We start from the raw sequence: 115,343 nt of genomic DNA on the forward strand, positions 1-115,343 counted from the left end.
AAGTTTATTTAACATAAAATTCATCTTGAAGTAATATTAATTCCTTAAACAGCTGATAAACAAAATGAAAAATTTCAAACATTTGTTTGGAGGAGAGAAATGAGGAGTGAGTGAGGGTGAGGGTTGTAGAGTTTGAGGAGGATAAATAGTGAAAGATATACTCTATATAATAAGGGGCTTGTTTGTTTATAAACCACGGATGACGCGGATTGGCACAGATGATTGTGTTTATTGTTGAGTGGAGAAATGAGATTAAAAGGATACTCTTTTTATAATATAATGTGTGTACTCCTTTTTTATTTCAGTTCGGGGAAAATATCTCATATTATATATAATAGACGATGACAAAAAGTAATTAATAAAATCGTGAGAGCAATCATACGAATGAAAAGCGTATACTATATTATATATGTAAGAAAATTACTCATCTAAAACTATTCGTTAATCAAATAGTCTCAATTGCTGATCGCGGGTACCTGTAAAGTTTGCTACAGAGAGTTTGGGAAATTCTTTTCCTGCAAAAAACTTCTTCCTTCCTATTTTAAAGGTAGTATGAATCATTTCTGCAATATTGCCTTCCCCGGTTTGTCTTTCAAAATATCTTTTATCTCCCAACTTTCCTCCTCTCATGGAACGTATAAGATTCAAAACCTTTTGCGCTCTGTCTGGAAAATGTGCTTCAATCCAATTTACAAAGACCGGCTCAACGGTATCATTTAAACGAACTATGTTATATCCAAAACCTAAAGCTCCCGCTTCTGAAATTGACTTTAGAATATTCAAAGGCTCATCACTGTTTAATCCTGGAATGATTGGCGCAACCATTACATGAACAGGAATTTTATTTTCGGTCAGAAGTTCTATGGCTTTCAGTTTATTTTTTGCGGAACTTGTTCTTGGCTCCATCTTTCGCCTGAGTTCTTCATTCATCGTAGGAATACTTAACGAAACAGAAACCAGATTCTGCTCGGCCATTGGCTTTAAAATATCAATATCTCTGAGTACAAGAGCATTTTTTGTCAAAACATTGACAGGATGTCTATAATCAAGACACATTTGAAGAAGTTTTCTGGTGATTTCAAACTGTCTTTCTGCCGGCTGATAACAATCTGTATTCCCGGAAAGCAGAATTGGAGCAGATTTATAACCTCTTTTTTGAAAAAATTTCTCCAACAGTTCTGGAGCGTTCTTTTTAACCATGATTTTTCTTTCAAAATCAATCCCTGCGCTGTAGCCCCAATATTCATGGGTAGGTCTGGCGAAACAATAGGAACATCCATGCTCGCATCCCTGATAAGGATTCATGGAATATTCCATCGGAAGATCTTCGCTTTTAACCTGATTAACAATAGTTTTTGGAAAAACCTCAGTAAAGGAAGTTTTGGCTGTTTCGAAATCATCATCTTCAGGTTCATAGGTATATCTGTCGAAACGGTTGATAACGTTACGCTGAGCACCCTGACCTTTTATGAAATTTTCGTTTTGCATTCTTTTGTAAAATTAGAATGGTTTTTTTATATAATAATGAGTTTTAACATTAAAGTTTTCCACAAAAAAATCCAACACTTGAAAAAGCGCTGGATTAAACATAATTAATATATTTTTTTACTACTTCAGTGCGTAAAGTTCCACTCCATGAGTTTCATCTTCTTGATTCTTTTCATCAAAGTGTCTGTGATAGTCCGAATAGGAATCACTATATTTTTTATCTTTTTTAGTCAAAATTTTTTTAATACTTATTAAACTCAATACTGCCAAAAGACCAACTCCTCCTGCCAGTAAAACTCCAACTTCTTTTTTCATATTTTCTTTGATTTATTATTATATGCATTGCAAAAAGTGTACCTATTTTATTTTTTCAAATTATAATTTTTGTTAACATTAAACATTATTTCTACCAAAATTGCAATTGATTATTTTTCTTATATTTAAAAAAGCAATGGTTTAATTATTGTATTCAACAACAAAAATAACATTATGGAAAATCCAGGAAACTACGATCAAATGACCACTCTGAGTCAGGTTATGAAAACGCTTTCTGAAAGAGGAATACACAGAGAATTCAGAATGAATGAACACTGTGAGATGAAGTTTGAAAATTCAGAGAAAGTTTATCAACCCTCTGAACTGATCATTTTGAAGACTTACCGTTTTGAGGGAGACAGCAATCCTGATGACAATGCGGTTCTTTATGTTGTAAAAGACCATGCGGGAAATCGCGGGATGATTATAGATTCTTATGGAGCAGACAGCAATTATCCGGGTGAGGAATTTGATCAGTTTTTAAGAGACATTCCGGTTCTTGAAAGTGATGAATTCAACTTTTAAAAATATTTATACTTCATGATGATTTTTTAAACCATTGATTTGATATCAATTACAACAAACTATTATGTTCTATTATATGATAAGATAGCTTTGTTGTACTATCGTTTGATGGTTTAAAAGATTATTCTTTCTCTGGATTACTTTCTTTCTTCTTAAAAATATTGTTCAGAAATCCTTTCTTTTCCTTTTTCTCTTCTACAGGCTTTGATTCTGCCTTTTTATTTTTGATTTCCTGCTTGAGCTCTTTTACGGACTGCTTCATGTCTTTCACGGAAGAGACTGCATTTTTCACTTTTTTCTCTGTTTTTTCCACATTTCTACCGATCAATGTTTTCTTTAATCCCTGTTCGATACCTTTCCAAAACAGATTAAAGAAGGATTTTGTAGGATCACGCTCTACATCTTCTACAGTAACAGCCTCCGGGAAATTTCCGGAATCAGATTTAATGAAAATATTGACGACAGCGGTGAGAAAGCCTTTCTTTTCATGATTATGTTTATTTAAAACAGCAATTTTCAGATCTTTATGTTTAAGATTGAATGTTCCATGCAACCCTGCAGGATCTCCTTTAAAATTAAAAAGCATTTCTTGAATTGTCCCTGCGGTAGCTGTCACATGAAGATAGGGTCTGATAAAAGGGTTGATTCCACTGGCGGGAAGGTTGGATGTTTTACCGGAAATGGCAAAATGATCTCCCTGATCAGCTACATCAAAGTTCCAGTTCACGGCAAGAGGAGACAGATTCATGAACGAACAGTTGATTTTAATATCCACTTTTGTGGGTTTTCCTTTTGTTTTGGCAGAATTCAGATTTTTGACGTTCATATTAAAGTTACTGAATGTCAGTTTTCCGGGGCCCATACTTTCGGGGGTATCTTCTTCGTACACCAAAATGGAATTTTTCAGATCCAAATTGTGAACAGTCATCGGAATTTTAATAGAACGAAGCATTTTAGAGTAAAGTGCTTTTATTTTGGGATCGTCTTTCGGGATTTTACTTCTGAAAATATTAGCATCTGCAGATTGTACGGTTACATTTGAAGCATTGATAAATTTATGTTGAGAAAACAGATCCCAACTTCCTTCTGCTGTTATCTGTCCTGCTTTCAAATCATAAAGATCTCTTTCAACCGGGATCATTTTGATAAACTGAGCTCTTGAAACGAGGGGTTTCATGGCAAAATTATTGACCTGAACTTTATTTTTATTCAATTTTAAAAGTCCAACACTCATGTTGTAGAACTGTGTTTTGTAAGCAAAGTTGCGTGTTGTAAGGAAATAGTCTTTGATTTTGAATGAAAGTTCTTTGCGATTAGGCTGGGAAGCTAATTCAATTTCATTAAATGTAGCATTCAAATCGTGAAAAGCAAGGGGTTGTTTTGCTTTATCATAGGTAATATTTGCGTTTTTTAATGAAACTTTCCTTACGATCAGAGAATTGATGATTCCGGGCTGAGTTGTTTTTTCTATCTTTTTTTCTGGAGCTTTAAAGATTCCGTTTACATTTTCTACAAGAACATCTTTAAGATCAAGGTTGAGTTTTTTATTAACAAACTCTAATGCATTGATATTAAAAGCAACATGATCAACTTTTAAATCGGTTTTCATCTTTGCTTCTGCAGAGGGATCTGAATTGAGTACAATATTCTTTATTTCTCCATTGGTAGGTTTTAGAGCAACACTTTCTACCGAAATATTTTGATTTCCTGCGTATTCTATATTTCTTCCAGACAAAGTAAAATCTTTATATCCTACGGGAACAATCTGCTGTGATGTTTCTTTGTTGAATAACAATTTATTGATCTTCAAACTAAGATTTCCTGCGGACAGAAGTTTGTTTCCATCGGGTTTATGGATCTTGACAACGGCATTATTAATCTTTATATTCTCTAAATTGACCTCAAAGTCTGATTTTTTCTCTTTTTTTACCGCTTTTACTCCTGTAGTGTATAGTTTAAAAACGGGATTTTGAAAATCCGCATTGGTCAGTGAGATCTTATTTTTATTCAACATCACCTCTTTAAACTCTATTTTAGGGATAGCAACGTCAAATAATTGTGATTTTTTAGGGTAGAATTTCTTAAACTGAGCAAAAGATAAAAGCGGAGTCAATTTAAAATCTTCCACAGACATCTGTCCATCGGTTGTATTGACAGTACGGATAGTAAGTGCATAGGATTCTTCGGGGCGAAAAAAGAAATCTTTACCTTTAATAGTATAGGTATCAAAAACTACAGGTAATTTACTTTCCACCGATTCTTCGGTCATCTGAAGGTTTTCTACAGAAAGATTTAGCTGCTGAACAGATAACAGTTTTTGCTTGGTATATTTGAAAACAGCAATTTTACCTTCATTAATTCTGATATTTTCAAATAGAAAAGGACTTTTCTTTTTACTGGATTTGCGATCCGCAGGTTTAGCTAAAATAATATTGAGAGCAGGTTTGGCCAGTAAAAGATCAGACGAGCTTATTCTTTTATTGAAAATAGCGTCATAAATACCAAAGCGACTGATTTTTAAGGTGTCAATAGTCCCCTGCAAACCTATAACTTTCGTATTCTGAGGGTTTTTACTATTAACAGATATTCCTGTGCACAGGATGTTTCCTGTGGTAAGATCTACATCCAGTGTTTTATAGGAAACTTTATATTCGGTGTTGTTTTTAATGTATTCCGGGAGCTGGGTTTTAAGCCAAATATTCAGTCCGAAATTAATGGCAAGGAGAATTCCTACCAGGATTCCGAAGCTTATCAATAGTCTTTTAACCCATTTTTTCATATTTGGTGATTTGGTGTTTATTTTTTTACATAGATCAGTTCTGTATTCCAAGTTCGATCACATATCCTTCGTGTCCTCTTATATTAATAAAGTTTCCACCTTCAAACCCTAGGTACTGACCTTTAATTCCTGACAGTTTTCCTGTAAATTCAGGTTTTTTATCTAAAGTAAATGAAGTGACTTTCTCAGGTTTCTCAAAAGGATAGTCAAACATCCACAATTCTTCTCCTTCTCTGTAAAATTTTTGAAAATCTGACGGAAAGTATTCTTTTATTTTCTGACGGAAGTCTGCCAGATCTATTTCGCCTTCAAAATCATCCTGAAGCATTTTTCTCCAATTGGTTTTATCTGCCAAATGTTCTTTCAGAGCCACTTCTATCATTCCGGCTTCATATCGGTTTTCTGTTCTTGCAATGGGTAATGCAAAAGTCGCACCCTGATCAATCCAACGGGTAGGAATTTGTGTATTTCTGGTAACTCCAACCTTCACATCTCCGGTATACGCCAAATATACGGTATGCGGCTGCAGCTGAATTTCTTTTTCCACTTCCAGATCTCTTTCTGCAACTCCTAAATGCGCAGTAGAAAGTTCCGGACGTATAATCGTTTCACTGGCATATGGGCTTTCAAAAAAACAGCTTTTGCAAAACCCCATTCTGTAGATAGGTTTATTCTGACCACAGTTTACACATTGGAATCCGGTATGTTTTATACTCAGCTCCTTCCCTATCAACTCATTCATATGGATCAGATCACCTGAAAGATTGAGATAATATTGAATGGGTTTAGCATCGTAGCTTGTCATTTTTAAAATTTGCCCTTGAAACTGCATATTATATATTACTTTTTTAAGTAAATTTAATGATTATATTTTCAAAACATAAAATTTATATTTTTGTATCATAAAAAACCACAGATGACTTACCTTGTAACAGGAGGCAGCGGGTTCATTGGTTCTCATTTAATTGAACAATTATTGAGAAATGGACATTCTGTCATAAACATTGACAATTTTGATGATTTTTATAACTATCAGATAAAAATTAAAAATACATTAGAGTCAATGAACAAAAATTCGGATTTTGAGTTCTCTGACAAAGAGACCGATATCCGCCACCTTATTTCCCTCACACACTCCGATCGCTATTCCCTTTATTACCAAGACATTCGGGATAAAGAAGGTCTAAAAGAGATCTTTAAAACCCATTCTATAGATATGGTCATCCATCTGGCGGCACTTGCCGGGGTACGTCCCTCTATTGAAAGGCCTTTAGAGTATGAAGAAGTTAACGTTCGCGGAACGATGAATCTTTGGGAACTCTGTAAAGATTTTAATATTAAAAAATTCATTTGCGCTTCATCTTCAAGCGTCTACGGAAACAACGAAAAAATACCCTTTGAAGAGACCGATAATGTAGATAATCCCATATCTCCTTATGCCGCCACAAAAAAAAGTGGTGAAATATTAGGCCACGTTTACCACAAGCTATACCATATAGATATGATACAGCTGAGATTCTTTACGGTATATGGTCCCAGACAGAGGCCGGATCTTGCTATTCATAAGTTTACCAGACTCATTGCCGGCGATCAGGAAATCCCTTTCTACGGGAATGGAAATACTGCCAGAGACTATACCTATATAGATGATATTATCGACGGAATCACAAAATCTATTCTCTATCTGGAAAATAACGCAGATGTATACGAAATTTTAAACCTAGGAGAGAACGAAGTAATCACTTTATCCGAAATGGTAACTGCCATTGAAGAGGCCCTGAAAAAAACTGCCACACGAAAAGTTCTGCCAATGCAGCCGGGAGATGTCACAAAAACCAATGCAGATATTACAAAAGCAAAGGCTTTAATAGGATATGCCCCCCATACAGACTTCCAAAATGGCATAAAAAAATTTGTGGAATGGTTTTTGAGAAAACGACAATAAGTAAATTGCTGACATAGCTGCCAGACAGTTTGTGACAGACATTTACAAGAATAAATTATAAAAAGAATTGAAAATCAAGTATAAAAAAGTTTATTATACAACCTATTTTTATACTTTTGCAAAAAATTAGAAAATTATGTACTGGACATTAGAATTAGCATCCTATCTAAGTGACGCACCTTGGCCAATGACAAAAGCAGAGCTTATTGACTACGCAATCAGAACTGGTGCACCTATGGAAGTGGTAGAAAACCTTCAGGCTATTGAAGACGAAGGAGAAATTTATGAATCTATCGAGGAAGTATGGAGTGACTATCCTACCGATGAGGATTTCCTTTGGAACGAGGACGAATATTAATAAAGCGATAAGCTTTAGGCTATGGCTTAGAGCTTTTTTGCCCTTTTTATATATTAATTTACACGATAAGCGTGTTATTTAAAACGCTTAAAGCATTTTGCATTAAGCATAAAGCAAATAATTTATGAGTTTTTTAAACAAAGTTCTTAAAGGGTTTTTGGGAGACAAGAAAGCGCAGGACCTAAAAGAAGTAAAAAAAGTTGTAACAAAAATCAAAGCTGTAGAACCTAACATTCAACAATTGTCGGATGATGGGTTGAGACAAAAGACGGCTGAGTTTAAAGAGAATATAAAATCTGCAACCAGCAAGATCACAGCTCAAATAGAACAGATTAAAGAGCAGATAAAAAATTCAACCAATGTTGACGAAAAAGAAGCTCTTTTCTCAAAAATTGAGTCTTTAAAGAAAGAATCTTACGAAATTGAAGAAAAAGTTTTGGTTCAAATTCTTCCGGAAGCTTTTGCGTTGATCAAAGAAACTTCAAGAAGATGGGCTCAGAATAAAGAAATTCGTGTAACAGCAAGTGATTGGGATAGAGAACTAGCTGCTATGGGGAAAGATTTCGTGGAAATTCAGGGAGACCAAGCTGTTTGGAAAAACTCATGGGACGCTGCCGGAACTCCAGTAGTTTGGGATATGGTCCACTATGATGTTCAGTTTATCGGAGGTATTATTCTTCACAGTGGTAAAATTGCCGAGATGGCAACCGGTGAAGGTAAAACTTTGGTAGGAACATTACCTATTTACTTAAATTCACTTCCGGAAAGAGGGGTACACGTTGTAACCGTGAACGACTACCTTGCTAAAAGGGACTCCGCATGGATGGGGCCTCTTTATCAGTTCCATGGTATGTCTATCGATTGTATCGATAACCACCAGCCGAACTCAGACGGAAGAAGAAAAGCATATAACTCAGATATTACATATGGAACGAATAACGAATTCGGTTTCGACTATTTGAGAGATAACATGGTAACCTCACCTTCAGAATTGGTACAAAGAGAATTGAACTTTGCGATCGTGGATGAAGTTGACTCTGTATTGGTAGATGATGCAAGAACACCTTTAATCATTTCTGGTCCGGTTCCTCAAGGAGACAGACAGGAGTTTGATGTTCTTAAGCCTTCTATCGACAGAATCGTTGAAGTACAAAAGAAAACCGTTTCTGCTATTTTCAATGAAGCGAAAAAATTGATCGCTGCAGGAAATACAAAAGAAGGAGGTTTCAAATTACTTCAGGCGTACAGAGGTCTTCCAAAAAACAGACAGCTTATCAAATTCTTATCGGAAAGCGGAAACAGAGCATTGCTTCAGAAAGTGGAAGCACAATACATGCAGGACAACAACCGTGATATGCCGATCGTAGATAAAGATCTTTACTTCGTAATTGAAGAGAAAAACAATCAGGTTGACCTTACTGATAAAGGGGTTGAATATATGTCTCAGGGGAACTCTGATTCCAACTTCTTCGTATTACCTGATATCGGAACTGAGATTGCTGAAGTAGAAGCTAAAAATTTATCTAAAGAAGAAGAATTTGAGGCTAAAGAAAGACTTTTCGCAGACTTTGCTGAAAAATCTGAACGTGTTCACACAATGAGCCAGCTATTGAAAGCGTATACATTATTCGAAAAAGATGATGAATATGTTGTAATAGACGGAGAAGTAAAAATCGTTGATGAGCAGACAGGTCGTATCATGGAGGGACGTCGTTATTCAGACGGTCTTCACCAGGCGATCGAAGCAAAAGAGAATGTAAAAATTGAGGCTGCTACTCAAACTTTTGCAACCGTAACGCTTCAGAACTATTTCCGTATGTACAACAAACTTGCGGGGATGACAGGTACTGCAGAAACGGAAGCAGGAGAACTTTGGGAAATCTACAAATTAGATGTAGTGGTAATTCCTACCAACCGAGTTATTCTAAGAGATGATAAACAAGATTTGGTTTTCAAAACCAATAGAGAAAAATATAATGCCGTAATTGAAGAAATTGAAAGATTAACAGCACAAAAGAGACCTGTACTTGTAGGTACTACTTCTGTTGAGATCTCTCAGTTACTATCAAAAGCACTTCAGTTAAGAAAAATCCCGCACCAGGTATTGAACGCGAAACTTCACAAGAAGGAAGCAGAAATTGTTGCTGGAGCAGGACAGCCGGGAGTTGTAACCATTGCAACCAACATGGCAGGTCGTGGTACGGATATTAAGCTTTCTAAAGAAGTAAAAGAAGCTGGAGGTTTAGCGATCATCGGTACGGAAAGACACGATTCAAGACGTGTTGACAGACAGTTGAGAGGTAGAGCGGGACGTCAGGGAGATCCTGGAAGTTCTCAGTTCTATGTATCTCTTGAAGATAACTTAATGCGTTTGTTCGGTTCTGAAAGAATTGCTAAAATGATGGACAGAATGGGTCACAAAGAGGGAGAAGTTATTCAACACTCTATGATCAGCAAGTCTATTGAAAGAGCTCAGAAAAAAGTAGAAGAAAACAACTTCGGAACAAGAAAGAGACTTCTTGAATATGATGACGTAATGAACAAACAGCGTGACGTAATCTACAAGAGAAGAAAGAACGCTCTATTTGGAGACCACTTGAAATATGATATCACAAATATGATTTTCGATGTTGCCAATTCTATCGTTGCGAAAGGAAAAGCTTCGGGAAATTATAAAGATTTTGAATACGAAATCATTAAAACATTCACTATGGAATCTCCGGTTTCACAAAATGATTTTAATAATAAAACGGTTCAGGATCTGACGAACATCTTATTCAAAGCTGCTCAGGAAGATTATCAGATGAAACTGAATCTATTGAAAGAAAAATCATTCCCAATCATTGAGAATGTTTATCAAAATCAAGGTTCAATGTTCAAAATGATCCAGGTTCCTTTCACAGACGGACACAAAACAATGACAATCGTGGCAGATCTTAAAGAAGCTTACGATACGCAGTGTGAAAGTTTAGTGAACGACTTCGAAAAGAATATCACATTATCAATCATTGACGAAAACTGGAAACTTCACCTTCGTGAAATGGACGATTTAAGAAGATCTTCACAAGGAGCTGTTTACGAACAGAAAGATCCACTGGTAATTTATAAGCAGGAATCTTTCCACTTATTCAGTGAAATGATCGACAAATTGAACAAAGAGATTATCTCTTTCTTATACAAAGGAGAAATTCCAGCTTAAGAAAAATTTAATAATATCATACAAAACCCGCTTCAGTAAAGACTGGAGCGGGTTTTTCTTATTTATTGTATAATAAATTTATGATAAATATCAATTTAATTATTTATTTAGAATAGTTAAAAATAATATATTTGCAGAAAAATTTGACTTTCATGAGAAATGTACTGATCTGTGCTTCAGCACTTGGAACAATGCTGGTTTCTGCCCAAAAAAAAGATACACTAACCACTAAAAGCATTGATGAAGTAGTTATCAATACATACGTCAAGAAAGACAGTGAGTACTCCAATAAGATGTCTTTGAAAGCAATAGAAGATCCACAGGTATATTCTTCCATTGACAAAGGTGTACTGGAGAATCAATTGTTATTTACCGTAGATGATGCCTTCAGAAACGTAGCCGGAGCTCAGAAAATGTGGAGTGCTACCAACAGAGCCGGAGACGGAGGTATTTATTTAAACTTAAGAGGTTTCGTTGCCGGAAACTCTATCAGAAATGGTATGGTAGCTCCTATTACCACTTCCATGGATGCCATCAATGTAGAAAGAATTGAAGTTTTGAAAGGCCCTTCTGCCACTTTATTCGGAAGTAACGTCACTTCATACGGAGGTGTTGTAAACAGAGTAACAAAGAAGCCATTTGAAACTTTTGGAGGAGCTGTTTCCCTTGCAGGAGGAAGCTATAACTACTACAGAGTACAGGCAGATGTAAATGCACCTCTTACTAAAGATAAAAAATTATTATTCAGATTAAATACTGCGTATACCAATCAGGGAACTTTTCAGAGAACCAATGCAAAGAACTCTTTCTATGCATTTACCCCTTCCCTTACATATCGTCCTACAGACAATTTAGAGATTAATGCAGAACTTGAAATGTTTGAAACCAATTCCTACCCGGAAACAGCATTCTTTTTCTATTATCCGGGATCACAACTCGGTGCGGACAATATGAAGCAAATGGAAAAACTGGGTTATGATTATAAACAATCTTATACAGGAGAAGGCCTTAAAACGGTTGGTAAAGCAAGAAACTTCTTTGGACAGGTTAATTACAAAATCAATGAGCACATCAAATCATCCACCAATGTAAGTACATCTTATTCTTACTCGGATGGATACAACCCATACTTCTATTTTGCGCCCAAAGGAGCTTTCACTCAAAACGCTAGTGATACAGAAATTGGAGTAATGAGAGCAGATCAATCTACTAAAGACAGCAGAAGAACTTATTTCCAGGTTCAGCAGAACTTCAACTTTGATTTTAATATTGGAAGTGTAAGAAACAGAACGGTTGCCGGTTTTGATTATATGAGACTGAATGACAACCAATACTTCATGTTTACCAATTTCGACTGGGTTCCTCTAAAAGGAGCCGATTATTCAACCATGAACGGCCAAACATTAGGAGCATTATATGATCAACTTAGAAGTCAGAAAGGTTTTGAAGAAAACAACACTTATGTGAACTTAGGGAAGAAAGATACTTACAGTGGTTACATTTCCAACGTTATCACTCCTGTAGCAGGTCTTAATATCCTTACTGCGATTCGATATGAAACAAATAATTACAGAGGCGGTCAGGTAGGACAAAATAAAACTGCTGAATATCAACAGGGAGCATGGTCTCCAAAGTTTGGAATTGTGTACCAAATTCTTCCTGAGAAATTATCCGTATTTGGAAATTATCAGAACAGCTTTACTGTAAATGGATATTATACTTCTGACAAAGCTGGAAATGTAACCCTTTCAACTCCTGAAAGAGCCAATCAGTTTGAAGGAGGTATCAAAACAAACCTTATCAAAGGGAGAGTGACCACAACTTTAAGCTACTATAATATACAGGTAAAAAACACACTGTTGAATACAGGCGAAATGACAGGAACAGGACAAGCTGTGCAAAATCAGGCTGGTTTATTAAGAAGCCAAGGTGTTGAATTGGAAGCAAATGCTTACCTAATCAAAGGGTTCTCAGTAATTGCTGGAGTTAGCTACAATGATATGAAATACATTGAAGCAGATGAGACTGTAATCGGAAGAAGATCTTCTACGGCATCTTCTCCATGGCTGGTTAATTTCAATGCTAGCTATCAGTTCCTGGACGGAAGCTTAAAAGGACTTGGATTTGGTGTTGGAGGAAACTATGCAAGCGATAACAAGATTGTGAACTCTACAACCATGGGGACTTTCATCCTTCCAAAATATCTGGTATTGAATGCCAACGCGTTTTACGATACCAAAAAATTCAGAATCGGGGTAAAAGTAGACAACTTCACCAACGAACATTACTGGAGCGGATATACTACAGCTAATGCCCAGGCTCTTGCCAATGTGTTAGGAAGCTTTACCTATAAATTTTAACCGTTAGAATAATTTACTACCCTTATATAAACAATGAAAAGAATAACAATAGGAGCCGCATTATTAACATCCGTGTTAAGTTTTGCTCAGGAAAAAAAAGACACCATCAAATCCAACGATATTGAAGAAGTAGTTGTTAACGGAAGATATTATCAGAAATATAAGCTGAATGAGGTTTCGGGATCTTTAAGAATTCAAACTCCTATTCTCGAACTTCCTCAGAACGTGCAGTCTGTAAGTTCTCAGGTTCTTGCTGATCAGATCACTCTCAATATGTCCGAAGGAATTGTTCGTAACGTAAGTGGAGCAAGAAAAGTGGAACATTGGGATAATGTCTATTCAAACGTATTTATGAGAGGTGCCAGCATTGCCACTTTCATGAACGGAATGAATGTTTCTTCCACCTGGGGACCTATCAATCCTGATGCTTCTATTATTGACAGAATAGAATTTGTAAAAGGCCCAGCCGGGTTCATGGGTTCAATGGGAGATCCTGCCGGATTTTATAACGTTGTAACCAAAAAGCCAACAGGAAAGTTTGCCAACAGCGTTCGTTTTACCACAGGAAGTTATAATCTTTTCAGAGGAGAAGCGGATCTGGATGGAGTTCTTGTAAAAGACGGGGTTTTAGACTACCGTATCAACTTAATGGGAAGTTCCAACAAATCATGGGTAGAAAATGATAAGACAAGCAAGATCATTATTGCACCGTCGATCACTTTCAGACCTACAAAAACAACGACATTTACCGCACAATATAATTATCAGTACTTAAAATTTAATCAGCCGGGAGCCTACCTGATGTCTAACGACGGCTATGCTTCATTGAATGTACACACCAACTTTAATGATCCCAACTTCAAGAAAACGGAAGTAAAAGATCAGAGTTTATTCTTAAGCTTAGATCAAAAGCTTTTTAAAGACTGGGTTTGGAGTACACAATATGCGTATATGGATCTTAATTATGACGGTGGTTCATGGTGGGGATCTTTTGATTCGGCTAATAAAAATGTGCTAAAAAGAAACTTAAGCAACTGGCAAGCAGTAGGAAAAAATCATATTTTCCAAACCTATGTTAGAGGAAGCCTTAATACAGGAAATATTGTTCATAAAATTATTGCTGGGTTTGATTATGGAGATAGAAAATATGAAGCTGACTTTTCTGCCTATTCAAAAATTGTAGATGGAAAAGAAACAATGCTATTCCCAATTGACATCTATAATGTTCAGTACGGAGTAGACCCTTCACGATTACCTTCAGCCGATTTTTATACTTTAAATAAAAATGCACTTTACTACAACGATCAGGGAGTAAAATATACTTCATATTATGCTCAGGATCAGATTGAAATGTTTAATAACAAATTAAGGCTAACGCTAGCGGGAAGATATACAAGCGGTAGTACTTATTCTGCTTATCCTAACCTTAGCCCGGGAAGCCCTATAATACCAGATAAAGCAGGTGAATTTACACCAAGAGTAGGAGTAAGTTATTCTATTAATGAAAATTTCTCGGCGTACGGAATTTATGACAAAACTTTTGTACCACAATCCGCAACAGGAATTAATAATACAAGAATTACAGATCCTTTCAGAGGGCAAAATATTGAATTTGGATTGAAAAAAGACTGGTTTGGTGGAAAATGGAACTCAACTTTTGCCGTATATGAAATCAGAAGAAAAAATATCCTTGTGAATGGGCCCGCAGCAGAAAACAATGGAGTGGCTTTTCAGGTTGCTACCGGAGAACAAAGAGCAAGAGGTTTTGAAACTGACATCAAGGGAGAAATCATCAGAGGGTTGAATATTATAATCAATTATGCTTATACTGATGCTCAAACCATTAAGGATACCAAACCTGCCAACATTGGAATTCAGTCTCCGGGAAATGCTAAAAATGTTCAAAATACATGGATCAACTACAGATTTGAAAATGGCATGATGAAAGGTTTCGGAATCTCTGCAGGGTATCAGTACCAAGGAGGAAGACAATCTTGGTATGGAGTAAATGCTGAAAAAGATCAAAGCCTTCCGGATTATTTTGATACCAACTTCGGAGTTTCTTACGTTGCCAAAAAATTTGATGTCAATCTAATGCTAAACAACGTTCTGAACAGAGCTCTTTACAGCGGATACAGAGGAGATGCCGGTGAATATTCATGGATCTACAACGCACCGCGTAACTGGAGATTATCAATCGGATATAAATTTTAAAAAATTCAAAGGTTAGCCCTCAAAAGGGGGTTAACTTTTTGCTATGAAGAAAAAGCATCATAAAAAGAAAGTTTCTTTTACTAAAAAATGGTCTGCCAAACTGCATCTGTGGTTTGGTTTGTCCGTTGGCCTTATTGTTTTTATAGTCTCTCTTACAGGGACTTTATATGTTTTTAAGGATGAAGTTCAGAATAGCCTTCGCAAAGAAGCTATTTATGTAAAGAACAGTACTCCTGAAGCAAAACCATTATCCATCAATCTGCTTCGTGAAAAAGTCTCTCTGGAACTGAACGAGAAATATCCCATTACGTCCGTTGAAATTCCTTTGGATAAAAGTAAATCTTACCGGTTTCAATATTACGAGAAGAATAAAAAAGGATGGAATTACTTCCAGGAAGTTCTTATCAACAAACAAGTTTATGTTAATCAATATACAGGAGAAATTCTTGCCGTTTATAACGAGAAGTATGATTTCTTCAATATTTTAAAATACATTCACTGGGGACTTCTTCTCAACTCCGACTGGGGAAAATATGTTGTAGGAATTCCTACTGTACTCTTTATTTTCATGCTCATCACAGGGATCATTCTATGGTGGCCCAAAAACAAAAATGCAAGAAAAGGCCGCTTATGGTTCAGTTGGGAGAATGTAAAAACGTGGAAACGTAAAAATTATGATCTTCACAATATATTGGGCTTTTATGCATCATTTATTGCTTTATTGCTTAGCCTTACAGGGATTTACTTTGCTTATCCCTATGTGAAAAACACCTTTAATCTGGCATTATCCGGATCTATGGAACTTCCAAAAGAAAAGGAAATGAAATCCCCGGATTCATTGATGGTGAAAAACGAAGCTATTTTTGACCTTGCAGCTTCACAAACAGAAAAACTGTACGCAGGTTCTTCCAGCTTCAGAATTTCTTTAAACGGAAAAAATAAAAAAGGAAAAGAACTCAAAAATCTTCCAGTAACCATCTATGGACAGGAAGGAAGATTCAGCGAGAGAAATCTTTTGACCTTTGATAAATATTCAGGAAAACTACTGGCCAATAAACCTCATCACAAACTCAACAACGCGGAAAAATACGCCAATGCCAATTATGACATTCATACAGGTTCTTACTTCGGACTGTTTGGAAAAATACTATGGTTCATGGCGGGGCTAATCTGCACCTCACTCCCAGTAACCGGATTTATGATCTGGTGGGGAAAAAGAAAGAAAAAAGGAAAGAATATATAATGAAAAAAGCGATTCTATCAGCTGCCTGCCTTGGAACGATTACGGTTGCCGCACAGGTTAAAGATACATTACAGACCAAAACTGTTGAGGAAGTAGTAATGACTGCTTCAAGAAAAAAGGAAAATATAAAAGAGGTGCCAAGCTCCATTACCATCGTAGGTGAAAAGCAGATCCAGTCTCAGCTGACGGTCAACTCCGATATTACAAGCATTCTACAATATACTGTACCAAGTTTAGGAACCAATTCCGGACAAACGTCCAACACGGGACAGACTTTAAGAGGTCGTCAGGTTTTGGTTTTGATTGATGGTATTCCTCAGTCTACCCCACTTCGTAACGGAGCAAGAGACTTAAGGGTAATCGACCCTTCCGCTATAGAAAGAGTGGAAGTGATAAAAGGAGCGTCTTCCATTTACGGTAACGGTGCAGATGGTGGAATCATCAATTACATCACGAAAAAAAGCAGAACAGATAAAAGTATCTCCGGGATTTCACAGGTAGGTCTTACAGGACAGCCTTACGGTGGAACCCTTGGAATAAGAGCAAGCCAGCTTTTATCAGGTAAAGTTAAAAAGTTTGATTATACCCTTTCCCTGGCGTATGAAAGAACCGGCTATATGAAAGATGCAGACGGTGTTCTGATAAGCCCTACGTACAGTACAGCCAAAATGGATAACTATAACGGAATGCTGAAGCTGGGGTACGACATCAACGAAAACCAAAGAGTTGAAGCATCCTATATTGGCTATTCTTCAAGATCAGATCTTAATGTAGGATTAAAAACAGGTAAATACGGAATTACTCCTACTATAGGAGAAGGATTGGGAAAAGGATTGGAAACCACTCCACAGGGAACTCCAAAAAATCATAATATTAGAGTAAGCTACGACAACAAAAATCTTTTTGCCGGAACTTCTCTTAATATTAATCTTTATTATCAGGATTTCAAAACCGTTTACGGATATAGTGACACCTTCTTCAATGGCGGGCAATCTAATGTTATTTCCAAAAAAATGGGAGCGAGATTCAATTTTGACACCCAACTTTGGAACTCTGCCAACTCTCAGGGAGAAATCATCTATGGAGCTGATATCTTGAACGATAACACAGTTCAAAAACTGGAAGACGGAAGATTCTGGACTCCGAATATGACTATGACCAATATTGCCCCTTTCTTATTGGCAAAAATTGATCTCTTCAAAAAAATCACCATCAAAGGAGGACTTCGCTATGAAAACATCAAAGTAAACGTAGACGATTTCAATACGCTTTCTGTCATTAAAAATGATGGAACATTTACCAAAAGTATTCCTGTAGAAGGAGGAAAATTAAGCTATAATGCACTTGTAGCCAACCTGGGAATCCGTTATAATATTGAGCCTTACATCAACCTTTTCGGAAGCTTTTCACAGGCCTACTCTATCAATGAGCTGGGAAGAATCCTGAGAACCTCAACTTCTGAAACTATCAAAAGTCTTGAAACCAAACCTATTATTGTAAACAACTATGAATTGGGAGCTACCGGACAACTTTCAAGCTGGTTAAACTATGAGCTGACCTCTTATGTAAGTACATCCAAACTGGGAGCATCCTTTGTACAAAGCCCGGACAGAGCTTTGATGATTCAGAGATCACCTGAAATTGTATACGGAGTAGAAGGATTTTTACACTTTACCCCAGTAAAATGGATTCAGTTTGGTGGAAGCTACAGCTGGATGGAAGGAATCACTTCTGTAAAAGACGATGGAGATTACTCTACAAAGATCAACAACAGCAGAATTTCAGCGCCGAAAGTACTTGCCTATGTTCAGGGAAGACCTATTCCTGCATTATCTATAGGAATCGATATGCTTCATTCTTTCAAACAGAACAGATTTGATCCTAATGCCAAAACAGGATTGTATGCTTATGGTGAAGGTTATGTTCCAGATTATACTGTTTTCAATTTTAAATCAAGCTATGAAGTTAACAAAAACTGGAGACTGTCTTTAGGTATTGAAAACCTTCTGAACAGAACGTACCAGCCATCTATTGCTTGGTGGTCTGCCAGAGACAGCGACTATATTAACGCGCTGGGAATGAGAGGGACTTTCATGATTGAATATAAATTTTAATTAAACTAAATAAAAAGTAAAGCATATATTTGCTTTACTTTTAGCTGTCGTATGAAGAAAAAACATCATCATAAAAACAAACCGGGATTTTTAAAAAAGTGGTCTGCCAAGCTGCATTTATGGTTCGGATTGGGAATTGGATTCCTGATCTTCATCATTTCCATCACGGGAGCATTATATGTTTTCAAGGACGAGGTGGAAAATGTGACCCGTAAAGATGTGATCTACCATCACGAACAGAATATCGACCAAAAACAGGTTCTTCCGATCCGAGTAATGGAAAAAGCAGTTGCTGAACAAGTGAAAGAGAAGTACCCTATTCACTGGGTAAATATTCCTATCGATAAGAAAATGTCTTATATGTTCTTCTGGTACGAGCACGATACAAAAGGCTGGAACTATTTTGATGAGTTTCCAATTTATAAACAAGCTTATGTAAATCCTTACACAGGAAAGGTTCTGAGAGTTTATGATGAAAAAAACGGTTTCTTCAACATTGTTAAAATGATTCACTGGAGTTTTCTTCTGAAACAGGACTGGGGAACTTACGTGGTTGGAATACCGGTAATCATTTTTGTCATCATGCTGATTACAGGAATTGTTTTATGGTGGCCAAAAAATAAGGCAGCAAGAAAACAGCGTTTTGGATTCAAATGGAAGAATATCAAAAGCTGGAAAAGAAAAAATTATGACCTTCATAATGTCTTAGGCTTTTATGCATCTATCTTTGCATTAATCTTCTCTATCACAGGGTTATTCTACGCATTCTTTGTCGTTCAGGCCATGATCTACGTTGTATTTTCCGGTGGAGAAACAAAATACCCGGACTTTTCACACATCAAAACAAAAGCTCCTGTTGAGTTAAGAACAGAAGGAACTTTAGATAAAATCATTCGTACTGTAGAACAAAAATACCCGAATTCTTATGGTTTTGCCATAGATCTTGGCCATGAGCATATGGATGACCACGAACATCCTAACTTTGAGGTATATGTAAAACATCTTTCTTACTCTTATCACAAAAGCAGCAGCCTTATTTTTGATGAAAATTCAGGGGAACTATTACATACCCACGATCCTAAGGATAAAAACTTTGGTGAAAAAGTGGTAAATGCAAACTATGACATCCATGTAGGTGCTATTCTTGGGCTTCCTACAAAGATCATCGCTTTCATTGTAAGTCTTATCTGTGCATCACTTCCCGTTACAGGATTTTTGATATGGTGGGGTAGAAAAAAGAAAAAAACGGTAAAAACCGCTTAAACTTTTAAATAAAACTCAGTAATTAATCTATTAATACAATCTTTTTTATAATTTTAGCCCCTAGAATTTAATAATAGAAATGTCATTAATAGATTTATCAAAACAAGTTGCCCTTGGAATTGACATCGGCGGAACCAATACTAAGTTCGGAATTGTAAACCACCGTGGAGAAGTTCTGGATAAAGGAAATCTGAGAACCGATGCATATGACAAAGTGGAAGATTTCATCGATGCTTTATACGAGCAAGTTCGTCCTATGATGGAAAAATATGGGGCTGAAGCACACTTTGACGGAATCGGAGTAGGAGCGCCGAACGCCAACTATTATAAAGGAACCATTGAACTGGCACCCAATCTTCCCTGGAAAGGAGTAATTCCTTTTGCAGAACTGATGACTGCGAAATTCAACCTACCTTGTACTGTTACCAACGATGCGAATGCTGCAGCCCTTGGAGAAATGCTTTTCGGAGCGGCCAGAGGAATGAAGGATTTTATCATGATTACACTGGGAACAGGCGTAGGCAGCGGAATTATTGCCAATGGAAGTTTAATCTATGGACATGACGGGTTTGCCGGAGAATTAGGTCATACGATTGTAAAGCCAGGCGGAAGAAAACACTGGAGTACGGGTTCTGAGGGAAGTCTTGAAGCCTACGCCTCTGCAACCGGAATTACGATTACAGCAAAGAAAATGAGAGCTGAATTTCCGGAATCTATGCTGAATCAATATCCTGAAGATGAGATCAATTCTAAAACAGTATACGAGTGTGCTGTGAAAGATGATCCTATCGCTATTGAGGTTTTTAGATATACGGGTCAGAAACTGGGTGAAGCATTGGCTAATTTTGTCATGTTCTCATCACCACAGGCTATTCTTTTATTTGGAGGAGTTATCAAAGCCGGAGATTTTATCTTGAAACCTGCGAAACTTCACATGGAGAGAAACCTTCTTCCCATTTTCAGAAATAAAGTAAAATTGGTTTTCAGTGAACTGGACGAAGCTGATGCTGCTATTCTTGGAGCAAGTGCTTTGGTTTGGGAAAAATAACTGAACCGTTTTTTAGTAATATAAGCATCCTTTTTAGGGTGCTTTCTTTTTTTAACCACAGATTTCGCGGATTTTCACAGATGATTGAGGCTTATATCTGATAATATGTTTTATTCTGAATTAATAAACATCCTTTTGAAATGCTTTTCTTTTTTTAACCGCAGATTTCGTAGATTCTCATAGATGATTGAGACTTATATCTGATAATATGTGTTATTCGTAATTAATAAACATCCTTTTGGAATGCTTTTCTTTTTTTAACCACAGATTTCGCAGATTTTCACAGATGATTGGGGCTTATGTCTTTGGGGGCTTGTGAGTAATAATGTTGGTGCTATTGGTATTTAAAATGATTTGTAGCATCTATCGTGACAATTTGTGTTTAATAGGTCAAAGTTATGTTTAAATGAAAAAGTTTTTCATAATTTTGATTGTGTTTTTCCATTTTACAGAATCGGGAAAAACAAAATCTTACATAAAAATAATCAACCTTAGAATGGATAATAATAATTTAGAGCAAATTACTTTCGGTGGCGGGTGTTTCTGGTGTGTGGAAAGCTGCTTTAACCTACTGAAAGGGGTACAGTCTGCGATCTCCGGATATTCGGGAGGACATAAAGATAACCCAACCTATCAGGAAGTATGTACAGGAGAAACGGGACATGCGGAAGTGGTTCAGATCACTTACGATCCTGCCATCATTTCTTATGAGCAGCTTATGGATGTTTTCTTTTTCCTTCACGATCCTACTCAACTAAACAGACAGGGAAATGATATCGGAACCCAATATCGTTCTGTTATTTATTATAAAGATGCTGCAGAGAAAGCAAAAGCGGAAGAAGCCATCAAAGCTTCTCAGGAATCAGGAAGATGGCAGGGAACTTATGTAACGGAGTTAACTCAATTTGATAAGTTCTGGCCTGCAGAACAATATCACCAAGGGTATTATAATGACAATCCTACTCAACCTTATTGCAGTGCTGTGGTAGGGCCTAAAATTCAGAAATTCAAAAAACATTTCGGAGAGCTCGGAATGTTACATGCAGAATAGTTTTCACATACTTATTAAAAATAACAAAAGCGAGGAGAAAAATCTCTTCGCTTTTGTTTGCGCAAAAAAAATCATTTTATATGAAGAAGGCTAATAGCCTGGGTTCTGAGAAAAATCTTTAGAAGCGTCAATAGTAGACTGAGGAATCGGGAATATTCTTCTGTAAGGCTGAGTTGCCGGCTTAGCCGTTCCCGGAAGATCAAATTTTTCGAATCTGATCATGGCCTTTCTTCTGTACATTTCCCAGTACAGTTCGTATCCGGACTCTTTAAACAGTGTATTGGCATCCAGAGAAGCAAGAGCCACGCCTGGAGCATTCCCTTTTAAAGCATCATTGGTTCTGCTTGTTCTTAATTTATTGACATCTGATAAGGCTGCCGATATATTTCCATTTCTGAAAAATGCTTCCGCTCTCATCATGTAGATCGTTCCTAATCTGTACAAAGGGACATCCATTCCACTTGTTCCATTGTTTCCGTAGCCAGGGTCGAACTCAAACTTGAAGTTTCTTACTCCTCTGTTGATCTGAGCCTGTGTAAATACTGCTTCAGCAGGATTATCAAAGTTCAGCTCCGGAGTAAAATCAGCCGCAAGCGTGGTATTCTTTTCGGTGAACAGTTTATATACTTTTATTCTTCCGTCTGGAGTAAGGTCGAAATTACCGTTTGCAAGAATTTTAGGACCATACTGCTGTCCCACCTGCAATCCTCTGTTGAAATGGAACCAAGGTTTCCCTGTTCCTTCTACTTTACTGGTTGCCGGTACACTTACATCAGTTCCGTCATTTCTGAACCATGTTCCATCATCGTACTGATACGTTCTCTGAAAACGTGGGTCATCGTGATTTCCATTCCATGAATAATAGAATTCAGGAGTAATGCATGAAGCATTGGTTCCTCTGTTATCAGGAGATGGCTTCTGGCTTCTCTCCATAGACATATAAGCAAGGTCATTATCCGCATTCCTGTTGGAATTCTTCTTCTGAACAATGGTAAAGATCATTTCCTTACTTGTATCATTATTGATATCAAAGTTGTGGAAATAATTAGACTCTAAACTGAAAAGACCTCCGTTAATCAGCATATCAGAATACTTGATTACTTTGTCCATATCAGTTCCTCCTCCACTTATAGCTTGTTCTTTAAAGTCGAAATTACTTCCTGTTTTATTCTTCAGAACCGCTCTGTTAAGATACATATCTGCCAATAATGCATACGCCGCCTGCTTTGTAAATCTTCCTGCGTGGGTATTCTGAGTTTTAATATCTGCTAAGTTGGGAATAAGACCTTCAACTTCAGTAATAAGCTCATCTATGGTAGTGTTTGCTCTTCTGATAACAATAGGAGCATTCAAATTATCCGGGTCTCTGTAAGGAGCCTGCCCATATAAATCGATTGTTGTATAGGTATAAAATGCTAATAATCCTTTTGCTTCAGCTAAAAACAAGGCCTTATTATTGATGTTACTTTTGTTGATACTTCCGATTGCAAATATAGATTTTGTAATTCCTGAGTTCAGCTGGTTCCATGTAGTTTTTACAACATCATTATTGGCATCCCAGGTAAATTCATGCATTGCTCTCCATTTTCCACCATCTCCCCAGTCACTTCCTCTGGTTGCTAAGAGAGCTTCGTCAGTAGAATATTCCTGTAAAGCAAACACACTTCCATGATCTACAAAGGTTCCGTCCCCAAGCTGTCCGTAGGCTGCTGCAAGAGAAGCCTCTGGGTCCGCATTTTCTGTTCCCATTACCTCATCAATCACTTTTTCATCCAGATTTGTACATCCAACTAAAGACATTACTGCGATGGACAAAAAGATTGTATTAATATTTAAAAATTTAGACTTCATGATTTCTTTTAACTTAAATTAAAATTTAATAGTAGCTCCCAAAATGAAAGTTTTTGCGGACGGATAGGTTGTATAATCAATTCCCAAAGATTGGTTCCCCTGTACTTGCTTATTGGTATCAACAAGTGGATCGTATCCTGAATAATTGGTAATTGTAAATAGATTCTGTGCACTTACATAAAGATTGATACTCTTCAAAAACTTCAATTGGTTCATGTCAAAAGTATATCCTAATCTTACATTGCTTAGACGAATAAAATCTGATTTTTCAAGATATAAAGAGGATAATTGCGGCTGATTGGCAAAGCTTGCTCCAGAATCATAATACTTCTTCAAAACGTTTCTGTCTGAAGCTAAATTGTTGATATTTAAATCTAAAGCTGTATTATTTACCAGGTAACCTCCTGTCTGTCCGATGAAAGAGAATGCAAAATCAAACCTTTTGTATTTCATATAAGAGTTGATCCCGAAAGTGAAATTAGGAATTGCTCCTTCAAAAATCTTTCTGTCGTTGGCATCAATCTTTCCATCGCCATTCAGGTCTTCATAAATATATTTTCCGTTGGCATCCACTCCTAAGTAGTTATATAAATAGAATGACCCTGCCTCGTAGCCATTTCTGTATATATTAGCTGTAACTCCAGAAAGCCCCGGTCCAGAAACTTCTCCTGAATTAATACCAGAAACCGGAAGGTCTTTTACAACATTATTGACTGTAGCTCCGTTGACATCAAAATTCCATGTGAAGTTTTCTGTCTTAATAATTTCTGCACCTAGAGAGAATTCAAAACCTTTATTAACAATTTTTCCATTAGCATTTAACCAAACGTAATCTGTAGGGCTTAATGGAGTTGAAGGAATGAATAATATTGGGTTTTTCGTTGTCTTATTATAGTATTCCAGGGAACCATATACTTTGTTTTTCAAGAAGCTGAAATCTAAACCAATATTGGTTTGGGCCACTACTTCCCATTTCAAGTTAGGGTTGGGCGTTCTTACTACCTGAACACCGTTGATCAGGTTTAGGTTGTCATACAAATAATATCCGGCAGATTGTGATAATAAGTAACTCGCTTTTGTAATTTTATTAAGTACTTCCTGATTTCCGGTTTCTCCCCAGCTTCCTCTTAATTTTAATTCATTGATAAATGAAACGTCTTTCAGGAAATTTTCCTTTGAGATAGTCCAGCCCACTGCTACAGATGGGAAATATCCATATTTGTTGTTATCTCCAAAACGGGTAGAACCATCAGCTCTTAAAGAAGCGGTTAAGAAATACTTTTTATCAAAGTTATAATTTACCCTTCCGAAGTAAGACTGCAATTCATTTTCCTGAGAAGTTCCCGGCTGTGGAATAAACACATCTCCGGAGTATCCAGGATTAATTTCCGGTGGAATTCCAACTCCCTGGTCAACAAAATTCCTCACTCCAAGATAAGTAGCCGTAGCTTTAAATTTCTGGTAAGAAAACCCTCCTAATACACTAAAGTTATGTCTATTCAAATTAAAATCATACGTCAGATAATGTTCCAAAAGAATATTATAAGAATCCAGATTAGCCTGAGAATAAATTCCTTTCGGGCTTCTGTCGGTAATATTTGGGAACATGGTTGTATTCCTTTCTGATATACTTCTGTCAACTCCTAAATTAAATTTATAATTTAATCCCGGTAAGATTCTCAATGTTGCTTCTGTATTTCCTAAAACTCTGAAAGTATTAGTTTTATCCTGATAAACGCTCAATAAATACAAAGGGTTGTAATGAGCATTCATGTTGAAATTCGTGTAATTTCCGTTGGCATCGTACACGGAGCGCGTTGGATTTGCCATTAGAGCATGGATAATCAGCTGACCATCAGATCCCGCATTTCCTCCATTGGGAATTCCCGTTTCTCTGATATCACTTGCTGTAAGATTCAGTTTAATCTTCAATCTTTTGTTATCAAAGAACGATTCCTCAGCATTTAAACGAGCGGTAGTTCTTTTAAAGCTGCTGTTTAAAACGATACCATCCTGATCCATGTGGGAAAGGGAGGCAAAGTAGTTCCCTGTATCGGTAGCTTTGGAGAATGAAACGGCATGATTGGATGAAACGGCATTTCTATAAATTTCGTTTTGCCAGTCTGTATTTCCACCATGGTCATAAGACTTATCAATACCTGCTGCTCTGTACTCATCGGCAGTCATCAGGTCTAATTTTTTAATCACAGAAGAAACACCTAAGTACGTATCATAGGTGAACATTGGCTCTCCTTTCTTTCCTCTTTTCGTAGTTACCAAGACAACACCATTTGATCCTCTTGCTCCATAAATAGCTGCTGCAGAAGCATCTTTCAAAACCGTTATAGATTCGATGTCGCTGGTATTCAAAAAGTTTAATGGGTTTTTGGCTGTAGTATTTCCCAATCCAACATTCGGGCTTTGCGCACTTACAGGATCGTTATTCAAAGGAACACCGTCTACAACAAATAAAGGAGTACTTCCACTTCTAATGGAACCAATTCCTCTGATGGAAACATTCACACCAGCTCCCGGTTCTCCACTTGTCTGAACGATACGAACCCCTGCTATTTTCCCTTGCATAAGGTTATCAACAGAAATGTTCATTCCTTCTTTGAAGTTCTCAGCCTTCAATTGGCTTACAGCTCCCGTTAAGTCGGACTTCTTTTGAGAGCCATACCCCACCAAGGTAACCTCTTCAATAGACGTAGAGCCTTTTTTAGACTGCAGTTTTACCGAAACCGAAGTGTCTGAGATTTTCATCATCTGTATGGCATACCCTTCATAAGAAACAGACAGGGTTTGCCCGATGTTCGCCGAAATACTGAAGTTACCGGATGCGTCGGTAGTAGCGGTATCACCCGTTTCTACAATCGTAATTTTCGCTCCCTCTAGCGGAAGACCATCCTGATCCGTAACATTTCCGGAGATTGTTTCATTCACCTGTGCATACACAGGATTGTTTGAAGTAAGACCTTTTGCATCAGCCTGATTGGCTACCAAAAAAAATAATGCAATCGGAATTAACTTTTTAAACGTAAAAAAATTAATTTTGTGGTACATATCAATAAGTAAAGTAATTGCAAGACGTTACATTGCTTATTTCAAAAGCCGCTGTTGTTCCCGCAACAGTGGTTTTCTTTTCAGACAATCGTTAGTTTTTATTTCGGCATACAAAGTAAAAGGATCTACCACAATTTCATTTTAACATAATATTATGTTAAGATCAACAATATATAAATATCTCATTTAGGGATAATAAATAATACTCTTTATATCAGTATTTTATAATTGAATATTTTTCATCATTCACAAAATTGTAAAAAACACTTAACATAATATATAATCCGTAACCCATGAAGACCTATTAATTTCGTTCTTACAAATTTTTATGAAATGAAAAAGGTCGTTTTCCTTGGTATTTATTTATCTTCCAATTTATTCTGGTCACAATCTAAAGCTCTTGATCCATTAAAAATCAATGAAATTCAGGTAATTGGTTCTCACAATTCTTATAAAAAAGCGATTCTACCAGAGGTTTATAATTACTTATCACAGAAAGATTCTCAGAATTCTTTACCTAAAATTCAATATGAACATATTCCTATTCCGCAACAGCTGGACCTTGGGTTGAGAAACCTTGAAATTGATGTGTATGCTGACAGTAAAGGAGGAAAATATGCTCATCCCAAAATTCTGGATTTGGTAAAAACGTCCGAACCTTTTGATCCTGAAAATAAAATGACCAAACCCGGTTATAAAATGATCCATATTACTGATATTGATTATCAAACATGGTATTATACCTTGGAAGATTGTCTTAAGGATCTAAAAAAATGGTCGGATCTGCATCCTGATCATGTTCCCGTTTTTATAACCCTTGAGCCAAAAGATGGAAAAGCTAATCCGTTTGGAACCGAACCGGAACATTTCACTCAAAAGCTTTTTGATGATCTGGATCAAGAACTGAAAAAGTTCCTTGGAAAGGATAAAATTATTACCCCTGATGATATTCGTGGAAACTATTCAACTTTGAATGATGCTGTTCTCCACAAAAACTGGCCAAAAGTGAAAGAAGCAAGAGGAAAATTTCTTTTTGTACTGGATAATAACAGCGAAAACAGAGATTTGTATGCTAAAGACCATCCTTCATTAAAAGGAAGAATGATCTTTACAAATTCTACTCCCGGAACTCCGGAATCTGCACTATTATTCATGAACGAGCCTCAGGATAATTCCAAGATAAAAGAGCTTGTACAGAAAGGGTATATCATCCGTACCAGAGCAGATGCAGACACGATGGAAGCCAGAAATGAAGATTATTCAAGGTTTGAAAAGGCAAAGGAAAGCGGTGCACAGATAATTACTACCGATTATTATTACCCGAGTCGATTATTCAAATCCAGTTATAAAGTGAGTTTCGAGAGCAATACTTATGAAAGGAAGAACCCTATAACAGGAAAATAAATATTTCTACAGTTAGATTTTTTGAGAGAAAGGTAATCATTATTGGAGATAGCCTTTCTCTTTTTTATAGCCTTTGTATTGATTTTGACTGTAAATTGATCTCAAAATGATCGCTCGGATCTCCCGAAGAAAGTAAAGACAATATCTTAAATAAAGATTTCCATTGAATGATAAATGGATCCTGAATATTGGTCTTTTCAAACTCTTTTTCTAACACTTGATACTGCTCTAATCTTTCTTTTGGAATATCTTTTCTGGCAAGTTCGTCTGCTGACTGAAATTTATAAAGATCCAGCAGGACATCATCAAAGTTCCATTTTCTAAATGGTTCTGAGGAAATTCCTTTTTTTTGAAGATTATGTTGAGCATTTTCAACATTCAGACTTTGTGATAAAAATAATATCTCCTCACCATTGAGCTTCCCTTCTTTTCTGATAAAATCAGCTGGCCAATCATCCGGGATCATTCTTAAACGAACCAGTTCTTTTAAATGAAAAAGCATAAAGTCGTGATAGGATTTTGTCTTTAAAATATCTTTATTCCACCAGGTTTTGTGAATGTCTTTTTCTAAGGTTTCATGTTCTTTTTCGTATAAAGGGAACAATTCGTCGAAACGGGGAACCGTACTCAGAATTTCTGTCTGAACTTCCATCTTTTCAGGCGAGTGGATGGTCAATACTTTATATCCTGGAAGATATGCAGCCAATGAAGGAACCTGAACATTTACCAAGAACTGTTCTCCAAATTTTCTTACTCCCGTATCATTAATATGCATATGTCCTGCAAAATGAACCTGCAAACCTGCTTCGGCAAATGCTTTTGCTACTTCTTCCTCAGGAACTCTTTCCAACTGCCATTTTTTTTCTCCGAGTAAGTCCTTAATTTCTTTTGTTGCTCCATCATTAAAATCAATCATCGGATAATGAGTAAAGGCAATCAGAGTTTTATGGTTTCTTTTAGCATCATCAGCCAGCTTTTTTACCCATTGTATCAGATGCTGTTTGTGGGTCAGTACATTATTATAACCAATACTTGCCCCTTTATAATTGGAAGGATTTTCAGGCTTATCATTAAGCTTTTTGGGAATATAGGTATTCCCGTCTATAGCAACCATCCACACCCCATTCACAGGTTCAACAACATAACTTAAATCCGGAACATTGAACCCTTTCTCAACTTCATACATCCTTTTAGAATAATCTGCGGACAGCAAGGCTTTTTTGTAAGAATAATTGGTAAATGGTGTATGATCAAACGGTGTACTCCAAAACAGATCTCCTTTTTTGGGATAGAAACCAAAATCTTTTAGTTCACTCAGAATTTCAAGATAACCGGATTCGGCAATGTCTTTGGTAATAATCTTATCTTGTGTTTTTCCAAGACCATCTTTACTGTAAATTCCTAAGGGGCTTCCGTTTTTTCCCAAAAAATCATCTTTTCCTCCTTCATTTCGGAATGGACCAACCGGATCGTGATTTCCCGTTGTGAGGTAAAAGTTAATACCATATTTCTGATGATATTGTTCCAGAATTTTATGCAATCCACGAAGATTATAAGCCTGTCCATCATCTGAAAAATCTCCAGGCATCGCAACAATTTTTATTCCTTTTGCTGCGATATCATCTAATGCTTTCAGAAACGCAAAATAGTTTTCATTGAAAATCCTTGTGGAATGAAGCTGAGAATCCATAGTTCTCAAAATGGTTGGCTTTCCGGTTTTAGGGTTTATAATTCCTTTAAAATCATGATCTGAAAAACTTCCATACAAATCCTGAAAATGTACATCGGAAAGAAAAGCAATTTTTACAGGTTTTTGCTGAGCTGCCAATAGAGAGAAACTGAAAATCAAAAATGATAATATTCCTTTATTCATCTTAAAATAAAACGAAATTAAGAGAATAGATGGAGAATTGTTTTAATTGAGTTTTAAATTATTGTGAAGGAAATTTATTATTCTACATCTATTGAATCTTTAGGCTGCCCTGCATATTTATAAATAATGAAGGGGGTTGATTTTCTCAATTCTCTGCCGTTTTCAGGGTCTACTCCATCTTCTGTAAAGAATTCAACCACGCTATTGTATTTTGAATACCAGGTTCTTCCTAGAGCATTTTCTTCAGTCAGAGTATCTTTTTTCATGATTTTTTGAAAATATAGATATTTATGCTGGTTCATGGCGACAATATTGATTCCCGGTCTTATATAACTACTATCTGTTGCAATATATCTTTCGCCATCCCAATACATATATTTCTTTTCAATGGCAGGTTTTCCTCCTGACATAAATCCTAAGTGAAATGAAGAACCATTACTTTCTTCTTTTTTACCATTTGAAAACATCACATTTCCTGTAACCAGACATAGAATAAGGGCCATTTCGATAATTCCCATTCCATTTTGCTTTATAAAGTCAGGAACTTTAAAGTGTTGATTGTTTTCGTTTGAATTGGTATTGGTGATATTAACAGTGACATTCGGTCCGCTAGCTCCCAAAGGAACATCTTCGTTATCAATATCTACTTTTACTGTGGTTGTGCTTGCCTCTTCATCTTTTTTGATAGACGTTCTAGAAAATTCAGCAAAATTCTCATATCCAATATACTCGCTCAGCTTATCGAGAATCTCTTTATCTACAATATCCGGCTCTCTATCATCACGAATAGAAGCATTGTAATATCTCACAAAAGTTCTTTCATTAATAAGAAACTTCCATCTCTTATAAAAATAGTCAGAAAGCTCACTTGACCAGCCACTCTTTGTATTCTTATTGGGAAACTCTTCTTGTGCTTTCCGAAAAACCTCACTGATTAATAGTTTTTTCTTGGACATAATTAGTTTTTAAAGGCAATTACAAAATAGGTGATTTTCTACCGTGTCGCATTACGGGTTTCCGTAGCGAATTCCTGTCCATCCATTGTCCATCGCTGTCTATGCTTTGTCCACAATTAATCCCTCAGAATCCATGAAATTTGTACTCAGAAATCAGTTGATAAACAAACAACTAGAAACAAAAGACAAAAACAAATTTACAAAACTGATTTCAAAAATCACCAGATAAAACGGAGGAAAACTCCGGGTTGGGAAGCAGATGTTTCTCCTCCGTTTTTGAAGGTTCACTTCCCAAAAAATTTAGAAGCGCTTCAATTTTTTTAACCGTATAGCACTATCTGCGATCTGCTTCGCAGGGAAGAATACGAATGCTTTAACAACAAATTTTTTGAACTATGTTAGAATTTTTTTTAATGCTATTCACTTTAGCATTCTCAAACAATAATGCCAATACAACAACTACCAACGATAACAACCCAGCTCCTATAACAGTACATACGATGAATGGTCCTTCGGACCCGGGAGGTTCTACAGCACCGGATGACACAAGCGGAGAAACAGGAAACATTCCTCCTCCAAAGAAATAATAATCATATCAAAAGGGCGATTTCATCGCCCTTTTTTGTATATATTTAAGGTTCTATTTATTATATATGTATTATCTGAGATTTATACTTCTTCTTTTATTAATAAACTGTAGCTATTCTGAGAAATCTCCATCAAAAGTTTCAGAAAACCCTTCCGTAAAAAAAGCTGACAGCATCTACAAAGAAGCTGAAAATCAGTATTACAAAAAGAATAATAATCAGGAAGCATTTTTATTATTTTCGAAGGCTGAAGATATTTATAAGCAAAATAAAGATTCTCTGGACATCGCAGCCAGTTTGTCTTTCAAAGCAATGATTCTGAATGATATTGGGGATCATTTCACCAGTAACGAAAGGGCAATAGAAGCTTTAAGTTTCTTAAAACTGCCTAAAGATTCAACTTATTTACCTTCTATTTATAATACGTTGGCAATTGCTCAAAAGAATCTCAAACATTATACAGAAGCTTTACAATGGTATGAGAAAGCGTTAGAAGCCAATACAAGAAGTGAGCAGGATAAAATCATCAAAAATAATATTGCTGATCTTTATGCAAAAAAGAAAGACTATTCAAGAAGTATAAAAATTTATCAAGAGCTTTTAAAAAATAAAAATATTAGCAAGTCTGTGAAAGATTATGCGATGATCCTTGATAATTATAACTATACAAAGTGGCTACAAAATAAAACTTTTGATCCAGAGCCTGAACTTTTAAGAGCTTTACAGTTAAAAGTAGAGGTAAAAGATATTAAAGGACAAATATCGACCCACTCTCATTTGGCAGACTATTATTCAGAGATTAACATCCCAAAAGCGATACAACATACAAATGCTAAATATTCACTTTCCTTTATTGTCAATAATCCTTACGATCGATTAGAGTCTTTGGGAACACTTCTGGATATTTCCCCACAAAGCAATGGCAAAAAATTATTTAATGAATTCAAAACCCTCAATGATAGTATTATTACTTCCAAAGATGAAGCTAAAAACAGATTTGCACTCATTGAATATGGGGTAGAAAAAAAGAATATCGAAAACCAGAGATTAAAATATGATAAAGCAAAAAGCGAAGCCATCGTATTAAAACAAAGTATTGTGATGGGAACTTTAGTGATTGCTATCATTATTATTATCATCTGGTACAGAAGAAGACAGAAAGACATCAAACATAAAAGCGAGCTAAAAATCAAAGAAAATCAGTTAAGAACCTCTCAAAGAGTTCATGACGTAGTTGCCAATGGTATTTACCAGGTGATGACAAAGATTGAAAACCAGCCTGATTTTGATAAAGATGAAGCTCTTGACGAGTTGGAATTTGTGTATGAAAAATCCAGAGACATTTCCTATGAAAAGGAAGACACCAATGACACTTTGGATTTTGATATAAAAGTTTCCACATTGATAAGCTCTTTCAAAAATGATGAAGTAAATACCTTTCTTGCAGGACATTCAAAAAGTATTTGGGAAGAAGTAAGCAGTTCTACTAAAGATGAGGTTTATCAGGTGATCCGGGAACTTTTGGTAAATATGAGAAAGCACAGTCAGGCCAGCCATGTTGCGTTCAAATTTGAAAGAAAGGATAATCTGATAAATATTCAATACACAGACAACGGTGTAGGTATTCAAGGGGATATTTCCTATAACAACGGATTATCAAATACGGTTTCCCGTATTGAAAAAATTCATGGAAAAATTATTTTTGATACTCAAACCGGAAAGGGATTGAAGGTATATATCTCTTTCCCCGCATAAAAAATAGAAGAAAAAATGTTTAAAAAAATTTTAATAGCCGAAGACCACGAAAGTATCAGCATCTCTGTACAGAAAACTTTAGAAGAACTTAATATTCCTCATTCTGATTATGTGTCTTATTGTGATGATGCTCTTGCCAAAATTCAGAAATCTCATAGAGAAGGCGAACCTTATGATTTATTGATTACCGACCTCTATTACGAAGAAGATCATCGGGAACAGAAAATAAAGGATGGCAAAGAACTTATACAGGCTATAAAAGAAATACAACCTTCTCTTAAAACGATTGTTTTTTCGGCAGAACATAGATCCGGTGTTATTGATACTCTTTTCAAAGAATTCGGAATCAATGGTTTCGTACGTAAAGCAAGAAACGACTCTAAAGATCTTAAAAAAGCTGTAGCATCTGTTTATGATAACCAAAACTACCTATCCCTGGATCTTAAACAGGATGTGAAAAAGCTGAACAGTTATGAATTTTCAGAGTATGACATTACGTTAGTCTCTTTACTCTCGCAAGGAGTTCTGCAAAAGAACATCCCGGTTTATCTTCAAAATAACAATATCAGACCCAATAGTTTAAGCAGTGTAGAAAAGAAGCTAAACAGTCTGAAAGAAGATTTGCAGATTACCAGCAACGAACAACTGGTTGCTTTTTGCAAAGATCTGGGAATTATTTAACCTGCATTCCATATATCTATAAAAACCTTTCAAAATTTGGAAGGTTTTTTATTTTTACGGTTTCCCGTAAGGATTCACTTTCCGTGGATAGTACTTTTGTCCTGTAAACAAACTACCATGAAAACTACCACATATAAATAAAAATCTACAACCATGAAAAAATTACTATTCACTGGACTTCTGGGAATGGGATTATTATTACCCGCTCATCTTTCAGCAGCCACAACAAGTGTTTCCACCAAAGAGTTATCTGCCAAAAAACCTAAAAAAAGTAAGAGCAGAAAAAGCAAATCAAGAAGTTCATCTTATTCAAACGTTTATTCTTCCAGCAGAGGATGTACCTACAATGGTCATACACTTTATGTTGGGGAAAGAGGTGGCTGCTATTATTATACTGGCAGCAGCAAAAAGTACGTAGACAGATCATATTGTTCAACCTGCAACTAATCAAAAAGAAAAAAACTAAAAACACTCCATATATAATCATTAAAGCGAAGAACTTTCTTCGCTTTTTTTGTATTTTCAGGATCTCAACTAAAAACTAAAACATGATTCAACTTATTCTACTACTTCTGGGATTAGCATTTCCCAACGAAAATTCAACGATTCACAATAATACACCTGTAACAATACAAACTACTTCCCATTCTCCAGAAGGACTTCCTCCCGGAAATGAAGATGGAGAACCTGTTGGAGGTAATTCCGGACAACTCCCTCCGCCTCTATTCACTTTCCAATAATAAGAAAAGGTATCCCACTTGAGATACCTTTTTATTTATTTTCTAATCATTTCCGTGTGGGGAATATCATCTTCCAGATATTTTTTTCCGGTATCTTCAAAACCGAATCCTCCATAAAATCTCAACAGATAATCCTGTGCAGAAATTCTGATTTCCGAAGTGTGGAATCTATTTTCGATAGTTTCTACCGCATATTGTATCAATTGTTTCCCAAGGCTTTTTCCTCTTCCCTGTTCTGTTGTCAGAACTCTTCCTATAGAAGTCTCATCGAATTTTATTCCCTTGTCAAAAATACGGCAGTACGCCAAAACCTGCCCATCCTCTTCTGCCCAGATATGAACCCCTTTCTGATCATAATTATCAAGATCCGGATAAGGGCAGTTCTGCTCAATTACAAAAACATCAATTCGGGCTTTCAGTACAGCATACAGTTCAGGAACAGTAAACTCTTCAAAAGTTTTAATTTTCCAAACGATCTTATTCATCAAAGCTAATGTTATTATGGGTTAAAAAATCATTTGTTTTCTGGATAAAATTAAGGATTTCATCTCCTCCTTCTTTTTTCTCTGCCGATGTTATATAAAGCTCGGGAAGATCTTCCCATGTCTTATGCAGTTCTGCTTTATAGTCTTCAACGTTTTTAACTACAGCATTCGGTTTCAACTTATCCGATTTTGTAAAAACGATGGAAAAAGGAATTCCGCTTTCACCACACCATTGGATAAATTCCAGATCTATTTTCTGTGGATTGTGCCTTATATCCACCAATACAAAAAGGTTGACAAGGTTTCTTCTGTTCAGAATATAATTCGTGATCAGCTTTTCAAAGTCTTTACGCTGAACCTTTGAAACTTTAGCATATCCGTAACCCGGTAAATCGGTAAGGTACCAGTTTTCATTAACCAGAAAATGATTAATCAGCTGGGTCTTCCCTGGAGTTTGTGAAGTTTTAGCCAAATCTTTATGATTCATCATGGCATTGATCAGTGATGATTTTCCTACGTTCGACCTTCCGATAAAAGCATATTCAGGAATATTCGGTTCCGGGCACTCCTGCCATTTGCCACTACTCTTTACAAACTCTGCTGTCTTAATAATCATTTTTGAATATATTTTTAGAAAAACAGACCATTAAGAAAAGTTCTTAATGGTCTTTATTAGGTATTTACACTTTATCTTTAATCCAGTTGTATAGAATTTCATTGAATTCATCTGGTTTTTCCATCATCGCTGCGTGGCCGCAGTGGTCTATCCAGAACAGATCCGAATTGGGAATAAACTTATGCATATCTTCCGCTACTTCCGGAGGAGTCACGTTATCCTGCTTTCCCCAGATCAGACACGTTGGAGTGACAATCTTAGGAAGATCATTCAGCATATTGTGTTTGATGGCACTTCTGGCCAACATTACTGTTTTTATTCCTTTCATCCTGTCATTCACCACCGCAAAAACTTCATCCACAAGATCTTCTGTCGCTACTTTGGGATCATAGAAAACTTCTTCGGTCTTCTTTCTTATATAAGATCTGTCGTTCTTTCTTGGAAAGCTGTCTCCGAAAGTTCTTTCATACAAACCTGAGCTTCCTGTAAGAACTAGATTTTTTACCAAATCCGGTCTCGCCAATGTCAGAATAAGACCTACATGTCCTCCCATCGAGTTACCTACAATGGAAACAGGTCCTGAAATATGACTTTCGATAAACTTGATAATATATTTTGCTATTGTAGTAAGATTGGTATTGAGTACCGGCAGATCGTAGATAGGCAACTGAGGAACATATACTTTGAAACCTCTGTCTGAAAAAAAATCTACCATTTTATCGAAATTACTCAAACCACCCATTAACCCGTGCAACAGCACTAATGGATGTCCTTCCCCAGCCTCTACATAGGAATATTTCTTTTCTTTTTTTGTACTAAATATCATAAAACGCCTTAATAAAGCACTGCAAAAATACAAATTAAACCTCAAAAATATTTTGATTATCCTAATTTAAGATAAAAATAATATAATATTCGCCATTTTAACTTTTTTTTTCAAATCCGCTTTATTATGGTATAAATAACAGTTTCAACAAGTATCTACATATCAATAATTTACATTCTTACAACTCAATCTTTAATAAAACTTATTAACATTGAGTCAAAAAGTGGGAAAAAGTGGGAAATTTTGGAAATTATTATATAAATTTGTCCCAAATGAAAAATTTCATTGGAACATATGAGTGCAAAATTGACGACAAAGGCCGCTTAAAAGTTCCTTCATCTTTAATCAAACAGATGGAAAACTTCGAAGACAAAGCGTTTGTAGTCAAAAGATCTGTGTTCCAACCTTGTCTGGAGGTTTATCCTATGAATGCGTGGGACAAACTGATGGGCAAAATTAATAAGCTGAACAGATTCATAAAAAAGAATGCTGATTTCATACGAATGTTTACGGCAGGAGTAAAGACAGTAGAATTGGATAATGCAGGAAGGCTACAGATCTCTAAAGACCTGACGAATTTTGCAAATCTTCAGAAAGATATTGTAGTTACCAGCGCAGGAGAACTCTTCGAAATTTGGGATAAAGAAGCCTATGAACAGGTAATTTCTACCAACGAAGCAGATTTCGCCAGCCTTGCTGAAGATGTAATGGGCGCTTTCGATGAAGAATAACTGTAGGTTATTAATGGATTATTATTTAAATAAAAAACACAATTAAGCATGTATCATAACCCCGTTTTGTTGAAGCAGAGTGTAGATGATTTGGTGACAAATCCTGACGGAATATATGTGGACTGCACCTTTGGAGGCGGAGGCCACTCCAGGGAGATATTGAGTAGACTTTCCGATAAAGGAAGGCTTTTCAGTTTCGACCAGGACTTGGATGCACTTAAAAATACAATTGATGATCCCAGGTTTACATTGGTTAATCAGAACTTCAGATTTCTGGAGAACTCACTGTTGATGTACGGAATTTCTCAGGTAGACGGTGTTTTGGCAGACTTAGGCGTTTCTTCCCATCAGTTTGATGAGGCAGAAAGAGGTTTTTCTACCAGAAGCAATGCCCCTTTGGATATGAGGATGAACGTGATGCAGAGCCTGGACGCCAAAAGAGTTATTAATGAATATGAAGAATCAGAACTTGCTGATCTTTTCTACCATTACGGAGAACTAAGAGAAGCCAGAAAACTGGCAAGAGAAATTGTTCACCACAGAAAAACTAAAAGTATAGATACTACAGAGGATTTGAAAAAGCTTTTCAGCTACATCCCTCCTCATAAGGTTAATAAATTCTATGCGCAGCTTTTTCAGGCGATCAGAATAGAAGTTAACCAGGAGCTTGAAGTATTAAAAGAAATGCTTGTTCAGTCTTACAATGTTTTAAAACAGGAAGGAAGATTGGTAGTGATTTCTTATCACTCACTGGAGGACCGTCTGGTAAAAAGATTCCTGAAAAATGGAATGTTTGAAGGAGAACCGGAAAGAGATATCTACGGAAATTATAAAAAGGCATTCGAATTGATAAAGAGTAAAGCAATTATCCCGGATGATCAGGAAATTGAAGAAAACTCAAGAGCCCGAAGCGCCAAAATGAGAACCGGAATAAAAGTATAAAATGTGAATGAGTGAATTGTCAATAGTGAATCATTTAACAAAATAAAATTGACCATTGGAACGAAGTAAATTCACTGCGAAGCAAATTAATTGATATAATAAATTGGCTAAAAGAACAACAAATCGCCCTCAGAAAAGACTCACCTTTATAGATATTATAAAGGGTAATTTTCTGAATCGTGATGAGATCAAAATACATTACAAGTATTTTCTCCTGTTGTTTGTATTGATGATGGCCATGATTTATACCAACCATCTCGTCAACAAGAAAATTAGAATTGTAAACGAGTTAAAAGAAGAAACAGAAGAATACAAATCTCGAAATGCTTACGCCCAGAGTAAGCTGATTAAAGTAAAAATGGAATCGGAGCTGGGGAAAGAGGTTGCCCGGGACTCACTAATGACCCTGGAAAACCACCCTCATAAATTGCTAATAAAACTGGACAGTACAGATGCAAAAGCAAAATGAATACGACAATAAGCGTAAAAAAACTTTACGATGGGGCTACCTCTTTGCAGTGGTAGCTTTGTGCGTGTTTGTAATGTTCTTGGCAAGAATTGTTATTCTTCAAAACACCAATGTTCAGGAAATAAAAGACGACTACATCAACAAAAATTACCGTGAAGCTACTTTAAAAGCTGCCCGTGGTAATTTGTTTGCTTCTGATGGCTCTATTCTCGCCACCACTGTAATGCGCTACGACATTTATCTGGACTTCAAAACCATGAAGGATACCATTTACACCAACAATATCGGTGCGTTAACAGATTCTTTGAGCAAAATGTTCGGAAAATCCAGAGGAGAATTCAGACAGAAGTTTGATGAGCAGAAGAAAAAGAAAAACCAGTACTATACTTTGGTAAAAGGTCTAGATTTTGACCAATACGACAGAATCAGAAAATTCCCGATCTTCAAAAGAGGAAAAAATAAAGGCGGATTCATTGTAGACAGAAACTATAAAAGAGAATTGGCCACTTCAGAAATCGGAGCCGGAACGATCGGTATCGACAATGGAGAACTTAAATCCGGTCTGGAAGGAGCCTTTTCAAAATACCTGACAGGTACAGACGGTAAAAGACTGGAACAAAGAATCAATTCTTCCCAATGGAAACCTATCGACTTCTGGAAAGTTCAGGAACCGGTAGACGGAGAAGATGTTTATACGACCTTAGATCTTAGAATTCAGGACATTGCACACTCCGCTTTAGAGAAGCAGCTTATTCATTTTGAAGCAAAACACGGGACTGTTATTGTAATGGAGGTAGAAACAGGAAAAGTGCGTGCTCTTGTTAACTTAAGAAGAACAGAATCAGGAGATTACGAAGACTCTTATAACTATGCTTTAAAAGATAATATTGAACCGGGATCTACTTTTAAAACCATTTCGCTATTGGCTGCAATGGATGACGGATTCATTGACGAAAATACAACGGTAGACGTTGGAAACGGAGTTTGGACCTATGCTAAACAGAGAATTTCAGACGGACATGGTGGCGGAATTTATGACATTAGTGATGTTTTGGCCAAATCCAGCAATGTTGGAACTTCGAAACTGATCACAAAATATTATTCAGAAAAACCTCAGATCTTCCTTGACCATTTAAAACGTTGGAAACTTTTCGACAAAATGGACATTGAACTTCCGGGAATCACAAAACCTAAAATCGTAACCCCGGAAAACAAAAGATGGAATGCCGCAACATTAGCGTCTATCTCATATGGATATTCCTCAAATATCAATTTGCTGCAATTAACCACTTTCTACAACGGAGTAGCCAACGGTGGTAAAATGCTTAAACCTTTATTCATCGACAAAATTTTAAAGGATGGAAAAGTGATGTACAAAGCAAAACCGGAAGTAATGGTCAACAAAATGGCTTCAGAAAAAGCCATTAAAATGATGACCAGCGCCTTAACGAAAGCCGTTGAAAAAGGAACAGGACGAAGCATCTTCACACCCAACCTTAAAATGGCAGGAAAAACCGGAACCGCAAGATTTGAATACTGGCTTCCTGGCCCAATGAAATACAGAGCTTCATTTGCAGGATTTTATCCGGCAGACGCTCCAAAATACACTTGCTATGTAATGATTAGTGAACCTAATACATCCATAGGATTTTATGGGGGACCTGTTTCTGCACCGGTATTTAAGGAAATTGCAGGAAAAACATTCCTGAAAACCCCTCAAAACATAGAAAAAGAAATGCTCGTAGACAAAAAGGTAAACCTAAGCAAAATGGTTGAACCTAATGTAAAAGTAGCAGTTAACGATAAGCAAATGCCTAATGTAGTAGGATTAATTGGTAAAAATGTAATCCCGCAACTGGAAAACTTAGGCTACCGTGTCGACTATAAAGGAGTAGGACGAATTAAAGAACAATTCCCGTTAGAAGGCACCACGATCAGTAAGAACCAGAGAATTTATTTATCTCTGCAAAATTAGAAAACAGCGTCTGAAAAGACATTTAAAACAAGATAGGAAAAACCTATTGATAAAGATGATAATAACAGAATTAGTAAACAGAATCCCAGTAATAGAAATCCACGGTGACAACACCCGTGAGGTTACAGAATTGGTGATCGACAGCAGAAAGGTTACTGAAAACTCTCTTTACATTGCTATGAGAGGTACAGTTGTAGATGGTCACTCATTCATTACATCAGCTATTGAAAAAGGAGCTGCAACAATTGTTTGCGAAGAGCTTCCCGAAACATTACAAGAAAATGTAACCTATATCCAGGTAAAAGATTCATCTAAGACTCTCGGTCATCTTGCTTCAAATTTCTATGGAAATCCTTCCAGAAAACTGAAATTAATAGGCGTTACCGGTACCAATGGAAAAACATCTGTTACGACCCTTCTTTTTGATGTTTTCAAAAACTTAGGATACGATTCTGCATTGCTTTCAACTGTAGAAATAAGAATAGCCGACGAAATTATTCCGGCAACACATACCACTCCGGATGTTATTACCATCAACAGAATTTTAGCAGAGGCTGTTGAAAAAGGATGTGAATTTGCCTTCATGGAAGTAAGCTCTCATGGTATTACCCAAAACAGAATTGAAGGATTACACTTCAAAATAGCAGGTTTCACCAATCTTACGCATGATCATTTAGACTATCATAAAACATTCGAAGAATACCTGAAAGCAAAGAAAAGATTCTTCGATGAACTGGAAGATACGGCTATTGCCATTACGAATATAGACGATAAAAATGGTAATGTCATGCTTCAGAATACGAAGGCTAAAAAGAAGTCTTACGCATTGAAAACACTGGCAGATTACCACGGAAAACTTCTGGAAGTAGATTTCAATGGAATGCTGGCCAACTTCAACGGAAAAGAATTTTGGACAACCTTAACGGGTAAGTTCAATGTATACAACCTGTTACTTGTCTTTGGAATCGCTACTGAACTAGGTTTTGAGCAGGATGAGATTCTTCAGGCGATCAGTAAACTGAAAAGAGTTTCCGGAAGGTTTGAAACATTCAAATCCGATGGTGGAATTTTCTTTATCGTAGATTATGCACACACTCCGGATGCTTTGGAAAACATTCTGGACAGCATCAACGATATCAGAACCAAAAACGAAAGACTGATCACGGTATTCGGTTGCGGAGGAGACAGAGACCACTCCAAAAGACCTGAAATGGGAAATATTGCCACCAAAAAATCTACACTGGCAATCATCACTTCAGACAATCCGAGAACAGAAGATCCGGCACAGATCATTAAAGAAATTGAAGCAGGTGTTGAACCTCAGAACTTCAGCAAATACACTTCAATTCCGGATAGAAAAGAAGCTATAAAAATGGCTATAAAGTTTGCAGAGCCCAAAGATATCGTCTTAGTTGCCGGAAAAGGGCACGAGAACTATCAGGAGATTAATGGTGTGAAACATCATTTTGATGACAAAGAAGTGATTAATGAACTTTGGAAATTAATGTCAAAATAGATTGAAAGATTAAATTCATTAAAAGATTTAAAAATTTGATGATGACTAAGAATTTTGAAGACTTTCCTGTATATCTCAAAAGTTTAGATCTTATTGAAAAAGTATATCAATTTCTTCAGAGTCAAAGTTTTGAAAAAGAATTTGAATTTAATAACCAGATAAAAAGAGCGAGTTTTTCCATTAGCAACAATATTGCGGAGGGCTCAGAATATAATAATAACAGACAATTTATTAAATATTTAAAAATTGCTAAAGGCAGCTGCGCTGAAGTAAGAAGCCTATTGATTGTAAGTAAAAGATTAAAATTAGGGAGTGAAAATAAAGCTGAGGAGATGATAATCCTATCAAGAGAAATTTCTTCAAATATTTCCAATTTCATTAAATATTTGAGTAGTAATATCGAAAAGCCCAATTTCTAAATCTTTAAATAAGTTAAATTTTTAAATAATAAAAAACAGAAACATGCTATACTATCTATACGAATATCTAACCAACCATGGAATTCACGTTCCCGGATTAGGACTGTTGAAATACATCTCCTTCCGCGCCGGAATGGCTGTACTGTTCTCATTAATCATTGCTCTTGTCTACGGAAAAAGAGTAATCAATTACCTGAGAACAAAACAAATGGGAGAATTGGTGCGTGATCTTGGACTTGATGGTCAGAAACAAAAAGAAGGAACTCCTACCATGGGAGGACTTATCATCATTCTGGCAACCATTATTCCCGTATTGCTGTTTACAAGAATTACCAACGTTTATATTGTTCTGCTGCTGGTTTCAATGATTTGGATGGGATCCATTGGTTTTCTGGATGATTACTTAAAGAAAATCAAGAAAAACAAAGATGGTTTAAGTGGAAAATTTAAAATCGTAGGCCAGGTCGGCTTAGGGTTAATTGTCGGAGTTACAATGTATTTCCACCCAGATATTACTGTTAAAAGAAAATATGCAGATGCTAAAGTAGTGAACAGAAATAATGTAGAGCAAAACTTTATGCCTACAGAAAAAATAACTGTTTCTACCGTTCCTTTTGCAAAGAATAATGAGTTTGACTATAGCGGAATGTTATTCTGGATGAATGATAAAGATGCCCATGAGTGGGCATGGATTGTCTTTATTCCTATCGTAATCTTCATTGTAACCGCTGTTTCCAACGGAGCCAATATTACAGACGGAATTGATGGCCTTGCAGCCGGAACCAGTACAATCATCCTTCTTACACTGGCCCTTTTTGCCTACCTTTCCGGGAACATCATCTTTGCAGACTATCTCAATATCATGTTCCTCCCGAATATGGGTGAAACCACCATTTTTGCCGTAGCAATGGTAGGGGCAGTAATCGGGTTTTTCTGGTACAATACCTATCCTGCACAGGTTTTCATGGGAGACACCGGAAGTTTAATGTTGGGGGGAGTTATTGCTGTTTTAGCCATCATTTTAAGAAAAGAACTGTTGATTCCTGTATTATGTGGAATCTTCTTAATCGAAAACCTGTCTGTAATGCTTCAGGTTATAGTTTTCAAATACAGAAAAAGAAAATACGGGTTGGAATATGCCCAAAACAATAGACTATTCAAAATGTCACCGTTACACCATCATTATCAGAAAGAAGGGTTCCACGAAAGTAAAATCGTGAACAGAATGATCATCATTGGAGTAATAATGGCTATTGTATGTCTGATCACATTAAAAATGAGATAAAAATCAAAAGCTGTAAGCAATAAGCGTAAAGCTTAAAGCCTATAGCATAAAGCTTTTATAATATGAAAATAGTTGTTTTAGGAGGTGGAGAAAGCGGATGCGGAGCTGCTTATTTGGCTAAAAAGAAAGGTTTGGAAGTGTTTCTTTCAGATAAAGGAGCCATTAAGGATAACTATAAACAGTTTCTTACCGATAATGAAATTGAATTTGAAGAAGGAAACCACGATGAAGAAAGGATTTTAAATGCCGATTGGATCGTAAAAAGCCCCGGAATTCCGAAAAAAGCCGAGATCATCAATAAAATTCACGAGAAAGGTATAAGACTTTCCTCGGAAATTGAATTTGCTTCTGAATTTACCGATGCAAAGATCATCGCTATCACAGGTAGCAACGGAAAAACAACAACAACTTCTTTAATCTACTACATCCTGAAAAATGACGGATTAAACGTAGGGTTAGGAGGTAATATAGGCTATAGCTTTGCCAAGCAGGTTGCAGACGAAAACCATGAATATTATGTGCTGGAAGTAAGTTCTTTCCAGCTGGATGATATTCAGAATTTCCGACCTTATATCTCTTTACTGTTGAACTTGTCTCAGGATCACCTGGATCAGTACAACTACAACTATGAGGAATATGCTTTGGCAAAATTCAGAATCACTGAAAATCAAGAAAATGACAACTTCTTCATCTACAATAAAGATGATGAAATGAGTAAAAATCTTCTTGAAAAGCTTGAGGTAAAAGCGAAAATGATCCCTTTCTCTACAAAAGAGAAGTTACCGGAAGGAGGTTTCGTGAATGATGAGGAAATTGTGGTAAAAGTGAACGATGAATTCTCAATGAAGGTTGATGAGTTATCTCTATTGGGAAATCACAATGTTGCCAACAGTCTGGCAGCATCTATTGCCGGTAAAATATTAAAAATAAACAATGAAAGCATCAGACATTCATTGATGACATTTCAGGCTGTAGAACACAGATTGGAGCTTGTCACTGAAATTGACAGTGTAAAATACATCAACGACAGTAAAGCAACCAACGTAAACGCGACTTACTACGCTTTAGAAAGTATGAAAACCCCAACCGTATGGATTGTTGGCGGATTAGATAAAGGAAATGACTATACCGAAATTGAAGATTTAGTCAAAAGAAAAGTAAAGGCAATTGTTTGCCTTGGAGTAGATAATAAGAAAATCATAGATTTCTTTAAAGACAAAAAAGAATTCATCTATGATACTTCAAGCATGGAAGAAGCCGTGAAAATTTCAAAATCATTGGCACAAAAAGGCGATACCGTTTTATTATCTCCATGCTGCGCAAGCTTTGACTTGTTCAAAAGCTATGAAGACAGAGGACGCCAGTTTAAAGAACAGGTATTAAAATAAAAATGTAAAATGTCACATGTAAAAAGTACCTCTTACTTTGTACATCGTACATCAATACAAAAAATATGGACGAACAGAACACAGAAAGCAGATTTGAGTTTCTAAAGGGCGATAAAGTACTTTGGATGGTCATTCTTGTGATCTCCATTTTCTCTATTTTCCCTGTTTACTCTGCAAGTTCAAATCTTGAATACATTGTTAATAACGGGACTACAACAGGTCACGTTATCAAACATATGTTCTTTGTAGTCTTAGGATTAGGAATCATGAGACTGGTGGGAACAGTCAAATACGAATACATTGGAAAGCTCAGCAGCATTCTGCTCGGCTTAATGATTGTTTTACTGATTGTCACCATGTTTACCGGGCAAACTATTGACGGAGCCAGTGCTTCCAGATGGTTGAAAATCCCGGGGACCCCTATTTCCTTCCAGCCGTCATCATTTGCCTTTTTAATGCTGATCATCTACCTGTGCAGATATTTAACCAAAAAGATCACAAGAGAAAGACTTCCGATAGAGAATATCATGTATATTTTCGGACCTATTCTCCTGGTTTTCGTACTGGTTGCAAAAGATAATGGTTCCACAGCATTAATGATTCTGATGGTTTCGGTAATTGTCCTGGTAATAGGCCAGCTTCACTGGAAATACATTGCAGGATTTATCTCCGCATCATTTGTTGCCATCGTATTTTTCTTATTGATTGCACTGAATACCAATATGATTGGTGGAAACCGTGTTCATACATGGATGAGCCGTATTGAAACCTTTACCTCCAGTAAGGCAAAAACAGCAGACACAGATGACGAAAGCGTAAAAGCAAAAAATTATCAGGTGATGCAGGCCAAAGCAGCCATTGTACACGGCGGAATTACCGGAATGGGCCCAGGAAAAAGTGCATTGAAGCAAATGCTTCCACAGTCTGCTTCCGACTTTATCTTTGCGGTTATTGTAGAAGAATATGGTGTAATTGGGGCCGCTTTTCTGGTAAGTTTATACCTGATTATGATGATAAGAATTGTCATGATTGCCAGTAAAATGCCTGCCTTCTTCGGATCGTTGCTCGTGCTTAGTCTCGGAGTCATGATCTTTATACAGCTTTCGGTGAATATTGCCGTTGCAGTGAATCTGATCCCGGTAACCGGACAGCCGCTGCCTTTGATAAGCTACGGAGGAACATCAATGCTGGTAACCTACCTGCAGTTAGGAATTATTTTAAATATAAGCTCGCGAATTCAGATTTATGATGAAGAAGGATTGGGCAAAAAACAGAGTATAGCAGAAATAAACGATATCGCTTAAGTCATAGCCAAAAACAAAATGACAAAGCAATTTCAAAACCGATAAAAATGAACAAAAAGTTAAAAGTAATATTATCAGGCGGAGGAACAGGAGGACACATCTTCCCTGCCATTGCCATTGCTGACGAAATCAAAAAAAGATTTCCGGATGCAGAATTTTTGTTCATTGGTGCCAACGGAAAAATGGAAATGGAAAAAGTTCCACAGGCCGGTTATAAAATCGAAGGAATTGATATTGCAGGAATCGACAGAGGAAATCTATTATCCAACCTTGGATTACCTTTCAAAATTCTGAAAAGTTTATCAAAATCTAAAACAATTATCAAAGATTTTGCTCCCAATCTTGCCATAGGAACAGGAGGTTTTGCCAGTGGACCGGCGCTTTATGAAGCCAGCAAATTGGGAATTCCTGTTTTTATTCAGGAACAAAATGCTCATGCAGGAGTAACCAATAAGATTTTAAGCAAAGCAGCTAAAGCAATATTTACAGCCTATCCAAAAGTAGCAGGATTCCCAGTAGAAAAGATCAAATTTCTGGGAAATCCGATTCGCTCAACCATTATTTCCGGAATGCAGGAAACTTCTCAGGCAAAAGAAAAAATGGGACTGGATAAAAGCAAGCTTACTATCCTATCTGTTGGAGGTTCTCTGGGTTCCAGAACACTGAATAATGCCTGGAAGTCTCACCTTAAACAAATAGTAGACAAAGACTATCAGCTGATCTGGCAAACAGGAAAGCTTGATTATAAAGATATTTTAAACGAAACAAAAGATGTTGCTAACGGAAATATTCAGATCCTGGAATTCATCAAAGAGATGGAGCTTGCCTATTCTGCAGCCGATATCATTGTTTCAAGAGCCGGAGCTATCGCCATTTCAGAGTTGGCAGTAGCCCAGAAACCGGTATTATTGGTCCCTTTCCCTTTTGCCGCGGAAGATCACCAAACCAAAAATGCCATGAATCTGGTTGAAAAAGATGCTGCCAGAATGGTAAAAGACTCTGAAATGCAGGAAAAATTCTGGAATACATTATCAGAAATCTGCGAAAATGAAAGTGTAAGAAAAGAAATGTCCGACAATCTTAAATATTTTGCCAAGCCAAATGCCACAAAAGAGATTGTAGACGAAATTTTTAAAATAATACAATAATGAGGAAGGACTTTGACTAGCTCAGCCTGATACCTTTAAAATTTAAGTCGTTAACGGGCATTGATGTTAGTTGATTAAAACCTTATAATATAAAATTTAGTAATAAAATTCTGAACTGGTTCAGAAGTAATTAAAGATTAAAGTATAAATGAATATTTTACAAACATATCAGACTTTTTATTTCGTCGGAATCGGAGGGATCGGAATGAGCGCTTTAGCACGCTATTTCAATGCGTCCGGAAAAAAAGTATTGGGATACGATAAAACCAATACCAAACTTACTCAAAATCTGATGAATGAAGGTATTGATATTGTTTTTGAAGACCTTATTGATGATAAGATCACTTCCCTTCAGAAAGAAGATACACTGGTTATTTATACGCCGGCTATCAAAACCCTTGAAATCTTAGATTACTTCAACCAAAATCAGTTCGAAGTATTGAAACGCGCCAAAGTTTTAGGGCTCATTACAGAAAACACAGACTGTATTGCTATCGCAGGAACGCATGGAAAGACAACTACTTCTACCCTTGTGGCTCATTTGTGTAAAGAAGCAGACTTACCTTTCTCATGTTTTTTAGGAGGTATTTCTGAAAATTTTAAATCCAACTTCCTGTACAATGGTTCTACTTACTCTGTTGTAGAAGCGGATGAATACGACAGAAGTTTCTTAAACCTTTCTCCGGATTGGGCAGTAGTGACTTCTACAGATGCAGACCATTTAGATATCTATGGCGATAAGAGCCATATTGAGGAAGGTTTCAGACAATTTGCAGCTTTAGTTCCACAAGATCAGCAGCTCTTCGTAAGAAAAGGCGTTGAGATCGGGAGAGGTCATCAGACGTATGCTGTCAATGAACCTGCAGACTACTATTCAGACAATCTGCGTATGGATCATGACAAGATTTATTTTGATTTCCATACTCCAACAGAAACCATAAAAGATTTCGTTTGGGGAATCCCGGGAATCCATAATGTTGAAAATGCGACGGTAGCACTGGCTATTCTCCACAATTTGGGCGCAGATTTTGATACGCTGAAAAAGGCAATTGCCAATTTTAAAGGAATTAAAAGAAGATACACGAAACATATTTATCAAAACGGTAAAATTTATATTGATGATTATGCTCACCATCCTACAGAAATCAATGCTGTAATGAGCTCAATCAGAACATTTTATCCTGATAAAAAACTATTGGTAGCCTTCCAGCCTCACCTTTTCAGCAGAACAAGAGATTTTGCAGACGGGTTTGCAGAAAGTTTAAGCAAAGCAGACGAGCTTATTCTTCTCGACATTTACCCGGCAAGAGAACTTCAGGAAAATTTTGAAGGAATCACTTCAAGCTGGCTGTTGAACAAAGTAACATTAGATAAAAAAGAAGTATCAACATTAGCTGATACTTTTGAAAAAATAAAAGAAAAAGATTTTGATATCCTCCTTACTGTAGGCGCAGGAAATATAGACACCCTGTATGACCCTATATGTGAATGGATTGAGAAAATTGGAGTATAAACGCAATGCTCGCGAAAAAAATGTAAAATCGATCGCAAAGGCGTTTCACTCAGCAAATGAGAAAACAAATTATTTTATTAAAAAAAACAAATTATAAAGGTTATAGCATTCGCTGAGTGAAACGCTCTCGCGATCGGAAAAATAAACAGATTACCTTGCGATCATAGCGTTCATAAAAACACAAAATGTATGATAGAAAATGAAATTTCAGAGATTGTTTTCAATGCTGGAATGAAAATACATCGTACGCTTGGAATTGGGCTTTATGAAAATGTATATGAAGAGTGTTTAGTTTATGAACTAAAAAACAGAGGATTAAATGTCGAAAGTCAAAAAAATATTGACATTGAATATGAAGAGTTAAAAATATATAAAGCGTTCAGAGTAGATTTATTAGTTGAAAACAAATTAATAATTGAAATAAAAGCAGTTCAGGAGATTAATGACTATCATTTCTTCCAGCTTTTAAATTATTTAAGAATAACAAATATAAAACTTGGAATGATTTTGAACTTCCATTCAGTTTTATTCAAAAATGGAGTAAAACGAGTTGTAAATAAATTATAAAGAAAATAAAATGGCTTTATGTCCGTAGCGACTAAAGAAAAATATGAAAAATAAATACAGAATATTAAAAATTGTTGTCACCGTAATCATCCTCGGATTGTTACTGAGTTTCTCGTTGAGAAGATTCAGCCGTGAGCAGATTACAGATAATAAGATTTCTGTAAAGATGAGCGAGAGAACGCCGGTTTATTTTGTTGACGAAAAAGATATCAGGGAGATCGTAAAAAAAGAAAATCCATCAGGAAAAGTAGGAGATCTAAACATTCCTGCTTTAGAAAAAAAGATCAACTCTCTTCCTGCCGTCGACAGTGCCAACGTCTACCTAAACCTAAACGGAAAACTCAATCTGGATATCAAACAGAGAGTTCCAGTTTTCAGGCTCAATAAAGATGGAAAAGATTTTTATGTGGATGAAAAAGGAGTCGAATTCCCGATTTCAAGAACCTATTCACATCCTTGCATGCTGGTAACAGGAAATGTGCAGCCCGATGAATATGAAAAACTGGCAGAATTGGTTGAAAAGATTGATAAAGACGATTTCAGCAAGAAATACTTTATCGGAATTTCAAAAAATAAAGACAGTTACAGTCTTCTGACAAGCGAAGGAAACTACAGAGTGGAGATAGGAGATCTGGAAAACATTGAATTTAAAGTAAAAGGATTTAAAACCTTTGTGGAAAAATACCTGGTGTACCAGGACCCGCAAAAATACAGTATGGTTTCTGTAAAATATCAGAATCAGATTGTGACCACTTTAAACCCTTATTTTAAAGAAAATGACAGTATTTTGAAAGCAGGAAAGCAGGAAATGGCAAAAGCTCCTTCACTGATGGCCTCTAAAAAAACAGAAGTCAAACCAAAGTTAGCCGAAACCAAAAAAACAAACCCTGTCGCTTCCAAACCTAAAGAAAGCACAAAACCAAAAACACACACAAAGGAAACAAAAAAACCAGAGAAAAAAACAGTGGCACCGGCGCAGTCCAAGCCTAAGCCAAAAGCCAAGGTAAAAATAGAATAAACCCCGTCTCAAAAAGACAATGTAACACAAACCAGGACTCAGGTCCTGATCATGGAAAAAGTAGAAAAAATCAAATCGATATAAAAATGGAAAATCAAGAGTATTCAGTAGGTCTGGACATCGGGACAACGAAGATAGTCGCGATTGTCGGAAGAAGGAATGCACACGGGAAAATAGAAGTTCTCGGTGTAGGAAAAGCTAAAAGTCTTGGTGTTCATAAAGGAATTGTGAATAATATTTCACAAACCATTAATTCAATCAAGGCTGCAGTTACCGAGGCACAGTCCAGTGCCGGGGTTCCTATCCGCAAGGTTACGGTAGGTATTGCAGGAAAACACATCCGTTCTCTGCAGCACTCCGATTATATTATGCGTGAACATCCGGATAAATTTATTACAGACGATGACATTGAAGCATTAAAAGATCAGGTGAAAAAGCTGGTCATGCTTCCTGGAGAAGAAATTATCCATGTACTTCCTCAAGAATACAAAGTGGATTCCGAAGGTGAAATTCAGGAACCTGTCGGGATGCACGGAAAACGTTTAGAAGCTAATTTCCATGTCGTTGTAGGACAAATGGGAAGCATCCGAAATATTGCAAGATGCGTACGTGAAGCAGGATTAGAAATGGAAGCCCTTACCCTGGAGCCTCTAGCCTCTTCAGAAGCCGTTCTTACCAAAGAAGAAAAAGAAGCTGGTGTCGCTATCGTAGACATTGGTGGTGGTACCACGGATATTGCCATTTTTAAAGATAATATCATCCGCCATACCTGTGTAATTCCATACGGAGGAGGAATTATTACAGAAGACATCAAAGAAGGATGCTCTATTATTGAGAAACATGCTGAACAATTGAAAGTAAAATTCGGTTCGGCTGTTCCCGAATTGGAAAAAGACAGTACTTTTGTAACAATACCGGGACTTCACGGAAGACCGGACAAAGAAATTTCTTTAAAAACTTTAGCACAAATCATTAATGCTAGAGTAGAAGAAATTCTTGAAATGGTAAATACAGAGCTAAAGGCATACGGAGCTTTTGAACAAAAAAAGAAGCTGATTGCCGGAATCGTTCTGACAGGTGGTGGTTCCAACCTTAAACACCTTCGTCAGCTGGCCAACTATACAACAGGTTTCGACAGCAGAATTGGTTTTGCCAACGAATATATCGCCAACGATAAAAACCAGTATCTGAAAGGTCCTGAATTTGCTACCTCTATCGGATTGCTAATGGAGAGTTTAAAAATTCGTGACAAAAAGCAGAACGCTGAAGAAATCATGGAAGTGGTTGTTGAACAACCCAAACCAGAAACAGCTGTTGCGCAGGCAGAACCCGCTCAACCTGTAAAAGAAGAAGCACCCGTTCAGGAACAACCTGCAGCAAGAGAAAAGCAAGAAAACAGAAAAGCGAAGCTTACATTTGGGCAATCGCTTATGGAAAAAGTAAAAAAATTCTTTGAAGAAGTAGAATAAATATAAATGATAGAAAATTTTTGATCAATGATACCAGAAAATAGTATAATATTTATTAACTTAAAGCGAATATCATGCATCAATTGTCGACTGTCAGTTATCAATTATTAAAAAAATAGTTATGGAAAATATAGGTACACAAGGATTTTCATTTGACCTGCCAAAAGGAAATTCATCCATCATAAAAGTAATCGGTGTAGGAGGCGGTGGAAACAACGCTTTGAAACACATGTATGAAAAAGGAATTCACGGAGTAGATTTCGTGATCTGTAATACTGATGCTCAAACGCTTGATAATAATCCGGTCGCTAATAAAGTTCAGCTAGGAACTTCCATTACGGAAGGTCTGGGAGCTGGCGCGGACCCTGAAGTAGGAGAAAAATCGGCAATAGAAAGTATTGAAGATATCAAGGCTGCCATGGGCCAAAATACCAAAATGGTGTTCATCACTGCCGGAATGGGTGGTGGTACCGGTACAGGAGCAGCTCCCGTTATTGCCAAAGTTGCCAAAGATATGGGCATCCTTACCGTAGGAATTGTTACCGTTCCTTTCAGCTTTGAAGGAAAAAGAAGATTGGAACAAGCTGAAAACGGTCTTGATAAATTAAAAAATAATGTTGACTCCCTAATTGTCATCAACAACGATAAACTGAGACAGCAATTCGGAAACCTTGGATTCAAACAGGGATTCTCAAAAGCAGATGAAGTGTTAGCCAATGCCGCTAAAGGGATGGCAGAAGTGATTACAGGTTATTTTGACGTAAACATTGACTTTAGAGATGCTAAATCTGTACTTCAGAACTCTGGTACAGCGCTTATGTCTACAGGAACCGCGTCAGGGGAAAACAAAGCAGAAGAAGCTGTAAGAAAAGCCCTTGATTCTCCGCTATTGAATGACAACAAGATCACAGGAGCTAAAAACGTATTGCTATTGATTAGAAGTGGTGCTGAAGAAGTTACCATGGACGAAATCGGTATCATTATGGATCACATCCAGAAAGAAGCAGGAAACACTGCGGATATCATTTTCGGGGTGGGTGCTGATGAAGAACTGGGAGATGCAGTAAGCGTTCTGGTTATTGCAACTGGATTCTCTAATGATAACAAGAAATTTGCTGGTCCTACAGAAAAAATAAGAATCAGTCTTAACGATAGCTTTGAAGCTCCAAAATCGTCTCCTTTTAAAACAAGAGAAGAAAGAGAAACCGCTTCAGAAGCAACTTTTGATTCCAATAGAAGCAATCATTTCAGATTAGATGATGAAGACCATGATACTCCACAGTTCAAGGTAACTTCTATCGAAAAAAAAATGATTATTGAGGAAGAAGAGATCAGAACAGAAATAAAATTCTCTGATAAAGAAGAAAATACGCTGAACACTCCTGAACAGGGCTGGAGAAACGAAGAAGAAAACGAGCAGGATGCCTACAGTTTATTCTCTGCTGATGAAGATCATGATGATCCGAACGATCTGGAAATTCAATCGTTCTCTTTCGATTTTGAAAACAAAAAAGAAGAGCCTCAAACAGGAAATACGCTCAATAATTCTTTCTCTCAGGAAAAACCTGTTGAATTCAGTTTCTTTGTGAATGAACCTACCAGAAACGAGCCTAAAACAGATTTCGGACAGCCTAAGGCAGAGTTCAACGCTCCAACAAGCGCGGTAGCAGAACCAGCTCAGAAAGTAGAAACCTTCTTCCAGAAACAAGAAGAACCAAAAACAGAAACAAGACCTGCTTTTGAAACAAAAACAGAGATTCAGACTCCAAAAACTGAAGAATCAGAATTCACTTTCGTGAACAAAACGATGGATCAGGATAGAGTTATTGAAAGAAGAAACAAACTAAAAGAATTCAATTCCCGTTATCAAAGTTTTGACAGCACCAGTGAATTTGAATCGATTCCTGCTTTCAAAAGAAAAAATATCTCGATTGACGGAACCAATGCTTCTGAACAGAATATCAACACTTATCTGTCTGACAACAATGGTTCTATGCAAGTGAGAGAAAACAGATTTTTAAATAAAGACGTAGACTAATATAACAATGTAGAAATGTACCAATGTAACAATTACTATCATTTTATTCGTAAACTGTTACATTGATACATTGTTAAATTTAAAACCATGAGTTTAGAAAATACAATCAGTGAAGCTATAAAAACAGCCATGAGAGAGAAAGACAGAGTTGCTCTGGATTCTCTTCGTGCCGTAAAATCTCAAATACTTCTTCTGAAAACAGAAGCCAAAGGAGCAGAAGTTTCAGCAGAACAGGAAATTGCTATCCTTCAGAGAATGATCAAGCAACGTAAAGACTCTTTCGAGCAATTTGCTGCTCAGGGAAGACAGGACCTTGCTGAAGTAGAAGAAGCGCAAATGAAGGTAATTGAGAAATTTTTACCACAACAGCTTTCTGCAGAAGAACTGGAAGCTGAAATCAAAAACATTATTTCAGAAACCGGAGCTGAATCTGTTAAAGATTTAGGGAAGGTAATGGGAGCTGCATCAAAAGCATTAGCCGGGAAATCAGACGGAAAAAGTATCTCTGATATGGCTAAGAAGCTTTTGTCATAGTTGATCCAATTATTGATAGTATTTACTGTCAATAGATCACTATGTGCTTTCCACAATTACACTAGGATATTCAACCTTTGCATATCGATTTGATTAGAAACCCGGAACATAAAAGTTCCGGGTTTCGTTTTTTGGATATTAAAATTTATTACTCAGTTCGATTCTAAACTGAAGAAAAAGAATAAAACTATCTGCAAATTTCAGACAGCATTTAAGTGGTTGATTGCTTGAGGGAAAGCCTTAAATGTTTTTTTCATGGTCGTTTGTTTTTCAGAATCATTTCAAATTTAATAAAAATATTCCATTATTCCTAATCTTAATTCACATTTTTATGAATATTATTACAATATTAATATTTGATTAATTTTATATGACTAAACCTTTGATAGTTATTATATATTGATCAAAACTAAAGAATTGCTTAACTTTGTAGTGATAAAAAAACAAAAAATATGTATCCAACAGATTTAGTAATGCCAATGAAGGCGGAACTTACAGATAAAGGCTTTCAGGATTTAACAACTCCTGCTCAGGTAGAAGACGCTCTTAAGCAGTCTGGAACTACACTATTGGTTATCAACTCCGTATGCGGATGTGCTGCAGGAGCTGCAAGACCAGGAGTAGTGTATTCTTTAACAGGAGACAAAAAACCTGATCATTTAACAACTGTATTTGCAGGATTTGATACTGAAGCAGTAGTTGAAGCAAGAAAACACCTTGCTCCATTCCCTCCAAGCTCTCCATGTGTAGCGCTTTTCAAAGATGGTGAATTGGTTCACATGCTGGAGAGACACCACATCGAAGGGAACCCTGCAGGAGCTATTGCGGCTAACCTTCAGGCTGCTTACGACGAGTACTGTTAACAATTAACACATTCAATATTAAACCGTTACAAATCCTGTAACGGTTTTTTTATTTAATCTCAGAAAAAATTTTCTGAAAATTCAAATATCATTATATTTGTTGGAATGGCAACCAAAGCACTTTTTAATACCGTAGTCAACTGGTTCATCCGTCAAAGGATAGATCAGATACAGAATTTCATGGATCATCCCATTGAAACACAGAAGGGTATCTTATTTTCCCAGCTGTTTCATGCGGAAGACACGGAATATGGTAAACAATACGGGTTCAACTCTATCTCTAGTTATCAGGATTTTAAAAATAAAGTCCCTATTGTTACCTATGAAGAAATGGAGCCCTATATTGAGAAAGCAAGACAGGGACAAAAGGATGTAAGCTGGCCAGGCTACATTAAACATTTTGCGAAATCTTCCGGAACAACTAATGCCAAAAGCAAATTCATTCCGATTTCAGCAGAGAGCCTTGAATATTGCCACATGAAGGCCGGAAAAGATATGGTTTCCATCTATGCCAACAATCATCCCGAAAATCAGCTTTTCAACTATAAAAACCTACGTTTAGGAGGAAGTTCTGAACTGTATGCCGATTTTAACACGAAATTTGGCGATTTATCTGCTATTTTAATTGATAATCTCCCGTTTTGGGTAGAAATTACCACAACTCCAAGCAAGAAGGTTTCTTTGATGGGTGAATGGGAGAGCAAGCTTAAAGCAATAACCTCGGAAGTAAAAAATGAAGACGTTGGAAGTATTCTGGGTGTACCGAGCTGGATGATGGTTCTGATGCAAAGAGTTTTGAATGAAACTGAAGTAGGAAGTATTTCTGAGCTCTGGCCGAATTTAGAGGTGTTTTTTCACGGTGGAATCAGTTTTAAGCCCTACAGGGAGCAATTCAAGCAGATCATCGGAAAAAACATCAATTACTACGAAATTTACAATGCATCTGAAGGTTTCTTCGGAATCCAGGACAGACCTAACAGTGATGAAATGCTTCTGATGTTAGACTATGGAATCTTCTACGAGTTTATTCCTATGGATCAGTTTCATTTTTCGAATCCAAAGGTTGTAAGTCTGGAAGATGTGGAAATTGGAAAGAATTATGCAATGGTGATCACAACCAACGGCGGTTTATGGAGATACCTTATTGGAGACACGGTAGTATTTACCTCCATCAATCCTTTCAGAATTAAAATTACGGGAAGAACCAAGCACTATATCAATGCTTTTGGTGAAGAACTGATGATTACCAATGTAGAATCTGCCATTTCCAAGGCTTGCGAGGTTACAGGAGCCTCAATTACAGATTTCACAGGAGCGCCGGTTTTTATGAAAGAAAACGAAGGAGGTGCTCATGAATGGATTTTTGAGTTCAGCCAAAAACCAAATAATCTGGACAATTTTATTGACTGCTTTGATCAGCATTTAAAAGCCATCAACTCTGATTATGAAGCCAAAAGATATAATAATATAACGCTGAAAAGACCTATTATTCATATCGCCAAACATAATCTCTTCTACAACTGGCTGGAGTCTAAAGGAAAACTTGGTGGTCAGAATAAAGTCCCAAGATTAAGCAATGACAGAGAGTATATAGATCCTCTTCTTGAACTGAACAGATAATGAATAACCATTTAGAGATAAAAAAACCGCAACCCAGTTGGATTGCGGTTTTTATTTTATTTGCTTAAGTCTTCTTTTACTCTTTTGGCAGCCTCCTCTACTTTGGAAGCTCCTTTTTTAGCGGCTTCTTTGGCATCTTTACCCACTTTATTAGCCTCTTCTTTGATGTCCTTTCCTGCTTTGTTAAGATCTTGCTTAGTTTTATCAGCAGTAGCATCTATTTTTTCTTTTGCTTTCTGTGCGGCATCGTCTATCTTATTACCCGCTTCGTCTACTTTTACTTTGGCATCTTCTTTTGCTTTGTTAATCTTAGCGGTATCAACCATATCAGACGGAGTTTCTGTAACGGTAGTTGTGGTTGTGGTAACAGAACCATCAGCATTTTCTACCTGTTCTGTTTTAGTTGAAGATTTTGTGCATGCAACAGCGAACAAAGAGATCGCCATCGCGGCAAGGATTTGTTTTTTCATATTATATATTTTTAAAAAAGTTTGGTATTATTCGGTTTTGTTTTCGTGAGTGGTTGGCGTTTCTGCTGCTTTAGATTTCTTCTCAGCTTCTGCTTTTTTCTTCTCGTCATCAAGCTTGGCTTTATTTTCTTTTTCAAGCTCTGCTTTCAGCTTTGCCTCTTCTTCTGCCAGTTTTTTAGCCTGTTTTACAGAATCCAGATACTGAGGAGACGACATTCTTATCTTTCGGGCAATATCTACGGAAACAGCTCCGGTTGAAAAAGAATCAACAGCTGTAGTATCATAATGCATTTTAATATCCTGATCTTCAGCAAATCCGGGAGACTCCTTCTTGGAGCAGGCAGTAAACAGAAGCGTAAGAATAAAAATAACAGGCAGTACGTTTTTCATGCAACTAATTTAGCAGAAATTCTGCAATTACCGGATAGTGATCTGATAATTCTACGGTATGATCTACTTTATAACTTAATGGAATGATAGATTTGGAAGTAAAGATATAATCTATTCTTAAAGGTACTTTATAGTCGTGAAAACTACTTGCACTTCCCTTCCCAGCTACTACAAATGCATCCTGAAGATCTTTTCCAAGATTATAATATTCATAAGAGTTGGGAACAGAGTTAAAATCTCCTGCCAGAATAACAGGGTAAGGTGATAAATCTACTATTTTTCTAATTTTACTCACCTGATCCTCGTGTGCCTGAAATGTAGGCGTCATATGAGAAAGCAAGGTAGAAATATTTCCAAATCCTAACCCTTCCAGTTTTGTAAACATCGATTTGTGAAGTCTGAATGGTTCCAAATAAACATTTACAATTCTGATAATTTTACCATTGATATCAACGTCTGCATAGAATGAATTTCCACGGGCTTTTTCATCAATCAGCTTATCTTGTCTTACAATTTTATGCTTGGTTTTAAGGATAACCGACGGGTATTTTACAAGATCTCTCTTTATAGCACGGTTGGTATCTTTTTCCTGAACTAAAATAATGTCTGCATCCTGATCTTTAATATATTTTTTGACCTTATCCCAACCATATTCACCATACTTTACATTAAAGGTTAAAACTTTGATGTCACGAATCGTTTTTAAATTATCTGTTTTGGGAGAAAAATTAACCCATCTTCTGATTGGATTGAAAAAAATGAGCGTACCTAATGCAAAAGCAATCGCAATTTTTTGTTTTTTAAAGACCCACACTAACGTAAGAATAATATACGTCACCATCAGGTAGGGGAAACCAAGAGAAAGAAGATTAAGGCTACTCAAAAGATTAGGAGGAACCCATGCATTTCCCAGTGTGCATAAAAGCAGAACTGCAACAGCGATATGTGCAAATAATAATATCTGATTCAACTTCATGAAAAAGCGGTCTTGGTACGGATTTTTTTAAGCAAAAACCTTACCAACGAGCGAAATTTTAACTATTTTTATAATTATTTATCAGATAATGAAAACTTTACAGTCACCGGAAAATGATCTGAAAGATTTACAGAGCGGTCTACTTCATAAGAAAGTGCCTGTATATTTTTTGAAGAAAAAACATAATCAATCCTAATAGGAAACTTATAATCATGAAAGCTGGTTGCACTTCCTTTTCCAGCCACAAGAAAAGCATCTTCCAAACCTTGAGATAAGTGATAATATTCATAAGAGTTGGGAACAGAATTAAAATCCCCACCCAAAATAACGGGATAGGGTGAATTTTCGATGGATTGCTGCAAAAGCTCTACCTGCCCTTGATGCTCTTTGAAAGTAGGGATAAGCATTTTCACAATATCTTTTAGCTTTTCTTCATCATTTTCTGAATTTCCGTTAAGCTGTACCATATCTTTTTCAAAATGAAAAGACTGAAGATGGACATCGATGAAACGATATATTTTTCCTTTAATCTCTATATCTGCCTGTAGTCCGGAAATTTTCACATTTCCATCTTGCCCTCCTAATACTTTATGGCTGATAATTTTATGCTTAGTCAGCACCGCAAAAAGATCATTGGAATTAACCATATGATACCCTTCAAGCTTATATATCACCGCTCCATCTTCCTGTAAAAGAATGACATCTGCATTTTGAGGCTTAAGATAGTCTTCAATTTTTTTTTTGCCCCATCCTCCTGCCCTTGTATTAAAGGAAATAACTTTTAGGTCAGGAATTCCTTTTTTATCAGGAGAATAATTAACCCATCGTTTTACAGGGTTTATAAAAGCCAATCCTACAAACATGAACACAAAAGCTCTTTTTTTCCAGCTGAATACCCAAAATACAGTCAGGATGATATACACTATCATCAATACCGGAAAGCCTAAAGAAAGGAGATTAAACCACGGAAAAATTTTGGGTGGTACATAAGCGTTTAATAAAGTTCCCAATAACAGAAACATTATTCCCAAATGGATAATCAGCAGTATAAGTCGAAAAATCTTCACAAAAACAGATTAATTGAATCTGTACAGGTGCTTTCTCCAGTTTCTTGCCAGAAGCCAGCCTACCAACGCTCCACCAACGTGAGCCAAATGAGCAATTCCTCCTCCATTACCGGAAACTCCAAGATAAACAGAAATTAACACAATAATAGGAAGAAGGTATTTTACTTTCATTGGTACAGGGATAAACATAATTCCAATCTTAGCATCAGGATATAAGGTGGCAAATGCTGCTACCACCCCGAAAATAGCTCCGGAAGCCCCCACCATTGGAGTGGTTAATAAATTATAATATTGAACCGATAATTCTTGCCCTTCAACAGTTGTAGCATTAAATTTCGGAATTCCACCAAAATAATGAGCTGCTTTTGCATAAATATCAGACGCATTGATATCCAATGTTTGTAGTTCAGAAATAATTTGTTGAGCTTCTACAAAATTCCATGCATTAAAAAGGAAAAATGCTCCTAAACCACTTGCGAAATAAAGGATCAGATATTTTTTATCTCCCAGTGTCTGTTCTAAAATAGGACCAAAACTGAATAATGTCATCATATTAAATAGGATGTGCATCAGACCTCCATGCATAAACATATGGGTAATGATCTGCCATGATTTAAAGAGAGGAGAAAAAGGATAAAAAGCCGCAAAATAGCCGACCATCTGATCTCCTAGTAAATAGGTAGCGATGAATACGATCACATTAATGATAATGATATTCCTTGTAATCGGTGGTATATTGTTAAACATATTTTTTAAAATTTGTTTTTAAAATCATTAAACGGAACTTCAAAGAAACACCTTTTACCATCCGGCAAAAACTCCGGGAAGCCTAGTGCTGTAAAGTCTTTGATGACCTGTTCCGCATCTTTTTTATAAATAAAATCGAATCTTGATTTCGACTGCATTTTGTTCCATTGGTTGAGATAATACTGCATAAATTCTTCTTCCGTTTTATACTCCAGGATCTCAAAAAGGTTTTCCAGGAATTTCATAGCCTGAGTTTCTTTCAGACCTTCAGGAAGAGAATCTATCCTCAGTACACTTTCATGAGCAATTTTCATGTCAAACCCTAATTCAGGAAGATATTTTTTGATCGAATTGTACTTGTTTTTCTCAATTTCGTTCATATGATACTCCAGAGAGAAAAGAAGCGCATGGCTGTTGGTGCTTGATTTTCTGGTAGATTTGTTCGTTTCCGATACCAAAAGTCGGTGCATTCTTCCCAAATCCAGCATCAGCGTAACATCTTCTTTATTGAGAAGCCAGTAACCATTAGGAAGTCTCATCAAATCTTCATCAAAATCTTCATCTTCAAACAGGTTGATCTTTGAAGGTTCTGCGGTAATATTCTGATGGTACATTTCTGTAAGGTTCTGAATTTCTTCCGGATGCACTACATTTCTCTCTTCCAGAAACGGATTATAATCTTTATCAACAATAATTTCCGGCATTTTGATAACGCCGCCACCTATTCCGCCTCCATTTCCTTTACTTGGCATTGGTTTATTCATCATTTCATCCAGTTCCGGATCTCTGTCGAAATCAAGGCTTGGAGAAACATTATAAATCCCTAAAGATCTTTTAATGGTTGAACGAAGCAAGGCAAAAATAAGATGCTCATCTTCAAATTTCACCTCTGTTTTCTGTGGATGAATATTCACATCGATCTTCTCCGGATCAAGCTCCAGGAAAAGGAAAAACGAAGGCACATATCCTGGTTGAAGAAGTCCTTCAAAAGCTTCCTGTACCGCTTTATTGAAGTATGGACTTCTGAAATATCTTCCATTCACAAAAAGGAACTGTTCTCCTCTTGCTTTCTTTGCTCCTTCGGGCTTCGCAACAAAACCATGAAGTTTACACCAGATAATATCTTCTTTAATAGGAATCAGAAGCGGCTGAAGTTTTCTTCCGAAAACATCTACAATACGCTGCATCTGACTTCCTTTTCTCAGTCTGAAAACAGCATCATCATCATGAAACAGGGAAAACTCCAGATTCTCATGAGCGAGTGCTACCCGTTGAAATTCATCAATAACATGTCTGAATTCGATATTATTATTTTTCAGGAACTTTCTTCTTGCCGGAACGTTATAAAATAGATTTTTAACTAGAAAATTAGATCCTTCTGCTGTTTGAATAGGATCCTGAAACTGGAAAACTCCACCTTCTATATAAATATTGGTTCCGATGGCGGTGTCTTTCTGCTTTGTTCTCAGTTCAACTTGAGAAACAGCAGCAATAGAAGCTAATGCCTCACCTCGAAATCCTTTTGTAGCGATCTTAAAGATATCTTCCGTTCCTTTGATCTTGGAAGTGGCGTGTCTTTCAAATGCCATTCTTGCATCTGTTTCGGACATCCCTTTTCCGTCATCTACTACCTGAATGAGATTTTTTCCGGCATCTCTGATGATCAATTCAATTTTTGTTGCATCTGCATCTATAGCGTTTTCCAAAAGTTCTTTCACGATGGATGCAGGTCTCTGCACCACCTCTCCCGCTGCAATTTGGTTCGCTACATGATCCGGTAAAAGCTGAATAATATCTGACATAAAAACGTAAATCAACTTACAAAAATAGTCAATGAAAACGGGAATTAAAATAATAAAACCCGGATTTAATATTTAATTATCAACATTTTTACCGTATTTATCCCCATCCGGTTTTTTAATGTTTGTAAAGAAGGGCTTTAGCGGACATCTTCCCAACCGTTTATTTTTATGATCCTGAAAAATAGATTGAAATGATTGCGCCTAGACCAGCTTTAGCTCTCTTTGAAAAAAACACCCTTATTACATCATAAAATAAGGGTGCTCACAGCTAGTTTATACAAAAAATTAATAGTGATGTTTACTCTTATTGAATCACTCTTCAAAAACAAGTTTTCTTTTCTTTTCTCTTTTAGGGATTCCGTGGATCTTTTCATACAGATACGCAAACAGGTTTGGTTTTTTATAAATCCTGTTATATCTGTATTTAGTATTAAAGTGTCGTACATGAATTTTATAGGCATCATATCCGATCACGATTAAAAGACATATGCTGATAACATAAAAAACTCTGAATTCCAAATAGTAATATGTCAATCCTGAAAATACCGCTCCTAAAACGTAGGCTACCATGATACTTGACAGTAGTTTTGCTCTACCAATCAGTTCTCCATTTCTTCTGTATTTTTTCTGGGTAAACATGGACGCCAGAATTCCTAAATCGGTTGTTGTTCCTGTAAGGTGGGTTGTTTTTACCGAGAAATTGGAGATACTCGCCGTTAATCCGTTCTGCAGTCCGGTTGCAAAAAGCATAAGGGCTACTAAATATTCTGTTTCTTCCAGTGTTTTCTGATAATACAACTGTCCATATACTCCTACGAAAAGCAAACACATGATCTCCAAAACAATAGGCATTGCATGAGCAAAATATTTACTTTTTTTATTAAAATTGATGACAATAAAGTTGGATAGGAAACTTCCGAAAAAGAACAGGAAAATCCATGCTCCTACCACTCCAACCTGCGTCCAGTTTCCTTTACTGATCTCGGCTGCCAAAATAGCATAATGCCCTGTTACGTTGGACGTAAACGAGAGAAATATCAATAGGGATGCAATATTTATAGTACCTGCTGTAAATGCAGTCAGCGTCCCCAATCTGATATTGTCCCCCAATGTTCTGCTGTTACTATAATTCCTTAACATTTTTTATCTTTTTAAAATGATTATATTTTTAGACCTCTACAAAGATCTCTGCCAATCTTCCTCTTTCCGGAAGCTTTTCTCTTACTTCAATACTGATTTCCTGAGAATGAAGTTCTTTGCATTTTTTGATGTAAGGAATAAGATCGAATTTTCCTTTTCCTTTACTTTTGATAGATGACGAATAGTAGGCTTCTTCAATATTTTCTGCTTTTACATACTGATTGAATGTTCTCTGGAAGCTTCCTGTAAAAACATCACAGGTAATTTTACTGATCAGATGAGTGTATTTATTCTTAATGATTCCGTAAGCGTCGCAGAACTCAGCAGGTCTGATTTTATTAAAAACCGAGGTCTTGGTATTGAATAAAAGATCTCTGATAGAATCTCCCGAATCATAACCTGAGGTTAGTAGAATATTATATTGGTTTTTATCTTCCGATGCGTCTTTCTCTTTAAGTACTTTTTTCAATATATTCAATGACTCAAGAGAGTAATCTGTTGCAATTAAAATTGTTTTAGTCATGTTCTTTATGATTTTGTATTGTGTTTATCTTTTTTAATGATACAAAGCTAGAATGACCAAATTAGAGAGTCTTTGGAACGGAATTAAAATGTGATTAAAGAGATTAAAATGAGATTAGAAAATTGTTAAGAGGAATTAATATGGCGAAAATGAAAACGGCAAAAAAGTAGAAACTGCTTGCTTCAAATACTCAATAAGAATTTGATTATCAAGAAAAAAAGAAAGAAACATTCGTATTCAATAAAGAATGGCAATGAGATGTTTCTCTTTACAATGTTGAACTTAGCCTTTCTGGATTTTTAGCCTTTGGATTCTTCTGCTTTCTGCATACTATAGAAATTCGGGAAACGCATTTGTACAGTTGTCCCTTGATTTTCATGTGAGCTTACGATCAGTTCACCGTGATGCATTCTGACAATATTTCTTGCCAGTGGAAGCCCAATCCCATATCCTTCATAGTTATTGGTATTGGAGGCCCTAAAAAACGGGTCGTATATTTTGTTCATTTCCACCTCCGGAATTCCTATACCATCATCTTTTACAATAATATATACATCGGTATCTGTAGCACCCAAGGAAACTTTTACCTGTTGGAAATTAGAATATTTACAACCGTTACTGATGATATTGGCCACGGCAAGATGCAGCAGCTGCTCGTTCCCCTGTACTTTTAGTTTTTTTGGATTGTCGGGAAGCATACTGATATCAAGATAGATATTGTTCCTGGAATCTATTCTTCTAAGCGTTTCGATAACGTCCCAAAGAAGCTGATCAATTCTCACCTTATCCATTTTCTGAATCTTTCCGTCAAAACCGGTTTGTGCAATCATTAATAACGCTTTGATCTTTTTATCCAACTTTTCGGCTTCATCCAGAATGATTTCCAGCGTTTCTTTATATTCATCTGCGGTTCTGCTGATGGATAAGGCAACATCTGCTTCTCCCATAATAGAAGTAAGAGGTGTTCTCAGCTCATGAGAAACGTTTCCAATCAGATGATTTTGAGTTTCAAAAGAGGTCTCGATACGGTTCAGCATCCCATTGAAGGTATCTACCAGCTCATTCAGTTCTTTATTATCAGGCTGTGCCTCCAATCTTAAGTGAAGATTCTCTGAACTGATTTCTTTCACTTTACCTGTGATTTTCAGAATAGGCCTGAATAATGTTTTAGACAGATAAAAAGAAAAGATCATACTGAAAAATAAAGAAAGTACGATACAGGTAAGCAGTGTTCTTTTTAAGAATCCAAGATAGTAAACTACATAATGATTTTTGGCAGAAGCAATGGCGATATAATCTTTATCCTCATAACGGAAACTCTGCCCAATGTAGTAGAATTCTTTATCATTGTAATTTGATTCTCCTTCTTTCATGATATTCTTGAAGAAGTAATCCGGAATATGAACTTCCTGGGAGATTTTTTTGAAATTGGAATCTGAAGGAACTGCAAAAACATAATCTTTTTCCATGGGAAGCTCCTCATCATTCATGCTATTGAGGATATAATTCTCCGGGATATCGAGGTGATCTTTGCTTTTTTCGATCTGAACAATGGTTGCCGTCCTGATCTTCAGCAGTTCATAAAACCTTTGATGTGAAAAATTAACAATAGAGAAATACACCAAACCACTGAACAGAAGAATAATGGCGGTAAAAACCAACATTAAAAGCACCATCGTTTTGGTCTGATTTGTAATAACTCTATTAAACATTTACTAATTCTTTTTTAATACGTAACCCATTCCTATCACCGTATGAATCAATTTATTATCATCGTGACTGTCCAGTTTTTTCCTTAGGTAGTTTACATATACATCTACCACATTGGTTCCCAATTCATAATTCACTCCCCACACCGCATCCAGAATTTCCGCTCTTGAAATTACCTTTTCAGGATTATTAAGGAAATACAAAAGAAGTTTATATTCTGTGGAAGTAAGAGAAATATCTTCTCCGGCACGGATAACTTTTTTGGTATAATCATTCACCATCAGATCAGAAAACTGAAATACATGTTCATTATCCGGCTCAGGTTCAGCAACTTCCTGTGGTCCGTTATTGTTGCTTCTTCTTAGTAAAGACTTTACCCGTGCTACCAGTTCAATGAATTTAAAAGGTTTCACCAGATAGTCATCTCCACCACTTTCTAGCCCGAGAACGATATTTTCAGAAGTTCCTAAAGCAGTCAGAAATAAAATCGGAACGCTCTGATTGGTTTTTCTTATTTCTTTACATACATCCAGCCCGTTCATTTCCGGAAGCATGATGTCTAAAATTACCAGATCAAAATCGTTAGCCTGCACCAGCTGTACTCCTGTACGGCCGTCAAAAGCCACAGAAATTTCATATCCATTTTCCTGAAGCCCCTTTTTAATAAAGGAAACTACACTGGTTTCGTCTTCGATAAGAATAATTTTTTTCATAGATGAAATAAGGAGTTTTACAAAAATAGGGAAATTTTCTTGGGGAGAAAAGGCGAAAAGATCTGAGAAAGCCAAAGGCAAATAATAATTTTCAATGAATTGATTCCTTCCCATATCCAAACTCTATAGAATAATATTACCTTTGTTTTGAATATAATGATGAAAAAATAATCAGGTTAAATTGCACACAGTATGAATGACTTTTTAATAGGTATCGGCAAGAGATTAAAGGATATTAGAAAAAAGAATAATTTAACCATTAATGATCTGGCTTTCAAAGCGAATGTAAGCAACGGCCTTGTTTCCAGGATTGAAAACGGAAGAACTATTCCCTCGCTTCCTGTTCTGTTAGATCTGATCCAGTCGCTTGAGATTGATGCCAGCTATTTCTTTGAAGGGGTTGAGAAAAAATCCAACGCCAAATTCATCTACGTTCCGAAAGAAAGTCAGCAAGTTATTGAAAAGGAGGTAGAAGCTGAAGGATTCAAGTATATGCATATCTTCAGCAAAAGTCTTCATTCTTTGGGTTTTGAAGCTGTATTATTGACTCTCGAACCAAATTCTAAAAGAGAAAAGGTCATTACGGATGCCTGGGAATTTAAATATATTCTGAAAGGAGAAGTAAAATATGTAATTGATAACGAAGAAATCATCTTAAAAGAGGGTGATTCTTTATATTTCAACGGGAAGTTTCCACACGTTCCGGTAAGCATTAGTGATGAGAGCTGTGTGATGCTTGTTCTTTATTTTTATACAGCCTAAATACTTTTTTTAACGCAAAGCTTTACTATTTAAGCTTAATATTTTTAAGGGAGCAAAGAATGGAATCAATTTCATTGATCCTTTCTAAGCCTATGCATAATAATCACGCTTCATCAGCGACAGCGTCGCCACCTTTGCATCCTTATAATTTGCAGTATAGTAAGTAAACTTTGCGTTTAAATAATAGTCACTTTATACATTACTATTCAATTTTGGATTTCCCGAAACATACAAAAGTTTACAAATATGCAACTTTTGATTTTCTCTTTTCTTCTAAGATGAACGAAATATGAACTAAAACAAGCCTCTTTTTAGTAGGTTTCTATTCCTGATATTTTGGGAAAACATTTAGTAAAAACGTTGAAACAGGTACTTCAAATCCCATTTTATCAAATTTTCAAAGAACAGGTTTTATTCTTTTTAAAGTAAAAAAGACGTAACAATCCGGGGTTATTTGTTAAACAATACTTAATACAAAATATTTATATATATTAAAATTATTAGCGTGATTTGCATAAAAAATTTAATATATGTAAAAATGAAAACAAAATTAGAGAAATTACTTACCCTTGTTTTTGTCTGTTTCATTGTCTTTGTTTCAGCGCAAAAACAGTTAATTATAGGAACTGTTCTTGACGACAGCCAGCCTCTCCCCGGGGCAACAGTCAAAATAAAAGGCTTATCTAAAAATACAACGACTGATATTGAAGGAAAATTTACTATCAACGATATTAAAGAAGGTCAATACATATTACAAATCAGCTATATAGGATATGAATCATCAGACATTACTATTGATCTGAAACCGGAACAAACGGTTGATCTGGGAATTATCAAACTTTCCCAGCCCCGAAAAAACATTGATGAAGTAGTGGTTACGGGAACACTGAAAAATACGGAAGCAAGAGCTTTAAACCTTCAGAAAAATGCGATCAATATTACCAATGTAATTGCCTCAGATGGGATTGGGAAATTACCGGACAGAAATGCAGCAGAGACCGTACAGCGTGTACAGGGAGTTTCTATTGAAAGAGATCAGGGAGAAGGAAGATTTGTTTCCCTGAGAGGACTTCCGCCATTTTGGGCATCCACAACCATCAACGGAAACAGGCTTCCCACTGCAGAGGAAGAAACCACTTCCAGAGCTACAGCATTCGACTTCTTTCCTACGGAACTGATCTCCTATGTACATGTAAACAAGTCTTTTACTCCAGATATGGAAGCAGACGGAATAGGTGGCGGTGTCAATTTTATCACCAAAACTCCGCCGATGAAAACAGAATTTAAAGCAACCATAGGAAGCGGTTATAATGCAAAGTCTGATAAGGGAGTTTACAACCTTGGATTTTTATATGGAGGAAGAACGAAGGATAAAAAATTCGGGTATTTATTCAATTTTGCGCATTTCATCAGAAACTGGTCTACGGATAATTTTGAGGCAAGGAGAAGTGGTGATGAAGGAGTTTTCAGACTGGAGCTTCGTGATTATAACGGGGTAAGAAAAACAACGGGAATCAATACCGCTTTTGAATATGTACTGTCTCCAAAGACTACTTTCTATTTAAAAGGAATGTATGGTACCTTATCGGATGACGAGACCCATTATAAACACAGAATACGGTTTGATAAATTCAGCAGTACTAATAATACCGCAAGAGTAGAGCTTCAGAATATCCACAATTTACTGATTACGGAACTTACTTCTGTTTCTTTGGGAGCTGTTCATCAATTAAACAAAGGAAAAATCGACTGGGATTTATCCTATTATGACAACAAATTCAAGTATGGAAATATCCCTGATAAACAGAACAATTCTTATTATGTCATCAAGTACACTCAATCCGGTGTAGGCATTAATCCTGATTATATTTCAAATCACGGAAATGGTCCCAGAGCCTACTGGAAAGCTGATGGCGGGAAATTAGATTATAAAAATCCGGATGCTTTATTCGGTTTCTACAGCGATCCGAATTTTAAAATGGATGCTTCCCAGATGAGATTTACAGATCTTGAATTCTATAAAGTATTTGTAGAGGAAAAGGATAAAATCGTTGCAGCTTTCAACCACGAAATTAATGCTTCTGATAACCTGACTTTAAAATATGGTTTTAAATACAGAGACAAAGAGCGTAATGCAAGATTTTCAGACATCTTCTACAACTGGAGCAGCGGAACAGCGCCTCTCCTTTCTGATTTTTCTCAATACATTACGACACAGCCCAATGGACCGAAATATTTAAGTGAAATGAATGCCCACATTGGCAATACTTTTGGCCCTGTACTTTCTACCAAGGGAATGAACCAGTTTTGGTATGACAACCAGGGAAATTTAAAAATCAATACTGCTGATTCTGAAGCCCTTGAATATAATAAAGCATTAGGAAGAAACTTTGATGTATTTGAAAAACATGCAGATGCTTATGGAATGGCAACGTATAAACTGAATGATAAGATGATCATTTTAGGAGGAATCAGACTATCAAATACCAATACAAAAGTAAAAGGTTACAGCGTAAATGATGAGGTATTGACTCCTGTAGAAAATACCAAAAACTATCTGGCTGTTCTTCCGATGATTCACTTAAAATATACCCTGAATGATAAAACCAATCTTCGTTTTGCTGCAACAAGAACATTCTCAAGACCGAATTTTGGTGATCTGACTCCAGGTGGAACTTATATTGAAGCAGACAATGAATTCAAAGGTGGAAACCCGAATCTTAATCCTACCTATTCTTTGAATTTTGACCTGATGGGAGAATATTACTTTTCCAACGTTGGGATTCTGAGTGGCGGAGTTTTCTATAAATCTATTACAGATCCTATTTTCCAGGATTCTTTTATCGGAAATTATAACGGAATTACAGGCGTGCAGTTTACAGCTCCTAACAACGGAAAAGCAGCATGGTTAGGAGGGATTGAATTGGGAATTAATAAAAGATTTGATTTCCTTCCGGGAATTTTACAGTACTTCGGAGTACAGTTGAATGCCACCTTCATGACTTCCGAAATGGAAAAGCCAAGCGGAAGAACGGTAGCCCTTCCCTATCAGGCAAAAGAATTATACAACGCACAGCTTTTCTTTGAGAAAAAAGGGTTCAACGCAAGGCTTGCTTACAACTACAAAGGAAAATATGCTGTAGAATATGCTGAAGAGGACATCAATGATTCTTATTACGGTAAATACAGCAATCTGGACTTCGGAGGTTCTTATCAATTTACCAAATATCTGACTTTGTATGCGGATGTAAACAATATTCTGAACAAACCTCTGATCTATCACTTCGGCAAAAGCGAAGACCGTCCGGAGCAGGTGGAATATTATGGGGTACGATTCAATCTTGGAATAAAACTGAACTTCTAACCCATTACCATGGCCAGAACCATCAATAAAAAAACACTGGTAACACTGAAGGCCGCTTTTGCTGCTTTCGGTGTTTACTTCTGCATGTACGGTTTCAGAAAACCTTTTACCGTAGCTTCTTTCGAAGGACTCTCTTATTTCGGAGTTGATTATAAGATTCTGATTATCATTGCACAGGCTGTAGGCTATTTTATATCAAAATTCATTGGGATCAAATTTATTTCGGAGTTGAAACCTCAGAAAAGAATTACTTATCTTTTTACTTTCATTGCTATTGCTGAACTTGCCTTATTAGGATTTGCAGCCGTTCCTGCTCCTTACAATATTATATTTATGTTCATCAATGGGATTCCGCTGGGAATGATCTGGGGAATTGTTTTCTCTTATATCGAAGGACGCAAAACCACAGAAATCATCGGCTTATTTTTATGTTCAAGCTTTGTGGTTTCTTCAGGGTTTACAAAATCTGTAGGGAAATTTTTAATGGATAATTTCTCCGTTTCCGAATTCTGGATGCCCTTTTCAGCCGGACTTATTTTCATTATTCCATTGATTCTCTTCGGTCTGTTACTTGAAAGAATTCCCAAGCCTTCGGAAGAAGATATTTTGCTTAAAAACAAAAGGCAGCCGTTGAATGGTTCAGAACGAAAAGCATTGATCCAACAGTTTTTTGTACCCATTGTTTGTATTATTTTTTTATACATCAGCTTAACGGTTTTAAGGGATTTCAGAGATAATTTCAACCGTGAGATCTGGGACGGACTGCATTTTACTTTTGACAGCTCTATTTTCACCTTAACAGAAATTCCTATTGCAGTAATGGTTTTGGTAATTTTAAGCTTTATGGTAAAAGTCAAAAACAATAAAAAGGCATTTTCCTATTATCATTACATTCTTCTTGCGGGAATTCTTACAGTAGGGCTTTCTACTTATCTGTTCCAGCAGGGTTCCCTGTCTCCTTTTTTATGGATGACCATTTCAGGCTTTGGAATGTACATCTGTTATATTCCTTTCAACGGAATTTATTTTGACCGAATGATTGCTGCATTTGAAATCAAAGGAAATGTAGGTTTCCTGATCTATATTGTGGATTCCTTTGGTTATCTCGGAAGTGTTCTGATTCTTTTGTATAAAAACTTTGGTTCAGCTCAGACTTCCTGGTTAAATTTCTATATCAAATTAAATTATATCATCACCATAACGGTTTTGGTTCTTTCAGTGATTGCTTTTCTGGCTTTCAGAAAGAAGTCAAAGCCGAAATCAAACTCAAACTCTAATCAATTCATCAATTTCGATACGTCGAAAATTTTATAAACTATAGTACAATGACAACAAAATTTGATTTACTCGTTGTAGGAGGCGGAATTTTAGGAACATTCCATGCTTATCATGCGCTGAAGAAAAATCTTAAAGTAGCTTTACTGGAAAGAAATTCTGTTCCTCAGGGTGCCACCGTAAGGAATTTCGGACAGGTAGTACCTTCCGGAATGGATCTTAAATGGCAGAATTTCGGAAGAGAAAGCCTTGCTATATACAATGAACTTCACGATCAGGCAGACCTTACCATCAGGCAAAACGGTTCCATCTATATTGCTTCAAATGACGAAGAACTTCAGCTGATTGAAGAACTTTTTGAAATCAACAGAAACAATGATTATGAATCTGTTTTATTATCAAAAAATGACTGCATCAAGAAATTTGACGGTCTTCGTTCCGACTACTGCAAAGGAGGTCTGTTTTTCCCACAAGAGCTTTCTGTAGATTCTGCAGAAATGATTATAAAACTTCATAAGCTGCTTAAGGAAAAAATGGGACTGCAGATTTTCTACAACACCACCGTTCTTGAAACCTATGAAGATGATCAGAAATGTACAGCTGTTGCAGCAGACGGAACAGAATTTAACGCTTCAAAAATCATTATCTGCGGTGGACATGAGTTTAAAACTTTATATCCTAATGTATTCAATAACAGTGATCTGGAGGTAAGTAAACTACAGATGCTTCAGACAAAGCCGCAAGGAATCTATTCACTTCAGGGAAATATCCTTACAGGACTTTCCGTGAGAAGATATGAATCATTCAGCGAATGTCCTTCTTTCCAGAAGATCAAGGCATTAGAAGATCCTAATTCATTTGAGAAGAAATACGGAGTTCATATTTTATTCAAGCAGGCGCTTGACGGTTCTGTAATTATTGGAGACTCTCATGAATATGCGGATGCTAAAAATGCAGATGATCTTGGATACGATCTTAATATGGAGATTGATGAATTTATGATTCTTGAGGCTAAGAAAATTATTGATCTTCCTACGTATGAAATTCAGAGAAGATGGTTCGGGATTTATTCCCAGTGCAAAACGAAAGATATTTTTGAGCATAGCCCATCTGCAAATATTCATATTGTAACGGGTATCGGAGGAAAAGGAATGACGGGAAGCGGAGGCTTTTCCAAATTTAATATTGAAAAAATTTACGCATAAAATTGAAATGAAAAATATAGAACTATTAGTTCTGGATATGGCCGGAACAACAATTGATGAGGATAATGTTGTCTACAAAACACTTACCAACGCTGTGAATGATTACGGTTATGTGGTAAGCCTGGAAAAAGTACTATCCAGCTGTGCCGGAATGGAGAAACTTGAAGCCATAACAAGTCTTTTAAAAGAAATCAATGGAAATGAAGAGGATGCTCCTGCTATTTTTGAGAATTTTTCTGATCAGCTGAAAGAATCTTACAAAAATCTGGACGTAAAACCAATCAATGGGACCGAAAATTTCCTGCTCAGTATGAAGTCTCAAAACAAGAAGATTGTTTTGAATACAGGATATACGTCAGAAATTGCTCATCAGCTTTTAAATAAACTGAACTGGAAGGAAAGTGTTCACTTTGATGCTTTGATTACTGCCGATGATGTTTCGGAAAGCCGACCAAGCCCTGAGATGATTCATCTTGCAATGAAGAAATTCAATATCACTGAACCCAATAAGGTTCTAAAGGCAGGAGATTCTGTTATTGATATTGAAGAGGGAAAAAATGCAGGTTGCGGATTAACAGTAGCGGTTCTTTCCGGAGCTCAAACCCAATCAGAATTGGAAAAGGCTGCCCCGGATTATATTCTGAATACAATTTCTGAAGCTGAAGGTATTCTTTAACCACTTTTTCAGCATATTTTTTTAATACTTCTTGACACAAATGTTTTCATGGTAATTCATTGAAAATGTTTGTGTTTTTTGAACCACCCCGTCAAATTTCCAATTTGCCCCCCTCCAGAGGAGGGGAATATAGTACGTTCGATTGAACATTTGCCAAAACCAGAGAAGTTCCGATGCTATTGTGAACTTTATATTTGTAAAGCATGCAACTTAAAATAAATAAAGTCATTCTCTTTTGTGACTTTTGTGGTTAATCTTTAAACTTTTCTCTGGAACTTTTTAATTATCAATTAATTAACTTTCAGTTCATGAAAGTTTACAAATAGTAAACTAATTTTACAATAGTTAAAAATAAATTACTATTTGTAAACATTTCTACTTTCAAAAACTCTTTTTCCCTATGAAAACAAAACTATTCTCAATGGCTGTTGTAATGAGCTGTTTCCTTGGAGCTCAGACCAAAAAAGTTCTTTTTATCGGTATCGATGGATGCCGTGCAGATGTAATGATGTCTACCCCCACTCCAAATATCCAAAACCTTATCAGTCAGTCGATTTACTCTATTGACGGACTTTGTGCTGCCACTACCTGGAGCGGAAACGGATGGAGTACCATGCTTACCGGTGTATGGCATACCAAGCACAATGTTCAGGACAATAATTTCACCAGTCCGAACTACGTAAATTATCCCGACTTTTTAACAAGAGCAGAGACTTATAATCCTGCTTTAAAAACAATTTCTCTCGCTCATTGGTCACCTATCAACGATAAAATTGTGAACAATGCAGATGTAAAAAGTAATCTGGCAACGGATCTTGCAGTGAAAAATGCAGCAATAAGTGCTTTGCAGAACGACAATCCTGACATTCTTTTTGTAGATTTTGATGATGTAGATCACGCAGGACACTCTTATGGCTTTGCTTCAACGGTTCCTCAATATGTTTCTTCTATCCAGACTACGGATTCTTATATTGGAGAAATTGTAACAGCCATGAAAAACAGACCTTCTTATAATAATGAAGACTGGCTGGTGGTTCTTACAACAGATCATGGAGCTGTAGAAGCTTCTCATGGAGGAGGCGCCCTTACAGAAAGAAATATTTTTACCGTATATTCCAATCCGGGGTTTACTCCACAACAGATCAGTAAAACAGTGCTGGAATCCAATAAAACGTTTAACCAGCTAAGCTTTCCGGCGGGTACTTATGCAAAGCCTGCAAATCAGACCCCTTTTAATTTTGGAGCGAATCAGGATTTCACCATTGAATTTTGGGTAAAGCCTAATGCATCCTATTCCAGTGATCCGGTGATGATCAGTAATAAAAACTGGGCGAATGGAAAAAATAAAGGATTTGTTTTCTCAGGATATTCCGGCCAGACTTTTAAAATGAATATTGGCGATGGAACTAACAGAATAGATCTTGTTGGCGGAAAAGTGGAAACGAATAAATGGAAACATATTGCTGCCAGCTTTGACAGAGATGGTCTTGTAACTTTATATGAAGATGGTGTTCCGGTTACTTTTGCCAAAATGAATACCATCGGGAATATTGATTCCGGGCTTCCTTTCACGCTTAATCAGGATGGAACAAATACCTATGGGATCAATCTTGCAGCTTCTTATAAAGATGTAAGAATCTGGAAATCTGCTCTTCCAAACGATGTGATCGTGAATTGGGCCAATCAGGATATCACTCCTTCACATCCTTACTATTCTCAGTTGGTGGCGAATTGGAGATGTAATGAAACTTCTGGAAATATATTGACAGATTCCAGTCCAAATGCAAATAACATGACAGTTACAGGGTCTCCAACTTATAATGCGGGTACAGTGAATAATTTTAAAGTGTATGATTATACCTCAACAACGAGAGAAACAGATCACTTTCCTACGGTACTGAACTGGCTTTGTATTCCTGTACAGTCTTCATGGGGAATTGACGGTATCAACAGAATCCCTGTGTGCTCCAACAACGTTTTGTCTGCCAAAGAAGTAAAAACAAAGACTGAAAACTTTAACTTATACCCCAACCCTGCATCAACAAGTATATCGATTCAATATACTACTGATAATAAAGAAATTAAAGCAGAAATCATTGATATAAAAGGAGCTCTTATTTCAACGTACCATCTGAAATCTGCTCAAGGATACTATGATGAACAACTGAATATTGAAAATCTCCCGGCAGGAATGTATTTCCTTAAAATTACCGGAAACACGAAATCACTTACAAAGACATTTATCAAGAAGTAAAATAGTAAAGCAATTAGATTTTAATTTGGATATTAGAACAAGGATTTCCATCCGAGTTCTAATATCTTTTTTTTAAAGGTGAAAGTCGATCTCCATTTGTACATCTGCACGATCGTAGTCTGCATGACTTACAGGTGTATGTTGAAAGCCTAGTTTTTCATAAAGTTTTATCGCAGGTACAAGAATAGAATTGGTCACCAAAAAAACTTTTTCTGCCTTCATATCTCTGGCTTTTTCTACTAAAGTCTTCCCCAGAAGATAGCCCAATTTTTTCCCCTGAGCTTTGGGACTTACCGCCATTTTTGAAAGTTCAAAAGTAAGAGGATGATCTTCTGTTTTTACCAAAGCACACGTTCCTACTACTTCTCCGTTCAATAAAGCAAAAGCAATATGTCCACCTTTCGCAAGAATCTCTTCCTCAGGATGATCCAACAGCTTATAATCACCAGGTTCCATCACAAAAAATGTTTTGATCCATTCTTCATTGAGGTTTTTAAAGGCTTCTTTATATTGAGGTTCGTACGCTATTATCTTGACTTCATTATTGATATCATTCATTACATTAAAGTTTATTACATTCTGTTTTTAATCATTTTACCTAGCTTTTCAAGGTCGCTTTCTACGCGGTCTGTCCATTCCAAGGCATAGTTCAATCGCATACAGTTTTGATACTGATTGTATTGCGAAAACATTCTTCCGGGAGCAAAATTTACTTTTTGGCTAACGGCCTCATCGTAAAGATCTTCTGTGCAAATTCTTTTATCAAGCTCCAGCCATAGCATAAAGCCTCCTTTGGGTTCTGAAATTTTAGTATTGTCCGGAAAATAATCAATGACCGACTTCTGAATCTGAAGATAATTGGCATAGAGTTTTTTCCTGAACATTCTCAAATGGTGATCGTAACGCCCATGGGCAAGAAAATCTGCAATGACATCTGAAAATAAAGACGGCCCGGAAACGGTCTGAACAATTTTCTGACGAATGATCTTTTCTTTAAATTTCCCGGGAGCTACCCACCCTACTCTAAAACCGGGTGCCAATGTTTTGGAAACAGATCCCGTCCACATTACAATTCCTGCCTCATCATAAAACTTACATGGTTTAGGCCTTGCTGCCCCGAAATAAATATTACCGTAAACATCATCTTCAATAAGAGGAACATTATACTCAGTGAGCATTTTTACCAGTTCTTTCTTGTTCTCATCAGGCATCTGGAATCCCAGTGGATTATTATAATTTACAACGAAACAACATGCAGAAAGCTTTGGAAGCACCTTTTTTAAGGCATCCAAATCTACTCCTGTAAGAGGATGGGTTGGAATTTCCACCGCTTTCAACCCCAATAACTGAATTGCCTGAAGAATTCCGAAATAGACAGGACTTTCCACTGCTACTGAATCTCCCGGCTGCGTAACAGCCATTAAGCAGTTGTAAACGGCATTCATTGCACCAGAGGTAATTACAAGATCATCTTCTGTAATCTTACCTTCCATCACAATAGACCATTTGGCAATTTCGCGGCGAAGCATTTCGTTTCCCTGTACCGGCTCATAGTTTGTTCCGCTGTCACCTTTCCTTTTGATTACATCAATCATGCATTTTTTCATCTTTGCCACCGGAAGAAGGCTTTTTCCCGGAACTCCCAACCCAAACTGCGTGATATCTGTTCCTCCAATCACTCCAAATACTTTATCAATAAGGTCCTGTGGTGTATTTTTCCCTTCAGAATCTTTTATTTTACCCACAGAAGGAAGAGCCAGCTTTCTTTGGGATGTCTGGCTTACATAATATCCGTATTTGGGACGGGATTCTACCAGAGATCGGCTTTCCAGCTCCATATAGGCCTGCTTGATGGTATTGAGGCTTACATTGTATAGTTTTTGGGCGCTTCTCAGTGAAGGCAGCCTGTCTCCAAACTGTAATGTTTCGCTTTTGATCTGCTCTGTGACAGAGTTGGCTATTTTAAGATACAGAACATCCTTAGACATGAATGATGGTTTTAGTAAATGTACAATTTTATCCCTGTTTTATTCAAAATTCAGCCAGTAAATCATACTTTTGATGCTGCTTTTCAATTGTTCCGGATTTCTAAAATTAGGGGCATTATTCTTTTTAAAATAGCTTAAAGTTTGGGCATAAAAACTACTCATCTCAGTCTCTGATGCTCCTTTTTTATGATAAATTTTAAAACTTATTTCATTCTTTTCATTAACTGTAAGACTGGCAAACGCAATAGTCGTATTTTTCTTTTTGGCCAGAAAGAAAGGGAGCCCAAAATTTGAGTCTATGATCTTATCGTTTTGGTCCTGTAGAAAAATATTTTTCAGCATCAACATATCTGAAATATAGGCTTCAGAATATTGAAGAAGCTCCTGATGTTGTGCAATAGTTTCCATATTATCTCTTCTTTAGCTAAACAAAATTATGGAGTCTTTTCATTAAGACACAGATACAGAACTATACAATATTGTGGGTACAGATAATGATAGACCAAAAAAGTCAACTTTTATTCCCAGGATGATAAAAAAAATAAGCTGCCTCTTATGAAACAGCTTATCTGGATATTCATTGATAAAATCATCAATTGAAGGAATAATTATGATTATTTTTTAACAAATTTCGAATGATAAATTCGTTTTTCTTTGGATTCAAGTTTGATCATATAAGTTCCTGCTGTAAGGCTGGAAATGTTAACCGAACTTCCTTGCACGTTCTGTGAGGAAACAATTCTACCGCTCATATCATATATTGTAACCTTTTCAATCACAATATTTTGTGCCCAAGAAAGAGTATCTATTGCAGGGTTTGGATATAAAATGATGTCTGATGACTGATAATCTGCCTCCGAAGTTGATGCTCTGGCACATTGAAACAAAAGAATAGGCTGCATGGACGAAATCGCACCACTGCTGCTCCAGATATTTGTATAGCCACCCCAACTCCAGACAGACCCATCTGCTTTTTGGGCAATTGAGACACAATGTCCTGCATATACTTTTACCCAATCAGTGTCGTTACCTACCATTACCGGAGATAATGAGTTAACAGGATAAATTACATTTGAAGATGGATTTATACATCCTTTTCCCCATTGCCATAATGTTCCGTCACTTTTAATACCTACGGAATAGGTCTGTCCTGTAGCCACTTCTTTCCAGGTATCCGTTCCTATTTGTACGGGAGTTGCTACCAATACACTCGCACCATTGCCTACCCCTCCCATTATATTATCGCCCCAACCCCATAAGGTGTTGTTTGTTTTTAATGCGAGAGTAAAATCACCATCAGAAGAGGTTATTACTTTTTTCCAGTTCGTATCAGTTCCCAGTTGAGAAAAATTGGTGACACACGTATTTTCACCATAAGGAAGTCCTAAGCTATTGGAGTGATTTTTGCCTCTTGCCCAAAGGGTTCCATTGCTTTTGATTGCAAAAGTTCTGAAACCACCGGCAGCAATGTCTACCCAATTGGTATCGTTGCTTAATTGGGCAGGTTGGGTAAAATATTCATTCGGATATGGATTGGGAGAAGTAGAACTCAGCTCACAGGCAGCATTATTTCCCCAGCCCCACAATGTTCCATTATTTTTCAAGGCAACTGTATGAGCCAGCCCTGCCACAACTTTTTTCCAGTCGGAATCTGTCCCAATTAGCATTGGCGAATATTGCTCTGTAATGGTTCCGTCCCCTACCTGTCCTCGCATATTCCTCCCCCAACCATAGAGTTTTCCACCATTGGTTAATCCTATTGAATGACTTAATGAATGATAAACCGAAATAAAATCCGGGGTAGGACGTAACAACGGAGTATTTTGGGATTGGGTATTGCCTATACCCACCTGTCCATAGTTATTATTTCCCCAACTATAAACTTCTCCGTTGGTTGTAATCATTGAGATGGTACTGTTAGTAATTGAAATATCCTGTACGCAATAGTCTGTTTTTTGAGAATATACAGATTGAAGGGCCCCGAAGAGCATTATGAAAAAATATTTTTTTCTCATGTTTTATATTTTGCATGGTTATTAATCCCAAATATATTAAAAATATCAATTCATATTGAAAATCAATAAAATATAATTAACAATTACAAAACAATGTTAGCACAAAAACACATATTGAATCAGAAATTTGAAATATCTTTAATTTCGAAAATCATATTACTCACAATAAAAACAGGCTATTCCACTATGGAAACAGCCTGTCTGCAACTATTTAAAGTTTCATGGTTATAGTTCTGCTTTTTTCAGGGCTTCTTTGATGCCTTCAAGGCCATCACCAAATTGAGCAAGTAAGGCTACAATCTGGGACATTCTATCGTTTTCACCCAGTCCTTTTAAGGTTTTATTTTTTACAAAGGTTTTCTTGATTTCGTTCCAACGCTCTGTCTCTTCTTCTGAAAGAATTCCTATCAGTTCTTTCAACTTCAACATATTGGCTTCTGCTCCGGTTGTAAGAGTTTGGGATTCGTTCTGATAATGATTCAGAATAATTTGAGTGACTTCATCTTTTTTAAGAATAGGCTGAATCTGAGCAATCAGTTTATTCATATTACGGTAGGATCCCTGAAGTTTGAACGGAGGTTCATTTCTGTAGTCATCCGACATTGCTGCAGAAGAGATATATTCTTTATTCACCTTCAACACCATATTTCTTACAGCAATGGTATTTTGCAGCACGGCTCTGAAATCTGTAATTTCATTAGAACTGAAGTTTCCTTTCAGATTGTCTGCAGGATTATCGGTGATTACACAGTGGTAAAGTTCATATAGATTTTCTATTCCCGGCTGTATTAATCTTGTCAGATATTCGTTCGACATCAGGGCATTTTCAATAAGACTGAGATCAAAAAGATCTGTTTTTGATCCTGAGATTTCTCCGAGATTGTAGGTATCTGAACGGTTCGCCAACATATCCGGTATTTTAAATTTCTCACCGTTTTCTGTGTACGGATTTCCTGCCATCACCAGACAGAATCTTTTGGAGCGGAGATCATAGGTCTTACTTTCTCCGTTGTAGATCCCTTCTATTTTTCTCTGTCCGTCTGCAAGAGAGATAAATTTTTGTAGGAATTCCGGGTTACAATGCTGAATATCATCAAGGTACAACATCACATTATCTCCCATTTCCAATGCAAGGTTCAGTTTTTCAAGTTCCTGTCTTGCGCCTGCATTTTTAGCTTCTGCCGGATCTGTAGAGATAATATCATATCCTAATGAAGGACCGTTTATTTTCATGAAAACCAATCCCATACGTTCAGCCATATATTCCATAAGGGTTGTTTTTCCGTATCCTGGAGGTGATACAAGAAGAAGCATTCCCATTCGGTCTGTTCTCTTTTCTGATCCTGCTGTTCCTAATTGTTTTGCCAGATTGGCCCCTATTAAAGGGAAATAGACATCATTAATAAGCTTATTCCTCACAAATGAACTCAATATCTGTGGCTTAAAGGTTTCCAGTTTTAAAGCTTTCTTTTTATCATTCACCCAGCTGTATTTCAGTTCCTGTAAATGCTTATATTTTTGAACAGTAACCGTATTGAAATGATTTAATCTGGTAGTGAATTCAAAATAGTTAAGATTGTATTCTGTGTCTTTTTCTAGAGACTTCAGATCTTTTATGGTTACTTCGTAAGAGATGGTTTTGATATTTTTCGGATCAAACTTCTGAGTAATGATAAATCCTGCCACTTCAAAGATGATTTCTTTTTCTGCTTTAGGATCAAATGCCTTCAGAGCGCCCTCTACGATATGGTAACACGCTGAAGGGTATGAGTATATAGCTTGAATTTGGCTGATAAAATCGAGATCTTTCCCTTTTTCTTTGAGTTCTTTTAAAAACAATTCATGCAAAGCAGCCGCTTTTTCTGAGATCAGAAAGTTGTTTTTGTCTTCCTGTTTCAGGTACATTGCTGCATTGATACAATCTGTCTCAGTAAAAATATTATGCATCGATGCAAAAGCTTTCATTTCTTCTGCCAGTACAGTATTCAGGTATTCAAATCCCTGTTTTACGGTAAATGATTGAGCAATGATTGATGCGGCTTCAAATTGTTTGTTGTAATAGTCTTTCCTGTCATCTTCCAAGAAGAACCAGAAAAGCTGTGCCAACGTTCTCTCCTGTGCCGTAAACCTCATCAGTCCAAGTTCATTATGCATCTGCTGAAGCTTTGTGACAATGCTCTGTGCATCTATATCATGAATTCCTTTTACCAACCCTTCTCCAAAATGTTCTGCAGTAAATTGCTGTACCGCCAGTTCATTCTGATGCTCTGTTGCAACATCTTTATGGGTAGAGAAGACATTCCAGGCCAGGTATTCAAATCTTTTCACTTTTGTATTTTCTGAGACAAATTCCTGGTTCCATACTTCTTTGAATTCATCTGCTGCATTGAAGTTCAGAGGCTCGTAAAAGCTTGTTCCTGTAAGATGGTAATAATACTGTGCATTTCTAAGAACCAGAGTAAGATCCAACTTCTGCTGATTGACTGTAAATTTGTAATCGCCTAAGGCAATGATACTTTCACCATCAGCATAGATTTCTTTTTTATCTTTGAGTTTTCTTACAGATTCCTGCTGCTGGGTTTTCAAAAGAGTCTGAATTTCTTCAGATTTAGCGGAGTCTTCAAGCTCTGCCAATTGCCTTGAAAAATCTCTTACTTTATCTACCATAAGATCGGAAGCAAAATATCCATTGATCTCATTTTCAGAGTCAAAAGATTCTGCTTTAGTCTGTACAGATTTTAGGATTCTCTGAGCGGCATCAAAAAGGTTTTGTGTTCTTTTGTTTCTGGCCTCGGTAAGCTGAACTCTTTTATTCTGAAAGTGCCCATAAACTTCTTCTCTTTTGGTTCCTATCTGTTGAATAAACTCTTCAAAATCGATAAATTTTGTCTCCATTTCTTCCAATTGAATGGAAAGTTTGGTCAGATATTCATCACATTTCTCAGGAGTCTGGGAAAGTTCAAGGAAATTGATCACTGCCTGATCGAACAGGGTAATCTGCGCCTGAAAGTCTGAAGCAAGCTCTTTTCCTGAAATCTCTCTCTTTCTTTTACTGAGCTCCAGCCTTTCCTGGTTGAGTCTGGCAAAAATCAGGGAAATATTTTCAATAATCTGAGTAGATTGGGAGGTATCTTCTATTTTAAGATTGTTGACGATATCTACCAACAATTCCAGCTGGCCCGAGAGAATATTGATATTTTCTTCAATAGACTTTGCATCCACGGCTTTTTGTAAAACGATAATATCTTCTGATATCTTCTGCGCTTTATCTTCATACGGCAATAGAGCTCCTTCCTGAAGCAAAAATTCTACACAGGCATTGGAAAGTTCGGTATATCGATCCGCGAGAGAGATTTCCATCGTGTCCAACAAGGTTGTATCTGCATACTTGAGCTCTCTGGCCCCCGTAACTTCACCTCTCAAAACTCTGATCTGTGAAAGGGCATCGATATATTCTGTTAGTTGGGAATAGTGAAGCCTTTTGGTATCATCCAGAATTTTATCACAGTTATGTTTTATTTTTTCTAAAGCTTCTTCAGTGTTTTTCCTTTGCTCTACTACCTTTTCATATTCATTGATTGCGGAGTGGGCAATGGCTCTGATTTCTTTTAAAGGCTGATCCAGCTTCTCAACTTCATTTTCCCCAAGAAAATAATAGGTATCCAGAATAAAGGTGGAAAGCTTTACAATATCGTCGTATAAACCGCTGTAGGAATCTTTTTTATTCAGAAGTGTGATCAGTTCCTGGCTTTCTGCCATGACGCGCACGATGTCTTTGTTTCCTATTTTGTACAACAGATTATCGGCTTTTTCAATATTAGGAGCCAATTCTTTTGAAAAAGGAGTTTGCCAAATTTGGGCAAGGTGATGTTTGGTTGTTTCGATGCTTTCTCTGAGATAGATCAGCTTTCCGTCGTTCAAAAAGGTAAATCCACTGCAACGGATGGGTGTTTCTATCGTCTGAGTGATGATATTGTAGGAAATCAGCTGATAATTATTGGTTTTATCATCATAGAAAACATAGAGGAAATTCTCTCCGTTGGGTTCGTTGACTGTTTTCAGATAGTACAGTCTGTTTTGGTCCTGAGAGATTACCTTCAAACCACCTGTCTGAAGGGCATATCCGTTGGAAAACAATACTCCTTGATTTTCGGGAAGCAATACTCCTGAATATTTAAGGGCATCTGCTCTGGAGACGGTCTTTTCTTTGTGATTATAAATGAAGTAACGCTCTGTTTCCTGATAAGGTTTTATCTTAAACAAAACGAGATTATCCAAATCGCAGAAATGAATCTCTGCATCGTCCAGGTTCTGATCTTTATGAATGACATCTTCAGAATAGATCCCTTTCCCGGTATCTGTATTATCTTCTACTTTGATGGTAATATCTCCGCCAATACTCTCTACAAAAACTTTATCGGCTAAAGAAACATGAGGATGTTTTCCGGACCGCTGCATATCTCTGGTAGCTTTTGTCCATACAAAGCCATGTTGCTGAGGATATGAGGTTTCTGAAGCACTTCTGGAATCTACATAGATGAGCTGATTGTCTTTAATCAGCCATTTGAAGGCTTTGATATCTGTTGTACTTTCTGAAAGCTGAAAAACCATATAGAGATAGTTCTCGGTAAAGGTAAATCTGGCAAAGAAAGTGTTTCTGTAGTATTTGTAAAGGTTTTTAAATTCATCAATAAAAACCTCATCGTTGATTAAGGTATAATCCTGAGGCTCAAAGCGATCATTATTGATTTTATAGATTGAGAAAACGTCCGAAATATTGATTTCCGTCTGTAAACCGAGATGAGCGTTGGAACCAAATATCAACTGGTCTCCCAAAGAATAAATATCCTTGGCAATGCAGTTGTGATCTGTGGAAATTCTCTCATTGGCGATCAATGAAAAATCTACTCCGCCAAATATATTTTTACGGTTCTCATTAAGCTGCTGAAGTCTCTGAATCAGATCATTCTTCTGCTCATTCAAACGGTTCTGAATAATTTCGTAAGTTCCTGAATTAAGTTGTTCTGACATCGTTTTTATTTAGGTTGTCATGACTGCTGTGAGACAGCAGGTCTTTATATAACTTGTGGTACTTTGAAAATTTTTTAGTCTAAACCTTATAGGTTTTGGAAGCCTATAAGGTTTAAATGTTCCTAAAGAACGCTTGTATTAAACATGGTTATTGTTCACCGGTTTGTGCTCTACTCCCAGATGTTTAGCCATATCCAGAGCCCTTTCAAGCAGTCCTCTTTCCTGTTGGTTGGCAACTCCGTTCAGTTTGAAGATCAGAGAGGCAATGCTCATATTCTTGATATCTTCGGAGGAAATTTTGTATTTATCTACCATTCCCATCACTTTTCCGATGATATTTTCACCCTCTCCAAGAAGGCTTTCTTTTACAATCTGTGCATTTTCGCTGTGGCTGATGAATTTGTCCAGACCTTTTCCTGCAGAAACCTGGCGGATTACGTTATCAAAGAAGGTGTTATCTCCTCCCACGATATCAATTTTTGCAGATTTGAATGCTTCTGCCAGTACCAAAGACTGCGCTTCTGCGATATCTTTCTGAATAGCAATCTGGGCCAGTTCCACATCTTTTTCTTTGGCCAACTGAAGACGGAATTCTTCGTGGTCTTTTCCGGCATCATTCAGTTTTTTCATGGCTTCAGCTTTCTCGTTGATTCCGGCTGCTTCTGCCAATGCTTTTTCTTTGATGACTTCTGCCTGAGCAATTCCTTCTTTTTTAATGGCGTCTGCTTTTTTCTCTATGACAACGGCTTCTGCGGTTCCCTGTCTTTCTGCAGCATCTGCTTTGGCATGCATTACCTGAGCTTCGGATAACCCTACTGTTGCTTCTTCTTTAGCTTTTGCATCTGCAATGATCTTACGTGCTTCGGCTTCTTTTTCTGCGGCATCTCTTTTAGCCTGAGCTTCAATAACGTATTTCTGAGCATCTTTTTCTGCTGATAGTCTTCGGGATTCTGCAGCTCTGGTTTCTTCGATCAGTTTTTTTTCTGCTTCCTGAGTAGCTACCGTGATTTCAACCTGCTTATTTCTTTCTGCTGTTTTGAAAGCTTCAAGATCTTTAATTCCCTGCTGCTCTTCCACCACTGTTTTCTCCATGGTTAAACGCTCACGGATCGCATCCTGAATGCTTTTCTTCTCTAATTCTATTGCTTTTTCTTTTTCAATCTGTGCGAGAGAAACGATTCTTTCTCTTTCGGTTGCTTCAAGGGCTTTGTCTTTTAATACTCTTTCTGTTTCAACAAGGTCTGCACGTTCTTTATTTTTAGCAGCAATGACTACCTGACGAAGTTTATTCTCTTCTGCAATCTGCAGTTTTTCTTCTGTAGCGATGCGTACTGTTTCGTATCTCAGGCGCTCTTCTTCTTCTACTTTTAGGATTTCAGCATTTTCGCGGGCTTTGATATTGGCCACTTCTCTTTTCTGAGATTCTTCTTTTTCAGCTAATTGTTTTTCCAGTTCCAGAATGGCTTCACGGGCTTCTACATTCTGTTTGGTGATGGTTTTCTCTTCATCACGACGAACCTGATTGGCTTTAATGTTTTGTGTGGCAGTAAGTTCAGTGATTTTTTTAATCCCTTCAGAATCGAGGATATTATCTTTATCTAGCTTATCGATAGAAGTTTGCTCCAAGTAATCAATCGCACAGTCATCCAGCACATATCCGTTAAGATCTGTTCCGATGATATCTAAAATTTCCTGACGAAATTCACTTCTAGCCTCGTATAGTTCTGTGAAATCAAATTTCTTTCCTACGGTTTTCAAAGCTTCTGAAAACTTAGCTTCAAAAAGCTCTCTAAGCGTTTGAGCATCAGAGGCTCTCTGACAACCAATGGTTTGTCCTACATTCACAATATCATCTACCGATTTATTGACACGGATGAAGAAGGCAACCTGAATATCTGCTCTCATATTGTCTTTACAGATCAGTCCCGCTCTTCCTTCTCTTGAGATTTCCAGCTTTTTCACGGAGATATCCATAGATTCCATGCGGTGGATGATTGGGATCACAATACCAGCATTGAAGAAGACTTTGGTACCTCCATAACCAGTTCTCAAAATAACGATTCCCTGAACGGTTTTTTTATACATTGATAAAATCCAGAAAATCAATCCGATTGATGCTACTGCAACAATCATAATTCCAGCAATTAAAGGTAAGTTCATAGTTTTATAAGTTTATAGTTTATATATAAATGTGTTTTTTTATTTTAAAAATATTGGGAAAGTACCCCAAGGATGTAGTTCAGCATAATCAGAAAAAGAGTTATCATGGTTATTAGTTTTGGCTCTTAGTATCTCATTGATTTTTGAACGTAATAAATTCTTTTCTCCGGCTCTTCATCTACAATCATAACATGCGTTCCGTGTTCCAGTCTGCTTCCGTCTTTACTTCTCACCATCAGCGTCATGGGATCGCTTCCGATAAAGACTTCCATCATTCCTATTTTGTCATCCTGAATGGTTGATTTCAGGCGTCCTTCTCTTCCCAAAAAGGCATAAGACAATTCTCCTTTATGATTAATTTCTTTAAAAAAAGGATTGAGGGGCTTCAGAACAATTTTTGTGATCAGCATTCCTCCAATCATCAAGGGAAATATGGCCAATATTCCGGCCCACGTTGGCAATTTGATAAAATAGTTGAGATAAAATGATCCCAACCAGGTAACCAATAACGAAAGGGTAAGAAAATAGGTCACCGGAACGATGTCCAGATTCAGAAATTTCAGAAAATGCATCCATGCGGAAGGATCGTGATCTGAAGGATGAAAATGACCATCCGGAGCATCAATATCTGCATCTGTATCCAGATCGGAATGGATTCCCACATCAATATCCAAACCGGTAAGAATGGTAAACAGCCAATAGATCACCGAAAGTCCAAGCAAAACGGTCAGTATTGTATTTACCGGTGAGAATGCTACATTTAAAAATTCCTGAAAGGTCATATATTAGCCTTTTTTAAGTGTTTCTTTTAATCTGTTCAAAGCGGCTTCTGCTTCAGAATCCTTATTATTGACCATGGCATCAATTTCCTCATCAATGGTCTTTCCGGATCTTGAAAGGTCAGAATAGGCTTCTGCGAGAGCTTCCTGCTGTATTACTCTGTCTTTTAGTTTCTCAAGCATGCTAACAGTGCTTCCGTTGTCCATCTGAGTCATTTGCTGGTTAATATCTTTCGTCGCTTCGCTTACCTGCACTCTTGCTTTAAGGGTTTTCAATTCGTTTTCCCATTTGGCAATGCTTGATTTCAGGTGGTTGATATTTCCCTGCATCTTATCACAATCTCCATAGAGCTTTTCAGATTCTTTCTGTAGATCTGATGCTTTTTCCTGCGAAGAAGTATGTCTTTTCAATGCTTCTTTGGCTAAGCGGTCTGCATCTGAGGTTTCCACTTCTCCTTTTTCTGCTTTCTGAACGATAACAACGGCTTTGTTGTAGTAATCTTTTGCAAATTGCTCTTCCGTTTCGGCTTCATTCTTTTTACGGATTGCCAATGCTTTCAGCTGTGCCAGTGCTTCAATACTTTTTGAAAGCTGTTCTTTCATTTCACGGATTCCCTGTTCTGTTAAATTGATGGGGTCCTCAAAGTTGTCGATCACAGAATGGATCTCTGCTTTTCCGATTGTTAACAATCTTTTAAAAATGTTCATTTTAAATATCTTTTGTGAATTACTTACTCATTTCAAGCATTTCGTTGGTAAATTCTCCTACCAGAATTCCCAGTGAGTTGATGGAAGCCATCACCTCGTTCTGTGCCATATTATCAGTGGGGAGGGTATCTCTGAAAATAACCCGTCTCCCGGTACCATCCAGAACAAAAGCTCCGTGAACAATATCTCTGTTTTTCTGAAGCAGTCTCAGGAATGTTTTTTCGGATGGATTTTTGATTTCAAAAAGGAATTGTTCCATAATCAGAATAGAATCTGATATTATAAGGATCATATTTTTTATCCCGTTGGATTCTTTCTCAATAATAAGGATTCTCTGAGCTTCATCTTCCAACGTGATGTTAAACTCGTAATCTAACAACCAGTCTTTGACTGTTCTGAATATTTGATTTTTCATGATGGCTGGTTTTGTGTTCATAATTCTTCCACACAAATATAGCATAATATTTCCAAATTGCAAATATTATTAGCAATTATTTATTTCAGATTCTCTATCTTTGCAAAAAAGATTAGACAAAATGAGCTTCTTTGGAACGAATATTAAGAAAATAAGACAGGTAAAAGGACTAAGCCAAAAGGCTTTTGCTGATTTATTTGATTTAAACAGAGGAGTAATAAGCTCTTATGAAGAAGGGCGCGCAGAACCGAAAATAGAAACAATACTAAAGGTTGCCAATCATTTTAATCTTAATTTGGATAAATTACTAACGGAAACTCTACAGGTGAATCAGTTGGTAAGTGTTTCAGATATCGATCAACTGATGCTTTTTCCAGAATTGGCCATTCAAAATAGCCAGGAAACAAAAACGATTACCGAAAATTCTGATCCAAACGTAGCTGTGTTGCAAAAAATATTAGCATCTGTAAATTTGGTATACGAATTTACCCCGGAAAAGAAACTCTTATCCCAACATCATTACGGGGATATTCTTTTTCTGAATACCTCTGATCTTACAAAAGATGCTGCTACCAAACTGCTTATTCTTACCGATGGAAATCTTCAGTATGCTTCAGAAGTTCAACTTAAGAATACAGAAGATCAGGTATTCTATAAAATTGTAGGATATGTTTCGACAAGCGAAAAGAATATTTTTACCGACATTTTCGCAAGACTGGAAAATCTTGAAAATAGAATATAGCGTTTCCACAATTTCTCTAATACAAAAAAACATTTTATTCCCCAAAAGGGTAATTTCATTTGTTCTGAAATTATCCTAATTTCGCCATGGTAACACTTTAGAATAAAAAGTGATCATATTATTTTAAAACTATAGATGAAGGAGGGTTTTGTCGTATGATTTTATAGAAAAAAACAAGAACAATCATATACCATGGAAAACTCATCAACACAAGACAATACCTTCCACATAGGCATCACTATGGCAGGAGCGGTATCTGCAGGCTGCTATACAGCAGGTGTCATGGACTATCTTTTCGAAATTCTTCAGCTTTGGGAAGAAGCCAAGCAGGGAAAACTACCGGAAGGTTGGGATCCTGAAATTCTCCAGTATGTTCCTAAGCACAATGTTGTTATAGACGCAATGGGAGGAGCTTCTGCCGGGGGAATGACCACGGTAATGTCAGCCATTTATGCAATGAATGGGAAAATAAACCCAGTAACTGATCCTGAAAGCCCAACTTCTTTAAAAGAGAATCTTCTCTATGACAGCTGGGTACTCATGAATGATCAGGAAAACGATCCTGAAAAAGTATTTGAAAAAGCACTTTCTCTGGATGATTTGAATGATGAGAAAATAACGTCACTTCTTAATTCCAACTTTATTGACAAAATTTGCGATAATGCATTTAAAAACAAGCGGAAAAGCGGAAAAAAACCGTCCTATATCTCTGACCAATTGGAAATTCTTCTTTCTCAGACAATGCTCAGAAGTGTTCCTCTTACGATAGATTTTGCCACTCCTTTGGGGAAAATCAGAAAGAATCAAACGCATCCAAAAGTTTATCCAAGTTATAATACCTTCGATCATTTTGTCCTTTCTCATTTCAAGCTTGATTATGACGAAAACAATCCTTTACATAAAGATTTTTATCTTCCTTTTACCCCTTATGGAGGCAATCAGCAGGATGTTGACCGTCTAAAACTGGCAACTATTGCAACGGGAGCGTTTCCTATTGGGCTCGGCTTCAGAAAATTTTTTGATCGTCAGTTTACTACTGAATATATTAAGAACAACTCCAAGAAGCTTCTTCATAATACGATGAATCCTTCTATAAAAAATGATAATTCCATTGAGCTTAAAGATGTTCCGGATCCCTTTCAATTTGTGGGAGTAGATGGTGGGGTGATCAACAATGAACCTATTGGAGAAGTTCTTACAATTCTGAAAGAACGTTATGGGCACAAAGATCCTTCAAAAGAAAAAACCGATGGAGAATGGGATTATAAAGATGACCGTTTCGGAATGATCATGATTGACCCTTTCCCGGATCATATTTTTACGGACGACTACAAGCAACCTGAAGATATTATCTCTGTGATTCCATCGCTTTTGGGAACTTTAATGGATCAATCCAGACTTAAAAGGAGAGAAATTGTCAATTTTAATACGGGAAAGTATTTAATCGGAGAAGTTTTCCCAGTAAGAAATCGTGCCCGTGGTAAGCAGGAGGATAATGCCATTGCATGTTCTTCGGTATTTGCCTTCGGAGGTTTTCTGGATATTAATTTCAGGCATCATGATTTCTTCCTGGGCAGAAACAATTCTAAAAACTTTTTTAAGATCTATTTTTCTTTTGAATATGATCCTGACAATGGAAATGTACATTATATTCACAGAAGCTGGACCCCTGAAATGATTGAAAAGCTAAAATATAAAGATCCCCGTACGAAAAAGGTATTTCTTCCTATCATTCCCGATCTCAACGAACTGAACAGGAAAACCAGAAATCCTATCAGAAGAACAGTTAATAAATGGCCGGAATTTAATACTGAAAATCTTATTAAACTTCAGCCAAAGCTGGAAAACAGGATTGAAAAAATGATTGAGGTACTTGCGACCGGATCTATGTTTGCAAAAGAAGCAAAAGAGTATCCTGCCGTTCAGAAAATCTTGGACCAATATTATAAGAAGAACTGGTGGGACCGCACCAAACAAAAGGCTGCAAAATGGTATCTAAAAACCAATTATAAGCTCTTTAAAGGTATTCTGGCAAAACAGATGGCAGAATTGGCTATTGAAAAGGTTCTGAAGGATCTTGAAGATAAAAAACTGCTCAAAGATTTGCCTTCCGAAGACAAAAAATGATAGAATAAAAGCTTTTCCATATTATTTGGAGGAGCTTTTTAATTTTCAACGGCCTTCAATATTTCATTCTTTTTTCGCACACTTTCTAAAAACTAAACTTTTGTGTAGTTCTACTTATTAAGCATACTTCTATTTTTGTATCTAAACTATTAACGATGAAAGAACAATATTCTCGAAACCGATTATACGTAAAAGAAGAAGAGCAGAATAAGATTAAAGACTTTTCTATTCTCCTTGCAGGATGCGGCATTGGAAGCAATATCGCGGAGTGCGCTTTACGTTTTGGTTTTGAGAATATTACCCTTGTAGATGGTGATACCATTGAGCATTCTAACCTCAACAGACAAAATTATACACACCAGGACATTTCTTCTTATAAGGCAGAAACTCTTTATCACCGACTGAAAAGCATTAATCCAAATGCCAATATCAGATTCCACAGTGAATTCATTAATGAAGGCAATGTATCTGAGATCATTGGGGAACATCACATTGCCATCAATGCACTGGATTTTTCTACTGATATTCCTATTGTTTTTGATAAAATATGTCAGGAAAAAAGTATTCCCGTACTCCATCCCTATAATCTGGGTTGGGGAGCTTTAGTAATGGTGATTTCTGAAAGCATGGGGCTGGATTCTTTGAAAAAAGAGGAAGAAAAGTTCAATGAAGTAAGTGTGGTACAGTATGTTTCGAGCCATATGAGATACTGGGGACATCCTCAGAAATGGCTAGAAGATATCGTTGAAGAATACCTCAACGAAAATAAACAGCTTCCTCCGCCACAATTGTCTATTGCTTCTTCTTTGGGAGCGGCAAGCTGTGTAAAAATAGCATTTGATATTGCTACCGGAAAGCCTATCAAGAAGTTTCCTGAATTTTATTTAACGACTATTGATTAATCGTTTATCCCATTGTTATCTCCTTTTCATTATATTTCGTCATTAGCATATAGCCTCCTCTGCCGGAGGCTATATCAATGATATCTGTTTCACAAAGGGTTTCTATTCTTGCCATTTGATCTCTATCGGATTGTATGGTACCTAATTCGTTATCAAAATGGGCTATGGTTTCAATGGCACTTCTGATGATATGGGTTATATCTTGAAAGTTCTCTTCAGAGACTTGATTATTGAGATAATTCTCCAGCCTGGCTCCTTTTCTATATTGAGGATAATCTTCAAGCCCCATAAAAGCAAGCATCCATTCTTTATTATATTTCCCGAAAGCTTTGCATATTCCTATATAGTCTGCTATAAGCTCATCATGCAGATTATTAGATGCTTTGCCATATTTTTTTAAAGTATAAAGATGGGTACATTCGTGTTCCAGTCGTATGGTATAGGAATATGCTCTCCATTCAGCGCCAGAAAGGCCTAATTTATCTGCCGGAACATTGCTGTAAGGTTTTGCACTTAAGACAATTATTTTGTCTTTATACATTTCGGGATGGGGAAGAATGTTTTGGGAAAATTCTGTGTTCCAGTTTCCAAAAGGATTATTTCTGGTCCATTTTTCTTTTAAATCATGAATTCTTGCCCAATTATTGATTCCATTGGCTAAAAATGCTCCCATAGACTGAGGGACTGGCACCGGGTTGTTTTTATGAAGAAAACACTGTACAAAGGTTGAAAAATCTTCACAATCATTGATGGATATTACTGGGATGGCTCCTGCAACACTATCATACACTTTGATTGTAACACACTCTTTGTCATTTAATTGAATATTTTCCTGAAGGGTTTCATATGAATCTTTACCTTTTAAAACAGCATTGATGTAATGCTCTGTTTTATTGATTTCTGTTTGTACGGGAAAGTACAATTGAGGATAAAAATCCTGTAATATTTGAAATCCGTTTTTGCCAGACGAAAGCAGATAATCTTCCCAAAATCGAATAGAAAAATTTTCTTCAGAAGTGATTGTAGCAATCGCCTCTAAAGAAAATTTATTCTGAAGATATGACTCAAGTTCCTGGTTATATTTCAATTGGGTAATGTTTATATTTTAGAATTATGCAATCTGTCTTTTTGCCAATTGAGAGAAAAGGCCATCCAATTCCATAAGTTCATCATATGTTCCTGTTTCTACGATTGTTCCTTTGTCCATAACGTAGATACGGTCTGCGTTCTTAATAGTACTTAATCTATGAGCAATGATAATACGGGTTGCCTGAAGTTTATCCAGGCTTTCTGAAACGATATTCTGAGTTCTGTTATCCAGCGCGCTGGTTGCTTCATCCATGAATAATAATCTTGGCTTATGAACAATAGCTCTGGCAATCATAAGTCGTTGTCGTTGTCCTCCTGAGAAAGTTCCGGCTCCTTCGCTGATTACGGTGTGCATTTCCATAGGCATTTGTCTGATATCTTCCTCCATACCTGCCATGCGGGCTGCTTCCCAAGCATCGTCTAATGTAAGTTCTGAATTTCCGACAATATTCTGATAGATACTTCCGGACATCAAAGATCCATTTTGCAGAACGACTCCAATTTGTCTTCTCACCAGTTCTTTGTTCATAGAATCGAAAGAATCTCCATCAAAATAAATAGATCCTACTTCAGGATGTTCAAATCCTAAAAGCAATCTCATGATGGTAGATTTTCCCGATCCTGAAGCGCCTACAAAAGCAACCATCTCGCCAGGTTTGATTTTGAAAGTCACATTATTCAGTACTAATGGTTGATCTTCATTATACCTGAAAGAAACGGAATTCATTTCAATATCTCCTGCAAGTTCTCCCGGATCTACGCTCTGGTCTGCAGACTCTGTTTCTTCTTCTAAAATAGGTTTTACCCTCTCATAAAGAGTGACTACATTAAGCGAAGTTATTAAAGCCATACTTAATCTAAGGCTGTCATTCAGAAACTGGTTAAATGCAGTGATGAATGCCATAAAAGCACCTACTGTAAGCATCGTTGTCATCTTATCCGAATTAAGAACCGTATAATACAGAAAGGAAAAGAAAAAAATGTTTGTCAACAGCGGATATGATGCATTAAATGTTTCCACAAAATTCTGATAGCTTCCGGAGCTGAATCCTAATTTTTTCAGTCTTGAAAATTTATCTGCCCACAAAGTAAAAACTCTTCTTTCTCCTCCTGTTATTCTTATTTTGGAAATCCCGGATAGAAATTCAAAAAGGAACCCTTGTATTTCTCCCTGATATTTAGAAACTTGCCTATCATATTTAAGTTTTAGCCAACCTATAGTAATCATAAAAACAACCGCTGCTCCTCCTAACCCCACTCCAATCCATGCTAACTGAGATTGATAGTAGAAAAGAAGAACAAGGTTCACAAATGAAAATGCTCCACTCAGCACTGCTGTCATCAAAGTACTTGAAACAATCTGACGAATAGCATTGATGCTTAAAACTCTGTTGGTAAGGTCTCCTGCGCTGAATCTTTTATAAAAGGTAACAGGCAGCCTCAGCATATGATCCATCACTCCGGCCTGTAAATTAATACTGGATTTTGTTTCTACTCTTTGCTGCAAAACTCCTTGGGCCAAATGCAGCCCGGCTGTTACCAGACCAATCATCAGCATAATGACAAATACTTCTGTATGAAGTGATCTGTCTGCTGTAGGGATAACGTCATCATACATCATTCCTGCCAGAATTGGTACCAACAGACCTATCAGACTTCCAGATAAAGCTGCTAGGATCAAAAACTTAGCATCTTTTTTAACACCTCTTATCGCAAAGCCTGCTACTTTTTTGAGGGAAGTCATCTTCACGTCAAATCCAGAGAAAAACATATATCCAATAGGCTCCAGTGTATCTGCAACCTCATCATTGACCAGAACTTCTTCTCCGGTCGACAGGTTTTTCAGGACATAACTATCTGATTTTATTTGAAGTAAAGCAACCGGAAGATTATCTTTTCTGGTAAAGGCCAATAAATGTCCGTTTTCTTCCTTCCACCATATCCCTCTTAAAATAATTTTTCTGATGCGTATTTTGGAGCTTTTTGCTATCGCGTACAACTGATTGGTCATACTGTTTTCGTAAGATTCTATGTGTTTGGGTTCATCCATTTTGAATCCTGACTGTTCTCCTATCAATCTGCACGTAGAAAACAAGGTATTTTTCTTCTGAGAAGTATGAGAAGCTTCCGTATACATACGTTCTTCATTGCCTGCCACAATGGATCTTATTTTCTGTAAAGTACTTCTTATGCTTTCTTCTTCAATGATTCTCTTTTCCTGAAAGTGTCTGCTTTCTTCCTGTTTCTGAGTATCAATAATTTTATTAAGCCGGCTGTAAAAGTATTCTTCAAGCTTTTTTAAGGAGAGTAGAAAGTAGACATCCTCCTGAAGAACTTCCCGTGTACTCATCACCTTAACCTCCGTATCATTATCTAAAGATTTTATCCAAAGTTTATTGGATACTGGAGTAAGAAAATCGGGAAGTTTATCATAATTGATATTTGTACTTTCTGCATAAATATTAACTTCCCCTTTCAGAATCTGTACCCAATTGATTCCGCTTGATGGAAAAGCAATGGTATCTTTTTCTAAAGGAGTTATTTTATAGTCATCCAATGATTTATAGACTCTTGGACTGTTGATGCTGCTTACTACGGATGTCGTTTTTGAGATCCATTGGTTCATCATATTTTTCAGGAAGAAATGATCCATCTCAAGGAGCTTGCTTTTATCAATGGTTAGCAGTTTCGCATCACTTGAAAATGCAATAAGCCTGGTGTTTTCTGTATGTTCTTCTGTGAGTAAACTGAATAGAATTTCTCCCTTTTGTAGGGTATAAAAATGCTTTAAGGGTATGAGATAGTTACCATCAGCATCTATTTTGGTATAAAACACATTTACCTCACCTGAAAGTACCATCCAGAATTTGTCTGTCTCGTTCAGGGTAAAAGGATTCTCAACATTTATGAATATTTTTTCTTTTACAGACATGGCTTAAGGTTTTATTTTGTTTCAATTAATCTGGAGTAGACTCCATTGAGCTTCATAAGTTCCTGATGCGTTCCTCTTTCTACGATTTTTCCGTACTCCATGACGATGATTTCATCACAATCTATAATAGTACTCAACCTGTGGGCAACAATCAGGCAGGTACACCCTCTTTTTTTGATGTTATCCATGACTATTTTTTCCGCAGTAGGGTCCAATGCGCTGGTTGCCTCATCCATCACGAGAATAGAAGGATTTACAGCCAATGCTCTTGCAATTTCTAGCCGTTGGCGTTGTCCGCCACTGAAGTTCGAACCACCTTCCAGAACAGAGCTGTCATAAGCGTCATTTCTCGCGGCAATTACGTCATGAATAGCAGCATCTCTTGCTGATTGAATAATACTTTTATCAGAAATGGTAGAGTCCCAGAAAGAAATATTTTCTTTGATTGTACCGTTGAAAATGAGCACTTCCTGATCAATGACGGCTAATGATTCGGTAATGATATTTCTGGGGATTTCTTCTCTATTTTTTCCGTCAAATAAAATTTCACCGCTCCAGGGTCTGTATAAACCTGAGGCTATTTTTGCAACGGTTGACTTTCCGCTTCCAGAACCTCCTACCAAAGCTACTCTGCTGCCCGGTTTTAATTTTAAATTGAAGTTTTCTATCAAAGCAGGCATTGTACTATTGTATCCAAAAGTTACATCCTTCATTTCAAAATATCCTACCAATCTACTTTCATATTCTTCTGCAGGTTTTGATTTTTCAGTTGTATCTTCCTGAAACTGGTCATCCACTTCGTAATTCATTACATCATCTATTCTGTTCATATCACTTTCTGTTTCGTGGAGGAGAGCGCCTACAGAAACCAACTGATTGACTGGGGATATGAAGTTACTCATCAGATACGTGAAAGCAACCAATGCTCCAAGTGTCATTTCTCCATTCATGATTCGTAATGCTCCTATTCCTAAAATCAATGTTGTTGTCAGGGAAGTAATAAGTGGCGGTATTGCGTTCAGCCTAATGGTAAGCCATCCTAGCTCCTGCTGAGCATTCATTACTTTAGCCAAGTATCCTATCCAATTGGTGAAGAAATCATTTTCTCTTCCGGAAGCTTTCAGTGTTTCTATCATACTGATTCCTGAGGTAGTTGTTCCTAATAATTTTCCGGTTTCATTACTCAGACGTCGGTTTCCATCTTTTCTTGCTGTTGAAACATACCTTAGCACGATAACATTGATCACGGCCATTCCTATTCCTATCAGTGTCAAAGGGATGTCATAGGAAAACATTAAAAAGGCATAAAAAATAACAACAATGATATTGAGCGCTGCGTTGGCAAGGTCTCCGCTCAGCAGTCTGGCAACTTTATCATTGAGAGATACTCTATTTCCTATTTCTCCGCTATAACGCTGTGTAAAAAAGGCAATGGGCAGGTGAAATACATGCCAAAGAAATTTACTGGAAGTAGTAAGAGCAAGCTTTGTTTCGAGTTTCAACAGATAGTATTGCTGAATATAAACAAGAAGCGAGTTGACCAAGAAAACAGCTCCCATAATGAGCAGTAAGGGCATGACAAAACCCGAATAGCCATTAATAAGGTATTTATCTATAAAAATTTTAATAAATGAAGGAATAACCAATCCCGGAATGACCAAAAAAAGACTGGCCAATATCAGGTAAATAATACTTAATTTGGAATTGGAGATTCTTGCAGCCAAAGAAGCCATAAGTCCTCTTTTTTCGTTTCCTTTTTCAAAAGCTTCGGTTGTTTTAAAGGTAAGAACCACCCCTGTATAAGCTTCGTCAAATTCGTCATAAGTAACCTGATATCTGCCTTGTGCGGGATCACTTAGGTATACTTTATTTTTTGTAAATCCTTCCAGAACAAGAAAGTGATTAAAATTCCAGAAAATGATGGATGGCGTTGGGTTCTGCATCAGTTTTTCAATAGATCTGGCATAGCCTTTAGCTTCAAGTCCAAATTCTTTTGCCGCTTTTATGATATTGGTTGCTTTTAATCCGTCCCTGGAAACTCCACATGCAATTCTCAGCTTTTCCAATGGAACAAATTTTCCAAAGTGACCTAAAATAATACTTAATGCTGCAGCACCACATTCTACACTTTCCATTTGCAGAACTGTAGGTACTCTTACAGGCCTGGCCTGTTTATCGATGACATAACTTTTCTTCTTTTCCATCTTTAGCAGACTATGGTTAGTACAGATCAAAGAATTTTTTAAATGCAGGAACAACAATTGTTGCCGGCGGCTCCTGTTTAATCGTAATCTTGCCATTGCATGAGGTTCCTTCCTTAATGGAAATATTGGGACCTTTCGCAGATGTCCATTTGTAACCGCTATACGAGTGCGCATCTCTTTTAAACTCTACATGAACTTCAAACAAAGGTCCTGAAGCCAATAGTCCTTTGGCCAGCTGATCATTTTTCACAGAAGTCAGCATCCCTTGCTGGGTAATAGGAAAATCTGAAACATAGGTTACCTGTCCTTCTATAAAACCATATTCCTGAGGTTGTACGGTAGACGGAACAACGAAGGCTTCCATTCCTTTTTTTATTTTCTTACCATCCTGAGAAGGGATATAAAGAACTCCTTTTAAACTTGTCAGTTTTTGTGCTCCTTTATCTTTCAATTTGAATAATGGAGTTCCTGCAACTACTACTCCGCCTGCATCGGTGAGAACTTCTACAACTTCTCCATCATAGGGACTTTTTATTTTATTCTGTATTTCATATTTTTCAGATAGGAACTGAAGGTTTCTTTCGGCTTCGGAGATACGTTGATTCTGCAGGGTTATTTTCTGCTGCAGATCAAAACCTAAGTTGTGTTGCTGACTGGATGCTTCGGCCAATTGGCCTTTTAATCTTTCGATTATATTTTTTGATGCATCAATCTGCTGTTTTGTTCCAGCGACTTGTGATTTAACAATAAGCCCTTTGTTTAGTAAGTTATTTTCGGATTCCAACTGGTTATAGAGAAATGCCATTTTCTTTTTTTCTGCTTCTATTTCGCCTTGTATGCTGACTCTGTTTTGGCTGATAAGTTTTCCTTCCAATTGACTGCCCTGGCTCCCATATGCCATGAGTTTTCCCATTTCAAATTTTCTGTCAGACAAAACCGCTTTTGCATCTTCAATCTGCTGATAAAGCTCAGGCTGCTGAATGGTAGCAATAATATCTCCTTCTTTCACCTGATCTCCTAAGGAAACATTGAGTTTGATGAGCTGTCCCTGTGAGGTGGCAACTACTTCATGTACCTCTCCTCCCAATACTACCCCAACGGCATCCAGTTTCGTTTTTACGGTTCCTAATATTGCCCAGCCAATCCCTGTTCCTAATGCTATAAAAATGGTAAAAAGGGCGATCCATGCTTTGGGGCCCGTTACTTTTATTAACTGATCTAATTTTTCAGGAGTAGATAGTTTTTCTAATGCTTCTTTTCTAAAAAAACCTGCTGACATAGTTTTTGTATTTAATAATTAGCGGTATTCGGAATGGTGTAAAAAACGTCCCGGTTGAGGGTAAATCCTTTATCTCCCTGGGAGATGAGGGTTCCAGTCTCATGTCTCAGACTGATAATGGCAACGGCAAACTGCTGGTAGGCCTGAAGGTACTCGAGTTCTGAAGTGGTAAGTCTTTCCTGAAAGAGAATTACGTTCAGAATGGTTGTTAAGCCTGCCTGAAGTTTTATCTGTTCACTGTTAAAGGCTTCGGTGTAAGAATCCAGTGCCTCTTTCGCTCTTTGTAAGGCGATCACACTATTATCCAACTTGTTAATAGCATTACTGATATTCAGCTGTATATTCCGCTGAAGGTTTTCGTTCGACACTTTCTGATCATTTAAAGAAACCAGACTTTTTGCTGAATTTCCTTTGGCCAGATTATTATTCAAAGGAAAAGTAAAGGTCAGTTTCGCTCCAGCTCCCATATTTCGTCCTTCGTTATTGGTAAATGATGAAAAGAGTTTATCGATCCCATTTCCTGCAATTGCTCCGCCATAGAAAACGAAACCTGTAAGATCTAACTGTGGTTTTGTATTATTTTCTGCCAGTTTATACTGCATTTCCAAAGCGTCGGATATGGTTTCGACCGCTTTAATGTCACTTCTTCTTTCCATCGCTATTCTGATGAAAGCAGCTCTGTCAAGACCTGTTCGATACTCTGACTCTGTAATAGCTGGAAATTCGTTGACAGGAATATCCAGCTGCAGGCTTTCTTCATTACTTAATCCTATAACTCTTCCCAAATTAACCCTGGCTTCATACAAACTCTGTTCAGCGATTGCTGTAAATCTCTCCTGGTTAGCAAGGTCTGCATTCACTTGGGCCAAATCTCCGGCAGGTTTTTTGTCTGCTTTGATGAGTTCTTTGGTAACTTCGAAAACGTTTCGGATTCTGCCTTCGTTTTCTTTATAAATTTCAAGGCTCTTATAGGCTAGATAGTAGTTCCAATATGCCTGCCCAATCTGTAAGATTGTTGTAGAATTGGCAAACTCATTATTGCTCTTAGTATTTTCTATATAAAGCTGAGAAATTCTTTCTGAAATTGTTGTAATGTCTCTTCCTCTTCCTCTCAATAAAGGTTGTGTGAGTGATAGATTAACAGAACTTAGATGATTGCCCCAGAAAGCCCCAACATATTGGTCAAAACTGTCATAAGGAAAGTTATTATTATTAAAGCCATATTTTAAACTTATATCGGTTATTTGCCCTGATCTCAACTTTTTCCGCAGTCCTGCAGAAAAATCAAGTGTATTGGTTTTTAAAATTTTATCTACAAACTCATTTTTAGGATCTGCATCAAAAAGAGTATACCTATTCGTTTTTACAGATACTTCAGAAAATGCATTGATATCAAATACACTTTTCTGAATTTGTAAGTCTGCCTCGGCATTTCTAATAGTGTATGCACTTCTTTTTAAGGTTGGATTTTTTTCAAATGCTCTATTTGAAATTTCTACCAGATCACAGTTTATTTTTGACTGTCCATATAAATTACTGATACTGAACCCCGTAAATATTACGAAGATAAACCTGTACAACCTCATTTGAAAAAATGAATTATTATTGATATCTAAACTTCTGAAAATCTATGCAGTATCTGCCCAAACCTTGAGCCTGCCTGAGCAACAACATCCAATATATTATTGTCTATAAGATCTTCTTCTTCCGGATTTCCATATCCGAGCTGATCTGTTGTTTTTCTCAATCTGTTGGAAAGGAATAATGCCAGAGCATAATAGAAGTTGGATTTAAATTCTGAATTTTCAGCCATTCTTGCGCTGATCACATCACGGGAGATTTGATATACTACTGATGGCTTGGTTGCCACTACATGCACTGAGGGAGGTCTTGATTCCAGGAAGGACATTTCTCCTACCACCTCACCTGCTTCAAGCTTAGCAACTGTATTTCTGAAATTATTATCTGAAAATACAGATAGCTGACCTGATAATACAATGAAAAGACTGTCAATAGATTGTCCTTTATTAATCAGTTGATATCCTGCCGGTAACTCTAATTTATTCCCGTTATGGATCATCCATTCCACGTCTCTGTCATTTAATTGACCTAAGAAAAAAAGTACTCGTTTCATACCTATGTCTGTTTAATTAAGCTTATGTTAAATTATTCCGTTTTACTTTGATAATTTTGCCAAAAACACGGGTGTTTCTGACGCCAGTTTTACTTCTTTATTTTCTGCAAAGAATTGTACAATCCTTTGTAATCTGTCATAATCCGGCCATTTTTATGGTCTTTGATCGTCTCTTCGGGCTCTTTGTTTGCCATTTGTGGTTTCACAGGGATATTGATATACAGATATTCCGGGTCTGACTGATCAGTTATCTTAATCTTTTTGTCAATCGGGAGTTTTCTTCCAAAGAATTTTTCAAGTGCTTCTTCTGGGTTATCAATCAAATATTGTTTGAAATCTTCATTTTCCCAGGCTTCAGATATAATTTTAAAGAATACCTCCTGTCCTTTCTTTTGTTCTTCTGTTAAGTTCATATTTCTATTATCTATTTTTCATTCCAAAGAGTTGATGAGCTCCTTCGGGGTGATATTATACTGATCCGCAAAAAGTCTTGAAAAGTAATGCACATCGTTGTACCCCACAGCATAAGCAATCTGCGAAATAGACTTCTGTATATAATTGTCTATCAGTATTTTTGCTTTATGAAGTCTCAAAACTCTTATATATTTATTAGGGGTCAGGTAAACCAAACCTGCTATTTTTCTGTGCAGCTGTCTTTCACTTACTGCCATTTTATAAGAAAGATCGTAAAGGCTGAGCTCGTTTTGGGTAATGGAGCCATAGATTTCTTTTTCAAGATTAATCAGCCAGTCCTGATCTGTTTTGGTTATTTTCTGAGGGTTTATTTCATCTGAACACAAATCCCTTACATTTTCATTAGATTCATATATATCAAAAATTTCAGGTCGTCCCCGAAAGGTCAAATTCAATGTTTTAGCCTTTGCTTTTACTATTATTTCCTCTATGATATCGCTTATTTCTTTAGAGCTGGAAAATATAATTTCATCTTTCTTATCCTTATGATGTAAAGCCGTGCTTCTGCTTACAGAAATAATGTTTTCCAATGGATTTTTAATATTTTGAATAATTTGTTCTAAAGCATCAGGAGAGCTCCAGTCTATTGTTAATCTTTTCGCTGCATTCATCTTAATAAGTGTTTAATTAGTATTTTTTTGAGTAAAATAATTGGCGGTTGGCTAGCTGACCAAGTATCTGTTAGCATCATAAAAGCCTTTCAATCCGTCGTAGTTCATCGATACGGGGATGGTTTCTGAGCCCAGATAGTTAATAGAATCTCCTATAATGTCTGTTTTGATTCCCATGAGATTCATTACCCTTAAAAGCTTACTGTCGCATTCTGCGAACGCAATACTGTTTTCATCTTTACAAATGGGAGTAAGAGCATACATCATTAGTTTCTTAAACAGTGTACGGTCTTTATTCTTTTTATTGGTTGCAAATCTTCCGATATGCCATATTGAAGATACATTCTGAGAAAAACTCATATCCAATGGATTAATATTGAACAGCTTCTGAATTGGAAGCTTACTTTTATAATCCCATCTGATAACTCTTATGGAGCCCTGGATATTTCCGGTATTGTCTTTGGCAACAAAAATTTCAGAGTTGTTGAAGTAGCTTAGCTCTTCATCATAGATTTCCTGTACGTCATCCTGAATCTCCATTGAGGGCATATTGCTTTCAGAATGATGATTGAAATTTTCTTCTACTACAAATTTGGCAAGCTCTGTCAACTGCTCCAATTCTAGTTGCTTTAAATAACTTTGTGTGATTCTCATGGTGGTTATGTTTTTAACAAATCTACTTGGCATAAATGTCAAATCCACTACACCAAATTGTAGTATTTAACTGATAATCAAATAACTACACAAAAGTGTAGTTAGCCATACTTTTCATAGTCACAGATTTTATTTTTTAAAACATTTAGATTTTATCAAGCACTTTCGTGTGAAAAAAATAATTTTTCCTATAATAAACAGCCTATATTATCTATTTTATTCTATTTTTGTATAAAACTGATAAAAATGAGCACAAATGAAAAGGATTCCTTTTTTAATCATAGAAATACGATTAGCCATGTAAGTGAAGAAGAGAAGGAGCAGCAGTTTAGTTATCTTGAGTCTATCAAAGCATTTGCTAGAGCTACTTATACCAGTATCTATGTGATTGATTATATGAAACAAGGGTTTGAATATGTTTCGGATAACCCTTTATTCTTATGCGGCAATACTCCGGAGCAGATTCTAGAAATGGGGTATGCTTTTTATTTCAAATATGTTCCTAAAAATGACTTAGAATTATTACTTAAAATAAACTCTGTAGGGTTCGATTTTTATGATAAGATTTCTTTGGAAGATAGGTTAGATTACACTATTTCTTATGATTTTCATATCACCAATAAAGAAAACAAAAAGATATTGGTCAATCAAAAATTAACGCCCCTATTTTTGAATAAGGACGGAAAAATATGGAAGGCGGTCTGCATCATTTCCATTTCATCAGAAAGAGATTCCGGAAATATTAAGATCTATCGGAATGGAGAAAACAAAGTATATCACTATAGGCTGGACAGAGATATATGGGAAACCGAAAAAAAAGCCGTACTGTCCAAAAGAGAAATAGAAATTCTACAACTTTGTGCAAGAGGTTTTACCATCAATGATATTGCTGAAGCCATATTTATTTCTCCGGATACGGTAAAGTTTCATCGAAGAAAATTATTTGAAAGGCTGGAAGTCAGTAGCATCACAGAAGCCATAGCCTACGCAACCAATAATAAGTTGATTTAGCTTTTTTTAAATTATCGGACTCTTTTGAAAATCATTTTTTTATTTCCTTCTGCCTGAATGATCAATGAGTTTTGATCTACCGTATATTTTCCTTTCAGGAATGGATGGGTTTTCTTATCGTCAGAATTCGGAGTATCATGTTGAGACTCCTCGTTATTATTTTCAATCGTAGATTTCAGAACTAGGGAGTCTTTTGTGAAGGTGTATTCTCCTTCATTGATTTTTACATTATTACATTCTCTGTTTATCACAAAGGTATTTGCTGCCTGGAAGCTTATTCTCTCAATAGGAGATGTTTTATCAAGGTTTTTCCAGGTTCCGTAAAATTGATTGATTCCCATGTATTTATTTTTCAGACTGCTTATCAGAACTACGAAACCGATAAACACCACTGGAATATAAACCCACTTTATTTTGCTGATTTTATTGATCCATTGTGGACGATCTTCATTACTGAACAAAGGAGGATATTCTATAAAATATTTATAAAAAACAGGATATTCTGAAAAGAAAATAAATAATCCCATGGCAAGCAATGCACACGCCATACCTTTTGCTCCTTCAATATCGTAAGCAAAATCCATCATCACAATATTGATCATAATACCCAGGAAAAGTACAATTCCCAATCTTGTCGTCCTTCTGAAAAACAACAAAACAGAACTGATAATCTGAGCAATAGCTATCGTACTGCCATACCAAAGTGAATAACTATAATAATACCACGTCAGCTCAAATCCGCTCAAAAGGTGCACAGGTTTATCATAAGCACTGGGCTGAGTCACAAACTGTGTTCCCAATAGTTTTGAAAAAGCATAGGAAAGCATCATCGTCGCAATAAAATAGCGGAAAAATGTATGCAGGTAAAATTGTATTTTTTTATAGGATTGTGTATTGGCCATCAGGTAGACTATGTTTATCAATTATAATTCAACCACTTCGTTGATCAGCTTCATTTGGAAATTAAAATCTGTACTATCAGAGTTCTTTATTTTCGTCTGGATAGATTGAAACGCGGTAAGGCTAAGGGCATCTGAAACAACGCCATTTGGCAATGTAATGTATTCAGAGAGTGTATTGGTGTAGAAAACAGGTACATCACCGGCCAACATTTGCTTTCTTTCAATGTCCAAAACTGGCGACCAGCTTCGGGAAACGGCATAGCATCTGGCTAACAACTCCAATGTAATTCCATATTTTAAAGAATCTGACAAAAACTCTGTACTATTGAGTTTTTTCATGATCTTAAGATATACTTCTGTAGGTCTGTATACAAAACGAACTTCCTGATCCTTGAAGTTTTCCAGAGGAGATTCTTCTGAAAGAAGAAGGTCTTTATTGGAAACCACAAGATTATATATTTTTTCAAACCCTCTTCTAAATTCAGTTTGATAATCTGCCAGATTTTCTGCTTTTTTATTTAAAATAGGCTTATTTTTTTTGTATAAATTGGTATGTCTTTTTTCATACCGTATGCTCATTGAATCTTTATTCACATCAATGATTTTGGGAGTATAGATTTCCGTTTCCAACTGTGTGGATGATCCCAATCCACAGATATAGGACGGATCGTTCTGATTATTGGGCGGAAGTAAAAGGGTATCTAAGATATTCCCAAGTCTAATTTTTTCTATAGGATTTCCCTCTTTATCTGTTTTCTGAATCACAGGTCCTATGATTGATTCATGATCAATCAGAACAGGGCAATTTCCCGAGGCAATTACATTGTCGTAATGATAATCATTGGAATTCAAAAAATAGGCTACTCCACATAGTATTCCTGCTCTTTCATAAAAGGTCTCTACATCGTTCTTATCTCTGCATGGCTCATGTTCTATAAATTCAAGCCATCCATAGTCTTTTTTATTAAGAACATTAAAGCTTTTCAGGCCGCAACCCAGCTTGTCATTTACCCAGTCTAAAAACAGATTGTATGCTTCGGTAATTCCAACATTTACGGGTTTATAAACAATTTTAACAGTATCGAATTCCAGAATAGCCGTGGCTTCTCCATTATGTTGGTCTCCAGAATTGATGGAAAGTTTTTTTAATTCTTTTAACTGAATATCAAATTGATATTCGATTTCAAATTGATCCTGCTTAAGACGATCAAACAAACGGGTGATGTGTGTTAAAAAATTGCAGGTTTTTAAGGTTATTTTTTTGGCCAAAAGAGGATATTTCAAGAATAGAGTGAAATATTTATCTTCCAGGATCTGGTTTACAAATTTTTTGTAGTAAAAGTTATCAGAAGCATGATGGGCAGATCCCGTTTCAGAAACTGCTTTGAAGTTGTTAAATTCTTCAAAAAACAACTGATGTCCTATATTCAAAAGGTTTAAATGTAAAGCAGATTTTAGCTGCGTCATGAGGTCTTCATTACAAAAATGCAGCTCCAGTTCTTTACTCTTTACATGAAATTGAGACTCAAAGTAAGAGATAAAAGGATGCAGCAGCTCATAGAATGGTCTGTCATCATGACCTTCTTTTATTTCAACCGACTGTATTACACTTTCCAATGTGTGTATCCACATCGGATACTGAACAGGTTCCTCAATATCGGATAATCTGGAAACCATTGACAGAACGTCCGATTCCTGTAATCCGTTGGCAGAACAATATTCATCAAAAGCCTTATCAGAGCCTTCTTTTGTGATAGTATGCTTCCACAGGCTAATTAAAGATTTATCAATATTATTATCAAAAGTAACCTTGTGCTGTTTTTTAGCATCAAGTATTTCAAAAGGAGTTAAAGATTTAAGGTATAAATTCTTTAAAAATGAATTAATAATCATAATAAAAAGATAATTAGGGTTGAAACAAATTATTAAAAAACTCATCCAAGATAAGTGTAAACTTAGCCTGAATGAGTTGTTATTTACTTGAAATTATTTATTACCAATGAACGCAGATTCCAGTCCAAAGAATAGTAATTCCTGTTTGTTTTGCTCCTCCGGCAACAGCTTCTAACTGTACGTCAGTTAATTCCATGTTACCTGGGTTTGCAGGAATGTTGATATAAACTGTATTTGGAGCAGTTTGATCTGTTACTACGATGTTAGATCCTTTTGCGTCAAATGGCTTTCCTGATAATTTTTCAATTGCCTGAGCAGGGTTAGCGATTAGTTCTTGCTTGAAAGACTCATCTTCCCACGCTTTGTTGATAATTGTTTCTAAATTTTTTCTTGAGTTTTCAAGAGCTTGTTTAGTTTCCATGTTTGATTGTTTTTATGGTTAAAAAAATATTATAATTGTTGGGGCGGCTGACTACCAGTGAACGCAGATTCCAGTCCAAAGAATAGTAATTCCTGTTTGTTTTGCTCCTCCAGCAACAGCTTCTAACTGTACGTCAGTTAATTCCATGTTACCTGGGTTTGCAGGAATGTTGATATAAACTGTATTTGGAGCAGTTTGATCTGTTACTACGATGTTAGATCCTTTTGCGTCAAATGGCTTTCCTGATAATTTTTCAATTGCCTGAGCAGGGTTAGCGATTAGTTCTTGCTTGAAAGACTCATCTTCCCACGCTTTGTTGATAATTGTTTCTAAATTTTTTCTTGAGTTTTCAAGAGCTTGTTTAGTTTCCATGTTTGATTGTTTTTATGGTTAAAAAAATATTGTAATTGTTGGGGCGACTGACTACCAGTGAACGCAGATTCCAGTCCAAAGAATAGTAATTCCTGTTTGTTTTGCTCCTCCGGCAACAGCTTCTAACTGTACGTCAGTTAATTCCATGTTACCTGGGTTTGCAGGAATGTTGATATAAACTGTATTTGGAGCAGTTTGATCTGTTACTACGATGTTAGATCCTTTTGCGTCAAATGGCTTTCCTGATAATTTTTCAATTGCCTGAGCAGGGTTAGCGATTAGTTCTTGTTTGAAAGACTCATCTTCCCACGCTTTGTTGATAATTGTTTCTAAATTTTTCTTTGAGTTTTCTAGTGCTTGTTTAGCTTCCATAATTAATAGATTTTATGTTAATGTTTATTGAATGTTATATTTTAATACAATGCTTGAAAGTTGGAAATAGAGAGTCTGCAAGATCTTTCCAAATCATCTGCCCTCCTCCGGCAATAGCCTCCAACTGATCTTCTGTAAGTTCTACATTATCCATTTCCGGCTCTGCGGGGATGTTTACGTATACTTTAGACTTATCGGTCTGGTCAACAACAATCAGCTCTTTTCCTTCAGGCAGAACCACCTTTACTCCGGTCAGTTCTTCTATAGCTTTTATAGGATTCACTAAAAGTTCCTTTCTAAATTCAGCATCTTCCCATGCTTTAGAAATGACCGCTTGTATAATCTGTTCCTTTTTGTCTTCCATAACACTTCTGTTTTGTATGTTATAAAGGTAAAAGGCTTTTCTTGTATAGATTTGCCAAGTTTTACTGCAAAACTGTCAAATTCATTTATTTCAACTTTATTACCTTTTAGAATCTTCTGCTCTTAAGTACTTTCGTTTTCAATATTGTAAAGATATGGAGTGGTTTTTGTGTAAAATTGCCAAATTCTACTTCAAAATTGCCAATTATTAAATTCAGAGAGTTTTTTTATTCAATAATGTTTACGAAATACATTTTTAGTTCTCCTTTTCCTTTTGCCTGGATATTCCCACGGTATTCGAAATTAAAGCACGTTTCATTTTTTATAAGGAGATAAAGAGACTCGCTGATATTTACTTTTCCAACCATTCCGTTACTTTCCAGACGGCTAGCCGTATTTACAGTATCTCCCCATACATCGTACTGGAATTTTTTCACCCCAACAATGCCCGCAACAATTGGCCCAGCATGAATCCCTAATCGCATTTCAAAAGCTGGTTTTGCCATTTTCACGTTTTCCTCTTTGCGCTTTATCATAAAATCCTGCATTTCCAATCCTGCCAAAACAATATTTTTCAACGAGTTATGATCTGGTTTGGGAATTCCCCCTGCGGCCATATAAGAGTCGCCTATCGTCTTTATTTTCTCTATATGATATTTTTCAGAAATCATATCAAAGGCTTTAAAGCAGACATTGATCTCTTCCACCAGGCTCTGAGGGGTCATTTTCTCTGCTGTTTGGGTAAACGATTTGAAATCTGTAAAAAGAATAGATACCAGATTGAAATCACGCGCATTTACACTTCCTTTTTGTTTCAGTTCTTCAGCTATCTCTTCCGGAAGAATATTAAGGAGAAGTTGCTCAGATCTGTCTTTCTCTATTTTTAAAGCTTTGCTGGATTTTCTGACAAAATTAAGCCTGCTCCATAGCCCTCCAGCCAATACAAGGATAAATCCCAGTGAAATAATAATCACATTTCTTTGTTCTTCCTTTTTCTGTACCTCTTCTTTATGTTTAATTTGGATCGCATGCTCTTTCTTTACATATGATATACTATCCGTAAGCTGCTGTTTCTGAAACTCCATATTCATCATCCTATTGGAAGTCTCTTTGGAGTTCAGGCTATCTTCCAAAATATTTGCCTTTTCATAATAGCTAAGAGCTATTTCACTGTTTCCAAGGGATTTATAAGATTTATAAAGGCAATCACAAGCATCTTTCTTTAAAAAAATAGAACTGATTTTTTCAGCAATATCAAACCCTTTTTTACACTTTTCAATTGCTTCTCGGTTTTTTCCCTGTTGGGTAAAAATATTTCCGATGGCGACCTGAGAATCCCCAATATATTGCTGGCTGTTCATTTCTGTTGCCAATACAAGGGTATTGTTAAAATAATCCAAAGCTTTAGAATAGTCTGACAATTCAAAAAATAAGGTTCCTAAATTATTAAGAACTTCAATCTTAATCTGCTTATCGTTCTCTTTATTGGCTATTTGAAGTGCTTTAGTGAGGTTTTTATTGGCAGTATCAAAATCTTTCAGCCTTACCTGTATAGATCCTGTAGAATTTAAATTCTGAGCAATTGCCTTTACATCATTGATTTTTGTATATACATTATAGGCTTTTCTATAGTATTTTAAAGCATTCGTATAGTCTTCCAGCTTCGAATAAATTCCACCGATATTCTGAGTGGTTATTGCAATTGTTTTAGGATCTTTAATCTCTTTTTGGATGTCCAATACTTTTTGATAACAACTAAGAGCCTGAGGAAATTTACCTAAATAGTAGTATGTTCCTCCCATATTATTTGTCACGGAAGAAATACCTAATTTATATCCGACTTTTTTGTACTCAGAAATACTTTTTTCAAAGTAAGTAAGAGACAGTAAGTAGTTTCCCTGTAAAGAATAGGAAATAGCCAGATAGCTATAGCAATCACCTGCTTTCTTAAAATCTTTATTCTCATAATAACTGCTTACACTTTTATTGAAATAGATTACAGACTCTGCGAAATTTCCAGCTTCCTGCTGCTTTATTCCAATATTTAAAAGGCTGTCCGCCCTGTTTTTGATCAATGAAGATGAACGGCTTTCTTTCTGGCTTGTTTGAGAATAAGTAATTGAATGATTTTCAACAAGTAAAAAACAAAAAAACAATATGTATTTACAATTCCTCATGACAAAAAAGTTTTTTACAGCATTGAACATTCGTTAAGATTTAGAGCCATTCAAATGATTTTAGAGAAGTATCATTTGATAAAAAAGATATCGTTTACAATAAAAATCGTATATAATTCTTGAAATCAGGAACTATATACGATTCATAGAATTATTCCTGATTATTTTCCGCCAAAAATATTATCATCAGAGTTGATGGGCTTAATATAAATAGGCGGATCTCCAGCATTTCCTCCGGATACCAGATCCAGTTGTTCTTCATCTAATTCCATGTCTTCCATATCAAGTTCTGCCGGAATATTTATAAAAATGGTAGAAGAGTCGGTTTGGTCTACAAAGGCCAAATTCTTTCCTGCCGGCAGATTAATTGGGTGTCCTAGAAAATTTTCCATAGTAGCAATCGGGTTCTGGATTAGGCTGCTTTTAAATGCAGGGTCTTTCCATGCTTTCTTTACAACAGATTGTAAAATTTCTTGGTCATTGGTTAAGTTCATAGGCTGTTTTTTTATTGTTAAACGGTATCTGTCTTAATATGGCATGGTAAAATTATTTTCTTTTAGTATGAGAGAACTGACAAAAAAACTGACAAAAAAAGGAAGATATATAGAAAATTACGCTGAAAAACGTTTAGTATAGAGAAATATAACAAAAACAAAAAGCCTTCTGTAATTGAATTACAGAAGGCTTTAGTACCCCAGACGGGACTTGAACCCGTACGTCCTTACGGACACAGGATTTTAAGTCCTGCGTGTCTACCAGTTCCACCACCAGGGCATGGTGTAGGGCGAAAAAAAAGATTCGAACCGAGGTCCCAACCTTATAAAACAACTTCGACAAAGTATGTTTTTTCGCTTTGTGCGGATGAAGGGACTCGAACCCCCACGCCTCACGGCACCAGATCCTAAGTCTGGCGTGGCTACCAATTACACCACATCCGCAGATTTTGCTGATCTGTTTTTACACTTTACAGCCGTATTTCTTACAAATATAAGATATTTTATTTAAAGAACAGTCTCTATTTAAAACAAAAAACCCTCCGTAAGATATTACAGAGGGTCTTGTACCCCGGGCGGGACTTGAACCCGCACGCCAAAAGAGGCACAGGATTTTAAGTCCTGCGTGTCTACCAGTTCCACCACCAGGGCATGGTGTGGAGCGAAAAACGGGATTCGAACCCGCGACCCCAACCTTGGCAAGGTTGTGCTCTACCAGCTGAGCTATTTTCGCATAGTGCGGATGAAGGGACTCGAACCCCCACGCCTCACGGCACCAGATCCTAAGTCTGGCGTGGCTACCAATTACACCACATCCGCTGGTTTTTTATATTGTAAGTTTTAAAGAGCTTGCTTCGTTTTTGTGAGTGCAAATATAGGACATTTTCCTTTACCTCCAAACTTTTGCAGGAAAAAAATTAAAATTTCTATATTTTTTTTTCACGGCCCCCTTTATTACATTTCATTTTCTTATTTTTACATCGTTAATATTTACAATATGGAATTACAAGGAACGGTAAAGAAACTTTTTGATGCTCAAACATTTGCGAGCGGGTTTCAAAAAAGAGAAATGGTTATTTTGACCCAAGAACAGTATCCACAGCCGATAAACATAGAATTTTTGTCTGATAAAATCAGTTTATTAGATAATATCAAAGAAGGAGAGAACGTAAAGGTAGGAATCAACATTAGAGGAAGAGAATGGGTTTCTCCACAAGGTGAAACTAAATATTTCAACTCTATTACAGGATGGAGAGTGGAGAAAGTTTCTGATATTGCTTCAGAACCTACTCAGGCTATGCCTCAGCATTCTGCTTCTCCAGTTTCTAATGAAAATCCGTTTGCCGGAGACGACGACGACGATTTACCTTTTTAATTAAAGAATAAAGATCTAAATATAAATCCTGCTTTTTGAAGTGGGATTTTTTTTCTAAAAAATGGTCCGACTAGACGAAAACGAGATTTCATTCCCCGACCCTGAACTGTACGACGGTCATGATGGACTGGTTGCCTTTGGAGGCGATCTGTCTGTAGAACGCATTTGGTTTGCTTATCAGTTGGGTATTTTCCCTTGGTATAATCCTGATGAAGAGATTCTTTGGTGGTGCCCCGATCCCAGGTTTGTTCTTTTCCCGGAAGAGCTTAAAGTTTCCAAATCGATGAGAAAAATATTGGATAGAAATGTTTTTACCTTCTCGGAGAATAAAAATTTCAGGGAAGTGATTAAAAACTGTCAGCAGGTGAACAGAAAAGGCCAAACAGGAACCTGGCTTTCTGATGAACTGATGGAATCTTTTATTCAACTTCACGAGTACGGTCTTGCCAAAAGCATTGAAGTATGGCAAAACGGCGAACTCGTTGGCGGCTTTTATGGACTGCAGATCGGCAATATGTTTTGTGGTGAAAGTATGTTCGCTAAGGTAAGCAATGCTTCAAAAGCAGGTTTTATTCATTTTATTGAAAGCCACAAAAAAAGCCTTGAGTTGATTGATTGTCAATCTTATACGGAGCACCTTGAGAGCTTAGGGGCAAGAATGATTCCCAAAAAAGAATTTTTAAAAATCTTACACGAAAACAATGAACGCAGATAAAGAAAAATGGATACTTCTTGTGATTTTGAGTATTATTTGGGGATCTTCATTTATACTCATCAAAAAATCACTGGAGCATTTCAATCCGTTTCAGGTTGGCTCTTTAAGGGTACTTATTGCAGGAATTATTCTACTTCCAATTGCGATCTCCAATTATAAACTTTTTCCTAAAAAGCATTTGAAATGGCTCATTCTGGCAGCTTTTACAGGAAATTTCATTCCTATGTTTCTATTCCCTATTGCTGAAACGGAGATTAGCAGCAGTATTGCGGGGATCATCAACTCTATGATGCCTATTTTCGTCATTATTGTGGGTGCTCTGGTCTGGAAATTTGAAACCAGTAAGAAACAGATTATAGGAACACTTATAAGCTTTACAGGAGTCTGCATCC

The 115,343-nt window shown here is 36.6% G+C and carries 95 protein-coding genes and 5 tRNA genes (1 of these 100 running past the window's edge); 48 read left to right on the forward strand and 52 right to left on the reverse strand.

Annotated elements, in window-relative coordinates:
• Positions 1-441: 441 nt before the first annotated feature.
• The gene (locus tag ACL9RH_RS20830; RefSeq protein ID WP_422695259.1) at positions 442-1,488 is read right to left on the reverse strand and encodes a PA0069 family radical SAM protein; all 1,047 of its coding nucleotides are present in this window, start codon (positions 1,486-1,488) and stop codon (positions 442-444) included.
• A 120-nt stretch (positions 1,489-1,608) separates the two neighbouring features.
• Positions 1,609-1,803 (reverse strand): hypothetical protein, encoded by a 195-nt coding sequence (locus tag ACL9RH_RS20835; RefSeq protein ID WP_422695260.1) that lies wholly within the window; start codon positions 1,801-1,803, stop codon positions 1,609-1,611.
• A gap of 174 nt (positions 1,804-1,977) precedes the next feature.
• On the opposite strand from ACL9RH_RS20835, the gene ACL9RH_RS20840 reads away from it, so the two are divergent.
• Positions 1,978-2,328, forward strand: coding sequence for a hypothetical protein (locus ACL9RH_RS20840; RefSeq protein ID WP_422695261.1), 351 nt, complete (start codon positions 1,978-1,980; stop codon positions 2,326-2,328).
• A 121-nt stretch (positions 2,329-2,449) separates the two neighbouring features.
• Here the strand turns inward: ACL9RH_RS20840 and ACL9RH_RS20845 are convergent, their stop codons facing one another.
• Entirely contained in the window at positions 2,450-5,107 is a 2,658-nt protein-coding gene (locus ACL9RH_RS20845; RefSeq protein ID WP_422695262.1) for a hypothetical protein, read from the reverse strand.
• 34 nt (positions 5,108-5,141) lie between these two features.
• Positions 5,142-5,939 carry a DUF2797 domain-containing protein gene (locus tag ACL9RH_RS20850; protein ID WP_422695263.1) on the reverse strand — a complete coding sequence of 266 codons (798 nt, stop codon included), beginning with the start codon at positions 5,937-5,939 and terminating at the stop codon, positions 5,142-5,144.
• An 84-nt stretch (positions 5,940-6,023) separates the two neighbouring features.
• Here ACL9RH_RS20850 and ACL9RH_RS20855 point away from each other — a divergent pair, with 84 nt between their 5' ends.
• The 10 genes from ACL9RH_RS20855 to msrA all read left to right on the forward strand — a co-directional run bounded on the left by ACL9RH_RS20855 (position 6,024) and on the right by msrA (position 21,902).
• Positions 6,024-7,052: a GDP-mannose 4,6-dehydratase gene (locus tag ACL9RH_RS20855; RefSeq protein WP_422695264.1), complete on the forward strand. Its 1,029-nt coding sequence runs from the start codon at positions 6,024-6,026 to the stop codon at positions 7,050-7,052.
• Between the two features lie 136 nt (positions 7,053-7,188).
• A complete protein-coding gene (locus tag ACL9RH_RS20860) occupies positions 7,189-7,410 on the forward strand; it encodes a DUF2795 domain-containing protein (RefSeq protein ID WP_002662059.1) in 222 nt (73 codons plus the stop codon).
• Positions 7,411-7,534: 124 nt separating this feature from the next.
• Positions 7,535-10,609, forward strand: coding sequence for a preprotein translocase subunit SecA (secA, locus tag ACL9RH_RS20865; RefSeq protein ID WP_422695265.1), 3,075 nt, complete (start codon positions 7,535-7,537; stop codon positions 10,607-10,609).
• A 152-nt stretch (positions 10,610-10,761) separates the two neighbouring features.
• The gene (locus tag ACL9RH_RS20870) at positions 10,762-12,969 is read left to right on the forward strand and encodes a TonB-dependent siderophore receptor (protein WP_422695266.1); all 2,208 of its coding nucleotides are present in this window, start codon (positions 10,762-10,764) and stop codon (positions 12,967-12,969) included.
• A gap of 33 nt (positions 12,970-13,002) precedes the next feature.
• A complete protein-coding gene (locus ACL9RH_RS20875; protein ID WP_422695267.1) occupies positions 13,003-15,183 on the forward strand; it encodes a TonB-dependent siderophore receptor in 2,181 nt (726 codons plus the stop codon).
• 43 nt (positions 15,184-15,226) lie between these two features.
• Positions 15,227-16,426, forward strand: coding sequence for a PepSY-associated TM helix domain-containing protein (locus tag ACL9RH_RS20880; RefSeq protein ID WP_422695268.1), 1,200 nt, complete (start codon positions 15,227-15,229; stop codon positions 16,424-16,426).
• Positions 16,426-18,540, forward strand: a complete 2,115-nt coding sequence (locus ACL9RH_RS20885; RefSeq protein ID WP_422695269.1) for a TonB-dependent receptor — start codon at positions 16,426-16,428, stop codon at positions 18,538-18,540. The genes ACL9RH_RS20880 and ACL9RH_RS20885 overlap by 1 nt, the downstream gene beginning before the upstream one ends.
• A gap of 51 nt (positions 18,541-18,591) precedes the next feature.
• A complete protein-coding gene (locus tag ACL9RH_RS20890; protein WP_422695270.1) occupies positions 18,592-19,803 on the forward strand; it encodes a PepSY-associated TM helix domain-containing protein in 1,212 nt (403 codons plus the stop codon).
• A gap of 79 nt (positions 19,804-19,882) precedes the next feature.
• Positions 19,883-20,851: an ROK family protein gene (locus ACL9RH_RS20895; protein ID WP_422695271.1), complete on the forward strand. Its 969-nt coding sequence runs from the start codon at positions 19,883-19,885 to the stop codon at positions 20,849-20,851.
• A 496-nt stretch (positions 20,852-21,347) separates the two neighbouring features.
• Positions 21,348-21,902: a peptide-methionine (S)-S-oxide reductase MsrA gene (msrA, locus tag ACL9RH_RS20900; RefSeq protein WP_422695272.1), complete on the forward strand. Its 555-nt coding sequence runs from the start codon at positions 21,348-21,350 to the stop codon at positions 21,900-21,902.
• Positions 21,903-21,992: 90 nt separating this feature from the next.
• On the opposite strand, the gene ACL9RH_RS20905 is transcribed toward msrA, so the two are convergent.
• Complete coding sequence (locus ACL9RH_RS20905) at positions 21,993-23,753, reverse strand: RagB/SusD family nutrient uptake outer membrane protein (RefSeq protein ID WP_422695273.1); 1,761 nt, start codon at positions 23,751-23,753, stop codon at positions 21,993-21,995.
• Positions 23,754-23,771: 18 nt separating this feature from the next.
• Positions 23,772-26,816, reverse strand: coding sequence for a SusC/RagA family TonB-linked outer membrane protein (locus tag ACL9RH_RS20910; protein ID WP_422695274.1), 3,045 nt, complete (start codon positions 26,814-26,816; stop codon positions 23,772-23,774).
• Positions 26,817-27,149: 333 nt separating this feature from the next.
• Here ACL9RH_RS20910 and ACL9RH_RS20915 point away from each other — a divergent pair, with 333 nt between their 5' ends.
• Positions 27,150-28,220, forward strand: coding sequence for a phosphatidylinositol-specific phospholipase C1-like protein (locus ACL9RH_RS20915; RefSeq protein ID WP_422695275.1), 1,071 nt, complete (start codon positions 27,150-27,152; stop codon positions 28,218-28,220).
• A 64-nt stretch (positions 28,221-28,284) separates the two neighbouring features.
• Here the strand turns inward: ACL9RH_RS20915 and ACL9RH_RS20920 are convergent, their stop codons facing one another.
• Together ACL9RH_RS20920 and ACL9RH_RS20925 are read right to left on the reverse strand one after the other, a co-directional pair.
• Positions 28,285-30,093, reverse strand: a complete 1,809-nt coding sequence (locus ACL9RH_RS20920) for a metallophosphoesterase family protein (protein WP_422695276.1) — start codon at positions 30,091-30,093, stop codon at positions 28,285-28,287.
• Between the two features lie 77 nt (positions 30,094-30,170).
• Positions 30,171-31,049 carry a hypothetical protein gene (locus ACL9RH_RS20925; protein WP_422695277.1) on the reverse strand — a complete coding sequence of 293 codons (879 nt, stop codon included), beginning with the start codon at positions 31,047-31,049 and terminating at the stop codon, positions 30,171-30,173.
• Positions 31,050-31,444: 395 nt separating this feature from the next.
• Between ACL9RH_RS20925 and ACL9RH_RS20930 the strand changes: the two genes are divergently transcribed.
• From ACL9RH_RS20930 to ACL9RH_RS20950, 5 genes are all read left to right on the forward strand, one after another.
• Positions 31,445-31,636: a hypothetical protein gene (locus ACL9RH_RS20930; protein WP_422695278.1), complete on the forward strand. Its 192-nt coding sequence runs from the start codon at positions 31,445-31,447 to the stop codon at positions 31,634-31,636.
• Between the two features lie 66 nt (positions 31,637-31,702).
• Positions 31,703-33,391, forward strand: a complete 1,689-nt coding sequence (locus ACL9RH_RS20935; protein WP_422695279.1) for a tetratricopeptide repeat-containing sensor histidine kinase — start codon at positions 31,703-31,705, stop codon at positions 33,389-33,391.
• A gap of 15 nt (positions 33,392-33,406) precedes the next feature.
• Positions 33,407-34,072: a response regulator gene (locus ACL9RH_RS20940; RefSeq protein WP_422695280.1), complete on the forward strand. Its 666-nt coding sequence runs from the start codon at positions 33,407-33,409 to the stop codon at positions 34,070-34,072.
• Positions 34,073-34,225: 153 nt separating this feature from the next.
• Complete coding sequence (locus ACL9RH_RS20945) at positions 34,226-34,519, forward strand: hypothetical protein (protein WP_422695281.1); 294 nt, start codon at positions 34,226-34,228, stop codon at positions 34,517-34,519.
• Between the two features lie 101 nt (positions 34,520-34,620).
• On the forward strand, positions 34,621-34,812 hold the full coding sequence (locus ACL9RH_RS20950) for a hypothetical protein (protein ID WP_422695282.1): 192 nt from the start codon (positions 34,621-34,623) through the stop codon (positions 34,810-34,812).
• Positions 34,813-34,847: 35 nt separating this feature from the next.
• Here the strand turns inward: ACL9RH_RS20950 and ACL9RH_RS20955 are convergent, their stop codons facing one another.
• The 3 genes from ACL9RH_RS20955 to ACL9RH_RS20965 all read right to left on the reverse strand — a co-directional run bounded on the left by ACL9RH_RS20955 (position 34,848) and on the right by ACL9RH_RS20965 (position 36,739).
• Positions 34,848-35,297, reverse strand: a complete 450-nt coding sequence (locus ACL9RH_RS20955) for a GNAT family N-acetyltransferase (protein ID WP_422695283.1) — start codon at positions 35,295-35,297, stop codon at positions 34,848-34,850.
• A complete protein-coding gene (yihA, locus tag ACL9RH_RS20960; RefSeq protein ID WP_422695284.1) occupies positions 35,290-35,913 on the reverse strand; it encodes a ribosome biogenesis GTP-binding protein YihA/YsxC in 624 nt (207 codons plus the stop codon). The genes ACL9RH_RS20955 and yihA overlap by 8 nt, the downstream gene beginning before the upstream one ends.
• Positions 35,914-35,977: 64 nt before the next feature.
• Entirely contained in the window at positions 35,978-36,739 is a 762-nt protein-coding gene (locus ACL9RH_RS20965) for an alpha/beta fold hydrolase (protein ID WP_045492318.1), read from the reverse strand.
• 272 nt (positions 36,740-37,011) lie between these two features.
• Here ACL9RH_RS20965 and mraZ point away from each other — a divergent pair, with 272 nt between their 5' ends.
• The 18 genes from mraZ to ACL9RH_RS21055 all read left to right on the forward strand — a co-directional run bounded on the left by mraZ (position 37,012) and on the right by ACL9RH_RS21055 (position 57,538).
• Complete coding sequence (mraZ, locus tag ACL9RH_RS20970) at positions 37,012-37,470, forward strand: division/cell wall cluster transcriptional repressor MraZ (protein WP_422695285.1); 459 nt, start codon at positions 37,012-37,014, stop codon at positions 37,468-37,470.
• 48 nt (positions 37,471-37,518) lie between these two features.
• Positions 37,519-38,412 carry a 16S rRNA (cytosine(1402)-N(4))-methyltransferase RsmH gene (rsmH, locus tag ACL9RH_RS20975; protein ID WP_422695286.1) on the forward strand — a complete coding sequence of 298 codons (894 nt, stop codon included), beginning with the start codon at positions 37,519-37,521 and terminating at the stop codon, positions 38,410-38,412.
• 103 nt (positions 38,413-38,515) lie between these two features.
• Entirely contained in the window at positions 38,516-38,881 is a 366-nt protein-coding gene (locus tag ACL9RH_RS20980) for an FtsL-like putative cell division protein (protein ID WP_422695287.1), read from the forward strand.
• A complete protein-coding gene (locus ACL9RH_RS20985; protein ID WP_422695288.1) occupies positions 38,865-40,856 on the forward strand; it encodes a penicillin-binding transpeptidase domain-containing protein in 1,992 nt (663 codons plus the stop codon). The genes ACL9RH_RS20980 and ACL9RH_RS20985 overlap by 17 nt, the downstream gene beginning before the upstream one ends.
• Positions 40,857-40,911: 55 nt before the next feature.
• Positions 40,912-42,372: a UDP-N-acetylmuramoyl-L-alanyl-D-glutamate--2,6-diaminopimelate ligase gene (locus ACL9RH_RS20990; protein ID WP_422695289.1), complete on the forward strand. Its 1,461-nt coding sequence runs from the start codon at positions 40,912-40,914 to the stop codon at positions 42,370-42,372.
• A gap of 38 nt (positions 42,373-42,410) precedes the next feature.
• Complete coding sequence (locus ACL9RH_RS20995) at positions 42,411-42,791, forward strand: four helix bundle protein (protein ID WP_422695290.1); 381 nt, start codon at positions 42,411-42,413, stop codon at positions 42,789-42,791.
• Between the two features lie 43 nt (positions 42,792-42,834).
• Positions 42,835-44,076: a phospho-N-acetylmuramoyl-pentapeptide-transferase gene (gene mraY / locus ACL9RH_RS21000; protein WP_422695291.1), complete on the forward strand. Its 1,242-nt coding sequence runs from the start codon at positions 42,835-42,837 to the stop codon at positions 44,074-44,076.
• A gap of 62 nt (positions 44,077-44,138) precedes the next feature.
• The gene (gene murD, locus ACL9RH_RS21005) at positions 44,139-45,464 is read left to right on the forward strand and encodes a UDP-N-acetylmuramoyl-L-alanine--D-glutamate ligase (protein WP_422695292.1); all 1,326 of its coding nucleotides are present in this window, start codon (positions 44,139-44,141) and stop codon (positions 45,462-45,464) included.
• Between the two features lie 65 nt (positions 45,465-45,529).
• Positions 45,530-46,768, forward strand: a complete 1,239-nt coding sequence (locus ACL9RH_RS21010) for an FtsW/RodA/SpoVE family cell cycle protein (RefSeq protein WP_422695293.1) — start codon at positions 45,530-45,532, stop codon at positions 46,766-46,768.
• Between the two features lie 47 nt (positions 46,769-46,815).
• Positions 46,816-47,916, forward strand: coding sequence for an undecaprenyldiphospho-muramoylpentapeptide beta-N-acetylglucosaminyltransferase (gene murG / locus ACL9RH_RS21015; protein ID WP_422695294.1), 1,101 nt, complete (start codon positions 46,816-46,818; stop codon positions 47,914-47,916).
• Between the two features lie 148 nt (positions 47,917-48,064).
• Positions 48,065-49,429, forward strand: coding sequence for a UDP-N-acetylmuramate--L-alanine ligase (murC, locus tag ACL9RH_RS21020; RefSeq protein WP_422695295.1), 1,365 nt, complete (start codon positions 48,065-48,067; stop codon positions 49,427-49,429).
• A 189-nt stretch (positions 49,430-49,618) separates the two neighbouring features.
• Positions 49,619-49,996 (forward strand): GxxExxY protein, encoded by a 378-nt coding sequence (locus tag ACL9RH_RS21025; protein ID WP_422695296.1) that lies wholly within the window; start codon positions 49,619-49,621, stop codon positions 49,994-49,996.
• 43 nt (positions 49,997-50,039) lie between these two features.
• Positions 50,040-51,014 (forward strand): cell division protein FtsQ/DivIB, encoded by a 975-nt coding sequence (locus ACL9RH_RS21030; protein ID WP_422695297.1) that lies wholly within the window; start codon positions 50,040-50,042, stop codon positions 51,012-51,014.
• A gap of 86 nt (positions 51,015-51,100) precedes the next feature.
• Positions 51,101-52,483, forward strand: coding sequence for a cell division protein FtsA (gene ftsA / locus ACL9RH_RS21035; protein ID WP_422695298.1), 1,383 nt, complete (start codon positions 51,101-51,103; stop codon positions 52,481-52,483).
• A 121-nt stretch (positions 52,484-52,604) separates the two neighbouring features.
• Positions 52,605-54,521 carry a cell division protein FtsZ gene (gene ftsZ / locus ACL9RH_RS21040; RefSeq protein ID WP_422695299.1) on the forward strand — a complete coding sequence of 639 codons (1,917 nt, stop codon included), beginning with the start codon at positions 52,605-52,607 and terminating at the stop codon, positions 54,519-54,521.
• Positions 54,522-54,608: 87 nt separating this feature from the next.
• A complete protein-coding gene (locus tag ACL9RH_RS21045; RefSeq protein WP_422695300.1) occupies positions 54,609-55,055 on the forward strand; it encodes a GatB/YqeY domain-containing protein in 447 nt (148 codons plus the stop codon).
• A gap of 452 nt (positions 55,056-55,507) precedes the next feature.
• Positions 55,508-55,918, forward strand: coding sequence for a BrxA/BrxB family bacilliredoxin (locus ACL9RH_RS21050; RefSeq protein WP_027372869.1), 411 nt, complete (start codon positions 55,508-55,510; stop codon positions 55,916-55,918).
• A gap of 105 nt (positions 55,919-56,023) precedes the next feature.
• Positions 56,024-57,538 carry a GH3 auxin-responsive promoter family protein gene (locus ACL9RH_RS21055; protein WP_422695301.1) on the forward strand — a complete coding sequence of 505 codons (1,515 nt, stop codon included), beginning with the start codon at positions 56,024-56,026 and terminating at the stop codon, positions 57,536-57,538.
• Between the two features lie 56 nt (positions 57,539-57,594).
• Here ACL9RH_RS21055 and ACL9RH_RS21060 read toward each other — a convergent pair whose 3' ends face one another.
• From ACL9RH_RS21060 to ACL9RH_RS21105, 10 genes are all read right to left on the reverse strand, one after another.
• Complete coding sequence (locus ACL9RH_RS21060) at positions 57,595-58,008, reverse strand: hypothetical protein (protein WP_422695302.1); 414 nt, start codon at positions 58,006-58,008, stop codon at positions 57,595-57,597.
• Between the two features lie 27 nt (positions 58,009-58,035).
• Positions 58,036-58,398 (reverse strand): hypothetical protein, encoded by a 363-nt coding sequence (locus tag ACL9RH_RS21065; protein ID WP_422695303.1) that lies wholly within the window; start codon positions 58,396-58,398, stop codon positions 58,036-58,038.
• Positions 58,399-58,402: 4 nt separating this feature from the next.
• Entirely contained in the window at positions 58,403-59,374 is a 972-nt protein-coding gene (locus ACL9RH_RS21070) for an endonuclease/exonuclease/phosphatase family protein (RefSeq protein ID WP_422695304.1), read from the reverse strand.
• A gap of 74 nt (positions 59,375-59,448) precedes the next feature.
• The gene (locus tag ACL9RH_RS21075; RefSeq protein ID WP_422695305.1) at positions 59,449-60,441 is read right to left on the reverse strand and encodes an endonuclease/exonuclease/phosphatase family protein; all 993 of its coding nucleotides are present in this window, start codon (positions 60,439-60,441) and stop codon (positions 59,449-59,451) included.
• Positions 60,442-60,450: 9 nt separating this feature from the next.
• On the reverse strand, positions 60,451-61,188 hold the full coding sequence (locus ACL9RH_RS21080) for a rhomboid family intramembrane serine protease (RefSeq protein WP_422695306.1): 738 nt from the start codon (positions 61,186-61,188) through the stop codon (positions 60,451-60,453).
• A 5-nt stretch (positions 61,189-61,193) separates the two neighbouring features.
• Positions 61,194-62,990, reverse strand: a complete 1,797-nt coding sequence (mutL, locus tag ACL9RH_RS21085) for a DNA mismatch repair endonuclease MutL (protein WP_422695307.1) — start codon at positions 62,988-62,990, stop codon at positions 61,194-61,196.
• A 312-nt stretch (positions 62,991-63,302) separates the two neighbouring features.
• Positions 63,303-64,130 (reverse strand): YoaK family protein, encoded by an 828-nt coding sequence (locus tag ACL9RH_RS21090; RefSeq protein ID WP_422695308.1) that lies wholly within the window; start codon positions 64,128-64,130, stop codon positions 63,303-63,305.
• A gap of 28 nt (positions 64,131-64,158) precedes the next feature.
• Positions 64,159-64,653, reverse strand: coding sequence for a hypothetical protein (locus ACL9RH_RS21095; RefSeq protein WP_422695309.1), 495 nt, complete (start codon positions 64,651-64,653; stop codon positions 64,159-64,161).
• Positions 64,654-64,952: 299 nt separating this feature from the next.
• A complete protein-coding gene (locus ACL9RH_RS21100; RefSeq protein WP_422695310.1) occupies positions 64,953-66,365 on the reverse strand; it encodes an ATP-binding protein in 1,413 nt (470 codons plus the stop codon).
• 3 nt (positions 66,366-66,368) lie between these two features.
• A complete protein-coding gene (locus ACL9RH_RS21105; RefSeq protein ID WP_422695311.1) occupies positions 66,369-67,076 on the reverse strand; it encodes a response regulator transcription factor in 708 nt (235 codons plus the stop codon).
• A gap of 192 nt (positions 67,077-67,268) precedes the next feature.
• Here ACL9RH_RS21105 and ACL9RH_RS21110 point away from each other — a divergent pair, with 192 nt between their 5' ends.
• The 6 genes from ACL9RH_RS21110 (at position 67,269) to ACL9RH_RS21135 (ending at position 76,612) form a co-directional block, all read left to right on the forward strand.
• The gene (locus ACL9RH_RS21110) at positions 67,269-67,838 is read left to right on the forward strand and encodes a helix-turn-helix domain-containing protein (protein ID WP_047380002.1); all 570 of its coding nucleotides are present in this window, start codon (positions 67,269-67,271) and stop codon (positions 67,836-67,838) included.
• A 538-nt stretch (positions 67,839-68,376) separates the two neighbouring features.
• A complete protein-coding gene (locus ACL9RH_RS21115; RefSeq protein WP_422695312.1) occupies positions 68,377-71,202 on the forward strand; it encodes a TonB-dependent receptor in 2,826 nt (941 codons plus the stop codon).
• A 9-nt stretch (positions 71,203-71,211) separates the two neighbouring features.
• Positions 71,212-72,516, forward strand: coding sequence for a DUF5690 family protein (locus tag ACL9RH_RS21120; protein WP_422695313.1), 1,305 nt, complete (start codon positions 71,212-71,214; stop codon positions 72,514-72,516).
• 11 nt (positions 72,517-72,527) lie between these two features.
• Positions 72,528-73,682 carry a TIGR03364 family FAD-dependent oxidoreductase gene (locus tag ACL9RH_RS21125; RefSeq protein ID WP_422695314.1) on the forward strand — a complete coding sequence of 385 codons (1,155 nt, stop codon included), beginning with the start codon at positions 72,528-72,530 and terminating at the stop codon, positions 73,680-73,682.
• 7 nt (positions 73,683-73,689) lie between these two features.
• The gene (locus tag ACL9RH_RS21130) at positions 73,690-74,358 is read left to right on the forward strand and encodes an HAD-IA family hydrolase (RefSeq protein ID WP_422695315.1); all 669 of its coding nucleotides are present in this window, start codon (positions 73,690-73,692) and stop codon (positions 74,356-74,358) included.
• Between the two features lie 400 nt (positions 74,359-74,758).
• Positions 74,759-76,612, forward strand: coding sequence for an alkaline phosphatase family protein (locus tag ACL9RH_RS21135; RefSeq protein ID WP_422695316.1), 1,854 nt, complete (start codon positions 74,759-74,761; stop codon positions 76,610-76,612).
• A gap of 72 nt (positions 76,613-76,684) precedes the next feature.
• Here ACL9RH_RS21135 and ACL9RH_RS21140 read toward each other — a convergent pair whose 3' ends face one another.
• The 9 genes from ACL9RH_RS21140 to ACL9RH_RS21180 all read right to left on the reverse strand — a co-directional run bounded on the left by ACL9RH_RS21140 (position 76,685) and on the right by ACL9RH_RS21180 (position 89,708).
• Positions 76,685-77,170, reverse strand: coding sequence for a GNAT family N-acetyltransferase (locus ACL9RH_RS21140; protein ID WP_422695317.1), 486 nt, complete (start codon positions 77,168-77,170; stop codon positions 76,685-76,687).
• A 14-nt stretch (positions 77,171-77,184) separates the two neighbouring features.
• Positions 77,185-78,600 (reverse strand): PLP-dependent aminotransferase family protein, encoded by a 1,416-nt coding sequence (locus ACL9RH_RS21145; RefSeq protein ID WP_422695318.1) that lies wholly within the window; start codon positions 78,598-78,600, stop codon positions 77,185-77,187.
• A 39-nt stretch (positions 78,601-78,639) separates the two neighbouring features.
• On the reverse strand, positions 78,640-79,008 hold the full coding sequence (locus tag ACL9RH_RS21150) for a hypothetical protein (protein WP_422695319.1): 369 nt from the start codon (positions 79,006-79,008) through the stop codon (positions 78,640-78,642).
• A 206-nt stretch (positions 79,009-79,214) separates the two neighbouring features.
• The gene (locus tag ACL9RH_RS21155; protein WP_422695320.1) at positions 79,215-80,615 is read right to left on the reverse strand and encodes a T9SS type A sorting domain-containing protein; all 1,401 of its coding nucleotides are present in this window, start codon (positions 80,613-80,615) and stop codon (positions 79,215-79,217) included.
• Between the two features lie 225 nt (positions 80,616-80,840).
• Entirely contained in the window at positions 80,841-85,646 is a 4,806-nt protein-coding gene (locus tag ACL9RH_RS21160) for a DNA repair ATPase (RefSeq protein ID WP_422695321.1), read from the reverse strand.
• Positions 85,647-85,784: 138 nt separating this feature from the next.
• Entirely contained in the window at positions 85,785-87,806 is a 2,022-nt protein-coding gene (locus ACL9RH_RS21165; RefSeq protein ID WP_422695322.1) for a flotillin family protein, read from the reverse strand.
• A 125-nt stretch (positions 87,807-87,931) separates the two neighbouring features.
• Complete coding sequence (locus tag ACL9RH_RS21170) at positions 87,932-88,588, reverse strand: hypothetical protein (protein WP_422695323.1); 657 nt, start codon at positions 88,586-88,588, stop codon at positions 87,932-87,934.
• A 3-nt stretch (positions 88,589-88,591) separates the two neighbouring features.
• Positions 88,592-89,293 (reverse strand): PspA/IM30 family protein, encoded by a 702-nt coding sequence (locus ACL9RH_RS21175; protein ID WP_422695324.1) that lies wholly within the window; start codon positions 89,291-89,293, stop codon positions 88,592-88,594.
• Between the two features lie 19 nt (positions 89,294-89,312).
• A complete protein-coding gene (locus ACL9RH_RS21180; RefSeq protein WP_422695325.1) occupies positions 89,313-89,708 on the reverse strand; it encodes a molecular chaperone Tir in 396 nt (131 codons plus the stop codon).
• Positions 89,709-89,829: 121 nt separating this feature from the next.
• Between ACL9RH_RS21180 and ACL9RH_RS21185 the strand changes: the two genes are divergently transcribed.
• The 3 genes from ACL9RH_RS21185 (at position 89,830) to ACL9RH_RS21195 (ending at position 93,479) form a co-directional block, all read left to right on the forward strand.
• Entirely contained in the window at positions 89,830-90,450 is a 621-nt protein-coding gene (locus tag ACL9RH_RS21185; protein WP_422695326.1) for a helix-turn-helix domain-containing protein, read from the forward strand.
• Between the two features lie 192 nt (positions 90,451-90,642).
• Positions 90,643-92,577: a hypothetical protein gene (locus ACL9RH_RS21190; protein ID WP_422695327.1), complete on the forward strand. Its 1,935-nt coding sequence runs from the start codon at positions 90,643-90,645 to the stop codon at positions 92,575-92,577.
• A gap of 155 nt (positions 92,578-92,732) precedes the next feature.
• On the forward strand, positions 92,733-93,479 hold the full coding sequence (locus ACL9RH_RS21195) for a ThiF family adenylyltransferase (protein WP_422695328.1): 747 nt from the start codon (positions 92,733-92,735) through the stop codon (positions 93,477-93,479).
• A 4-nt stretch (positions 93,480-93,483) separates the two neighbouring features.
• On the opposite strand, the gene ACL9RH_RS21200 is transcribed toward ACL9RH_RS21195, so the two are convergent.
• The 9 genes from ACL9RH_RS21200 to ACL9RH_RS21240 form a co-directional block, all read right to left on the reverse strand.
• On the reverse strand, positions 93,484-94,566 hold the full coding sequence (locus tag ACL9RH_RS21200) for a DUF7005 family protein (protein WP_422695329.1): 1,083 nt from the start codon (positions 94,564-94,566) through the stop codon (positions 93,484-93,486).
• A 24-nt stretch (positions 94,567-94,590) separates the two neighbouring features.
• Positions 94,591-97,500, reverse strand: coding sequence for an NHLP bacteriocin export ABC transporter permease/ATPase subunit (locus ACL9RH_RS21205; RefSeq protein ID WP_422695330.1), 2,910 nt, complete (start codon positions 97,498-97,500; stop codon positions 94,591-94,593).
• An 11-nt stretch (positions 97,501-97,511) separates the two neighbouring features.
• Positions 97,512-99,704, reverse strand: a complete 2,193-nt coding sequence (locus ACL9RH_RS21210; protein WP_422695331.1) for an NHLP family bacteriocin export ABC transporter peptidase/permease/ATPase subunit — start codon at positions 99,702-99,704, stop codon at positions 97,512-97,514.
• Between the two features lie 16 nt (positions 99,705-99,720).
• Positions 99,721-100,983, reverse strand: coding sequence for an NHLP bacteriocin system secretion protein (locus ACL9RH_RS21215; RefSeq protein ID WP_422695332.1), 1,263 nt, complete (start codon positions 100,981-100,983; stop codon positions 99,721-99,723).
• Positions 100,984-100,994: 11 nt separating this feature from the next.
• The gene (locus ACL9RH_RS21220; RefSeq protein WP_422695333.1) at positions 100,995-102,569 is read right to left on the reverse strand and encodes a TolC family protein; all 1,575 of its coding nucleotides are present in this window, start codon (positions 102,567-102,569) and stop codon (positions 100,995-100,997) included.
• Between the two features lie 26 nt (positions 102,570-102,595).
• Positions 102,596-103,117, reverse strand: a complete 522-nt coding sequence (locus ACL9RH_RS21225) for a cyclic nucleotide-binding domain-containing protein (protein ID WP_422695334.1) — start codon at positions 103,115-103,117, stop codon at positions 102,596-102,598.
• Positions 103,118-103,206: 89 nt separating this feature from the next.
• Complete coding sequence (locus ACL9RH_RS21230; protein ID WP_422695335.1) at positions 103,207-103,530, reverse strand: hypothetical protein; 324 nt, start codon at positions 103,528-103,530, stop codon at positions 103,207-103,209.
• A gap of 18 nt (positions 103,531-103,548) precedes the next feature.
• Entirely contained in the window at positions 103,549-104,202 is a 654-nt protein-coding gene (locus tag ACL9RH_RS21235; protein ID WP_422695336.1) for a helix-turn-helix transcriptional regulator, read from the reverse strand.
• A gap of 51 nt (positions 104,203-104,253) precedes the next feature.
• The gene (locus ACL9RH_RS21240; protein WP_422695337.1) at positions 104,254-104,856 is read right to left on the reverse strand and encodes a hypothetical protein; all 603 of its coding nucleotides are present in this window, start codon (positions 104,854-104,856) and stop codon (positions 104,254-104,256) included.
• 246 nt (positions 104,857-105,102) lie between these two features.
• On the opposite strand from ACL9RH_RS21240, the gene ACL9RH_RS21245 reads away from it, so the two are divergent.
• On the forward strand, positions 105,103-105,867 hold the full coding sequence (locus ACL9RH_RS21245; protein WP_422695338.1) for a response regulator transcription factor: 765 nt from the start codon (positions 105,103-105,105) through the stop codon (positions 105,865-105,867).
• A gap of 11 nt (positions 105,868-105,878) precedes the next feature.
• Here the strand turns inward: ACL9RH_RS21245 and ACL9RH_RS21250 are convergent, their stop codons facing one another.
• From ACL9RH_RS21250 to ACL9RH_RS21310, 13 genes are all read right to left on the reverse strand, one after another.
• Positions 105,879-106,769 carry a hypothetical protein gene (locus tag ACL9RH_RS21250; protein ID WP_422695339.1) on the reverse strand — a complete coding sequence of 297 codons (891 nt, stop codon included), beginning with the start codon at positions 106,767-106,769 and terminating at the stop codon, positions 105,879-105,881.
• 21 nt (positions 106,770-106,790) lie between these two features.
• Positions 106,791-108,662 carry a type 2 lanthipeptide synthetase LanM gene (lanM, locus tag ACL9RH_RS21255; RefSeq protein ID WP_422695340.1) on the reverse strand — a complete coding sequence of 624 codons (1,872 nt, stop codon included), beginning with the start codon at positions 108,660-108,662 and terminating at the stop codon, positions 106,791-106,793.
• Between the two features lie 100 nt (positions 108,663-108,762).
• On the reverse strand, positions 108,763-109,083 hold the full coding sequence (locus ACL9RH_RS21260; RefSeq protein WP_422695341.1) for an NHLP leader peptide family RiPP precursor: 321 nt from the start codon (positions 109,081-109,083) through the stop codon (positions 108,763-108,765).
• 51 nt (positions 109,084-109,134) lie between these two features.
• Positions 109,135-109,455 (reverse strand): NHLP leader peptide family RiPP precursor, encoded by a 321-nt coding sequence (locus tag ACL9RH_RS21265; RefSeq protein WP_422695341.1) that lies wholly within the window; start codon positions 109,453-109,455, stop codon positions 109,135-109,137.
• 51 nt (positions 109,456-109,506) lie between these two features.
• A complete protein-coding gene (locus tag ACL9RH_RS21270) occupies positions 109,507-109,827 on the reverse strand; it encodes an NHLP leader peptide family RiPP precursor (protein WP_422695342.1) in 321 nt (106 codons plus the stop codon).
• 34 nt (positions 109,828-109,861) lie between these two features.
• Positions 109,862-110,191, reverse strand: a complete 330-nt coding sequence (locus tag ACL9RH_RS21275) for an NHLP leader peptide family RiPP precursor (protein ID WP_422695343.1) — start codon at positions 110,189-110,191, stop codon at positions 109,862-109,864.
• A 226-nt stretch (positions 110,192-110,417) separates the two neighbouring features.
• On the reverse strand, positions 110,418-112,265 hold the full coding sequence (locus ACL9RH_RS21280) for an adenylate/guanylate cyclase domain-containing protein (RefSeq protein ID WP_422695344.1): 1,848 nt from the start codon (positions 112,263-112,265) through the stop codon (positions 110,418-110,420).
• Positions 112,266-112,528: 263 nt separating this feature from the next.
• Entirely contained in the window at positions 112,529-112,861 is a 333-nt protein-coding gene (locus ACL9RH_RS21285) for an NHLP leader peptide family RiPP precursor (RefSeq protein WP_422695345.1), read from the reverse strand.
• 196 nt (positions 112,862-113,057) lie between these two features.
• A tRNA-Leu gene (locus ACL9RH_RS21290) sits at positions 113,058-113,141 on the reverse strand.
• 82 nt (positions 113,142-113,223) lie between these two features.
• A tRNA-Leu gene (locus tag ACL9RH_RS21295) sits at positions 113,224-113,305 on the reverse strand.
• Positions 113,306-113,428: 123 nt separating this feature from the next.
• Positions 113,429-113,512 (reverse strand) — tRNA-Leu (locus tag ACL9RH_RS21300).
• Between the two features lie 6 nt (positions 113,513-113,518).
• Positions 113,519-113,594, reverse strand: a tRNA-Gly gene (locus ACL9RH_RS21305).
• A 4-nt stretch (positions 113,595-113,598) separates the two neighbouring features.
• A tRNA-Leu gene (locus ACL9RH_RS21310) sits at positions 113,599-113,680 on the reverse strand.
• A 178-nt stretch (positions 113,681-113,858) separates the two neighbouring features.
• Here ACL9RH_RS21310 and ACL9RH_RS21315 point away from each other — a divergent pair.
• The 3 genes from ACL9RH_RS21315 to ACL9RH_RS21325 form a co-directional block, all read left to right on the forward strand.
• The gene (locus tag ACL9RH_RS21315) at positions 113,859-114,236 is read left to right on the forward strand and encodes a DUF3127 domain-containing protein (RefSeq protein ID WP_422695346.1); all 378 of its coding nucleotides are present in this window, start codon (positions 113,859-113,861) and stop codon (positions 114,234-114,236) included.
• A 61-nt stretch (positions 114,237-114,297) separates the two neighbouring features.
• Positions 114,298-114,951: a leucyl/phenylalanyl-tRNA--protein transferase gene (gene aat, locus ACL9RH_RS21320; RefSeq protein ID WP_422695347.1), complete on the forward strand. Its 654-nt coding sequence runs from the start codon at positions 114,298-114,300 to the stop codon at positions 114,949-114,951.
• Positions 114,938-115,343: the 5' portion of a DMT family transporter gene (locus ACL9RH_RS21325; protein WP_422695348.1), read on the forward strand. 473 nt of this gene lie beyond the right edge of the window; only the first 406 of its 879 coding nucleotides appear in the window; it begins with the start codon at positions 114,938-114,940; its stop codon lies beyond the right edge, outside the window. Before aat ends, ACL9RH_RS21325 begins: the two co-directional genes overlap by 14 nt.

It is taken from the genome of Chryseobacterium sp. Mn2064 (assembly GCF_049319685.1).
Classification (GTDB): domain Bacteria; phylum Bacteroidota; class Bacteroidia; order Flavobacteriales; family Weeksellaceae; genus Chryseobacterium.

Excerpts from the sequence above, each read along its gene's own strand:
- ACL9RH_RS20830 (WP_422695259.1), bottom strand. The coding sequence starts at position 1,488 with ATGCAAAACGAAAATTTCATAAAAGGTCAGGGTGCTCAGCGTAACGTT.
- ACL9RH_RS20835 (WP_422695260.1), bottom strand. The coding sequence starts at position 1,803 with ATGAAAAAAGAAGTTGGAGTTTTACTGGCAGGAGGAGTTGGTCTTTTG.
- ACL9RH_RS20840 (WP_422695261.1), top strand. The coding sequence starts at position 1,978 with ATGGAAAATCCAGGAAACTACGATCAAATGACCACTCTGAGTCAGGTT.
- ACL9RH_RS20845 (WP_422695262.1), bottom strand. The coding sequence starts at position 5,107 with ATGAAAAAATGGGTTAAAAGACTATTGATAAGCTTCGGAATCCTGGTA.
- ACL9RH_RS20850 (WP_422695263.1), bottom strand. The coding sequence starts at position 5,939 with ATGCAGTTTCAAGGGCAAATTTTAAAAATGACAAGCTACGATGCTAAA.
- ACL9RH_RS20855 (WP_422695264.1), top strand. The coding sequence starts at position 6,024 with ATGACTTACCTTGTAACAGGAGGCAGCGGGTTCATTGGTTCTCATTTA.
- ACL9RH_RS20860 (WP_002662059.1), top strand. The coding sequence starts at position 7,189 with ATGTACTGGACATTAGAATTAGCATCCTATCTAAGTGACGCACCTTGG.
- secA (WP_422695265.1), top strand. The coding sequence starts at position 7,535 with ATGAGTTTTTTAAACAAAGTTCTTAAAGGGTTTTTGGGAGACAAGAAA.
- ACL9RH_RS20870 (WP_422695266.1), top strand. The coding sequence starts at position 10,762 with ATGAGAAATGTACTGATCTGTGCTTCAGCACTTGGAACAATGCTGGTT.
- ACL9RH_RS20875 (WP_422695267.1), top strand. The coding sequence starts at position 13,003 with ATGAAAAGAATAACAATAGGAGCCGCATTATTAACATCCGTGTTAAGT.
- ACL9RH_RS20880 (WP_422695268.1), top strand. The coding sequence starts at position 15,227 with ATGAAGAAAAAGCATCATAAAAAGAAAGTTTCTTTTACTAAAAAATGG.
- ACL9RH_RS20885 (WP_422695269.1), top strand. The coding sequence starts at position 16,426 with ATGAAAAAAGCGATTCTATCAGCTGCCTGCCTTGGAACGATTACGGTT.
- ACL9RH_RS20890 (WP_422695270.1), top strand. The coding sequence starts at position 18,592 with ATGAAGAAAAAACATCATCATAAAAACAAACCGGGATTTTTAAAAAAG.
- ACL9RH_RS20895 (WP_422695271.1), top strand. The coding sequence starts at position 19,883 with ATGTCATTAATAGATTTATCAAAACAAGTTGCCCTTGGAATTGACATC.
- msrA (WP_422695272.1), top strand. The coding sequence starts at position 21,348 with ATGGATAATAATAATTTAGAGCAAATTACTTTCGGTGGCGGGTGTTTC.
- ACL9RH_RS20905 (WP_422695273.1), bottom strand. The coding sequence starts at position 23,753 with ATGAAGTCTAAATTTTTAAATATTAATACAATCTTTTTGTCCATCGCA.
- ACL9RH_RS20910 (WP_422695274.1), bottom strand. The coding sequence starts at position 26,816 with ATGTACCACAAAATTAATTTTTTTACGTTTAAAAAGTTAATTCCGATT.
- ACL9RH_RS20915 (WP_422695275.1), top strand. The coding sequence starts at position 27,150 with ATGAAAAAGGTCGTTTTCCTTGGTATTTATTTATCTTCCAATTTATTC.
- ACL9RH_RS20920 (WP_422695276.1), bottom strand. The coding sequence starts at position 30,093 with ATGAATAAAGGAATATTATCATTTTTGATTTTCAGTTTCTCTCTATTG.
- ACL9RH_RS20925 (WP_422695277.1), bottom strand. The coding sequence starts at position 31,049 with ATGTCCAAGAAAAAACTATTAATCAGTGAGGTTTTTCGGAAAGCACAA.
- ACL9RH_RS20930 (WP_422695278.1), top strand. The coding sequence starts at position 31,445 with ATGTTAGAATTTTTTTTAATGCTATTCACTTTAGCATTCTCAAACAAT.
- ACL9RH_RS20935 (WP_422695279.1), top strand. The coding sequence starts at position 31,703 with ATGTATTATCTGAGATTTATACTTCTTCTTTTATTAATAAACTGTAGC.
- ACL9RH_RS20940 (WP_422695280.1), top strand. The coding sequence starts at position 33,407 with ATGTTTAAAAAAATTTTAATAGCCGAAGACCACGAAAGTATCAGCATC.
- ACL9RH_RS20945 (WP_422695281.1), top strand. The coding sequence starts at position 34,226 with ATGAAAAAATTACTATTCACTGGACTTCTGGGAATGGGATTATTATTA.
- ACL9RH_RS20950 (WP_422695282.1), top strand. The coding sequence starts at position 34,621 with ATGATTCAACTTATTCTACTACTTCTGGGATTAGCATTTCCCAACGAA.
- ACL9RH_RS20955 (WP_422695283.1), bottom strand. The coding sequence starts at position 35,297 with ATGAATAAGATCGTTTGGAAAATTAAAACTTTTGAAGAGTTTACTGTT.
- yihA (WP_422695284.1), bottom strand. The coding sequence starts at position 35,913 with ATGATTATTAAGACAGCAGAGTTTGTAAAGAGTAGTGGCAAATGGCAG.
- ACL9RH_RS20965 (WP_045492318.1), bottom strand. The coding sequence starts at position 36,739 with ATGATATTTAGTACAAAAAAAGAAAAGAAATATTCCTATGTAGAGGCT.
- mraZ (WP_422695285.1), top strand. The coding sequence starts at position 37,012 with ATGAAAAATTTCATTGGAACATATGAGTGCAAAATTGACGACAAAGGC.
- rsmH (WP_422695286.1), top strand. The coding sequence starts at position 37,519 with ATGTATCATAACCCCGTTTTGTTGAAGCAGAGTGTAGATGATTTGGTG.
- ACL9RH_RS20985 (WP_422695288.1), top strand. The coding sequence starts at position 38,865 with ATGCAAAAGCAAAATGAATACGACAATAAGCGTAAAAAAACTTTACGA.
- ACL9RH_RS20990 (WP_422695289.1), top strand. The coding sequence starts at position 40,912 with ATGATAATAACAGAATTAGTAAACAGAATCCCAGTAATAGAAATCCAC.
- ACL9RH_RS20995 (WP_422695290.1), top strand. The coding sequence starts at position 42,411 with ATGATGACTAAGAATTTTGAAGACTTTCCTGTATATCTCAAAAGTTTA.
- mraY (WP_422695291.1), top strand. The coding sequence starts at position 42,835 with ATGCTATACTATCTATACGAATATCTAACCAACCATGGAATTCACGTT.
- murD (WP_422695292.1), top strand. The coding sequence starts at position 44,139 with ATGAAAATAGTTGTTTTAGGAGGTGGAGAAAGCGGATGCGGAGCTGCT.
- ACL9RH_RS21010 (WP_422695293.1), top strand. The coding sequence starts at position 45,530 with ATGGACGAACAGAACACAGAAAGCAGATTTGAGTTTCTAAAGGGCGAT.
- murG (WP_422695294.1), top strand. The coding sequence starts at position 46,816 with ATGAACAAAAAGTTAAAAGTAATATTATCAGGCGGAGGAACAGGAGGA.
- murC (WP_422695295.1), top strand. The coding sequence starts at position 48,065 with ATGAATATTTTACAAACATATCAGACTTTTTATTTCGTCGGAATCGGA.
- ACL9RH_RS21025 (WP_422695296.1), top strand. The coding sequence starts at position 49,619 with ATGATAGAAAATGAAATTTCAGAGATTGTTTTCAATGCTGGAATGAAA.
- ACL9RH_RS21030 (WP_422695297.1), top strand. The coding sequence starts at position 50,040 with ATGAAAAATAAATACAGAATATTAAAAATTGTTGTCACCGTAATCATC.
- ftsA (WP_422695298.1), top strand. The coding sequence starts at position 51,101 with ATGGAAAATCAAGAGTATTCAGTAGGTCTGGACATCGGGACAACGAAG.
- ftsZ (WP_422695299.1), top strand. The coding sequence starts at position 52,605 with ATGGAAAATATAGGTACACAAGGATTTTCATTTGACCTGCCAAAAGGA.
- ACL9RH_RS21045 (WP_422695300.1), top strand. The coding sequence starts at position 54,609 with ATGAGTTTAGAAAATACAATCAGTGAAGCTATAAAAACAGCCATGAGA.
- ACL9RH_RS21050 (WP_027372869.1), top strand. The coding sequence starts at position 55,508 with ATGTATCCAACAGATTTAGTAATGCCAATGAAGGCGGAACTTACAGAT.
- ACL9RH_RS21055 (WP_422695301.1), top strand. The coding sequence starts at position 56,024 with ATGGCAACCAAAGCACTTTTTAATACCGTAGTCAACTGGTTCATCCGT.
- ACL9RH_RS21060 (WP_422695302.1), bottom strand. The coding sequence starts at position 58,008 with ATGAAAAAACAAATCCTTGCCGCGATGGCGATCTCTTTGTTCGCTGTT.
- ACL9RH_RS21065 (WP_422695303.1), bottom strand. The coding sequence starts at position 58,398 with ATGAAAAACGTACTGCCTGTTATTTTTATTCTTACGCTTCTGTTTACT.
- ACL9RH_RS21070 (WP_422695304.1), bottom strand. The coding sequence starts at position 59,374 with ATGAAGTTGAATCAGATATTATTATTTGCACATATCGCTGTTGCAGTT.
- ACL9RH_RS21080 (WP_422695306.1), bottom strand. The coding sequence starts at position 61,188 with ATGTTTAACAATATACCACCGATTACAAGGAATATCATTATCATTAAT.
- mutL (WP_422695307.1), bottom strand. The coding sequence starts at position 62,990 with ATGTCAGATATTATTCAGCTTTTACCGGATCATGTAGCGAACCAAATT.
- ACL9RH_RS21090 (WP_422695308.1), bottom strand. The coding sequence starts at position 64,130 with ATGTTAAGGAATTATAGTAACAGCAGAACATTGGGGGACAATATCAGA.
- ACL9RH_RS21095 (WP_422695309.1), bottom strand. The coding sequence starts at position 64,653 with ATGACTAAAACAATTTTAATTGCAACAGATTACTCTCTTGAGTCATTG.
- ACL9RH_RS21100 (WP_422695310.1), bottom strand. The coding sequence starts at position 66,365 with ATGTTTAATAGAGTTATTACAAATCAGACCAAAACGATGGTGCTTTTA.
- ACL9RH_RS21105 (WP_422695311.1), bottom strand. The coding sequence starts at position 67,076 with ATGAAAAAAATTATTCTTATCGAAGACGAAACCAGTGTAGTTTCCTTT.
- ACL9RH_RS21110 (WP_047380002.1), top strand. The coding sequence starts at position 67,269 with ATGAATGACTTTTTAATAGGTATCGGCAAGAGATTAAAGGATATTAGA.
- ACL9RH_RS21115 (WP_422695312.1), top strand. The coding sequence starts at position 68,377 with ATGAAAACAAAATTAGAGAAATTACTTACCCTTGTTTTTGTCTGTTTC.
- ACL9RH_RS21120 (WP_422695313.1), top strand. The coding sequence starts at position 71,212 with ATGGCCAGAACCATCAATAAAAAAACACTGGTAACACTGAAGGCCGCT.
- ACL9RH_RS21125 (WP_422695314.1), top strand. The coding sequence starts at position 72,528 with ATGACAACAAAATTTGATTTACTCGTTGTAGGAGGCGGAATTTTAGGA.
- ACL9RH_RS21130 (WP_422695315.1), top strand. The coding sequence starts at position 73,690 with ATGAAAAATATAGAACTATTAGTTCTGGATATGGCCGGAACAACAATT.
- ACL9RH_RS21135 (WP_422695316.1), top strand. The coding sequence starts at position 74,759 with ATGAAAACAAAACTATTCTCAATGGCTGTTGTAATGAGCTGTTTCCTT.
- ACL9RH_RS21140 (WP_422695317.1), bottom strand. The coding sequence starts at position 77,170 with ATGAATGATATCAATAATGAAGTCAAGATAATAGCGTACGAACCTCAA.
- ACL9RH_RS21145 (WP_422695318.1), bottom strand. The coding sequence starts at position 78,600 with ATGTCTAAGGATGTTCTGTATCTTAAAATAGCCAACTCTGTCACAGAG.
- ACL9RH_RS21150 (WP_422695319.1), bottom strand. The coding sequence starts at position 79,008 with ATGGAAACTATTGCACAACATCAGGAGCTTCTTCAATATTCTGAAGCC.
- ACL9RH_RS21155 (WP_422695320.1), bottom strand. The coding sequence starts at position 80,615 with ATGAGAAAAAAATATTTTTTCATAATGCTCTTCGGGGCCCTTCAATCT.
- ACL9RH_RS21160 (WP_422695321.1), bottom strand. The coding sequence starts at position 85,646 with ATGTCAGAACAACTTAATTCAGGAACTTACGAAATTATTCAGAACCGT.
- ACL9RH_RS21165 (WP_422695322.1), bottom strand. The coding sequence starts at position 87,806 with ATGAACTTACCTTTAATTGCTGGAATTATGATTGTTGCAGTAGCATCA.
- ACL9RH_RS21170 (WP_422695323.1), bottom strand. The coding sequence starts at position 88,588 with ATGACCTTTCAGGAATTTTTAAATGTAGCATTCTCACCGGTAAATACA.
- ACL9RH_RS21175 (WP_422695324.1), bottom strand. The coding sequence starts at position 89,293 with ATGAACATTTTTAAAAGATTGTTAACAATCGGAAAAGCAGAGATCCAT.
- ACL9RH_RS21180 (WP_422695325.1), bottom strand. The coding sequence starts at position 89,708 with ATGAAAAATCAAATATTCAGAACAGTCAAAGACTGGTTGTTAGATTAC.
- ACL9RH_RS21185 (WP_422695326.1), top strand. The coding sequence starts at position 89,830 with ATGAGCTTCTTTGGAACGAATATTAAGAAAATAAGACAGGTAAAAGGA.
- ACL9RH_RS21190 (WP_422695327.1), top strand. The coding sequence starts at position 90,643 with ATGGAAAACTCATCAACACAAGACAATACCTTCCACATAGGCATCACT.
- ACL9RH_RS21195 (WP_422695328.1), top strand. The coding sequence starts at position 92,733 with ATGAAAGAACAATATTCTCGAAACCGATTATACGTAAAAGAAGAAGAG.
- ACL9RH_RS21205 (WP_422695330.1), bottom strand. The coding sequence starts at position 97,500 with ATGTCTGTAAAAGAAAAAATATTCATAAATGTTGAGAATCCTTTTACC.
- ACL9RH_RS21210 (WP_422695331.1), bottom strand. The coding sequence starts at position 99,704 with ATGGAAAAGAAGAAAAGTTATGTCATCGATAAACAGGCCAGGCCTGTA.
- ACL9RH_RS21215 (WP_422695332.1), bottom strand. The coding sequence starts at position 100,983 with ATGTCAGCAGGTTTTTTTAGAAAAGAAGCATTAGAAAAACTATCTACT.
- ACL9RH_RS21220 (WP_422695333.1), bottom strand. The coding sequence starts at position 102,569 with ATGAGGTTGTACAGGTTTATCTTCGTAATATTTACGGGGTTCAGTATC.
- ACL9RH_RS21225 (WP_422695334.1), bottom strand. The coding sequence starts at position 103,117 with ATGAAACGAGTACTTTTTTTCTTAGGTCAATTAAATGACAGAGACGTG.
- ACL9RH_RS21230 (WP_422695335.1), bottom strand. The coding sequence starts at position 103,530 with ATGAACTTAACAGAAGAACAAAAGAAAGGACAGGAGGTATTCTTTAAA.
- ACL9RH_RS21235 (WP_422695336.1), bottom strand. The coding sequence starts at position 104,202 with ATGAATGCAGCGAAAAGATTAACAATAGACTGGAGCTCTCCTGATGCT.
- ACL9RH_RS21240 (WP_422695337.1), bottom strand. The coding sequence starts at position 104,856 with ATGAGAATCACACAAAGTTATTTAAAGCAACTAGAATTGGAGCAGTTG.
- ACL9RH_RS21245 (WP_422695338.1), top strand. The coding sequence starts at position 105,103 with ATGAGCACAAATGAAAAGGATTCCTTTTTTAATCATAGAAATACGATT.
- ACL9RH_RS21250 (WP_422695339.1), bottom strand. The coding sequence starts at position 106,769 with ATGGCCAATACACAATCCTATAAAAAAATACAATTTTACCTGCATACA.
- lanM (WP_422695340.1), bottom strand. The coding sequence starts at position 108,662 with ATGATTATTAATTCATTTTTAAAGAATTTATACCTTAAATCTTTAACT.
- ACL9RH_RS21260 (WP_422695341.1), bottom strand. The coding sequence starts at position 109,083 with ATGGAAACTAAACAAGCTCTTGAAAACTCAAGAAAAAATTTAGAAACA.
- ACL9RH_RS21265 (WP_422695341.1), bottom strand. The coding sequence starts at position 109,455 with ATGGAAACTAAACAAGCTCTTGAAAACTCAAGAAAAAATTTAGAAACA.
- ACL9RH_RS21270 (WP_422695342.1), bottom strand. The coding sequence starts at position 109,827 with ATGGAAGCTAAACAAGCACTAGAAAACTCAAAGAAAAATTTAGAAACA.
- ACL9RH_RS21275 (WP_422695343.1), bottom strand. The coding sequence starts at position 110,191 with ATGGAAGACAAAAAGGAACAGATTATACAAGCGGTCATTTCTAAAGCA.
- ACL9RH_RS21285 (WP_422695345.1), bottom strand. The coding sequence starts at position 112,861 with ATGAACTTAACCAATGACCAAGAAATTTTACAATCTGTTGTAAAGAAA.
- ACL9RH_RS21315 (WP_422695346.1), top strand. The coding sequence starts at position 113,859 with ATGGAATTACAAGGAACGGTAAAGAAACTTTTTGATGCTCAAACATTT.
- aat (WP_422695347.1), top strand. The coding sequence starts at position 114,298 with ATGGTCCGACTAGACGAAAACGAGATTTCATTCCCCGACCCTGAACTG.